The sequence below is a fragment of the Verrucomicrobiia bacterium genome, assembly GCA_035577545.1.
Taxonomy (GTDB): Bacteria; Verrucomicrobiota; Verrucomicrobiia; order Palsa-1439; family Palsa-1439; genus Palsa-1439.
Genome location: DATLVI010000004.1, coordinates 1 through 115,343, shown reverse-complemented (window position 1 = coordinate 115,343; position 115,343 = coordinate 1). Strand labels below are relative to the sequence as shown.

94 protein-coding genes, 2 tRNA genes and 1 pseudogene (1 of these 97 running past the window's edge) are annotated in these 115,343 nt (G+C 58.8%); 44 read left to right on the top strand and 53 right to left on the bottom strand.

The genetic code is table 11. The annotated features are described in order from the left end of the window. The 7 genes from VNL17_00630 to VNL17_00600 form a co-directional block, all read left to right on the top strand. Positions 1-498, top strand: partial view of a polyphenol oxidase family protein gene (locus VNL17_00630; GenBank protein ID HXI82574.1) — the 3' portion only. The gene continues 123 nt to the left of window position 1, outside the view; only the last 498 of its 621 coding nucleotides appear in the window; its start codon lies off the left edge, out of view; it ends in the stop codon at positions 496-498. Next, positions 495-1,214, top strand: a complete 720-nt coding sequence (locus VNL17_00625; protein HXI82573.1) for a methyltransferase domain-containing protein — start codon at positions 495-497, stop codon at positions 1,212-1,214. Before VNL17_00630 ends, VNL17_00625 begins: the two co-directional genes overlap by 4 nt. Continuing rightward, positions 1,211-1,660: an SRPBCC family protein gene (locus VNL17_00620; protein ID HXI82572.1), complete on the top strand. Its 450-nt coding sequence runs from the start codon at positions 1,211-1,213 to the stop codon at positions 1,658-1,660. The genes VNL17_00625 and VNL17_00620 overlap by 4 nt, the downstream gene beginning before the upstream one ends. A gap of 21 nt (positions 1,661-1,681) precedes the next feature. After that, entirely contained in the window at positions 1,682-2,938 is a 1,257-nt protein-coding gene (locus VNL17_00615; GenBank protein HXI82571.1) for a beta-ketoacyl-[acyl-carrier-protein] synthase family protein, read from the top strand. After that, positions 2,931-4,037, top strand: coding sequence for an FAD-dependent monooxygenase (locus tag VNL17_00610; GenBank protein ID HXI82570.1), 1,107 nt, complete (start codon positions 2,931-2,933; stop codon positions 4,035-4,037). Before VNL17_00615 ends, VNL17_00610 begins: the two co-directional genes overlap by 8 nt. Before the next feature lie 12 nt (positions 4,038-4,049). Then, entirely contained in the window at positions 4,050-4,604 is a 555-nt protein-coding gene (gmhB, locus tag VNL17_00605) for a D-glycero-beta-D-manno-heptose 1,7-bisphosphate 7-phosphatase (protein ID HXI82569.1), read from the top strand. A gap of 92 nt (positions 4,605-4,696) precedes the next feature. Next, positions 4,697-5,551 carry a transglutaminase-like domain-containing protein gene (locus VNL17_00600; GenBank protein ID HXI82568.1) on the top strand — a complete coding sequence of 285 codons (855 nt, stop codon included), beginning with the start codon at positions 4,697-4,699 and terminating at the stop codon, positions 5,549-5,551. Between the two features lie 74 nt (positions 5,552-5,625). Here VNL17_00600 and VNL17_00595 read toward each other — a convergent pair whose 3' ends face one another. The 9 genes from VNL17_00595 to VNL17_00555 all read right to left on the bottom strand — a co-directional run bounded on the left by VNL17_00595 (position 5,626) and on the right by VNL17_00555 (position 18,523). Continuing rightward, positions 5,626-7,644: a hypothetical protein gene (locus VNL17_00595; protein HXI82567.1), complete on the bottom strand. Its 2,019-nt coding sequence runs from the start codon at positions 7,642-7,644 to the stop codon at positions 5,626-5,628. 33 nt (positions 7,645-7,677) lie between these two features. Next, a complete protein-coding gene (locus tag VNL17_00590) occupies positions 7,678-9,759 on the bottom strand; it encodes a hypothetical protein (protein ID HXI82566.1) in 2,082 nt (693 codons plus the stop codon). 105 nt (positions 9,760-9,864) lie between these two features. Then, the gene (locus VNL17_00585; protein ID HXI82565.1) at positions 9,865-14,805 is read right to left on the bottom strand and encodes a choice-of-anchor D domain-containing protein; all 4,941 of its coding nucleotides are present in this window, start codon (positions 14,803-14,805) and stop codon (positions 9,865-9,867) included. A gap of 162 nt (positions 14,806-14,967) precedes the next feature. Beyond that, positions 14,968-15,669: a DUF2071 domain-containing protein gene (locus VNL17_00580; GenBank protein HXI82564.1), complete on the bottom strand. Its 702-nt coding sequence runs from the start codon at positions 15,667-15,669 to the stop codon at positions 14,968-14,970. After that, on the bottom strand, positions 15,669-16,088 hold the full coding sequence (locus VNL17_00575) for a hypothetical protein (protein HXI82563.1): 420 nt from the start codon (positions 16,086-16,088) through the stop codon (positions 15,669-15,671). Before VNL17_00575 ends, VNL17_00580 begins: the two co-directional genes overlap by 1 nt. Then, complete coding sequence (locus VNL17_00570; protein HXI82562.1) at positions 16,085-16,843, bottom strand: class I SAM-dependent methyltransferase; 759 nt, start codon at positions 16,841-16,843, stop codon at positions 16,085-16,087. The genes VNL17_00575 and VNL17_00570 overlap by 4 nt, the downstream gene beginning before the upstream one ends. After that, the gene (locus VNL17_00565) at positions 16,840-17,604 is read right to left on the bottom strand and encodes a DUF2071 domain-containing protein (protein HXI82561.1); all 765 of its coding nucleotides are present in this window, start codon (positions 17,602-17,604) and stop codon (positions 16,840-16,842) included. The genes VNL17_00570 and VNL17_00565 overlap by 4 nt, the downstream gene beginning before the upstream one ends. Beyond that, positions 17,604-17,987 (bottom strand): DCC1-like thiol-disulfide oxidoreductase family protein, encoded by a 384-nt coding sequence (locus VNL17_00560; GenBank protein ID HXI82560.1) that lies wholly within the window; start codon positions 17,985-17,987, stop codon positions 17,604-17,606. The genes VNL17_00565 and VNL17_00560 overlap by 1 nt, the downstream gene beginning before the upstream one ends. Positions 17,988-18,001: 14 nt before the next feature. Further along, positions 18,002-18,523, bottom strand: a complete 522-nt coding sequence (locus VNL17_00555; protein ID HXI82559.1) for a MarR family transcriptional regulator — start codon at positions 18,521-18,523, stop codon at positions 18,002-18,004. A 154-nt stretch (positions 18,524-18,677) separates the two neighbouring features. Between VNL17_00555 and VNL17_00550 the strand changes: the two genes are divergently transcribed. Further along, a complete protein-coding gene (locus VNL17_00550) occupies positions 18,678-19,088 on the top strand; it encodes a VOC family protein (protein HXI82558.1) in 411 nt (136 codons plus the stop codon). Between the two features lie 10 nt (positions 19,089-19,098). Continuing rightward, positions 19,099-19,419, top strand: a complete 321-nt coding sequence (locus tag VNL17_00545; GenBank protein ID HXI82557.1) for a hypothetical protein — start codon at positions 19,099-19,101, stop codon at positions 19,417-19,419. A 4-nt stretch (positions 19,420-19,423) separates the two neighbouring features. Here VNL17_00545 and VNL17_00540 read toward each other — a convergent pair whose 3' ends face one another. The 5 genes from VNL17_00540 to VNL17_00520 form a co-directional block, all read right to left on the bottom strand. Next, entirely contained in the window at positions 19,424-20,179 is a 756-nt protein-coding gene (locus VNL17_00540) for a hypothetical protein (protein HXI82556.1), read from the bottom strand. Positions 20,180-20,215: 36 nt separating this feature from the next. Continuing rightward, positions 20,216-20,893: a prepilin-type N-terminal cleavage/methylation domain-containing protein gene (locus tag VNL17_00535; protein HXI82555.1), complete on the bottom strand. Its 678-nt coding sequence runs from the start codon at positions 20,891-20,893 to the stop codon at positions 20,216-20,218. After that, positions 20,890-22,839 carry a hypothetical protein gene (locus VNL17_00530; protein ID HXI82554.1) on the bottom strand — a complete coding sequence of 650 codons (1,950 nt, stop codon included), beginning with the start codon at positions 22,837-22,839 and terminating at the stop codon, positions 20,890-20,892. Before VNL17_00530 ends, VNL17_00535 begins: the two co-directional genes overlap by 4 nt. Before the next feature lie 67 nt (positions 22,840-22,906). Continuing rightward, a complete protein-coding gene (locus VNL17_00525; protein HXI82553.1) occupies positions 22,907-23,902 on the bottom strand; it encodes an AEC family transporter in 996 nt (331 codons plus the stop codon). Between the two features lie 111 nt (positions 23,903-24,013). Then, on the bottom strand, positions 24,014-24,757 hold the full coding sequence (locus VNL17_00520) for a response regulator (protein HXI82552.1): 744 nt from the start codon (positions 24,755-24,757) through the stop codon (positions 24,014-24,016). Positions 24,758-25,089: 332 nt separating this feature from the next. Between VNL17_00520 and VNL17_00515 the strand changes: the two genes are divergently transcribed. Then, positions 25,090-25,971 carry a sugar phosphate nucleotidyltransferase gene (locus tag VNL17_00515; protein HXI82551.1) on the top strand — a complete coding sequence of 294 codons (882 nt, stop codon included), beginning with the start codon at positions 25,090-25,092 and terminating at the stop codon, positions 25,969-25,971. A 3-nt stretch (positions 25,972-25,974) separates the two neighbouring features. Here the strand turns inward: VNL17_00515 and VNL17_00510 are convergent, their stop codons facing one another. The 4 genes from VNL17_00510 to VNL17_00495 all read right to left on the bottom strand — a co-directional run bounded on the left by VNL17_00510 (position 25,975) and on the right by VNL17_00495 (position 32,749). After that, on the bottom strand, positions 25,975-27,921 hold the full coding sequence (locus VNL17_00510) for an ABC-F family ATP-binding cassette domain-containing protein (GenBank protein HXI82550.1): 1,947 nt from the start codon (positions 27,919-27,921) through the stop codon (positions 25,975-25,977). Positions 27,922-28,047: 126 nt separating this feature from the next. After that, positions 28,048-30,249, bottom strand: a complete 2,202-nt coding sequence (locus tag VNL17_00505) for a TIM-barrel domain-containing protein (protein ID HXI82549.1) — start codon at positions 30,247-30,249, stop codon at positions 28,048-28,050. A 119-nt stretch (positions 30,250-30,368) separates the two neighbouring features. Further along, complete coding sequence (locus VNL17_00500) at positions 30,369-30,644, bottom strand: hypothetical protein (protein HXI82548.1); 276 nt, start codon at positions 30,642-30,644, stop codon at positions 30,369-30,371. Between the two features lie 443 nt (positions 30,645-31,087). Continuing rightward, the gene (locus tag VNL17_00495) at positions 31,088-32,749 is read right to left on the bottom strand and encodes a mucoidy inhibitor MuiA family protein (protein ID HXI82547.1); all 1,662 of its coding nucleotides are present in this window, start codon (positions 32,747-32,749) and stop codon (positions 31,088-31,090) included. A 602-nt stretch (positions 32,750-33,351) separates the two neighbouring features. On the opposite strand from VNL17_00495, the gene VNL17_00490 reads away from it, so the two are divergent. Then, positions 33,352-34,608 (top strand): SGNH/GDSL hydrolase family protein, encoded by a 1,257-nt coding sequence (locus tag VNL17_00490; protein ID HXI82546.1) that lies wholly within the window; start codon positions 33,352-33,354, stop codon positions 34,606-34,608. Positions 34,609-34,832: 224 nt separating this feature from the next. Then, a complete protein-coding gene (locus VNL17_00485) occupies positions 34,833-35,738 on the top strand; it encodes an ACT domain-containing protein (GenBank protein ID HXI82545.1) in 906 nt (301 codons plus the stop codon). A 23-nt stretch (positions 35,739-35,761) separates the two neighbouring features. Here VNL17_00485 and VNL17_00480 read toward each other — a convergent pair whose 3' ends face one another. The 7 genes from VNL17_00480 to VNL17_00450 form a co-directional block, all read right to left on the bottom strand. Beyond that, positions 35,762-37,342 carry a 1,4-alpha-glucan branching protein domain-containing protein gene (locus tag VNL17_00480; GenBank protein HXI82544.1) on the bottom strand — a complete coding sequence of 527 codons (1,581 nt, stop codon included), beginning with the start codon at positions 37,340-37,342 and terminating at the stop codon, positions 35,762-35,764. Positions 37,343-37,418: 76 nt separating this feature from the next. Beyond that, complete coding sequence (locus tag VNL17_00475; protein HXI82543.1) at positions 37,419-38,828, bottom strand: DUF4912 domain-containing protein; 1,410 nt, start codon at positions 38,826-38,828, stop codon at positions 37,419-37,421. 141 nt (positions 38,829-38,969) lie between these two features. Then, positions 38,970-40,079 carry an outer membrane beta-barrel protein gene (locus VNL17_00470; GenBank protein ID HXI82542.1) on the bottom strand — a complete coding sequence of 370 codons (1,110 nt, stop codon included), beginning with the start codon at positions 40,077-40,079 and terminating at the stop codon, positions 38,970-38,972. A 229-nt stretch (positions 40,080-40,308) separates the two neighbouring features. Beyond that, positions 40,309-41,319: an exosortase/archaeosortase family protein gene (locus tag VNL17_00465; GenBank protein HXI82541.1), complete on the bottom strand. Its 1,011-nt coding sequence runs from the start codon at positions 41,317-41,319 to the stop codon at positions 40,309-40,311. 64 nt (positions 41,320-41,383) lie between these two features. Next, positions 41,384-43,114 (bottom strand): glycosyltransferase family 39 protein, encoded by a 1,731-nt coding sequence (locus tag VNL17_00460; GenBank protein ID HXI82540.1) that lies wholly within the window; start codon positions 43,112-43,114, stop codon positions 41,384-41,386. 762 nt (positions 43,115-43,876) lie between these two features. Continuing rightward, a complete protein-coding gene (locus tag VNL17_00455; protein HXI82539.1) occupies positions 43,877-44,692 on the bottom strand; it encodes a class I SAM-dependent methyltransferase in 816 nt (271 codons plus the stop codon). A gap of 597 nt (positions 44,693-45,289) precedes the next feature. Further along, positions 45,290-46,447: a VIT1/CCC1 transporter family protein gene (locus VNL17_00450; protein HXI82538.1), complete on the bottom strand. Its 1,158-nt coding sequence runs from the start codon at positions 46,445-46,447 to the stop codon at positions 45,290-45,292. A gap of 95 nt (positions 46,448-46,542) precedes the next feature. On the opposite strand from VNL17_00450, the gene pelA reads away from it, so the two are divergent. Then, entirely contained in the window at positions 46,543-47,865 is a 1,323-nt protein-coding gene (gene pelA, locus VNL17_00445; protein HXI82537.1) for a pectate lyase, read from the top strand. Between the two features lies 1 nt (position 47,866). Here the strand turns inward: pelA and VNL17_00440 are convergent, their stop codons facing one another. Both VNL17_00440 and VNL17_00435 read right to left on the bottom strand, forming a co-directional pair. Then, positions 47,867-48,382 (bottom strand): peroxiredoxin, encoded by a 516-nt coding sequence (locus tag VNL17_00440; protein ID HXI82536.1) that lies wholly within the window; start codon positions 48,380-48,382, stop codon positions 47,867-47,869. Positions 48,383-48,387: 5 nt separating this feature from the next. Continuing rightward, positions 48,388-49,848: an ATP cone domain-containing protein gene (locus VNL17_00435; GenBank protein HXI82535.1), complete on the bottom strand. Its 1,461-nt coding sequence runs from the start codon at positions 49,846-49,848 to the stop codon at positions 48,388-48,390. A 135-nt stretch (positions 49,849-49,983) separates the two neighbouring features. Between VNL17_00435 and VNL17_00430 the strand changes: the two genes are divergently transcribed. Next, positions 49,984-50,628, top strand: coding sequence for an aquaporin (locus VNL17_00430; protein ID HXI82534.1), 645 nt, complete (start codon positions 49,984-49,986; stop codon positions 50,626-50,628). On the opposite strand, the gene VNL17_00425 is transcribed toward VNL17_00430, so the two are convergent. Then, positions 50,598-50,930, bottom strand: coding sequence for a DUF2917 domain-containing protein (locus tag VNL17_00425; protein ID HXI82533.1), 333 nt, complete (start codon positions 50,928-50,930; stop codon positions 50,598-50,600). The two genes, VNL17_00430 and VNL17_00425, sit on opposite strands and share 31 nt — an antisense overlap. A 128-nt stretch (positions 50,931-51,058) precedes the next feature. Between VNL17_00425 and VNL17_00420 the strand changes: the two genes are divergently transcribed. Beyond that, positions 51,059-52,522, top strand: a complete 1,464-nt coding sequence (locus VNL17_00420; GenBank protein ID HXI82532.1) for a PLP-dependent aminotransferase family protein — start codon at positions 51,059-51,061, stop codon at positions 52,520-52,522. Between the two features lie 6 nt (positions 52,523-52,528). Here VNL17_00420 and VNL17_00415 read toward each other — a convergent pair whose 3' ends face one another. The 7 genes from VNL17_00415 to VNL17_00385 form a co-directional block, all read right to left on the bottom strand. Then, positions 52,529-53,107 carry a hypothetical protein gene (locus tag VNL17_00415; protein HXI82531.1) on the bottom strand — a complete coding sequence of 193 codons (579 nt, stop codon included), beginning with the start codon at positions 53,105-53,107 and terminating at the stop codon, positions 52,529-52,531. Next, positions 53,104-55,653, bottom strand: a complete 2,550-nt coding sequence (gene mutS / locus VNL17_00410) for a DNA mismatch repair protein MutS (GenBank protein ID HXI82530.1) — start codon at positions 55,651-55,653, stop codon at positions 53,104-53,106. Before mutS ends, VNL17_00415 begins: the two co-directional genes overlap by 4 nt. A gap of 388 nt (positions 55,654-56,041) precedes the next feature. Further along, a complete protein-coding gene (locus tag VNL17_00405; GenBank protein ID HXI82529.1) occupies positions 56,042-56,440 on the bottom strand; it encodes a response regulator in 399 nt (132 codons plus the stop codon). Positions 56,441-56,504: 64 nt separating this feature from the next. Next, positions 56,505-56,819 carry a hypothetical protein gene (locus VNL17_00400; protein ID HXI82528.1) on the bottom strand — a complete coding sequence of 105 codons (315 nt, stop codon included), beginning with the start codon at positions 56,817-56,819 and terminating at the stop codon, positions 56,505-56,507. Positions 56,820-56,870: 51 nt separating this feature from the next. Beyond that, positions 56,871-56,946: transfer RNA gene (locus VNL17_00395), tRNA-Thr, on the bottom strand. 77 nt (positions 56,947-57,023) lie between these two features. After that, complete coding sequence (locus tag VNL17_00390; protein HXI82527.1) at positions 57,024-57,764, bottom strand: hypothetical protein; 741 nt, start codon at positions 57,762-57,764, stop codon at positions 57,024-57,026. Beyond that, positions 57,764-58,759: a zinc-dependent alcohol dehydrogenase family protein gene (locus tag VNL17_00385; protein ID HXI82526.1), complete on the bottom strand. Its 996-nt coding sequence runs from the start codon at positions 58,757-58,759 to the stop codon at positions 57,764-57,766. Before VNL17_00385 ends, VNL17_00390 begins: the two co-directional genes overlap by 1 nt. Positions 58,760-58,853: 94 nt before the next feature. On the opposite strand from VNL17_00385, the gene VNL17_00380 reads away from it, so the two are divergent. Both VNL17_00380 and VNL17_00375 read left to right on the top strand, forming a co-directional pair. Continuing rightward, positions 58,854-62,984, top strand: coding sequence for a TIM-barrel domain-containing protein (locus tag VNL17_00380; GenBank protein HXI82525.1), 4,131 nt, complete (start codon positions 58,854-58,856; stop codon positions 62,982-62,984). Between the two features lie 398 nt (positions 62,985-63,382). Continuing rightward, on the top strand, positions 63,383-64,741 hold the full coding sequence (locus tag VNL17_00375) for a TAXI family TRAP transporter solute-binding subunit (GenBank protein HXI82524.1): 1,359 nt from the start codon (positions 63,383-63,385) through the stop codon (positions 64,739-64,741). 18 nt (positions 64,742-64,759) lie between these two features. Here VNL17_00375 and VNL17_00370 read toward each other — a convergent pair whose 3' ends face one another. Further along, positions 64,760-66,277 carry an NAD(P)H-hydrate dehydratase gene (locus tag VNL17_00370; protein HXI82523.1) on the bottom strand — a complete coding sequence of 506 codons (1,518 nt, stop codon included), beginning with the start codon at positions 66,275-66,277 and terminating at the stop codon, positions 64,760-64,762. A 68-nt stretch (positions 66,278-66,345) separates the two neighbouring features. Here VNL17_00370 and VNL17_00365 point away from each other — a divergent pair, with 68 nt between their 5' ends. Further along, positions 66,346-67,236, top strand: coding sequence for an NAD(P)-dependent oxidoreductase (locus tag VNL17_00365; GenBank protein ID HXI82522.1), 891 nt, complete (start codon positions 66,346-66,348; stop codon positions 67,234-67,236). Here the strand turns inward: VNL17_00365 and VNL17_00360 are convergent. Beyond that, the gene (locus VNL17_00360) at positions 67,219-68,700 is read right to left on the bottom strand and encodes a gluconokinase (protein ID HXI82521.1); all 1,482 of its coding nucleotides are present in this window, start codon (positions 68,698-68,700) and stop codon (positions 67,219-67,221) included. The genes VNL17_00365 and VNL17_00360 overlap by 18 nt on opposite strands. 109 nt (positions 68,701-68,809) lie before the next feature. Between VNL17_00360 and VNL17_00355 the strand changes: the two genes are divergently transcribed. Together VNL17_00355 and VNL17_00350 are read left to right on the top strand one after the other, a co-directional pair. Next, positions 68,810-68,886: transfer RNA gene (locus VNL17_00355), tRNA-Arg, on the top strand. 144 nt (positions 68,887-69,030) lie between these two features. Continuing rightward, positions 69,031-69,309, top strand: a complete 279-nt coding sequence (locus VNL17_00350) for a PLD nuclease N-terminal domain-containing protein (GenBank protein HXI82520.1) — start codon at positions 69,031-69,033, stop codon at positions 69,307-69,309. Positions 69,310-70,010: 701 nt separating this feature from the next. Here the strand turns inward: VNL17_00350 and VNL17_00345 are convergent. Beyond that, on the bottom strand, positions 70,011-70,319 hold the full coding sequence (locus VNL17_00345; GenBank protein ID HXI82519.1) for a hypothetical protein: 309 nt from the start codon (positions 70,317-70,319) through the stop codon (positions 70,011-70,013). A 363-nt stretch (positions 70,320-70,682) separates the two neighbouring features. On the opposite strand from VNL17_00345, the gene VNL17_00340 reads away from it, so the two are divergent. Then, a complete protein-coding gene (locus tag VNL17_00340; GenBank protein HXI82518.1) occupies positions 70,683-72,092 on the top strand; it encodes a choice-of-anchor tandem repeat GloVer-containing protein in 1,410 nt (469 codons plus the stop codon). Between the two features lie 108 nt (positions 72,093-72,200). On the opposite strand, the gene VNL17_00335 is transcribed toward VNL17_00340, so the two are convergent. Then, positions 72,201-72,935, bottom strand: a complete 735-nt coding sequence (locus tag VNL17_00335; GenBank protein HXI82517.1) for a hypothetical protein — start codon at positions 72,933-72,935, stop codon at positions 72,201-72,203. A gap of 391 nt (positions 72,936-73,326) precedes the next feature. Here VNL17_00335 and VNL17_00330 point away from each other — a divergent pair, with 391 nt between their 5' ends. The 3 genes from VNL17_00330 (at position 73,327) to VNL17_00320 (ending at position 77,263) form a co-directional block, all read left to right on the top strand. Continuing rightward, positions 73,327-74,139 (top strand): PEP-CTERM sorting domain-containing protein, encoded by an 813-nt coding sequence (locus tag VNL17_00330; protein ID HXI82516.1) that lies wholly within the window; start codon positions 73,327-73,329, stop codon positions 74,137-74,139. Between the two features lie 320 nt (positions 74,140-74,459). Further along, complete coding sequence (locus tag VNL17_00325) at positions 74,460-76,181, top strand: S8 family serine peptidase (protein ID HXI82515.1); 1,722 nt, start codon at positions 74,460-74,462, stop codon at positions 76,179-76,181. Positions 76,182-76,795: 614 nt separating this feature from the next. Beyond that, positions 76,796-77,263 carry a DUF4339 domain-containing protein gene (locus VNL17_00320; GenBank protein ID HXI82514.1) on the top strand — a complete coding sequence of 156 codons (468 nt, stop codon included), beginning with the start codon at positions 76,796-76,798 and terminating at the stop codon, positions 77,261-77,263. Between the two features lie 909 nt (positions 77,264-78,172). Here the strand turns inward: VNL17_00320 and VNL17_00315 are convergent. Beyond that, positions 78,173-79,462 carry an MFS transporter gene (locus tag VNL17_00315; GenBank protein ID HXI82513.1) on the bottom strand — a complete coding sequence of 430 codons (1,290 nt, stop codon included), beginning with the start codon at positions 79,460-79,462 and terminating at the stop codon, positions 78,173-78,175. Positions 79,463-79,596: 134 nt separating this feature from the next. Here VNL17_00315 and VNL17_00310 point away from each other — a divergent pair, with 134 nt between their 5' ends. After that, a complete protein-coding gene (locus VNL17_00310; protein ID HXI82512.1) occupies positions 79,597-81,054 on the top strand; it encodes a PAS domain-containing protein in 1,458 nt (485 codons plus the stop codon). Next, positions 81,047-81,712 (top strand): response regulator transcription factor, encoded by a 666-nt coding sequence (locus VNL17_00305; GenBank protein ID HXI82511.1) that lies wholly within the window; start codon positions 81,047-81,049, stop codon positions 81,710-81,712. Before VNL17_00310 ends, VNL17_00305 begins: the two co-directional genes overlap by 8 nt. A 10-nt stretch (positions 81,713-81,722) precedes the next feature. On the opposite strand, the gene VNL17_00300 is transcribed toward VNL17_00305, so the two are convergent. The 6 genes from VNL17_00300 to VNL17_00275 all read right to left on the bottom strand — a co-directional run bounded on the left by VNL17_00300 (position 81,723) and on the right by VNL17_00275 (position 90,724). Further along, complete coding sequence (locus tag VNL17_00300) at positions 81,723-82,946, bottom strand: ammonium transporter (protein ID HXI82510.1); 1,224 nt, start codon at positions 82,944-82,946, stop codon at positions 81,723-81,725. Positions 82,947-82,960: 14 nt separating this feature from the next. Then, positions 82,961-84,751, bottom strand: a complete 1,791-nt coding sequence (locus tag VNL17_00295) for a protein kinase (GenBank protein HXI82509.1) — start codon at positions 84,749-84,751, stop codon at positions 82,961-82,963. Positions 84,752-84,867: 116 nt separating this feature from the next. Next, positions 84,868-86,805, bottom strand: coding sequence for an APC family permease (locus tag VNL17_00290; protein HXI82508.1), 1,938 nt, complete (start codon positions 86,803-86,805; stop codon positions 84,868-84,870). A 304-nt stretch (positions 86,806-87,109) separates the two neighbouring features. Then, a complete protein-coding gene (locus VNL17_00285; protein ID HXI82507.1) occupies positions 87,110-88,555 on the bottom strand; it encodes a sodium:proton antiporter in 1,446 nt (481 codons plus the stop codon). A gap of 173 nt (positions 88,556-88,728) precedes the next feature. Further along, the gene (locus VNL17_00280; GenBank protein ID HXI82506.1) at positions 88,729-89,067 is read right to left on the bottom strand and encodes a P-II family nitrogen regulator; all 339 of its coding nucleotides are present in this window, start codon (positions 89,065-89,067) and stop codon (positions 88,729-88,731) included. Positions 89,068-89,092: 25 nt separating this feature from the next. Continuing rightward, the gene (locus tag VNL17_00275) at positions 89,093-90,724 is read right to left on the bottom strand and encodes an ammonium transporter (protein HXI82505.1); all 1,632 of its coding nucleotides are present in this window, start codon (positions 90,722-90,724) and stop codon (positions 89,093-89,095) included. Positions 90,725-91,117: 393 nt separating this feature from the next. On the opposite strand from VNL17_00275, the gene VNL17_00270 reads away from it, so the two are divergent. The 3 genes from VNL17_00270 to VNL17_00260 are packed head-to-tail and all read left to right on the top strand — an operon-like array spanning position 91,118 to position 93,870. Then, positions 91,118-91,765 carry a response regulator transcription factor gene (locus VNL17_00270; protein ID HXI82504.1) on the top strand — a complete coding sequence of 216 codons (648 nt, stop codon included), beginning with the start codon at positions 91,118-91,120 and terminating at the stop codon, positions 91,763-91,765. A 39-nt stretch (positions 91,766-91,804) separates the two neighbouring features. After that, positions 91,805-93,214, top strand: coding sequence for a PAS domain-containing protein (locus tag VNL17_00265; GenBank protein ID HXI82503.1), 1,410 nt, complete (start codon positions 91,805-91,807; stop codon positions 93,212-93,214). Beyond that, entirely contained in the window at positions 93,211-93,870 is a 660-nt protein-coding gene (locus tag VNL17_00260) for a response regulator transcription factor (GenBank protein HXI82502.1), read from the top strand. Before VNL17_00265 ends, VNL17_00260 begins: the two co-directional genes overlap by 4 nt. A gap of 12 nt (positions 93,871-93,882) precedes the next feature. Here the strand turns inward: VNL17_00260 and VNL17_00255 are convergent, their stop codons facing one another. The 3 genes from VNL17_00255 to VNL17_00245 all read right to left on the bottom strand — a co-directional run bounded on the left by VNL17_00255 (position 93,883) and on the right by VNL17_00245 (position 98,088). Continuing rightward, the gene (locus tag VNL17_00255) at positions 93,883-95,868 is read right to left on the bottom strand and encodes an APC family permease (GenBank protein HXI82501.1); all 1,986 of its coding nucleotides are present in this window, start codon (positions 95,866-95,868) and stop codon (positions 93,883-93,885) included. A gap of 257 nt (positions 95,869-96,125) precedes the next feature. Beyond that, positions 96,126-96,464 (bottom strand): P-II family nitrogen regulator, encoded by a 339-nt coding sequence (locus VNL17_00250; GenBank protein ID HXI82500.1) that lies wholly within the window; start codon positions 96,462-96,464, stop codon positions 96,126-96,128. A gap of 67 nt (positions 96,465-96,531) precedes the next feature. After that, positions 96,532-98,088 (bottom strand): ammonium transporter, encoded by a 1,557-nt coding sequence (locus VNL17_00245; GenBank protein HXI82499.1) that lies wholly within the window; start codon positions 98,086-98,088, stop codon positions 96,532-96,534. Between the two features lie 482 nt (positions 98,089-98,570). On the opposite strand from VNL17_00245, the pseudogene rpiB reads away from it, so the two are divergent. From rpiB to VNL17_00195, 10 genes and pseudogenes are all read left to right on the top strand, one after another. Further along, positions 98,571-99,005, top strand: a pseudogene (gene rpiB / locus VNL17_00240) (ribose 5-phosphate isomerase B). Between the two features lie 192 nt (positions 99,006-99,197). Beyond that, a complete protein-coding gene (deoC, locus tag VNL17_00235) occupies positions 99,198-99,881 on the top strand; it encodes a deoxyribose-phosphate aldolase (protein ID HXI82498.1) in 684 nt (227 codons plus the stop codon). A 20-nt stretch (positions 99,882-99,901) separates the two neighbouring features. After that, positions 99,902-100,537 (top strand): hypothetical protein, encoded by a 636-nt coding sequence (locus tag VNL17_00230; GenBank protein HXI82497.1) that lies wholly within the window; start codon positions 99,902-99,904, stop codon positions 100,535-100,537. 51 nt (positions 100,538-100,588) lie between these two features. Then, on the top strand, positions 100,589-100,885 hold the full coding sequence (locus VNL17_00225) for a BMC domain-containing protein (GenBank protein ID HXI82496.1): 297 nt from the start codon (positions 100,589-100,591) through the stop codon (positions 100,883-100,885). Positions 100,886-100,957: 72 nt separating this feature from the next. Next, positions 100,958-101,248: a EutN/CcmL family microcompartment protein gene (locus tag VNL17_00220; GenBank protein ID HXI82495.1), complete on the top strand. Its 291-nt coding sequence runs from the start codon at positions 100,958-100,960 to the stop codon at positions 101,246-101,248. A 6-nt stretch (positions 101,249-101,254) separates the two neighbouring features. Beyond that, positions 101,255-102,709, top strand: a complete 1,455-nt coding sequence (locus tag VNL17_00215; protein HXI82494.1) for an aldehyde dehydrogenase family protein — start codon at positions 101,255-101,257, stop codon at positions 102,707-102,709. Next, entirely contained in the window at positions 102,706-103,320 is a 615-nt protein-coding gene (locus VNL17_00210) for a BMC domain-containing protein (GenBank protein ID HXI82493.1), read from the top strand. The genes VNL17_00215 and VNL17_00210 overlap by 4 nt, the downstream gene beginning before the upstream one ends. Next, positions 103,320-103,589: a EutN/CcmL family microcompartment protein gene (locus VNL17_00205; protein HXI82492.1), complete on the top strand. Its 270-nt coding sequence runs from the start codon at positions 103,320-103,322 to the stop codon at positions 103,587-103,589. Before VNL17_00210 ends, VNL17_00205 begins: the two co-directional genes overlap by 1 nt. Positions 103,590-103,667: 78 nt before the next feature. Further along, positions 103,668-103,940, top strand: coding sequence for a EutN/CcmL family microcompartment protein (locus tag VNL17_00200; GenBank protein ID HXI82491.1), 273 nt, complete (start codon positions 103,668-103,670; stop codon positions 103,938-103,940). A 12-nt stretch (positions 103,941-103,952) separates the two neighbouring features. Beyond that, positions 103,953-104,153, top strand: a complete 201-nt coding sequence (locus VNL17_00195) for a hypothetical protein (protein ID HXI82490.1) — start codon at positions 103,953-103,955, stop codon at positions 104,151-104,153. Here the strand turns inward: VNL17_00195 and VNL17_00190 are convergent. Further along, positions 104,142-105,818 carry a hypothetical protein gene (locus VNL17_00190; GenBank protein HXI82489.1) on the bottom strand — a complete coding sequence of 559 codons (1,677 nt, stop codon included), beginning with the start codon at positions 105,816-105,818 and terminating at the stop codon, positions 104,142-104,144. The two genes, VNL17_00195 and VNL17_00190, sit on opposite strands and share 12 nt — an antisense overlap. Before the next feature lie 58 nt (positions 105,819-105,876). Here VNL17_00190 and VNL17_00185 point away from each other — a divergent pair, with 58 nt between their 5' ends. The 4 genes from VNL17_00185 to VNL17_00170 all read left to right on the top strand — a co-directional run bounded on the left by VNL17_00185 (position 105,877) and on the right by VNL17_00170 (position 110,633). Then, complete coding sequence (locus VNL17_00185; protein ID HXI82488.1) at positions 105,877-107,397, top strand: tetratricopeptide repeat protein; 1,521 nt, start codon at positions 105,877-105,879, stop codon at positions 107,395-107,397. Next, positions 107,378-108,016, top strand: a complete 639-nt coding sequence (locus VNL17_00180) for a M23 family metallopeptidase (protein HXI82487.1) — start codon at positions 107,378-107,380, stop codon at positions 108,014-108,016. Before VNL17_00185 ends, VNL17_00180 begins: the two co-directional genes overlap by 20 nt. 85 nt (positions 108,017-108,101) lie before the next feature. Continuing rightward, positions 108,102-109,712, top strand: a complete 1,611-nt coding sequence (locus tag VNL17_00175; protein HXI82486.1) for a sigma-70 family RNA polymerase sigma factor — start codon at positions 108,102-108,104, stop codon at positions 109,710-109,712. Between the two features lie 18 nt (positions 109,713-109,730). After that, entirely contained in the window at positions 109,731-110,633 is a 903-nt protein-coding gene (locus tag VNL17_00170; protein ID HXI82485.1) for an alpha/beta hydrolase, read from the top strand. Here VNL17_00170 and bioD read toward each other — a convergent pair. The 3 genes from bioD to priA are packed head-to-tail and all read right to left on the bottom strand — an operon-like array spanning position 110,620 to position 114,711. Next, complete coding sequence (gene bioD, locus VNL17_00165) at positions 110,620-111,288, bottom strand: dethiobiotin synthase (protein ID HXI82484.1); 669 nt, start codon at positions 111,286-111,288, stop codon at positions 110,620-110,622. The two genes, VNL17_00170 and bioD, sit on opposite strands and share 14 nt — an antisense overlap. Next, positions 111,257-112,501 (bottom strand): glycosyltransferase family 39 protein, encoded by a 1,245-nt coding sequence (locus tag VNL17_00160; protein ID HXI82483.1) that lies wholly within the window; start codon positions 112,499-112,501, stop codon positions 111,257-111,259. Before VNL17_00160 ends, bioD begins: the two co-directional genes overlap by 32 nt. Beyond that, positions 112,498-114,711, bottom strand: a complete 2,214-nt coding sequence (gene priA, locus VNL17_00155; GenBank protein HXI82482.1) for a primosomal protein N' — start codon at positions 114,709-114,711, stop codon at positions 112,498-112,500. Before priA ends, VNL17_00160 begins: the two co-directional genes overlap by 4 nt. 156 nt (positions 114,712-114,867) lie before the next feature. On the opposite strand from priA, the gene VNL17_00150 reads away from it, so the two are divergent. Beyond that, the gene (locus VNL17_00150; protein ID HXI82481.1) at positions 114,868-115,239 is read left to right on the top strand and encodes a VOC family protein; all 372 of its coding nucleotides are present in this window, start codon (positions 114,868-114,870) and stop codon (positions 115,237-115,239) included. Positions 115,240-115,343: the final 104 nt, after the last annotated feature.

The following is a 115,343-nucleotide window of genomic DNA, read 5'->3' as shown; positions in this document are numbered from 1 at the left end:
TTCTCCCCGACTCGCTTTGCCTCCGCCGAGCAAACCCACGGCAATGGCGTCGCGGTCATCTTTGAAACTACCGGCGAGCGCGTGCCGATGGTCGATGCGCTGGCAACATCCGTAAGAGGTTTGCCGCTGGTAATTCGCTGTGCCGACTGCGCCGCAGTCTTCATTGTCGACCGGCGGACACCAGCCATCGCCCTGGTGCATTCTGGCAGGAAGGGAACCATCGCCAACATCGTGGGAAGTACCGTGGTGACCATGCAACAGAAGTTTGGAACGGATCCCGCCGATTGCACCTCATTGATCAGTCCTTCCATCGGGCCGTGTCATTACGAAATGGATATCTGGAGTAGTGTTGAACAGCAATTGCGCCAGGCAGGTGTGAGCGATGTTCACAATCCCCGCGTGTGCACAGCCTGCCATCTCGACCACTATTTCTCTTACCGGGCTGAAAAAGGCCAAACGGGACGGATGCTCGCCGTCCTCGCCCTGAAATCACCATGAGCCTGCTGGTTCCGTCGCGGCGTTTCGATCCCATGGTCCCCGAGATCATGGATCGCCGAGGCAACGAACCCACGCTCCTGCGTGCCGACCTCCGCGTTCTCGAAGACGTCAACCGCTACCTCGGCGGCTACCGCATTCCATTGCTTTACTTGCAGAAGCTCTCGGACTCTCGAGATCGATCGAGAGCGTTAACAATTCTCGATCTTGCCACAGGCGCGGCTGATGTACCCCGCGCCATTGCCACTTGGGCCCGATCACAGCAGGTGGACGTTGCCATTACCGCTGTCGATGGCAATCCAGAGATTTTACGGATCGCGCGCGAAAATACAGCTGGCTGGCCTGAAATCCGCGTTGAGCAACAGGACCTCCTCGCGCTCCCCTATCCCGCCGCCAGCTTCGACGTGGTCCTCTGCTCGCTCGCGCTGCACCACTTTTCCGAGTTGGACGCAGTTGCAATCCTGCGACGCATCCGCGATATTGCGCGCGCCGGCTGGATCATCAACGACCTGCGGAGGAACCGGGTCGCAATCGGTTTGAGCAAGCTCATGGCGCACACGATCATCACCAACCCCATCGCGCGTTTTGACGCACCCGCCTCGTGCGAACGCGCCTTCACCATTGCCGAATGGCGTGCGATGGCCGCGCGCGCGGGCCTGGACCACTTTACCATCCGCCGCCACCGGTTCTTTCGCATGGTACTGGCAGGACGCAAATGAGCATTCGTACCGAGAATTCCATTCTCATCAAAGCCCCGCTCGAAAAGATCTTCGAGACCACGGCCAACCTGTTGCTCTGGCCCAAGGTACTCCCGCACTATCGGTGGATTCGCGTCCTCAACACCGGCGACGACGGCCTGATCGTCAAAATGGCAGCGCGCCGTGGCTGGGTGCCGATCCAGTGGACGTCTCGATTCCGCGTTGATCCGAATGCGCGCGAACTGCATTTCGAGCACCTCAAGGCGTTCACGCGCGGGATGCAGGTACTGTGGACGTATACACCCACGCCCGAGGGTGTGCGGATCACGATTTCCCATGAACTGGATCGCAACTCAGCTTTCGGTCGCTGGTTCGCGCACAACGTGTTGGGCGAAATGTTCATCCGGCCCGTGGCAACGCGCACCTTGTCGCAGTTCAAACAATACCTGGAACAGAACGGTGCCTGAATGCTCGTAACTTCAAGAGTCATGCCACACCATCGCGTCGTCGTCACCGGAATTGGGGCCCTTACCGCCATCGGCTGCGGCCGGGACGGGCTGTGGCGGGGAATCCAGCGTGGCAAGTCCGGGATTCGCCGCCTCACGCGCTTTGATGCCTCACGATTTGAGTCGCAGATTGCGGGCGAAGTGGACGAGTTCGATCCGCTGGCGTACTTCCCTGCGCGACGCGTGAAACGATTGGATCGTTTTGCGCAGTTCGCTTTGGTTGCGGCGAAGATGGCCCTCGAAGATTCGCAACAAGGCGGCCAACCTCTTTGCCCTGGAGACCCGCCCTTCCCGCAGATGGGCGTTTGCGCCGGCACGGCGCTCGGTGGTGTTGCCCTGGCCGAGCATCAACATGAGTTATTCATGCGTCAGGGAATCCGTGCCGTGAATCCGGCGCTCGCGTTCCTCGTATTCGGCGGCTCCGGCGGCTCTCACGTCGCCATCGAACTCGGCTTCACCGGCCCGGGTAGCACCAACTCGAATAGTTGTGGCTCGGGCGCAATTGCACTGGGTGAAGCGTTCCGCCACATCCAGGAGGGTCGCGCGGTGGCAATGGTCGCCGGCGCGGCCGAAGCGCCGCTGGCCCCGCTCACGTTTGGCGCTTTCGACGTGCTCCACGCGATGAGCAAAGGGAACGGCAACCCCGCCCGCGCCTGTCGCCCCTTCGATGCCACCCGCGACGGGTTTGTCATGGGTGAAGGCGCGGCGATGTTCATTCTGGAAGAGCGAGGTCACGCGCTGGCGCGCGGCGCGCACGTCTTCGCCGAAATCCTCGGGTACGCCTGCAACAACGATGCCCACCATATGCTCGCGCCCCGTCCCGACGGCTCCTGCGCGGCGCGTTGCATCCACGACACGCTGGTGGATGCGCGTGTGTCTCCTCAACACATCGATTACATCAACGCCCACGCGACCGGTACGCCACTTGGGGATGCCGCGGAGACGCTGGCCATCCAGCAGGTTTTCGGGGTCCGCGCCCGACAGATTCCGGTTAGCTCCACCAAACCGTTCCATGCCCACCCGCTCGGCGCATCAGGGGCGATCGAGATCGCCATTTGCTGCCTGGCGCTGGAACACAATTATCTCCCGCCGACGCTCAACCTGACGCACGGGGATCCCGAGTGCGACCTCGACTGCATTCCCAATGCGGGCCGCAATGCGCGTGTGAGTTGCATCCTTTCCAACAGTTTCGGTTTCGGCGGAATCAACGCCAGCATCATCCTCGCCCGCCATGAGTGATTTCGACGTGATCGTGATCGGCGGCGGGCCGGGCGGGGCGGCCACCGCCGCGTTGTGTACCCGGCGCGGTTTGCGCGTCGCGCTTTTTGAGCGCGCCCGATTCCCACGCCACAAAGTTTGTGGGGACGTCATCAACCCGAACTGCTGGCCCGTGCTCGAAAACCTTGGCATCGCAGAAAGAATTCGCGCGCTGCCGCATCATGAAATTGAGGCCGCGGTATTCACGGCGCCCGCAGGCAGGGTGGTCAACGTTCCCATGCCGCGCGGAGCGGCTGCCATTCGTCGCAGTTTATTCGACCAGGTATTGTTGGAGCACGCCAGGGTCTGCGGTGTCCAGGTTTTCGAGGATGAAACCGTCCGTGAAATAACATCGGAGAGACGGGTTGTGACCAGCACGGGATGTTATCGCGCGAGGAAGGGCATCATCGGCGCCGATGGGCGGCATTCAATGACGGCGCGGAGCGCGGGTCTCGTTCGCAAGCCTCCTGAAAGGAATGGTCACATCGCATTCCAGGCCCACTTTCGCGCACCAGCGGCTTTGGACCAGCGCGTCCAACTTCATCTCTTTCGGGGGGGTTACTGTGGGTTGGTACGCGTGGATGGCGAGCGGGCGAATCTCTGTATCGTGACCGACCGGCGCGGTGCACGGTTCCACAACGACTGCGAGGCGCTTTTCGGGCATACCGTCTCCCGGAACTCGCATTTCCAGAATCTGGGCATCAATCCCGAACCGATCGAGCCACTGCAAAGCGCGCATCCGTTGCGCGGGCCAATGAACATCGCGGCCCGGAACGGTGTTTTTCTCGTCGGTGACGCGTTGCGCGTGATGGAACCCTTCACGGGCCAGGGGATTCTCTTTGCCCTGCGGACGGCGGAGATCGCAGCGCAGTCCATCTGCGGCCTCTCGCAACCCGAAAGGAATTATGTCGCGGGCGTTGCCACGCTCTACCAGCGGCGCGGACGGACGAACGAATGGCTCCATCGCGTGATGTATCGCGAGCGCGCGGCCCGCGCCATCATCCCGCTGGTTCGCCGCCTGCCCGGGCTGGCTGGCTGGCTGGCTGACAACGTTCTTGGCGAAGAGCGGCGCTTTCGGTAGGCTGCGTTCACAATGAATCAAAGCACCAGCAACCGCGCCGTCTTTCTCGACCGCGACGGCACGATCATGGAGGACTCGAATTACGTCGGCGACGTCGAGCGCGTCCTGGTGATTCCCAGCGCCGCTGCAGCGCTCCGTCGATTGCAAGAGGCCGGTTACAAGCTTTTCATCATCACCAACCAATCCGGCGTGGGACGCGGGTACTTCACTCGCGAAGCTGTCGAATCGATCCACGCGCACCTCGACGAGTATTTTGGCAAGCATCACGTGCATTTTGATCGTTACTACGTTTGTCCGCATCACCCCGAGGATAATTGTGACTGCCGCAAACCGAAGCCCAAGTTTCTGCGCGACGCAGCACGTGAATACGGGCTCGATTTGTCGCGCTGCTTTATGGTTGGCGACCGCGCCAGCGACATCCAGGCTGGCATTAATGCGGGCGTATCGACCGTTCTCGTGCTCACCGGCGTCGGTCACGAGACGCTGGCAAAGCGGGAGGTCAAACCCGACCACGTAGCCGAGGATATCGGCGCGGCGGCATCCTGGATCCTGAAGGGCAAACCGTGAACCACCGCGCATCCCACCCAGTTTCTGGTCTGAGGTCCCGCTTTTTACATGGTTGCAGTCCGTCGCGTTTTGGGGGATGGTATGTGCCATAGATGCAGCCGATGAAAGCCCTGCGCGAACCCGATCGCATCGCCCTCGCCAAGCTGTTGGCGGACCAGGATCCACGCCAGTTACAACTGGTGCAGGAGAAGTTGGCGGAACGGGGCACGGAAGGCATCACCTTCCTGGAATCCGTGGTGCTCGATGGCGAACCCGCAGCCCAACGCAATGCGCAGTTGATGTTGCGCTCGCTTCGTGAAACGGTGGCCTGGGAGGGACTGGCGAAGTTTTGCGCGACGTGCGGGAGCCATTTTGACCTGGAAGTCGCGTGCTGGCTGGTGGCCAAGACCCGCTACCCGGAGATGGACGAAGTCGCCTATCGCACCCGGCTCGACCAGATGGCGCAAGAGTTACGCGAGCGGTTGACCGGGCGCGAGACACCGCGGTCCACCATCGAGGTCTGCAACCACTATCTTTTCCGTACGCTCGGCTTCCGCGGCAATCGGCAGGATTACTACGACCCGGATAATTCCTATCTCAATCGCGTCCTGGACCGTCGCATCGGGATTCCCATCAGCCTGTCGGTTCTCTACCTGCTGCTGGCGCGGCGGCTGCGTATTCCACTGATCGGCATCAACATGCCCGCGCATTTCCTCCTCAAATGGCAGTCAGCCACCGTAAGCTTTTTCTTCGATCCCTTCCATGAGGGCGAGTTACTGGATGAGGACGATTGCCGCGAACTGTGCAAACGACTGGGTGTGGTATTTAACCCTGTTTTCCTGACACCGACCACGCCGCAAATCATCCTGCTGCGGATGTGCAACAATCTCCACGCGATCTACACCGAGCGCGAGCCTGCCCGTGCGGAACAGTTTGGAAGGTTCGCTGCATTGTTGTCCCACCCGTAAGTTCTGGCGACAATTACCGCGACCGGTGATGCTCTCGTCGAGAAGAAGAACTGAAGCTTCGAACAAGGCGCTTGCTAAGGGCTGGTGATGGTGAGCTTCAACTTCCCTATGTTGCCAGCAGACCCTTCAACAACGATGAAAAATGTGTTCACGCCATCCGTCCGGAAGTTGAGTGTCTCGCCGGTGATACCGAGGTTGTTGGTACACGAGACTGCAACCAGATTACTGCAGTTGCCTTCCCAGACAGAAATCATGGAGTCAAAGTTGGCTTTGGACGCGGTGACCGTAAATGAACGGTTCGCCACACCGACATCCGGCAATATTTTCCAGCAGGCATCCGGCCCACCCGTTCCACAAGTTGGACTTGGGAATGCGTTCGTGAAGCTGCTCAGATTGACCGACTTGGTGAATACCGCGCTGGAGAAGGATCCGGCGGAACTGGGAAACGCCACCGTCGCCGCCGCCGCGCAACTGTTATTCACACCAGGGCACGTGGCTTGCGTCGTTGGGTCATGCGCCAGGCTCTTTAACACTTTGGTGCTCGTTGCCGAACATTCCACGAGGCCTGCTGGAAAATTGTTCGTTTCGCCGCCGCTATTGAATTTTTTGAGCAACGCCGTCATGCTGGTGATCGCCACCGGATCCTCACCGGCCGCCACCTGACGGGCCTGGTCAATCAAGTTCGCTGCGAAGGTCACATTTGTGTGTGCGTTCACATAAGACACCTGCCCCGGTTGCGTGCCGAACAGCTGGACGTTGGCAATTGCCGCAATTAATTCCACCGCCAACTGTTTCCTCTTCACGCATACGCCCGACGCTTTGGACCGGCTACTCTGCGTCCCGCCGATTTCGCCCGTAAAGCCGGTGGATTTCCAATAGAGACCAAGCGCTTCCAGCGTTGCATCTTCGCTATCCTCGACATTGTCGCCATTCGAAAAGCCATTCGGCAAGGTGATAAAACCAAGATTCATGACACCGCAGTTGGCGTCGATACCCCGGCGCAAGGTAACGCAATTCGTATCACTGCTCTCCTGGTGCGTGAACCAGAAACGCGACGGGCGGGTAATATAGCCGACATTATTGGTGCTCGTGGTGATGGGGGTCAGGAACAAAGACGCTGATACCGTGGCGGAAGCACCAGCGTCGATCACCAGGGCGGTTCCGCTGTTGTGACCGAAAAAGTAACTTACAGCACAATCTCCTCCACCGGGAGTGCAAGCGGAGTTGACCGTGGCAATGTCCAGAGTCGGATTTATCGTGTAATCAAACGCCGTTCCAAACGCATTCGGCCAACAAACGTACTGCAATAAATCCGGCGGCGTCGGCAATGGAACGACGGTGTTCGGCCCGACGACAGTCCCGAAGATATTGAACGTGGGGGGGTGAGGATTACGGTCGTTATCCACCATGAGGTACGCCTCGAACGTTGGATCATTGAACTGGGTCTCCGTGGTAAGGACATTGCAATTGGCGGAGACCAGTGCGATCGAATTTACCGGCGTAAACGTAGGTCCATCGTCAATGCCAATCTGGTAGTCCCAAAAGTAGCGAACACCAGCGCTCAAGGAATTAGACCCGTTGTTGATGATCGTGGTCGCAACTTCAATTGTCGAATCCTCAAAGGTCGTCCCGTTGACCTGGACATCCTGAACAATCGTCATGGCATCCGAACTATTTGACCCACCCGGCAATGTGTAGGTGGTTCGAAATCCGGTGGAGCCCAGCGGGGTTACAACGCCGAACGGATCCAGGAAAACCGTTGTGTTTGCACCTGATTTCCCGGGTGATTGAGTATAGTCCGTATTGCTGGAATAGGAACGAATCGTGTTGAACGAAGTGTCCGGCACGCCATTGCCAAAGAGCACGTTCAAACCAGGGCCCGCAGGATGCGAAGGTCCGGTCGTCGCCGTGTAGAGCCCGACACCCGAGCCCGTCGTGTCCTGCACAAATACCTGGTAAAACGCATTTCCCGCGGACACGATGGCCTGCGCCGAAGGAGCCGTCAGGGCAAAACACGCGAATACGAGCAGGCCTCTCCACGCCAATCGTCCCAGCAAACTCCAACTACTATTCTCTCTGTATTCCGTTCGCATAACTCACTTCTTCCAGCTCTTCGTCACCAAAAATCAGAAGCTCCTCACGGACATCTTCACATTACCGAAGGCGCCGCCCGAACCCTCAATGACAATGAAAAACGTGTTCACGCCGTCGGTCGTAAATGTTAGCTGTTCGCCGCTCCCCAGGACATTGTCTGCACACGCCACCGGGGTCAGATTGCTGCAAGTGCCCGACCAAATCGAGAGAACCGTATCAAAATTGCTGCCCTGGGTGGAAACACTAAATTGTCGCCCGTTGGCGGCCACTGGCGGACTTACTTGCCAAACGGCATCACGTCCGCCAACGTTACAAGCAGGGCTTGGGATGTCATCGTGAAAACCGGCAAGGCTAACGGAGTCGTTGAAGACCGGGTTTTCATCCGAAAACACGATCGTCTTGGCTGCGAGGCACGTGTCGTTTATGCCGGGACAGGTATCCTGCAGCATGGGATCGCGCGAAATCGGTTTTAGTATCTTGGACGGCTGGGCCGAACACTCCTCCAGGCCATTGGGTAGATTGTTTGTTTGACCACTGCTATTGAATTTCTTGAGCAGCGCCGTCATGCTGCGAACAGCCGCAACATCGAAGCCGGCGGCCGCCGTGCGGGCCTGCGAGATCAAGTCACCCGGAAAATTCGTGACGGTGTGCCCGTTAACATAGGTCGCATTCGGGGGAAAAGTGCCCAGCAATGTGGTGTTGGCGATGGCGGCGATCAGTTCAACGGCCAACTGCTTGCGAGCGACGCACAGACCCGATGACTTCAAACCCAGGCTCTGCGTTCCGCTGGGTTCACCGGTCTTACCGGCCCCTCTCCAGTAAAACCCAAGCGCTTCGATGAAGGCGTCGGTACCGTCAATGACGTTGTCCGAATTGCGGTTGGCCGTGGCCAGCGTGACAAATCCCAGGTCGAGCACGCCCCCATTAAAGTTGATCGCACCCAACAAGGTGGCACAATTCGCATCGGACGAGAATCCATGCGTAAACCAGAAGCGGGACGTACGGGTAACAACCTGGGAACTCGCGACGCTGCTCAGGCTGACGTTCAGCGCACTCAACACCGTCCCGATGGGATTACCGAACGCGTTCCCGGAACTATCACCGGCAAAGAGGAGCCCCACAGCGTTGTTGTTCGCATCGACAATCGGCGAGCCGGAATCTCCGGGCGCGCCAAACGCGGACGAGGGTGCAGATGGCGCGACCATGATCTGGTTGTTGAAAGTAGCGATCCCACAACTGGTGGCGCAGGGAGCCGATTCGGAGTAGTCAATGTTGACGGTCAGGTTGACCGCCGTAACCGTCCCCTGGGTGCAATTGCTGGTACGGCCGTTCTTTTGGACGACTTGTCCCACGAAGGCCGGGACCACGTTGTTCACCTGCGAGCCCAGATTGAGAATGTTGGCCGATATGGCCGAATCGGAACTCTGCACAAACCCGCAATCTACCAGATTGGCCGCGCCTCCGAAAGTTATGGGCACGGTGCGGTTCAGGACTCCGATGTTCTGGGCCGCGCCGCAGTTGTTATCCACAGCACCGGGTTGATACTGGACGGTGCCGATCGGCGCCGTACTGGGACAACCGTCCGTGCCGTGGCCCACGACGTGGTTATTACTTATCCAGCCAACCCTTCCCGAGGAATTGTCGCGGACTTTGAACCCGATCGTGCCGCTGGCACAACAGGCGCCGCTATCGAACAGCAGTATGTTCCCCGCCGAGACTCCAAGCGGAATGGGAAGTGGGTACGCAGACTGGGGGTTAAGGCCGGTGCATGGAAGAGCATGGACAGTCCCTACCGCCTGGACCGTCACCGGAAACTCATCCAAAGTCGTCGGCAATTGCGCCGCGCGATTCGTGCTATCGACCAACACGGTAATTGCCAGGGTCCCATTCGTCTCGCCAACGCCGACCCCGAACACACCCTGGCCCGCGAGAATCGCCGATTGGTTCGCTTGCTGGACGGCCACCGCCCGCGCAAGCTCTGTCTTGCTGTAAAACGGCACCTGAGATTGCGCGAAGGAGCCAGATCCCGCAGACCCAACCACCGCGCCGATTAAAGAAACGCGCAGCCAAAAGCTCGCAATACGATTCAGACTTATGCCAGCCAATCTTCTCATAGCTCGAACGCTTTTTTCATTATGGAACAGTCCACCCTCAGGTTGCACTGAGTCTGACTTCCCTGCCATCACCTCTACCGGGGCAATTGTTGTCCAGCCCGTAGCCTACTTCGCGATTACAGTGGCCTTCACGACGTCTACTTTTGTCGGGTCGCTGACGGAAGCGAAAGTGAGTGTGAAGGTATCCGTCGCACCCTTGCCCACCAAAGTCTTGTCCGCGAACACCTCGATACGAATCATGGTGGCGGGGCTGATGGTCGCCCCGGGCGCCAACGTGCTGGTCGAAAAGACACCGGATTCGACGGCTGAAGTCACCTCGACGCTATCGTTGGGGACGGCTCCCAGGAAGTAATGCACTGTAAAGCCTGTGGAACCGCTGTCGCCCTGCACGGTAAACCGATCGGACGTCGTGCCGATATTTTGCAAGCTCACGAAGAACTTCAAACCACTGCGCGCGCCCCGGCGAATCGGTTTTGTGATTTCCTGCCCAGCGCCGTTGCTATTTTCGATCCCAGCGCCAACCATTCTCTTTACTTTGACTGTCTTCCCAATCGCGGCGTCCGGCTGACTGAGTGCGCCATTGCCGATCAACGGCAGCAGTTGCGGGCTACCGGAAGCATTGTCCACGAACCCCAGGTTTGCCGACCGTGAGCCACCAGCGGTTGGCGCAAACTGCAAGCTGATCACGCACGTACCGCCCGTGGCAACAGAACCACAGGGGGCGGAGTTGGTTATGAAATCCCCAGGATTCGCACCGGTAAGCGTCAGACTGCTGTTCGTCAGCACGGCCGTCCCGCAGTTGGTGATGGTCACGCTCACCACCGAACCGGTGGAGCCAACAGCGACACCCCCAAAATCAATCGAGCTACTGCTGAAGCAGATTGAGGGCAAAAGCGCCGCTCCGACGCCGGACAGGGGTATGATTGTCGGGCTTCCTGTCGCGTCGTGCGCGATCAAAAGGTTTGCCTTCCGCGATCCGACTGCCTGTGGATTGAACTGGATAGCAATCGTGCAGGTGCTCCCCGGCGTGATCGTAGAAGGGGCAGCGCAAGTTGTGCCGGCTCCGAAGGAGAAGTCGTTCGATCCAGATCCGCTAATGGTTATGCTGGCAATGTTCAAATCCGCCGAACCGCAATTGGTGAGCGTGATGGTTTGCACCGCGCTGGTCGTGGTGAGCAATTGATTTCCGAAGTCAAGCGTGCCGCTCGAACTCAAACAGACGATTGGCGCTGCTGCCGTTGCAGTTCCATTGAGTGGCACAACGCGCGGGCTGCCGGTGGCGTCATCGGTGAAGACCAGATTCGCCTGCCGCGATCCCACCGGGCCAACCTGCGGGGTGAAGACCACGGTGACAAAACAATTCTGGCTCGGCGTAAGAACACTCCCCTCACAGGTCTCGGAAGTCACCGAGAAATCGGCGGCATCCGGGCCGGTAATCGACAAATTCGAAATCTGGACGGGTACGGTGGAGCCGTTGCGATAAGTAGCTGTTTGCGGGCTGCTGGTCGTCAATATGACCTGCTGGCCGAAGGTGAGGCTGCTCGGCGTGATTGTTATCGGGGAGGCCGACGCGCTCACGTTCAGCACGAAATTGCCACCCGATCCATTGTTCAGGGGTTCCGCCACAACATAATAGTCGTTCGAGCCATCCGCGGTAAACGACACCTGCGAATTGAATCCTCCATTGGTCGAGACGAGCTCTGTCAGCGCGCCGCAATTTCCCCGAACAAACACGGTCTGTGGGAGGACTTGGACGTTCCACACGGACAAGATTGTGTTGAAAGCGCTTCCCTGGGTATTGACGGTGAACGTTGTTCCCGGCGTGGGTTGGACGATTCTAAAGAATTCTTCCACACCACCTCGTCCCGCGCTAGGACTTGGCATGGTATTGCCGGTATATACCGCTTTCGAGAGCGTGTTTGAGAAGCTTGTCGGGAACTGGGTGAGGAGGAGCGCCGTCTGACAGGAATTGTTCGTCTTTAGATTCGGAATGTCGGATAAGGTATTCGTCGCCGCGTTGTAAACGATGAGCGCGAAGTCCTGATCATTGCTGCCGCCCACGTTCGGAACGCCGTCGCCGGCGATATTCTTCGCGCGTACGATTATGCTCCACGCGCCGGTCTGGCCTGCAGGCAGAAAGACGCTCTCCATGTTGTTGACGTCGTCAAACGCGCCGCCGGGCACTGAGTGATCCTCGGAAAATACATTCCCTTTGTAGGTCACTCCGCCAACGGTTACCTGCAAATCCAGATCATTCACCAGCTCCGAGCTGGCATTTTGCGCCCCTGGAGCATCGACCCAGGCCAACGTCACGCGGAATGGCAGACTGGGATCGAGGACTTGACCGCTGGCTTCGTAGCTTTGGCCCGATTGGCTGAAGTACGTCTGCTGGGGAGAGGGATTGGTCGTGATCAATGCCACGTCGATTGCCCGGGGCGTCGATTCGTCACGGATCATCCGCCCAGCGCCGTCGAACATACGCGCCAAATCCAGTTCGCCCATGCCCTGAGCGATGGAGGGCAGCGTGTCAGTAGCGCCGGTCTGAGGATTGGTGAGCGGCATATAGCGCGCCGAGTTGCACACGTACGCTTTCGCCATAGCCGGGCTCGGCTGCAATAGCGCCTGTCCCACTTCGTTGGTCAGACGATGTTGGAAATACCACCAAAGTAGTTGGATGGCTCCGGAAACCGCAGGTGCGGCGTAACTACTGCCGGAATTGCAGTCGTATAGTTGACCGCCTACGGCAGAGCCACTAGTCTGCACAAACCCCTGACTGAGATTTGGGAAGAAATTGGTAAAAGGCTGGGGTGGCACACAGTAAAGATTCGTGACCTGACTGGAAAAGATAAAGTTACCCCCAGGATTCCCATTCGGGTCTAGGTTTACCACGGGTACAATTCCGAGTACTGGATCGATTGCGCCCGCCAAGAGCGACCTCGCGGCATAGATTGAGGAGCCCGGCGCTACAATTTCGGGTTTGATCCGCCCATCAAGGGTTGGCCCGAACGCTGAATCTTGCCACATGTCGAATGAATTATCTTCATTGACTATTACGTCACAGCCGCTGCCATCCAACCGCACGCTCTCGGAAGCAGTGACCGTGATGACATTCTTGGCCGTTGCCGGAGGAGTAATACGAAGGTCCCCAAACCCGCCGTTAATTCCGGCCACGCCGGCGTCGCTAAGAATGGAAGCGCCGGCAAAAACTATGATAAACTCCTGATTCAACGGCGATGGGCCGGGAGTCCCGTTGGTGTTTCCTCCATTTCCCAAATTCCCCGCCAACAGTGCATCACGAACACCTATGTCATATGCTTGCGACTCAGCGCTGTACGCCCCGCCGTTTGAACCGTTTGTATTTATGTCGTCGCCCCAACTGTTGTTCTGAATGCGCCCTCCCGCCGAATAAGCTGCGAAGAAGACCAGCGGAAAAGAACCATTCATGCAGGGAGTAATCTGTTGCGGATTGGGCAAGAAACGCACATGAGGTGGATTGCCGGTAGTGTCCGCAGACTGCCTCCAGATGCGTGAGCTGCCGATCAGTCCAAACGGCGAAACGCCCAGCCCAAGACGGAACCCACTCGGGTCTTGATGAACGGAATCAAATATCTGTGTGACGATCACCTCTGTTGGAAGCGGAATGTTCACCGGAAACGACCCTGCGCTCGTGCAGTTGAAAATAATATCTGTCGTAAGGTTGCACGGCTGTGTGTCCAGGACAAAGGTGTTTGTCACGGCACCAGCGCCCGCGCAAACGTTCGTGACGCTAAACACTTGCGTTACGATTGTCGAAAAGATGGAAAACTGATTAAAATCGTTCGTCGCAACGTCAAATCCGGCAATAACCGATGCGACCCGTGTTCCGTGGTCGTAGAAGTCCTCCGTACCAAAAAAGTTGTTGTTCAATGCCGCGCATCCCGAATCTCCCGAGGAACCAACGAAATATCCCCCGAGGCCGGGCTCCGCGTAGGCTACGTGACCTATAAGCGAAGGCTGGACAATATTGCCGGTAAGAGGGTTGATTACATCAATACCCGTGTCCGCGACGTCGACAATCGCATAGGTGAACGGGTCGAAGAACGAACTCAGCCCGCCCCCGACCGAGTTAACCAGGAAATCCAGGTAGTTGGTAATGCCCATGGTGGTCGATGGCCCGTTACCAAGACCGTTGGTCTGCCCGGCGAGAATGAGATCCTGAACTTCGTCGAACCGCACTTTCCGCTCGACTTGCTCAATCCAGATTACGTCCGATAGTTCCGCAATCTGGGAAATAGCGGACGGCAATACTTCCATTTCATAAGTCTTTTGTCCGGTGTGCGTCATGGTCGACGCGACATCTCCCATGGCAATGACCTTACTGGCCGCATGCGTCTCCGCGAAGCGATCGACCGCAGTCACCCGTACCTTGATCGGATCCGTCCCGGAAGCGGCCAGAAGACTGCGTGGCATTTTATAATACGGATGATAGGCCCCAACCCACTGAATCGAGCCGCTTGGCCCGCGCATCACTTCCAGTTTTCTCTCGACCGTGGCATCCATCAAAACCAGGTAGGCGTTGTTGGGTACATAAGAGATGATCTGCGCACCGCTCGATCTGAGTAGTTGCAGCCACTCGGGGGTCACGGAACCGCGAAATTGCACCAGGCGCAGGTGCTTGCCGGGGCCCTCTTCCTCGCGAAGATTGGCCGGAACGGTCGGCTCGCCAGAAAGCGTATCAATGGATGTGCCGTTCAACTGGATGCGGTTAAAACGGCTATCCTTGACGGCCCGATCCCCGTAAAGCTGTGTCAACTGTTCGACCTGAGCGTCAGTCGCTTCTACCAACCAGTAGGAACCGTAGTTCTTGACCTTCTGGATGCCCTTCTCTTTGAGCTGGTCGATTTTTTCGTCCCCAGTCGGGTAGATGATGACTTTGTTGTCTGCGCTCTGGTAAATGGAGATCTTGTTGTCCGTCGTGGCAACAGTCACAGCCCGACCGTGACGCGCCATAAGGAAAAGACCCGCCATGCCTGCAAGGGCAAACAACCACATTCTGGAAAATTTCATCACTCGACTCTCCTCCATCCTACCTATCGTTCGGAAAGATTGGCTGGTAAACCACAAGCTATCAAAAGGGGTTTTGCGATTGCAACCAGAATGTTTGGTAAAATGTCCGGGTTGTTAGACGACCTTGAAAAACCGTGGCAAAACGTCGAGTCTCCAACCCGTCTATCGGAGAACCAGTTGCGGACGGCCAATGATCACGCGGCTCGCGCCCGGAGAGAAATTCGCGCTCACCCGTCGTGTTTCACGCCACCACGCAAATCTCTCGCGTAATAAACTCTCATCGTCAACCGCCGCCTCGACCCGCGCTTGCGGCCACGGGTCATGCTTCACCCGAAACATTCGCCGCAGCGCGTGCCATTGCGTGAAAGCCACGTACCGTTCCAGCAGGAATTCGTCGAGACTGCCACGTTCACAAGGGGCGAAACATTTCGCGGCGTCCCGTTCAGTTTGGTATGAGAACGCCGTCTCGCGGCCCGTCACGCGACCGCGCATCATCCGCTGACCATGCTCGTACTCAATATTCCCGAATCGATACGGCAACCCGAAGAGCGGCGGCCCCAACCAGGTCGCGATCCGTTTCGGTACCCACTCCGCGAGAAAAAAGATCCCCGGTTCACCCCCGTGCTGCACATACGTGCGCACATTTAAGAACTCATGGTTCGCGAACCAGCGCCCCACCCAGTTTGTCAGGTTCCCGCCGAAGGCAAACCGCAATCGCTCCTGCGAAAATGCCACCACGCTCACGTGCGCCTTCCCGTCGCGCAGATCCAACGGAAACGGCACCTCCGCCTGCAACCGCGCCGGCTCCACTTCATAATGTATGAACAACACACTCATCCACGAACCTTGGAAGAGCCCAAGCATCACGCACCCCACGCCGCCATTCCATACGCCACCGCCATCCCGCCGTACATGATCACCAAGAAAAGGTGCACCATCGTCCGAAACATGTCGTGTCGCCAATGACTGACGCTGTAGTACGCCAATTGGATGAACACGCGCAGACCCCAAAAGACGGCGATGATCGCAGCCAGCCAGGTGGCTGCCGGATCTGTTCTCGCCGCCATGGGGACGGCAAATCTTAATGTCATTATCCCAAAGCTCGCCAAGGTGAACGAAATGAACCACACGTGTACTTGAAAAACCTCGCGCATCAGGAGCGGGAGTCGCCCCAACTGCTCCCTCCATTGGAGAAGTCGCACCAATCCCAGATTCAGCGCCGCCACCCCCAGTTGTGCAATCGCCGCTACCTCAAGCCAACGTTGCAGATGAATCGTCATCATTGGGCCTCCTTTCTCAGTAGCCACGCCCGTACGAAAGGCGTCTTGGGAAATTCCCTCTCCACCGTGAATCCCGCCTCGCGGATTTGCGCCTCCCATTCTCGCCGCGGCAGGAAGTGCCAGAACCCGGGACCGAACGCCAGAAAGTTCCAGCCGTCGCGCAAGTGCTCAACCAATAGCAGACATCCGCCCCGCGCCAGCACGCGGTGCAACTCCCGAAACAAGTCGGTTCGCGCCAGGGGATGTCTTAGTTCGTGCGCCGCAAACAACATGAATACCGCGTCCATCTGCTCGTCCCGCGCGGGCAGTGAATCGCATCGCGCGCGCACCGCCTCAGGCGCCCCCGTTTCATAACGCCGTGCGCGCAGGAGCGACGCTTCGGTCATCTCTCCGTCGTCGAAGATATCCAGGGCAAGCCGCTCCGAGCGTGGAAAGATGCGGTCCAGCGGCGCCGTTGTCTCATCAAAGCCGCAATGGATATTCGCCCATCGCGTTGGCGGCGTCGGAAACAGCGGCTTTACCCATTCCCAGGTGGTTAGTCCCGACCGATCGTATATATAATGAGACGCCGCAAGCGAGGCCACCAACCAGTATCCGGCGAGACCGGTTCCCCATGCGAGGAACGCGCGGGGAATCACGGGCAATGGCAGGCACAACAAAACCCAACTGGCTGCGAGACAGACCAGTGTTCCCGCCACATATTGATGCCAATTGAACCAGGCAATCTCGATTACGCCCCGGTATCGATGTTGTTTCATGCGGAGCTCCTTTCCAGTGGATAACGTACGCCGCGACGCCACAAATAGGGCACGTTGGTCATATAAAACGCGCTCGCCAGAATCGGTTTTACCCCCCGCCAATGTGGCTGCATAAAGAACGTGTTCTCCAAAACCTCCACCGTAGCGAGTTGGGGTTTCCACTCTTCCCGTACCCCCTCGATGACAATTATCGAATGCGTCTGGGCCTCGTAATCAAATGTGAACGGCATCGGCCCGGCAAACCGTCGAGCCTCCGCAGGGCTCTTGAATGGGGAATCCACTGGCAAGGGTGCGGGATGAATGGACAAATCAGCGTCTACCCGTAAATCGGCCACACCGTTTGGGGTTCGCACATCGATCTCCAGTCGCTCCGGCTCTTCGCGCACCGTCACAATCGCCTCTTGGTAATTGTAGTGAGTGAGCAGATTCCCCATCACCCGCATCAGTTGACTGTTGGTGTCGCTACGCAGGATCCGCAATCCCCGGAGCGTGTGGCCGTTTGACATCCGATACTTCGCGAAAACGCGATACCCACTGAGGAAGAAATCTCGCCCTAACAACGGCGGCAAACAGGCGGGGCGCAGCGCCCTCGTTTGCACCATCGCGATCGCCACCAAACCGAACCCGCGGTGCGTGTCCGGTATCAGCCCTGGCGGAAGCAGCCCGAGCAATGACTCTTGCGGGACGGCGTAGGTCAGTACCAGCGTATGACGGAAGAACGCCCGTACCGGAAATGGATGCCGTTGCCATGTATGCCGCATTAGCACAACCACCTCCGCGTCAGACTCCGCAGCTTGCGCCGCTTGTGGGTGGTCGGCGAACAATACCTTCCTGCCGCAACCCGGCTGTAACCGCATTCCAACAGCCCCAGGACACCCGGGATGCGACTCACAGCCCACAAGGGCCTGGCCCACCAGATTTGTCGCGCGAGGTAAACCACCGCGCGGGCGCCGCCGATTACCTCGCCAGAATTGGTCACCAGTTTCATCTCGTCCGCCGGTTCCGACAGCGGGGCGAACCGGAATCCGCGCTTTCCGAGCCACCGCTCGCCGCGGCGAGCCCAGGTCGTGCAGAACCGGCACTGGGCATCGTAGAACACACATCCGCCACTTGTGTCAGTTATTTCTGTAATTACAGAATTCATGATCCAAAAAAAGTTTAGCCCAATAGGGCCGCGACCTTTCCGCCCATCTTCATTAACTTCCGCAACGTCGCTGGCGGGAGTTTTCCAACGTCCGCGTAACAGGCCGAGGCGGCCTCGAAGAATTCGAGCATCTTTGCCAGTTGTTCCCGCGCGTGTTCATCCTCTTTGCCCCCCGCCCTTCCCTGCTCGACGGCTTCCCGCAACAAGCCCATTGTCGGCTCCACTTCGCGCCGCATGCGCTCGTGGATCACAATCTGGAAAAGCGCCCAGACGTCCTTGTGGGTCTCGAAATGATCGCGCCGATCTCCCAGGACGTGTTGCACTTTCACCAAGCCCCAATTCTGCAACTCTTTCAGACTGGTGCTGACGTTGGAGCGGGCCACGGACAACGTCAGGGAAATCTCTTCCGCGTTAAGCGGCTTCGGTGAGACAAACAGCAAGGCGTGCACCTGGGCCACCGTGCGGTTGATTCCCCAGCGGGTCCCCATCTCCCCCCAGTGCAGGATGAACTTTCTCGTTAGCGGTGTCAGCTTCATTTCTGTTATGACAGAAATTACAGAATTAAACGCAGAATGTCAAGCGGATTGTTCGGGACGACACCGCGCCCTTCCCTTTTCTGCTTCCTTGCGCGAGCCCCCGGAGGTTTAATGAATCTGGAAGGGCTAAAAAACATCAATAAAGGAGCGCATCGTGCAATTGAATCCCTATCTGAGTTTCAACGGTCAGTGTGAGGCGGCGTTTAAGTTCTATGAGCGGTGCCTCGGCGGCAAGATTGTATTCACCATGACCTACGGGGAGTCGCCGATGGCGGATAAAGTCCCGGCCGATTGGGGCAAGAAGATCCTTCACGTCCGCCTGATGGTGGGCGACCAGGCGTTGATGGGTGCTGACGCACCGCCGAAACACTATGAGAAGCCGCAAGGCTTCTCCGTGACAATCGCCGTTGACGACCCGGCCGATGCCGAACGCATCTTCCACGCCTTGTCGGAAAAAGGGACGGTGTCCATGCCCATACAAAAGACCTTCTGGGCCCAACGTTTCGGCATGTTGGTGGATCAATTCGGCATCCCGTGGATGATTAACTGCGAGGAAGCTCACTAATTCCGCGCATATGAATGTTTTCACGACAGACCACCCTCTCATTTCACAGGCGCAACACGCTGATAGCAGGAAAGCTGCATTGCTCTTGCATTTCGGGATCATGCTTCTCGTTGCATTAATCCTTTGGCCGTTCTTCTTCTGTTTTCTTTGGTTTGCAGTGGTGATCGACAATAATGACACGACAGGTGCTCCAGATCCTTCTTTTTGGATGCTTTTCTTGGGAGCAGTCATTGGAAGCATTCTCTTGGCATTCATCAGCGTGGCTCTGCATCGGCTGTTTGCGTGGCTTTTGGGAAGATTTTGGAAGAGGCGTCTGATACCGTCGTCGTAAGGCACTACTTCGGCAGGGTGAAGACGACGCTCATTGGGGCGTTCGCGTTGGTTGCGGTGCCAATCCACGATACCAATGGGGCCACGTCCCCCGATACCGTCGCCGTGGTGTCTGGAACGCTGCGGACAATCACGCCACCGGGCGGCAATGCGATCGCGCGCGCGTAAACCGCGTTCGGGGTTCGCGGAAAACGGCCGAGACCGGCTTGCGCTTTTCCATCCTTGCCGATGTTGACCGGTGCGCGCCGTCGCTCGACGCGCACCACTAACTGCGTTTCACCGGGCGCAATCGGACTCTTGAGATGCAGGGTCACGGGTGGGTTTCGCCCTCGTCCCGGCACGCGCACGATTGTGAACGGAATCGGTCCGCCATCGGTCGCGTAAAAACCAACAAATCGCCTTTCATCACCGCCGATGGAGGCCTGGATGTTATTGAGCGGATTGAAGCCCTGGTTCACCACCGGCTCCGTGGCGATGGACACGGCGTTGGTTGCGTCGGTTTCGAGCGCCAATAAGGAGACGCCGCCGACGGGTAATTGTTGCTGCGCGGATTCGCGTCGCACCGTCCCGAGCAGGTCGCTGAATTCTTTCCACGCGCCATTCAGCCGGCCGTCTCGACCAATCGCAGGACCGACACGGTCTTCTGTTTTGACCCACGACGGCGGACGCTCGTGAAACGCGTTGTAAGCCCGCCGCGCACAGAAGGCCATGACGATCGTACAGGCGATTACCGCGAGCCAAAGTTTCCAGTTGTCTTTCATAAATCCAGTTGTCGCTACGCGAGAATCATCGAGTCGCTACTGCCAGTTGGCCATTTTGTCGTACCAATATGTCATCTGCGTCACGTCGAAATGATCAAACGGCGCCACATGCCCATCCGCGAACAAAAAATTTGCGTAACCGAGATGCGGCGGCGGATAAGTCCCGGACGTGGTGCTGAATCCCGTGCGGTCGGCCCTCTCGTTGGTCGGATCGATCTCCTGCTGGGGGCTGATGAAAAGGTCCTCGCTCATCAGAATGAACGCGGAGGGGTTGCTGATTTGCCGGAAATCGATCGCGTAAATTCCCGTGCCGGGCGAGCCCGCCTCCACGTACGCCGGAAGCAGGTTCAGGTAATACGCCACGGGCAACTCGGGCATCCAGGGTGGCCGGTCAGGATCGAGATAGGCTTTGGTGGTCTTCACGTACGGAAACAAAAGCTGGGTCCAGGCCTGCGGGCTATTGGTAGCCCCCCACGTCGGAAAAATGCCGCTCAACCCTGCCAGTTGTCCACCCGAGTCATCGGTGTACATCTGCACCGCCAGGCCGAGCTGGCGCAGGTTGTTGATGCAGCCGGCCGCCCGGGCTTTCTTGCGCGCAGTTCCCAGGGACGGCATCAAGAGCGCTGCCAGCAACCCGATGATGGCGATGACGACGAGCAACTCCACCAGCGTGAAGCCACGTATTGTGCGCCACTGCCGCAGGTTGCCATTCATTTTTTCACCTCACCGGGATTCGCTGCGGAAGTCGGCGGCGGCGCATTGGTCGCTGCCACAGTGGCCTTGGACACGGCTGGCGACGACTTCTTGGCGCTTAACTTCTTCAACTTTTCCCGCAGATCACGCAAATCGCGCTCTGTATCCTGCACTTTCGTCCACGCCGGCTGCGCGCCCGGATACCGCGCGTCGAAATCCGCGCGTTCGTCCCGCAGTTTGGCGTCCAAATTATCAATCTGCTGTTCCAAATCAGCTACGCTCGATGACTTTGTTGTGTGCGGCTTGATCTGGTACAACGCCCACGTAGTATAGTTCTGGTCATTGTCCCTTGGGCCGGGACGAATCTCCGTCCATTCCGTTAGCGAATCAAATTCAAATTTGTCGCCGAGTCGTCCCCGCGCGCGCCGGTAAGAGTCTTTGGGCAGGACCATCACAACCTCGGCTCCCTCCGCCAATCGCTGGTTGATGAGATCGCGTTGCTCCTGGGTCAGTTGTGAATCGGACTTGTCGCCCTGTGTCTCGGCCAGTTTTTGCGCTTTGCGGCGCTGGAACGGGCGCGGACCGTCGTCCTTGAGTGCCTTGATCCTGTTCTGAATCGCCCCACGATCGAACGTCTCCAGCGCGTAGAGGTGCCAGTCGCCCGCGAACTCGACAAAATTCAGCAAGCGATCGCTCGCCACGATCACCACGCCGTCTGGCAATTTCTCTCGGACACGATCCGTGCTTTCTTTCGCAAACAGCAACCGGTACATCTGACGATCAAGCTGGCGCGTCGCTTCGCGCAAATTCGCCGTCGCCACCACCGCCACAAACGCACCCAGTCCCATCTCCCACCACCATGGTCGCGCCCGCACCGCGAAACACAATAGCGTGAGCGCGCTCAGGATCAGCGGCGGAAACACGCTGACAAAAAAGCGCACGTACCCTGGTCCCTCCCCTTGGGGCGCCCAGTAATAGGCGCTATAGAGTAACAGACCTGGCACCGCCCACAATCCGAGAAACAGACCGCGCTTCGCATCGTGCGTGGCCAGGTACGCCAAACCCACGAGGCCCAAGGGGAACAAGAGGATCAACCCCCCCGTATCCATGCGGGTCAACATCAACCACCAGTTTTCCTTGAAAAACTTCCAGCCGAAACCCGTCGATTCGCCACACAACGAATACCCGGTCACCCACGGCGCGCCGAATGCCCGCCAATGATGGATCAGCAACGGCGTCACGACGATGACCGCAGCTACTGCCATCACGACAACGTCCCACACGACTTTCCGCCGGGCGACCGGCCGTTGCTCGGCGGGAACTTCTTCTGCGAAATATCGCCACAACACCATGCCCGCAATTGGCAACAGCAACAGGCCATCCGTATAACGCACCGTGCTCGCATACGCCGACAACGCGCCCGTGAGCAACGCGTTCCACCTGCCACCCGACTGCGTCCACCACCACAAAAAAAACATCCCCCAAACCGCAAAGCAGATCGACCCGGAATGACTCAGCGCGGAGAGCCCGAAATAGGCGTGCAGCGGATTCGTCGCGAGAAGGATCGCCGCCAGCGCGCCGGCAAACGCGCTGATCATGGCGCGACCCAGAAAGAAGGTCCCCAGTACCGCAAGCGCGGCGAGGATCGGGTTCACCAGGAAGACCGCCGACGGCCCGCCGAACTTGTAGGCCAGAGCGCACAAGTAGGGATAGCCGAGCGGGTACTTCCCGTAATAATTCCCGTTGTCCGCCAACACGTAGTTGCCGCTGACAAATTCGTTGGGGTTCGCCAACACTTTTCCCGAATCGCCTCTCGTCGCGAGCCCCTTCGCCGTCACCAGATACCCGTTTTCGTCCACGCCGTCAAAGGACGCAACGTGATAGCCGGATAGCAGTGCGCAAAAAAGCGCCACGATGGCGAGCGCCACCGGTACATTCAAAAAACTGGCACGATTCCACACAGCCACGAGTTTAATCCCATGGATTAAACAACCACAACCCTTGAAAGTTGCCGTCGACTCCCGCGGGCGACCGCTAAAGCCCCAGCCGCTGGATGACGAAGAAAAATACCGGCACAGTAAGCAAGCTGAAGAGTGTGCTGTAGAAAATCCCCTGGGCACCTAACGACACGTCACCGCCAAAACGTTCCGTGAACATGCTGCAGGAAATCGCCACGGGCATTGTCGCGATCAGGTAGCCGATCCTGCGCGGGACTTCCGGCACGGTCACACCCGCCCGTAACACGATCCAGCCGACCGCCATCGTGAGCAGCGGCCCGACAATCAACCGGGCGAGCAGCACTCCCCAGAGCGCTCGCGAGGGTCGATGTACATGCAGTTCGAGATCGCCGAGTTGCGCGCCGATTGCCAGCAGCGATACCGGGATGGTCATGGTTCCCACCATGGCCAGCGCCTGCACCACAGCGCCAGCGGCCAGTTGCGGCGGCGATTGTGAGAGACTCCCGATCTCCCAGTTGTGCGAGGAAGGAATGAGTAACGCGACCAGAATTCCCAGAGCCGTCGCGATTAGACCCGGATTTGTCACAATGTGGCGCGCCGCCTCCCGCGGAGTCACGCCCCCATGCAGGATCCACACCCCAAACGACCAGAGCATGAGTTGCGCACCGACGTTACCGAGCAGGAGGGTCCGCACGCCGGCATCGCCGTACATGGCCTCGACGATCGGCAGTGGCAGAAAGATCCAATTCGGTATCGTCGCGAGAAAGACAAATGTGTTCTTCTGTTCGGCTCGGCAGAAGAATGGTGCAACCAGCAAGCCCGCTCCATAAGCTATGACGATCAGCAAGCCCATGAGTAACGGCGCGAACCAACCCTCGCGCAACGCCCCCAGCGTGACCGTCCGCAGCATTTGTGTAAACACCAGGGCGGGGAACGCGATGTCCACGACAAACCGGCTCAGGATCCGGGTGGTTTCCGCGGGTAGATAGCCGCGCCGTCGTACGGCCCAGCCGACAAGGATCACCAGGAACATCGCGGTGATTTTCACCAGGACGATTTGCCAGTCAGCCATGCGCGCTCCTCAAGCGCCGCACTCTAGGGAATTCAGTAGCGGAAGTCAAAACGCGCGATGCCGAACGGTTGCGCCGGTCGGCGGTTCTAAATGGCGAATCTCCGACAGTGCCTAGAAGATCTTCGACTTGATGATGAGGGTGAGGGCTTTCAGGCCGAGTTCGGTTGCCAGGAATGGCTTGGCGATGACATCGGTGCCTCCGCTGCGGCAGATTTCGGCGCGATTCTCGAAAGCGCTGGCGCTGGTGACGAAGAGGATCGGGATCTTCTTGTAGTTGGGCAGGGCGCGCAACTTCGCGCACAGTTCCACGCCGGTCATGCGCGGCATCGAGTGATCGAGCACAATGAGATCAAATTGCCATTCCTCCGCCACGCTGAATCCCGCGCTGGGATCCGACAACGCCTGCGGTTTCAGGTTGGCCTTCTCCAGGGCGTTCATCACGGAGCGCAAGGCAATCTGCTGGTCATCGACCGCCAACGTGCGAGCCATGGCCAGGTCCACCTCTTGCCCGTCACCCTCGAACAGTGCGCCGAGTAGATCGATGGATTGCGCCATGGTGCGACGGACGGACTGCGTGACGCTGTCGGGCTTGTCTACCAGTTGCTTGAGCAACGCGTCGAAGGTGCCCACGACCCGCGCGATGGTCAGAAGCCGGGTCACGCTCGCATTCCCCGCCAGCGAACGGATCTGGCTGTGGAGTTCCTGCAACCTCGCGACATCCGTCGGGTTCTTGGCGATGGCTTGCATGGCCTGACGGATCGACACCACTGCCCCGGCACATTCCCTCAAACACTCCTCGCGCAGTTCGGCGCGCAATTCATCATTTCGGGTCAGGGATCCATCTGTGATGCTCATAAGTCCGCTCCTGTGGTTGTGATCTGTCCACGTACGGCTTCCGGGTGCTCATTATTGATGCTGGCCATGGTGCTTTGGTCGTCATGTTATGCATCCCGCGTGCCGGTTTCTCACAAACGGGCGATAACGTGCTGGCTGTGCCGTTCTTGCGAATGGAGATTCGCGTCCCCAACGTTTTTGGCTGGCGGATGGAGTGTCGAGGCGCCAAAATATGGACAATTCTGTCAAAGTGCGGCTGCCGTGCCCGCGCGTGAAGGTCGTTCTTGACGAAACCGGTGTAACACCGCTAAGGAATGCTATTTCCGATTGGCAGAAATCCGCAGAATTGAAAAATGCAACCAACTCTTCTGGTCATGGCCGCGGGGATGGGCAGCCGTTATGGCGGGCTCAAGCAAATCGATGCCGTCGGCCCCAACGGCGAAGCGATCATCGACTACTCGATCTATGATGCGCTGCGGGCGGGTTTCGGGCGGCTGGTGTTTGTTATCCGCCGCGACATTGAAGCGCCGTTTCGCGAGGTGATTGGCAACAAGTTCGAGAAACGGATTGCCGTCGATTACGTCTATCAGGAACTCGACAAACTTCCGTCCGGGTTCACCATCCCGCCCGGGCGCACGAAACCGTGGGGCACGACGCACGCGATCCTCATGGCCGAGGAAACTTTGCGCGAACCGTTCGCCGCAATCAATGCCGACGACTTTTACGGACGCGAGTCGTTTCAGGTCATGGCCGATTTTTTGCGGGCGGGCGGCCGTGACTATGCGATGGTCGGCTACACGCTACGAAACACCCTGTCCGAACACGGCAGCGTCTCGCGCGGTGTTTGCGAATGCGACGCGGCCGGTTTTTTGCGGGCCGTCGTGGAGTTGACCAAAGTGGAGAAACAGGGCCGCGGCGCGCATACGGGAGACCGGGCGCTCAGCGGCGACGAATTGGTGTCGATGAATTTCTGGGGCTTCACACCCGGGTTGTTCCCGCAACTCCGGGAGCAGTTCACCGAATTCTTGCGCCGCAGCGGGCAGGAATTGAAGAGCGAGTGCTACATCCCGACGACGGTGAACGAACTGGTGGCATCGGGCGCAGCCCGTGTAAAAGTCTTGCGTACCCCCGCTTCATGGTTCGGTATCACCTACAAGGAAGACAAGCCGCAGGTTGTTGACAGCATCCGCAAACTCGTGGACGCGGGCGCATACCCGCCGAAGCTCTGGGCCTGAAGCCTACGAAGGCGTGAGGTCGGGTTTCAGGGCGGGCTTCAGCTCGTTCACGCGGGCGGCAGCCTGCTCCCAGTCGGTGGTGGCGCGGGCGAGGTCTTCGGTGACGGTGCTCAACTCGCGATTGACGGCCACGGCGCGTCCGGGTTTGTCGTAGGTCTCGGGGTTTTCGAGTTCGGTAGTCAATTCCTTCTGCCGCTGCTCCAACCGCGCGATTTCTTTTTCCAGAGTGCTTACAATCCGTTCCTGCTCGCGACGTTCGCGTGAACGCACGTTGCGCGCCTCGGCTTCCGACCGTTTTTGTTCCTTGCCCTTGATGCGTGTGGAAACCGTCGGCGGCGCGGCGGGAGTCGCTGACGCCGCAATGGCCGCGGAGATGGCGGCAGATTTTTCGAGGTAGTATTGGTAATCGCCGTGGTAGTGCATGAGTTCGCCGTTGTTCACGTGCAGGACGTATTTGGCGAGCTTGCGGATGAAATAAACGTCATGACTGATGAAAATCAGCGTGCCTTCGTAGGATTCCAGCGCGCCGATGAGCGCGTCGATGCTGGCCATGTCGAGGTGCGTGGTGGGCTCATCCATTAATAGGAGGTTCGGCGGATCGAGCAATAGTTTCACCAACGCCAACCGGCTCTTCTCGCCACCGCTGAGCACGCCGACCGATTTGAAGACGTCGTCGCCACGAAACAGAAACGAGCCGAGGACGGTGCGGACGGTTTGTTCGGAAATGCGTTGGGGAGTGTCGAGCGCCTCCTCGACGACCGTGCGGTCGGGGTTGAGCATCTCGACGCGGTATTGCGCGTAGTAACCGACTTTCACGTTCAAGCCCAACTCGCGCGTGCCGCCCTGGACGGGGAGCACGCCGGCGAGAAGCTTGAGCAGCGTGGACTTGCCCGCGCCGTTCGGGCCGACCAGCACGATGCGCTGGCCGCGTTCGGCTTCGAAGTTCATCCCGCGATAAACTTCCGTGGCGCCGTAGGCGTGGTGGATGTTCTTGAGGGTGATCACCTTCAGGCCGCTGCGCTGCGGTTGCGGAAAACGGAATTTGATCTTGCGCGATTCGTTTACGGGTGCCTCGATCTTGTCCATGCGCTCGATCTGCTTGAGTTTTGCCTGCGCCTGCGAGGCTTTGCTGGCCTTCGCGCGGAATCGGTCGGCGAACTCCTGCAAACGCTGGATGTCGCGCTGCTGGTTCTTGTAGGCCGCCAGCAACTGTTCCGATTGCGCCTCGCGCTGCACGAGATACTCGTCGTAGTTGCCTCGATAGCGGAGCAACTGGCTCTGCCGAATCTCCACGATGCTGCCCACGAGCTGATTCAGGAATTCGCGGTCGTGCGAGATCAGCAACACGCCGCCCGGATAAGTTTTCAGATATTCCTGGAACCACTGCAACGCTTCGAGGTCGAGATGGTTCGTCGGTTCGTCGAGCAGCAGCAGGTCGGGCTGTTGCACGAGCAACCGCGCGAGATGCGCGCGCATCACCCAACCGCCGCTCATCGCCTTCAATTGCCGATCAAAATCGCGTTCGCGAAACGCCAGCCCGCGCAGGATCGTCTTGGCCTGCGGTTCGAGTTGGTAGCCGCCAAGTTCGTCGAACCGCGCCTGCACTTCATGAAAATCGTGCGACTCGGTGTCGTGACCGGCTTCGAATAGCTTCAGCCGCCGCTGCAATTCCGCGATCTCGGGGTTGATGGCCGTCGCCAATTCCAACACCGTCTCCTCCCCCACCGGCGCGGTTTCCTGGGGCAAATGGCCCATCGTCCCGTTGCGTTCGATGGACACCTCGCCCTCGTCCGCCGTGTCATGCCCCAGGATGAGCGAGAACAAGGTGGATTTGCCCGCACCGTTCGGCCCAACCAGCCCGATGCGGTCGCCGCGATTGACCTGCAAGGACGCGTCCTCAAAGAGTACGTGCGCCCCAAAGGCCTTGGTCATTCCCGAAATCGTCATCATATCGAACTGCCAAGCCTACTACCGATTGGAGGGGCGGACAAGGTTGAAATCAGCACGAATTGCGCGAAGGAGACACGAAGAATACGAAGGCGGCGGATACCCAGCTTTCAACTCCGGATTCGCTTATCAGTAACTCGCGGAGACGGTCACGGCCTTGTGTATTGATTGAGACGGCACCCTGACGCGGAGTGTGCGGGACTTTTCTTCATAGTCTGCGTCGGCTCGTTTACCGTTGATGGTGACGATGCGCGGCTTCCCTGTTGCCGCCAACTCGACGACATAGGCGCGCCGCTCCACTTGCCCCTGATAAGTTCCTTCCACCGGTGAAACGGTGACGGTGACCCGGTCATGGTCGCGTCGGTAGGCCAAAACGGTCCGCGAGGATCCGCCTTTCCGGTAGGCCGTGGTGACGCCGTCGTCTTCATAAAGTGTCGTCTTGGTACTCGCGCCGACGGCACCGGGATAGCACCGGATGACCAGGTTGGTTAACGGGGCCGTGGTCATCCGCGACGAATAAGGTTGCAGGGGAATCGGCGCTCCGCCTCTCGCGTACAGCGGGAAATGATTGATATCCGCTGAAACGACCTCATTGCTTTCCCCGGTGAATCTCTCGCCGGTGAACCAATCGTACCACTCGCCAGGTGGCCACCACACTGTCTGTTGCGCCACCTTGTTGGTACCTTCCCCTGGCGAGGTGATCGGCGCGACCAGCAGATTGTCACCGAAGAAGTACTGCTGCGGATTGCGGTAGGCATCCTCCCTGGTTGGATACTCGATGTACATCGGGCGATTCAGGGGGACGGATTCCGTGCAACTCTCCCAGGCGCTGGAGTAGATGTAGGGGAACAATTCCGAGCGCAGGTGAAAAGCGATCCGCATCGAGTCCTCCGCTTGCTGGCTGTACTTCCAAGGCCGTCGATCCATCTCGGAGCTGCGGGTGGAATGCGAGCGCAGGGCGGCCGTCAGCGCGCCGAACTGCACCCAGCGGGTGTAACTTTCCTCATTGCGACCGCCCATGTGCCCGCCGATGTCGTGGGACCAGAAGAAGCAACCGACATTGCCGGCCGTCGAAGTGAACGGAACCTCGAAGGTCAGCATCTTCCAACCCGTGTCGGCATCACCGGAGAAATGGATCGGGTGTCGATGGTCGCCCCAGCCGGCCCAACGGCTGAAGGATTGACCGCGCAAACCGTTTCGACCCGTGTACTGATAGTAATAATGATTCAGCCAGGCGAGGTTCGTCAGGTGCGGCACGCTGCGCGTAAACGGATACTGCTGCCAGTCGAGCCACCAAAAATCCACGCCCTCGCGCTCCAAAGGTTCGTGTGTGTCCTTGAAAAGTGTGTTGAGGTATTTCTTGTTACCCGCGTCGTACAACAGGACTTGCTTCATCGACGGGTCTTCGCCCATGTCGCGCATGAACTTATCGTACATGTCCTCTTGGGGACCGACGCCATCCGCGGGATGGACATTGAGAGTGACGCGCAGACCTTGCTTGTGAAACCATTTAAGCAAATCCTCGGCGTCGGGCAGCAACTTGCGGTTCCACGACCAGCCCGTCCATCCATCCTTGTGCCAGTCCATGTCCATCACGATGACATCGAGCGGGAAATCGTGCTCGCAATACTCGTCAATGATCTCGTGGTACTCCTTGGAGCTGTAGGGCCAATACCGCGAGTACCAGGCGCCCAACACATACTTTCGCGGGAGTGGCACCGGCCCGCCGATTCGCGTCATCGCCTTCAGCGCCGCTTTGTAGTCGCTTCCGTAACCAAACAGATACCAATCAATGTTTCCGTTATCCGGCCGCTCCTCGACCCAGCCGTGCGTTAGTAGATGAGTGTGCGAATCGTCCAGCAGATACCAACCATCCCGTGACAACAAGCCGTCCCCGAGATCCACAGGGCCCTTCACCTGATCCAAGGTGCGGATCGTTCCGCCGAGATTCTGAAGGTTCTTTTGCCCGGGACGCCACTCCACCCATTCCTTGCCTCGGAGAATCTGCGCCTGCAGGTTGTCAGGGTCAAACGGCTTGCCATCGGCTCGATAGCGCAGCCTGATCCTGCCCGTGTCAATCGTCACGGCATCGCGGTCGCGGCTCAACTTGAAATCGTAGCAGGCGGCATCGCGGCCGACGGCGAACATGGACTTGGCATCCACGAACACTCCGTCCGTCGCGTACTCAAGGCGAATGCACTCAGGAGCGATGACGGTGAAACGCGCCTTGCCGACCACGACCACATGCTTTGTTTGTTCAGCATGCGAAAGGGCGGGCGTTAGCAGGAAAGCAAGAACCAGCACTCGTTTCAAGGCACGCGACACTTTCATCAATTCTCCTTCTCCAGGAATTTTAGTGATGGCTCCGGGCCACACTTTGGGGCATCGGTACAGCCCGGATGGATTTCAACATCCGAGGGTCTTCTTCGAATTTAACCGCAACTGGAACCTTAGCTCTTCTTGTCGCCGATCCTGACCAAGGCGTAGAGGATCGCTGTCGGAAAACCTGCCAGCAACGCCAGGACGATGAAAATCCCATGTCCCTGCCCAGATTTCCGAATATCCGTGAAGATCCATGTAGCCAGCAAAACGTTACAGACCAGCCACGCCAGAACGATCACCCGGACGATTCCCACGACGCACCGGAGTTCGGTCCCTCTTTTTTCAGGTTGCCACGGCCCGCGCATCGGCTTCCCCGCTTCGGGATGCTGGGAGGGCGGCGTCATACCTTCTTCGTGTTGGGTTGCCTGATGTTCAGATCCGTCCTGAGCGAATGCGGTGCGTGAATTTCCGAGTACCATCCACCCAACGACCGCCAGAGCCAAACAAAACACAGTGCTTTTCATGGATTTTCCTCTTGTTAGTCGAAGAGTAGACCCAGTGACAAACGCTGGTCGAGCACAATCAGCAAAGTCCCAAGTCCGGTGGCCAAAGGGGAAGGCGCACTACATGCTCATGGCTGATTTCCAGAAAGTGGCTGAACGTTTCGCCTCGCCGAATGAACAGGCCGTGGTCTTTCCCGAAATCTTCATCATATCAAACTGCCAAGCCTGCTACTGATTGGAAGGGGGAACAAGGTGGAATTCTGGGCAGTTTGAAGGACGGTCGTGTGTGCCAACGGATTCTTGTTGCTGGGAAGCTTTCCGGCAAAAAGGTGTGAGGCTTCAGGTCAGAGCCCGTTGACCTGCCGATCCTGGGGCCAGTCGACAGTGAACTCGAATGTGATCTCGCGTTTTTCGCGAGGGTTGAGGTCCAATTCCCATGTTAGTTTCCCTGTAGCGTCGTCAACTTTAGTCGGTTTTAAAGACGTGTCGCCCAGTGACACCTTGACCTGATCCGTCCCCGACACCGGAATCTGGTCAAAGACCACCACGTGCTGCGGCTTGTCTTTGTAGTTTTCGACCGTAATTTTATAGCCGGACACTTGACTGCGACGGCTGCGGAAGAAGCCGGATTTGCTGCGACGATCCTTGAGTTCCTCCCGTTTCACGCGGATGCCTTCATCGATACCGAGGAATAAATCCGCAGCCTCGCCCTGGGCTGTGGTCTTGATGCGGCCGGTCCCAATGAAATCGGGGCCCACGAAAACGTTGACCGCGCCGGCCATGAGCGGGGTTTCGGTGGTGTTGGTGGCTGCCGCTTTGAGATAGGCGAACGAAGATAACTTCGGGGCGGTTTCATACCGGAAGGCAGCGGGGAGCGACGCGATCGTAATCGTTTGGCGATGCGGTTCGCCATCGCCGGGCACATCCGCTGGACGGGGAACCCGAAATGTTGCGGCGGTCATCCCCAGCTCGACCTGGGCTTGTTGAGGGACAATTTGGCGGACCGGCTCCCGCTCGTAGCGCTCTTCTCCACCGAGCGCGGGGGCTGCAGGTGGTGGAGTAGTAGCAAATTTCGCCGTTTCAGCCAGACCGTCCATAGGGCCGTTCAGTACCGCTTCCAAGATACCGACCGACCATTTGTTCAGGTCAGGCATCTGTGCGCCGACGGCCGGCTTGGCGGTGGACAGGGCGAGGTTGACACCGAGCCAGTCCTCCCCGGTCTGTTGACGAACCACTGCGTTGTAGGTCAACTCCACGCCGCTGGCGTCGGCGGCGGCGCGGGCGTCGTACGCGGGGACCCAACTTGCATTGCCGAGCACGTAGGAAATCTGCAAGTGCAGTTTCGTGGCGTCTTTGGCATCGATGATAACGAGCACCGATTTCTCGGCGCGATTAGCGGCGGATTGATATTTGCCAAACTCCGCTTCCGCGGCGGCGATTTTGCGGTCCAATTCACGGCGTTCGGCGGCAACCTTGCGCGTGTCATCTTCGAGGCGGGCGAATTCCGAGCCGACAAATGCGGGCAGGTCTTTCAGCTGTGTGACATCGAATTTGTTGAGTTGGATATCGCGAGAGACATCGCCTGCGGCCTTGACCTGAATCTGCTGAAGCAAGAGGCGCTGCTGGTCGATGACGCGCTGACGGGACTCCAACGCCTCACGTTCGTCGTGCAGATCCTGGACGCGCTTTCCCATCTCTGCAGCCTTCGTGTCGGACGGTTGTTCCCGGACGACGGTGCGGACGGCGACATCCTGAATGATGACGTGGATTGGAGCCTTGCCCGCGGCTTTGACCGAATCTTCCGCAAGAGTCACTGGGAGATGGTCGACGAGCAGGCGGTTTTCGCCGGGGTTGACGTTAATGTCTGCCGAGCGGGTGACCTGCGCGCGATCGGGGTAGACGGTGACGTCGGTGATGTGACTTTCGACCGTAACAGGTTCAATAGCCCAGGACCGCGCGGACAGCAACGTTGCGGACAACACAGCAAACAGGCGAATCCGATTCATTCCATGTCCTCCATAAAGAATAAGGTGTTCCCTTGGTCGGACACCGTTAGACCGCGGAAGTTCCCGGCGGTGGTTACGGCCAGGACTAGCGCTGACAACTCCGTCTACGGCGCTCATAGTATCCCCTTTGACAAAGCTGACAAGCCGATTCGAGGTCTTTGCTTTCGCTCCAAGTGGCCTCCTTCTATATCGTAAATCGATTATTTTACTGGACACGGCCTGCTGAGGCGGGTAGAATGGGAAAGATGAAACCATCTTGGATTGGCGGCGGGCTGTCCAGCTTTCATGGGCGGGAATCTCAATGGTGAGTTGGATCCGTCCACCGCTATTCGGCGCTTCACAGAAGCGCCGCTACAACAGGCGAGGCAGGGGCGCATCAAACATGCCATTCTACCAAACGAACCCACCGTTTTTTCGAGATTTTTTCGATGCAAGCGGCTCTGAATAGACTCGTTGCGACAGGAATCTCCATGAGAAATCGGTGGGTTCGTTTTGGAAAACGAACCCACCGGGAGGCGGTTTCGAGGGGGTAATTTATGGGTTTGAGTGCATGTTTTGACCTTCTTTTGGGATGTGAGACACGGGATGGATCGTTGGCGAGGATGACTCGACAGGTTCTGATGGCAGTCCTGTTGGTGGCGTTCGGCGCGTTCACGTCGGCCCATGGGCAAATTGGGGCGCTGGGGGTGATGGGCGACAGTCTTAGCGATGAGTATTTCGAAGAGAGCTACGGAACGTATGCGACGAACTGGGTGCAGCAGTTGGTCAACTATCGAAGCGTGAATGTAGGCCCTACGGCGGTGGCGGCGGGTCAGCCGGGCGGCACGTGGGGCAGTCCGCGCCGGACGGGTTACGAATTCAACTGGGCGCTTTCCGGCGACACTTCATCGAACCTCCTGGCCGACGGTCAGGCCACGGGATTGGCCGCGCAAGTTTTGCCCGACGGCATCACCCATGCGGTGCTGGCGATCGGGGCGAACGACTTCAACCCGGATTTTACCACCTACCCCACCGCGGCGTATTTGAACATCTATAATGGGTCGTGGTCGGCTTCCCAGATTAGCAACTACGTGGCGAAGGTCCTGACCAACATTGAAACGGCGGTGGCGACGGTCGAGACAACCGGGGTGAATTTGGTGGTGTTCAACATCCTCGACTACGGGAAGACGCCGGCCGTTTACAATAATTTCTTCTACACCAACGGCGGCAACCGCGAGCGGGTGGCCGCAGCCATCCAGCAAGCCAACGCGGGCCTGCTCTACCTCACGCAGAAGTATCAGGTCCCGTTGGTCGACGCTTTCGCCCTGCAACGGGTCATCTTCGGGTCGAACACCAACCTGCAGACGACCCTGTCCATCGGCAATGTCGCCATCCACTTGCAGCAATCGGATTCCAATCCCACGAACAGTCCGAATCGGACGGCGGCGTTCGTGGCGGACGGGGCGCATCCGCACACGACGATCCAGGGGCTGTTCGCGAACATGGCGCTGGAGGGGATTTCGCTGGGCTACGGGACGACGGTGCCGCTGTTCACGGAGCAGGAGATACTCAATCACGCCGGCGTGGCGTACGGCGGGCACGATACCCTGATGAACCAGATTGGCTCGTACACCAATTATGTCGTCCTGCCCATTCGCCCGCGAGTGACCTCGCTGGGATTCGCGGGCGGGAATTTGCAGCTCGGGTTTATGACCGTGTCCAACCAGTTCTATCGCGTGGAGATGACGAGCAACCTGGTCGAGGGCAGCTGGAGCTTGTTGACCAACAATGTACGCGGAACCGGCGGTGCGGTCAGCGTGAACGATCTGACGGCCAGCGGTCAGAGCCAGCGCTTCTATCGTGTCCGACAACTGCCCTAACGAGATGCAATCACTTACTGCAAACTGACCAGCATGGATAAATGGCTACAGGGAGCGCGGGTCGCGAGTTGGCTCTGGAAATTTTCTGGCATTCCCAGACGCGTGGGCACGACAAGGAAATTTTCCCGCATTTACAATGGTTTCAGCGGTTTGCGTCGTCGGGCGTCCGCATGCGGACAAAGTGTTTCGTTGATTTCAGCACGGACGGTGCTATGGACGTGTGTATGAAAACGTCCGAGTCAGTTACGGGCGGTGAGAATGTGTCGCCAGCGGTCGCGCCGGCGGTGGTGGGGTCGCATCTGAATCGAAGCTCAAAGACCGTGCAGCAGATTTTCGAGACGCATCGGAGCCGGTTGTACGAGTTGACGGTGAACGCCGACCTGGGGATCCGGTCGGAGGAACTCGAATTGCATTTTGCCAGCATGCCGTTGCGGTACTGGCCGCGGGTGGACAGCGCGGCGTTGCGATGGCACCTGGAAATCATCCATCAATTTGTCGACGGTCTCACGCGCGGCGATGTTTTACTCGCACCACCCGTGATGCATTGGCGGCACTTCCCTGACAGGGGTTTCTCCGAAGTGGTCGTTTGCGCGTGGGACCGTCCGGGATTACTGGCCCGGGTCGCCGGGGCGTTCGCGGCGACGGGGTTGAACATCGTGCGGGCGGACATCTATACGCGGGCGGACAACGTGGTGCTCGACGTGTTCCAGGTCTGCGATGAAGAATTGCGGCACGTCGAGGACATTTCGCGGCTCAAGCAGATGGAGCAACTGTTGGCCGTCGCGTTCAGCCCGAATAGCGACGGCGAGTCGGTGCTGCGGACCTGGATGCAATGCGCGGGCGCGCCCGAAACCGTCGCGGGCCGGAAGGCGGCAGTGTTGACGTTCGATAACGACCGCTTTGACGATTACACCGTCTTGCAGGTGGAAGCCCCGGATCGTGTGGGGTTGCTGCACGACATTTTGGAGGCCATTTCCACATGCGACGTGGACATCGTCCACGCTGTCATCGTGACGGAAGAAGACCAGGCCGCGGATGTGTTCTTCATGACCGGCACCGACGGCCGGAAGATTCGCGATGCGGCCCGGTTGGAACAGATTCGCGACAGAGTGCGGGCGGCGCTGGGTTGATTTACGGATGGGAGAGAAAGAGTCTACGCGTAGTAGTGGTAATTAACGTCGGGGAAAATATTGTCGCGCCACTCGATGGAAGCGAGCCAGGGCTCGTCGATGCGATGTTCTTTGATTTGGTCGTAGAGGCGCGTGAAGCGCAGGATGTGGTCCTTCGTCCGTTTCACCGCGTAGGGCACCATCGTTCCCGTCTTCATGATGAACGCCCAGTCGCTGGATTGCGCGAGGAGCAGTTCACGGGCAGCCTGTTTGAGGCCGCGCTGCGTGAGATGGTCGCCGTTCTTGAAGTTGCGGGCGAGCTCCGTCATGCGTTGCGCGGCCATGTGCAGGTGCGGGTAGATCCACGCGTTGGAACCTTCGAGCCAGACCTCCCAGTAACCCTTGTTACCCCAGCTGGAGGCGCTCGGTTGCGTGATCTGCTGGGTCGGGAAACCACGCAAATATTCGGTCGGCGTGGTGAGCTTGAAGACGTTCTGGTCGAAGGCGACCTTGCGCGTGAAATAGTTGATGAAGTCAGGACCTTCAAACCACCAGTGACCGTACAACTCCGCGTCGTAGGGCGAGATGATCAGCGGCGGGCGTTTCATGATGCCGACGAGATGTTCGACCTGCTTTTCGCGATTGAACATGAAGTTGCCGGCGTGCGACGCGGCCTTCTCCATTGCGTTGTGCCGGTTGTACGGTTGTTTGTCCGACGTTTTGCCGGTGATGCGGAAATATTTCATACCGGTGAAACAGCGGATGCCGTCGGGGTGGATGTACGGTTTGATGTAATCGTATTCGAGGTCGAAACCGACGTCGCGGTAGAAATCGCGGTAATCGCCGTCGCCGGGATAGCCTTCCTCGGAACTCCAGACCTGTTTCGAGGATTCGACGTCGCGCCCGAACGCGGCCACGCCCGTCGGCGTGAACACCGGCGCGTAAATTCCGTAGCGCGGACGCGGATGGCCGAACATGATGCCATGCGTGTCCATGATGAACCAGCGGATGTTGGCTTCCTGGAGAAACTTTTCAATGCCGGGCACATAGGCGCATTCCGGCAACCAGATCCCGCGCGGGTCGCAACCGAAACATTGGCGATAGTGGTCGCGCGCGATCATGATCTGGGCGCGGATCGATTCGGGATGTTCGGCCATCAAGGGCAGGAAACCGTGCGTTGCGCCGCAGGTGATGATCTCGAGTTTGCCCAGCTCCTGAAACTTGCGGAAGGCACCGACGAGGTTGCGCCCGTAGCTGTCGCAGAACGTCGCGCGCGCCTCTTGAAAACGGTGGTGGTAGAACCAGGCAAGGTCGTTGAAAGCGCGGTCCCATTTCGTGCGTTCGATTTCCTTTTCGCTGAGTTCGATGAGCCGCGTGATGTGGCGGATGTAACGCTCCTGAAGCAGCGGGTCGAGGAGCATCGAGCAGAGCGGCGGCGTGAGCGACATCGTCAGGCGAAAATCCACATTGTCGCGGACGAGGCCTTCCATCATCTTGATGAGAGGGATGTACGTCTCGGTGATGGCCTCGTAAAGCCAGTCTTCCTCGAGAAAATCCTCGTACTCGGGATGGCGCACGAACGGCAGATGCGCGTGCAGAATGAGCGCTACATAACCTTGTGGCACTGGCAAAACTCCTTTCGGCGTTTCGTTTCGGATCGGGCTGCCGCGACTTGTCTCAAATGACGCGCTGCGGGAAGCATCACGCGGCGGCGGGCGACTTGAGGTGCGCCGGCTGTTTGACCTTGCCCACCTCGCCTTTCGTGCGGCTCTGGCGTTCGAAGGTCAGTTGCACCGCACGCTGGTCGTCACCTGCGGCCGAGATGGCCACAACCGGCAATTTGTACTGGCCGTCCGGGAACGCGTACTGGAATGAGAAGGTCCCGTCGCTGCGCAACTTCACTGGCTTGCCGTCGATCGTAACCTTCGCCGTCGGTTCCGTCGCGCCGTAAATGATCAACTCGGCATTCACCGCGAACCAGAACCCCTTCTGCGGCGCGCCGGACCAGCTCGAACCTGACGGGCTAAATCCGCTGGACAATCCCGAGCTGAGTTCCTCCTGTAAACGGCGGCGCAGCCATTCCGTAATCTCGAACGATCCCATCTGGATGCGGCGGAACAGATCGCCACCGAGGATGCGTTCCAACTCGGCGGCTTGGTCCGCGGTCCAAGGGCCAAGCTCCAACCCGAGTTTGAACGGGAAACGGAACCCCGCGAGTTGCAGGCGATGCAGCGCCTCGGCCAGGGCCTCGCCCTCGCGCATGTGTCCGCGAATGATCTCAAAGAGTTCGTGGAACGAAATATCGATCGGAATGGTGGCGAACCGTGCCGTCGTATCGGGCGAAATCGCATCGGGCGGCGTGGTGGTCTCGCGCGAATGACTGACCGCGTGAAACTGGCCGTCATGCCGCCAGAAACCGAGTTCGGCGCGGTACGTGGTTGCAGCCTTGTTGACGGGGATGTACCAATTGCGCGACTCGTGACCGAGCGTCAGCACCTGAAACGGATCCGCGTGGTTCTTCTCGAAGATCCGCAGGAGCAAACGGCCGTCGGCGGCCTGGCCGCGGAAGTCAGCCATCTGCTGCCAGTTGAGATCCCAGTAGACATAGAGCCAGTGTGGATCGCGCGCCGTGAGAAAGAGATGGCCAGTGCCGTACGCATCGGGCAATTCACCCAGGTGCTCCTCCTGAAAGACCTGCCGCGGTGGCGGTGACACCGGCGCGACATCGAATTTGTGGGCGGAAAGCTCGGCAGATGGGTGGCTTGCCTCCCCCGCCTCGATTTCCACAGGCCTGGACTTTGAGACGACTTTGGCGCGCCGTACCGGTCGTATTGCCTGCGTCCGGGCTGCAGCAGGGGCCTTTGTGGGAGCGGCTGCTTCCGTGGCATGTTTGCGAACCGCGCGGCGTTTGACGGCGTCAGCAACCGTGCGGGCGACAGTGCTGGCACCCAGCGGCTGCTTGGTCGTTGGCCCTTTGAAGCGCCGCTGGGCCTGATGAATTTTGTCGGCTAGCTCTTCCTTCTTGAGCGTGGACACGCCCCGCAAGCCATGCCGTTGAGCAATTTTCAGTAAATCAGTTTTTGTTTTCGCCAGTAAGTCTGCCATCTTCATGGTACGCCTTCCTCCTGCCTCGCGGACGCGAGGTGTGCCCCGAAGGTGCCCGGGGCCATCTTTCTCCAAGCGCATACTAGCTTAGAACAGAAATTGCGGGAATGTAAAACGATTATTTTGCGAAAAACAGGCGTGGCGTACCTAGAATGTGTAGTTAAGGTTGACCGTCACCTCATTCACATCGTAACTCTGGCCGCTGAGGTTCGAATTTCGCGTCTGGTACCGGTAAGCAAAAGACCCGGTCAATTTCTTCGTGAACTGCCGTTGCAAACTGAAACCGACCACGATCAGGTCCGCAATCTCCTGGCTTCCGCTGAGGGATTCAAGATGGGTCCAGCCGACCGAGGGCGCAAGCGTCATGTACCGGTTCAGCCGATGGGCGATTGTGTAGTTGACGCCAGTGGCTTCCGTGATGCTCGAATTCTTCAATCCAAGCGTGATACCCGGATCGTGGAAAAATGTCAGCGTGTGCGTCGTATTCGGACGCAACGGGTGCATATAGTTCACCGCGATCTGGGAGCTTACGCCGTCGATGTGGTCGACTCCATTTGTCTTGGTCGCGTCCAGTTCCAGATGCGACCAACCCAGGCTGACAGTGCCGTTCAAGCTTTTCGTGATCTGCCCATTCAACCCAAGTTGGCTCGAATAACCGTGGGAGTCGCGCAAGGTGGGATCGACAAGGTAGCTGATCCCGTACGTGTTTCTGACGAAGACCGAATAGCCTTCTCGAAAAAAATAGGCCGGCGTAAACGAAAACTGGTAATCGGTTTCCTCCTGCGAAGTATCGCTGGGGAAAATATCATCCGTGCGTTGCGCCGCGAAGGTCGTGGAGAATTTCCCCAGTTGGCGCGTGGCGCTGGCCGAGGCGATATTCGAATACTCCGTCACGCGGGTTCGGTTCACCGCGAATGTACTGTCAAGGGGGTCATTTTCGAAGCTGAAGCTGTCCGACAAAACCACGTTCCATTCCGCCACGTAGATGGGCAGGACCAACGACGCATTCAATGGCGCGCCAAAGCTGTCCGATTGAGCTCCCGTCAGCGAATGGCTGTACGTCGCCGCCATGGTTAGCGTGAATTCTTCGCCGCCGGCAAAAGGCAGGAAGACGCCGCCCGACAGGGTCGGCCCGACGCTGAGCAGCACATCGGCCTTCGGGTGGTTCTCACTGAGGTTCGCGTTGTCCCGGAAATCCGCGCCAGCGGTAAAACCCATGTTCAGACGGAAAGGGCCCACCAATAAGTTTTGGGCCATGGCCGGATAAGCTACCGCCAACACCCACAAAACCCAGAGCCAGAAGGCAACGCTGCGCCGGAGTCTGTGGTGCTGTCTCATTCCCTGTTAGGTGGCGTGCGCAATACTGTGGCGTTTCAAATCGCCCTCACGGCGACAAAAAGACTGGCGCGCATGTTATCTGCCTACCCACTCACTGTAAATAAAAAAGGCGGCTCGCGCGTCACCGATAGAAGGTAGTGGTTACTGGTTACCGCTTGCGGACAGAACGTGGTGGACGGACATCTTCCTCAGTCCAGCGGTGAATCAGCTCGCGGTAATCGATATTGAGCATCGCCCCCAACCCGATCATGCACAGTATTGCCAGGCTGAACACGATATAACCGGAGTAATCGTGGTAGATTTTCATCGCCCAATCCTGGCCGAAACCCTGGGCGACGAGGGCCACCGTGGTGATTCGCGCCAGATTGCCCACCACGGCCAGCGGGATGCTGGAGAGGAATAGCACCCATTTCTTCCAAGTCTGATCCATCGCAATGTACCCGTACAGCGATGTCAGCGCCATCAACGCCATGAGCGAGCGAATCCCGCTGCACGGATCCGCCACCTCCAACGGCAGGAACCGATTGACCGTGGAATATATGCCTGTTCCTTCACGATAAACATTCTGGCCCAGCGCGTTCAACAACGCGGTGGAGACCTGCGCCACGAAGACCCGCAGCGGAAAGGAGACGTATTGCTCCAAAAAATTCAACGGGATCATGAACAACAGGAACGCGCACGGAAACCAAAGTTCCCTGGCCCAGTCCCAACCCGCAAGATACAAAATCAGCCCGAAGATCAAGACCACCAATGAGCCGGCCACGAGACGCGGATTGGCTGCTTTGACGCCAATCCAGTAGATCGTCACCCCTGCCAGGATCACCGCCAAGCCGCTGTTCGCCGTGCTCAACGGCACACTGTGCAGCCTTCTCCGCCACTTCCACCCAAACAGACCGGCCGCGACCACCGGCACCACGTAACCATGCGCGTAGTCCGCGCCGCGTCCCCAATACACCCACAACCACCCAAAGAGCGAGAGCGGCGTCACGCCGGACGTACAAGTCTTGCTGATGAAGTACGCGTAAAAAACAATGGCCCCCATCACGCCGATCAGGATCCAGCGCCGCCGCTCCTCGGGGTCGGTGGGAAACGCAATGGATCCAACGCCATCGGTCGCGCCGGGCAGGCCCAACAATCGTTTCAAGTCGGACAAACTCATGCAAACTCGCCCGATACATTGAGCCCGTAGAAGATGAAAGTCAAACCTCCCACGGGCACACTACTCAGCGGCGCCGATTGCTGATTAAGACCTGTTGTCCGTCCGGCGTGAGCGGCCGGGTAAACTGCAGGGGAAAGTCCCTTGGCGGGAACCGTTGCAGGTCAAACATCTGGATCCAATAGCGCTGATAGCCGGACACCATGTCCAATACTTTTTGCTGCAGCAACGTCTCCTGGGTCAGGTAGATTCCCGACACCAGTTTTACATTGTCATTGATCAGCAGGAAATCTTTCTCCTCAAACGGTTCCCAGATCGCCGACCGGTCCGCGTACCACGCCACCGCCCACGGAATGTCGCTCACCAACACTTCTTCCTCCCCGAAGGCCCTTCCCAGCGCCGTCACCACGCCGCCATCGTAGGGCGGATACGGGACCGTCGTCGATGGCGGCAACAACATAAAGAGGAATGGCAACGAATTGAAGACCGCAAAAAAACCGATCACGCCCGTTCGCGTCAGCCGCGTCCGAAATTGCAGCCGCTCGAACATCACGTAAAAAAACGCCACGCCGTACACGATGAGCAACGGCATAAACACCGTCAAAAAGTTCCGCTTCGGCGGCCCCACCACGCTCAACCAGACGATCGCCATCAGCAGCGTCCAAAAAACGAACCGGCGCAGCCGGAACACTTCTTCCTGCCGAAACCGGTGCATCAGGCCCACGAAAAAGAAAACAATCAGGTAATTCGACCCGACGTCCTTGAGCACCACTTCATACATCTGCCGCGCGTTGATCAACGTACGCCGCAACTGCTGGCGAAACTTGAACTTCGGCAGTTCTCCCGTGTACGTCCGCTGCACCTGCCCCGCCTTGATCTCGCTCGCCGTTCCCAACCCCACTCCCTCCAGCATCTCGAATCGGCTCAATCCAAACAGCGTCTGCGAGACCGCCCAGTTCCGTGCCACCCAGGGCGCCAGCACCAACACAAACACCAGCAGACACAGTCCGCATTTCGCCCGCCACTGCTTCGGAAAGGAAACGCCCACATAGATAAGCAGCGGTACCAGCACCGAGGCGAACGCATACCGCGTCAGCGTCCCCAACCCCACCGCGAGCGCACTCACCGCCAGCGCCCCGTAAACCCACCGCGCCGACCGACCTCCCGCCTGCCACTTCTCCGCCTTGAACACCGCATACGCCGTCAGCAGAAAAAGTACCGACATCAACCCCCACGATACCCCCGAGATGGCCGCCTCCAGCAGGGGGTTGCAGAACAGGTACATAAACACGCTCATCGTCGCCACGCGATGATCGAACATCTCGCGCGCCAGCAGGTACAGCAACACCATCCCCACCAGGTACAGCACCCAGCCCACCATCATCACCACGCGGTCCGCCGCCAGCGTCCGCACGTTCCCGGAAATATCGAAATTCGGCGTCAGCACATGGAACACCGCCGACAACACCAGCGGATACATCGGCGGCGTCCACAATTCGGGTTGCGTGTTCGTCTTGGGATCCAGCGGCGCACGGCCAACCGAGTTGAGGTACTGGAATTCAAACGGCCGCAAAGTTTGTGTCACATATCCGCGCCCACGCCACAAATTGCGCGCCAACTGCCCCGCGTCCATCGCTTCCGCGTCATGCAGCCCGTAAAACTGCGTCCCCGTGTAAAGCAGGATCACCAATAGCGCCAACAAACAGAACATCCCCACCCGAAACGGCCCCAACTCCGGCGCGATATCGATCTTGAAAATCCAATCCTGCACCCGCTCAAAGAACGGCCGGTACGGCACGGGCTCCTCAGATTTCTTTCCCGCGATAAAAGGCATGATTACGCGCGCAGCCTATCTGACCCACCACCCCGTTTCAAGGTTTAGTCCCAGCCCGTAGAGGCGGTCTATGATCGCCGAAAAAATTGTAGGACAAGCGCTCCGCTTGCCATTGTTTTTCATTCGTTCACCGTTCTCCAAAGGTTGTCACCCTGAGCGGAGCGAAGGGTCTCCCACGACACCAACAGCCATTCTAGCAACCAGCATCCCCAAGATTTCATTCGCTCACGGCTCTTAGCGTCAGCGCCCGCAGCCTCTTCACACGTTAAATGGAGGTCAAAATGCGTGCTCAAAAGCCTTAGTTACCCCCTCTAAAAGGCCTCTCCGGTGGGTTCGTTTTCCAAAACGAACCCACCGAGAAAATGTTCGGATTTCCATCGCAACAAACGTCCGCATAGGTGCTTGCACAGAAAACTCTGCACAAAAACGGTGGGTTCGTTTGGTAGAATGGCACATTTCTTTCGCCTCTTCCTTCCGGAATGACGCTGGGCGGGTTGCCACTCGTAACGGTCTCACCAGGCAGACTTGAAAGTTGGGTGTTGAGCGTTGGACGTTGCGAGTTCATTTGTTCTGTTCCCCGACTCTACCCCTCCCGCCACGCCCTGTCCAGTAAATTTATCGGTTTACGATAGACGGAAAGCCGCCCCGCTCCGGTGGAGATGAAAGTATTAACTGGAGGAAATCGGGTTGCTCGAACCTCGAAGCCGACCCGCACGAGATATGAACTCACAACTCTACAGTCACTCGCAAAAAGGTAGCCGGTATCGAAGTGCCGCCGTTCGCGCTCTGGTTCTCTGATTGCGCCAGTTCCAAAAGCTGCTGGTGGAGTTCCTCCGCCTTTCCGTTCTTTTGGGCCGCTTCGTAGGCGTTCATTGTCGGGCCATAGAATCGTCGAAAAGATTCGACTACCTGTGCCGGGCTCTTGTCGGGGGAAATGAAGCGGAACGTGTCCTTGGCCATCGAGATTTTCTCTTTGGGCACTCCGGCCTGGCCAAAACGCTCGACGATGTGCGATTCCACGCCCCAGGTCATCGGACTGATGAAACCTTCGGGCGGTGGCGGCGTGAACGCCGAGCTAACCTTGAGCAACTGCGAGACGAAGGAAGTCGGGTCGTTGGGTATCCAGTTGCCCATCACAATGCGACCCCGCGGCCGTGTGACCCGCACCATCTCCCTGGCGACGTCGAAGGGCTTGGGCGCAAACATGGCGCCGAACACCGTAAGCGTCAGATCAAACGAATGGTCGCCGACCCCTTGCAGGTTGCACGCGTCTCCCTCTTGAAATGTCAGCCGGGTGAGACCCAACTCCGCCGCGCGCTTGTTCCCGGCGTCAACGAGATTCGTGGCAATGTCGATGCCGACAACTTCAGCACCCAGGCGTGCCAAGGGAACCGCTGTCGTGCCATCGCCGCAGCCGAGGTCCAGGACCCGCAGCGACGGCGTTATTCCGAGAGACTTTACGACTGCTTCACCCGATTGACGCATCAAGGCGGCAATCTCGGTAAAGTCGCCTTTCTCCCACAACGCTTTATTTGGGTTCATGAGGATTTCTTTCCATTCTGGTAACACGTAAAAAGCGCCTAACGCCGAAACTCAGCCGCGGGCCAGCCCGTTGGCTGAAGTGATTTGTTAGTCATGTTTCCTCGAATCTCTCGCTGCGCGGACATGCTCGATGAGCAGCGAAGAGAAGTAAATGATGAATCCAATGTTGATCGGCACAAGCCAAATCGGAAACATGTACATGTCCCGGACATGAAGGAGCAGAAACAGCGCACCGAAGACTGCCCAAGCCAGCGTCCACAAAATCTGAAGGCCGACGCCTCTGAGCATCTTCCGAACGAGTGCACCGTGAGAGCGCGTGCAAATCAAATACGCTGCTGGAATCAGCAACGCACTGCAATAGCACACCACAGTCCAGAATATTTCACTCCATAGGCTCATGGGCCCAACATATATTAGGTAGCAAAAGTATCACTTATCCTGGTTGGGATCTCTGCAATGCGATTCGCTTGCTGTATGATTCTCTCCAAACCGGTCAAGTATGCAATCCCATTAGACCACCGCTGGAAACAAGAGGAAAGCGGAAAAAAGAAATGCGAGTCAGCGGGCACCAACCATCACGGTCAACCGGGAAACCGATTACCTCAACACCGGCGCGATCAACAACCCGATCCCGTACGTCAACAGCGCTTCGCCGACGCCGACCACGGTCATCTCGGCGCCGCTCTTCAGCCACGAACGGCCGGTGACGATCACCTTCGACGCGCCGACCGCAAAGTGCGCCACGGTGCTGATGGCGAACGACCAGACCAGCGCTTGCGTCCCCGACAAAAATAAAAACGGAATCACCGGCACGACCGCCCCCGCCGCGGTGCTCAACATCGCGCTCGTCGCCGCGCTCCACGGATTGGGAAACCCTTTCTCCGACAAACCCAGTTCCTCATGCGCAAGCGTCTTTAACAACTGCTCCGGCTGCTCCGCCAGCCGCGTCGCCATCAGCTTCGCTTCCTCAGGAGAGAATCCCTTCAACTGGTAAAACAACTCCATCTCCTCGCGCTCTTGCTCGGGGTCCGTCTCAATCTCCATCCGCTCGCGCTTCATCTCCGCCTCGTACACCTCGCGTTCCGACTTCGTCGCGAGATACGCGCCGCTGCCCATGGACAACGCCGACGCGATGGCTGTCGCCAGTCCGCTCAACAATACGAACTTGCCGTTCACATTCGTCGCGCCCGCCACGCCGCTCACGACGCCGAACGCCGCGCCGAGCCCGTCATTCACCCCGTAAATCGCTTGCCCGATCCAACCCGCCCCGGTCACATGCCACTTTTCCGACCCCAGAATTTTCGAGAGCCGCCGCTGCGCCGGCGGAACTTGTCCGTCCGTGAACTCACTCAACACACGACTGTGCGCCCGCTCCTCCCGCTGCGCCTCCACCAATTGCGCGCGCACTTCCTCGCTCGGCGCGATCTTCGCCAGTTCATCGTACATCGCGTCCGCGCCATTCTCCGCCGCCTCCAGTTTCACCACTGCCCGGTCCGTCCCGCTCTGCAGCAACGCCCAACGCCGCGCGTGTTCGACGACCGACTCGCGGTACTCGCCCGGTTCCGTGCCGAGTTCGCGCAACCGCGCCGCCCAATTCGCCGCGTGTTTTTCCTCGGCCTCCGCCAGCCGCAGCAGAATCTCGCGTCGATCGGGATTGCCTTCCTGTTCCGCCAGCGCCCGATAATTGCGCGCGCTCCCCATCTCATCGCGCCAGGCCAGCTTCAACCCATTTACGAGTTTGTCGCGCTCACTCATCGCCGCAGGAAAACTAGCAAGAAAGCAAACCTGAGTAAACACGCTATCGCAGCCCCATTGACCGCCAATCGTCGTGCTGCTAGCGTGTTCCCCCGTTGAACTTCCGACAACAAACGTCACTGATCCACCGCGCCCTGGCGATCATGGCTTTCGGTTTCGCTCCGCTGGCGTCCACCGCGATTATCGGCACCAATCCACCCGCGCTGCCGCTCACCGCCGAGCGCGTTGCCGCACTGCCTGTCGCCCAACGAAAAGTTTGGTGGGAATACCTCGCACGATCCAATCAACACTTGCAGTTCGACCAGAAAATCCTCCAAGTGGAACTGCAGGTGCACAATCTCAAGGAACCGGTAATCCCGCCGTCGGGCCGTTCCGTGAGGTCCATGCCGCTCGATAAACCATCCGACTGGTATGGCGGGACCGACGCGGTGCGCATCGCCGATATCGTCCTCTCATTCCAGACGCCAGCGGGAGGATGGAGCAAGAACCTCGACCTGTCCGCGCACCCGCGCGCGCCCGGCGAGGCCTTCGCGCCCGACAACCGTTCGCGTGCTCTCGGCGCGGCCGACTTCGATACACCGCCTGACACGAACTGGAACTATGTCGGCACGTTCGACAACGACGCCACCATGACCGAGCTGCGCTATCTCGCGAAGGTCATCATCGCTGTCGGGCCCGACCGCAGCGCCGCATATCGCAAGTCGTTCCTGCGCGGGATCGTCTACATCGCGGCCGCACAATATCCCAACGGCGGCTGGCCCCAGGTCTGGCCGCTCGAAGGCGGCTATCACGACATGATCACCTACAACGACGATGCGATGGTCAACCTTCTCGGATTGTTGCGCGACGTTGCTCGGGGAACCAACGATTTTGCTTTCGTGCCCTTCTCGGCGCGCGCGATGGCCGGCGCGAGCGTTACCCGCGGTGTCGACTGCCTCCTGGCGACGCAAATCGTCGTGGACGGCCGCCACACCGTCTGGTGCCAGCAACATGACCCGCTCACGTTGCAACCCGCGTCCGGTCGCAATTACGAAATGCCGTCACAGGTTTCCAGTGAGAGCGCGGAGATCATGCTGTTCCTGATGAGCCTCCCCAACCCCAGTCCGCAGGTCGTCGCCACCGTGCACGCAGCCGCTGCGTGGTTCGAGAAAACGAAGATCTCCGACATGGCCTTTCAGAGGTCAGGCGATGGTGGACGCCGTCTCGCGCCCAATCCCGGCAGCGGACCGCTCTGGGCCCGTTATTACGAAATCGGAACCGACCGTCCAATCTTCGGTGACCGCGACAAGACGATTCACGACAACCTGGAAGAAATTTCGCAAGAACGACGGCGGGGTTACGCGTGGTATAGGGACTCACCCAAACACGCACTCGAAGAGTACGCCCTCTGGAGTAAGGCGCACCCCCTGGCAGACTAGCCTATTTCAATTTCGCCAGTTCAGTGCGGAGTTCCGCGGCGTGCGTGGCAGGATTCACTTTCGGGTCCACAAACGCGATCTTGCCGGCCTTGTCGATGACAAATGTGACACGGCTGGCTACCTTGCTGTTGTCATCCGCTACACCGTACGACTTGGCGACTTTCTTGTCCGTGTCCGCCAACAACACAAACGGCAGGTTGTACTTCGCGATAAATGCCTTGTGCGACTCCACCGAATCGAAGCTCACGCCCAGGACCGTCGCGTTCAGTCCCTTGAACTCATCCATCGTGTCGCGAATGCCGCAGGCCTCCGCCGTGCACCCCTTCGTGTCATCCTTCGGGTAAAAGTAAAGCACGATGTTCCCCTTACCGACGTAATCCTTCAAGTGCGCCGTCGTCCCATCGCTCGCCGCCACCGAAAAATCCGGCGCCTTGTCCCCCACCTTCGGCATCTCCCCGCCAAACACCGTTGACTGCACCAACAGCCCTGCGCCCAAAAACAGAATCATTGCCTTCATCGTGCTCACTCGTTATGCGGGATTTTGACGGTGCTCTTGCCGATAAATTCGCGGATCACGGAGTCGCTCGGAATGACGTCGTAGGAATCCACTTGCTCGCGGCTGAGTCCCTCGACCGATTCAAGCAGGCGCTTGACACGGTCGTAACGGATGCGTGCATCGAGAAATCCACCGTATGGCTCGAAGGTTTCCGACAGCGGCAGATGTCCGTTGGCCCCAACAAAAAACGGCTTGAGCGCGGCCAAATCAAATGGCAGGCCGCCGTTGACGACGTGGTCCGCCAATCCCATCAGCGGGACGATGCTGAACAATTCCCCCGCGCGCACATAGTGCCAGTGCAACATCGTGGAAAGCGGGCTGTGGTTCCGATGTTGCACGTCCCGCAACATGCGCCGAATCAGCCGCACGTCGGTAAACTTGGTCAGGCGATTGGTGCTGCCGTCGCCTTCGTACATGACGTTCATCGTCTCGATGTACACCCGGAACTGCGACGTGGGATCGATCCCCTCCGTGATCGGCGGGTAGAAACCGTGCAGGCAATCCAACAACAGGATCTGTCCCTTCTCCAACTTGACCGGCTTGGACGAAATCCGCCGCCCTTCCTTGAAACTGTACACCGGTTTCTCAATCGTCTTGCCGTCGAGCAAGTCCCGCAGATGCCGGTTCAGCAACTGGATGTCCAGCGCTTCGGGTGTTTCAAAATTGCGGTCGTTGATCCAGTCGGACGGATGCTCGATCAGCGCCCAGAAATAGTCGTCGAGGTTCAGCATCAGGAACTTCAACCCGTGCTTCTGCAATCGCTCGGTCAGTTTCACCGTCGTCGTGGTCTTGCCCGACGAACTCGGCCCGCTGACCCACATCATGCGGATGTCGTCGCTCGCGTTCAGCCGCGCGATCACCTTGCGCGCCGCCTCATCCAGCGACGCCTCATAAGCGGCCAGTGACTCTTCGACCAACGTCTTGAACTTGCCGCCACGCACGACTTCATTCAACCCTGCCACCGTGTCGCAACCGTGCGCGCGGTTCCACTCGAGGGTCTTCTCCATCCGCTTTCTCGGGAAACCGTTACCGACGAATTGCGCTTCGTTGATCGCGCCTTCGCGAAACCAATGCCGGCCCCACCGATAGCATTCGTACGCGTCCGCCGTGTTCTGGAATCCATAACTGCGTAGCGCGTGCAACACGCCGTCCTGGATCGCTTCAATCGTCGGGGGAAAATTGGCGATAAGGTGATGGGGATTGGAGTTGAGGCAGAGCACGACGATGTCCGCAACAAACCCCGCGATCTTCTCGTCCGTGTCGTAGGTCTCGAAAATCTTGTCGTTGACGCCCGGCAGATGGTCCTGCTGAAAACCGCCAATCGAATCCGCCGCCCGCAAGACCGCCTTGCAAATCCGCTCCTCGTCGAACGACACGAGCGCACGATTGCGTTTCTGCACTTTAATGATGCGATTTTGGACCGTCATGTCATGCGATTCCGTGGGGTCGAAGTATAACACAGCGCCCCCGCGCTCGACAATAACCTTGACGCATCCCCACCTGTTCTGTTACTTGCGCGTCAAATCGGACGCTCAATCGGGACAGTTACAGGAGGCTGACAAATGACCAAGCTATCAAAGTGCATCGCCGAAGCCATCGGCACATTCGCCCTCATCTTCATCGGCATCGGCGCCATCAACGCCAACCCCGGCTTGCTCGGTGTCGCCCTCGCGCATGGCCTGACCATCGCGGTCATGGTGTCCGCCACGGGACACATCTCGGGTGGCCATCTCAACCCCGCCGTCACCCTCGGCGCGCTCGTGGGCGGCAAAATCGACCTCAAAGGTGCCGTCAGCTATTGGGCTTCCCAACTCGTTGGCGCCACCGTAGCGGCCTTCGTGTGTCTCTCACTATTTGGTCGCGCGGTCGTCGTCTCCGGCACACCCTCACTCGGCCCCACGACCAGCGCGATGGCGGGCATTGTCATCGAAGCCATTACCACCTTCTTCCTCGTCTTCGTCGTGTACGGCACGGCCATCGACCCGCGCGCCCCGAAGATCGGCGGCCTCGCCATCGGCCTGACCATCGTGCTCGATATTCTTTTCGCCGGCCCGCTCACCGGCGGCGCGATGAATCCCGCCCGCGTCTTCGGCCCTGCACTCGCCGCAAGCTTCTGGGATGCGCACTACGTGTACTGGATCGGCCCCATGCTCGGCGGCGCACTGGCCGGGATCACCTACAAGACGTTCTTGTTGCCCAAGGGCTGATCCGGCGGACGCCCGCGCTGGATACTGACGCGCGACTCGGTCAACGATTGCACAATCACCAGCGCCCGCCGCTTGGCGACGAACTCCTCACCGGGCGTCAGCACGACATCGTTCGGATCGCCCGTTTGTGTGACCCAGAGGATTCCCTCCACACATCCAATCCGCAGTTCCCGACCATTGTTCCGTGTCTTCCACAGATCGCCCGTGTGCAGTTCGAATTCCGCCCCCTCGCTTTGCCGCCCTTCCGGTTGTGGCCGGTAGGTTCCCGCCATCATGTTGGCCAACGTCTCGATTGCCTTCATACCCGCAACCTTACCCGCCGGCACCCGACCAGCACAGATTCAGTGCGTTAGAAATCCGACCAGAACAGTCTTGGCACCCGACTAACTGTGCTGGTAAGCTGCATTGTGGACTGTATCTGTTCTGGTCGATGAAAACGCCCTACACTGTCGCCATGATCAAGCCAGCCATCGTGAGCGCACCGCGTCTGTATGAACAAACAGCCGATAAAGTCGGCGTGTTGATCGAGCGCGGCACCTTACGGCCCGGCGAGCGCGTCCCGTCGGTGCGCCGCCTGAGCCGCCAGCACGGCATCAGTGTCTCCACCGTCCTGCAAGCCTACATGCTGCTGGAAAACCGCGGCCTGATCGAGGCGCGGCCGCAATCGGGCTATTACGTCCGCCCCCGCTTGCAGGCGCTGCCGCCCGAGCCGGCCATGACCGAACCGCCGTCCGGCGCGTCGCGGGTGTCGGTGGACGATCTTGTCGCTCGCGTCATGAAGGCGATGCGTGATCCCGACATCGTGCCGCTCGGCGCCGGGGGGCCCGACCCCGCGCTGTTTCCCAACGAGAAATTGCACCGCGTGCTGGCCATGGTTGCGCGGCGCGCCGGAGCGTCCGCCAATACTTACGATGTACCGCCTGGCTCCATCGAGTTACGGCGCCAGATTGCACGCCGCTCGCTGGATTGGGGTTGCTCGCTTTCGAGTGAGGAATTCGTGACCACCAACGGTTGCATGGAAGCGCTGAACGTCTGCCTGCGCGCCGTCGCCAAACCCGGCGACACCATCGCTGTGGAGTCGCCCGCGTTCTTTGGCATGCTACAGGCCGTCGAGTCGCTTGGTATGAAGACGCTTGAGATTTCATCGTACCCGCGCGATGGCATGTGTCTTGACGCGCTCGACCACGCCACGCGCCGCCACAAGATCGCCGCGGTCGTGGTCAATTTGAATTTCCAGAACCCGCTCGGGAGCTGCATGCCCGACGAAAAGAAAAAGGCTCTGGTCGAATTGCTCGCGCGCAAGGAGATTCCACTCATCGAGGACGATCTCTTCGGCGACCTGTACTTTGGCCAACAACGCCCCAAGACCGCGCGGGCGTTTGACAAGAAAGGGCTCGTGCTGTTGTGCGGTTCGGTTTCGAAAACGCTGGCCCCGGGATTCCGTGTCGGCTGGACCGCGCCCGGACGGTTCCAAACACAGGTCGAACGCCTCAAGCACGCCACCTCTTGCGCCTCTCCGGTGTTGACACAACTGGCCATTGCCGAGTTCCTGAAAAACGGGGGCTACGAACATTACGTGCGCCGCATCCGCCGCGCCTATGCGCAACAAGTGCAGACTATCGGCGAGGCCATCGGCCGGTATTTTCCCGCCGGCACCAAGGTCACACGTCCCCAAGGCGGCTTCCTGCTCTGGGTCGAGTTCCCCAAGTGGGTCAACGCCCTCGAACTGCACCGCCAGGCCCTCGCCCAAAACATCAGCATCTGCCCCGGCCCGATGTTTTCGCCGAAGCAGAGCTACAAGAATTTCATCCGCATTAACTGCGGCCACCCGTGGTCCGAGCGCATCGAGAAAGCGTTGGTAACGATTGGCCGCTTGGCGGAGAAGCAACGATAGGATGAGTCAAGTCTCGGGAAACACGTCGTCAAGAGCGCCACGACTTTTGAAGTCGTCTCTATTGAGAGCAAAGAGATGAAACACTGGAACTTTCGCCTCTTGCATTCGAGAGACAATTTCAGCGAAGTCCTGCCAGCGGGTGACGCCCCAGGAATTGAAAGTCGCCGTGGCGCATTTCCCAAATCGTTCCGACGCCAGTCTTTGTAAGGCCACCACTAACGATTTACTGGGCATCCTCATGTCCGCAACATCTCCGGTTGGCGTCTCTTTATCCGCGGGGGGATCGAGCAAAAAGCTTTCAAACGCAGCACGGTGCTGCGAATACCATTCCATGAATGCTTTTTCCATCGCTTCGGCAACAAATTCGTAAATCTCGGCGCTGAACCGGGAATCTCCGGCAACAATACTCTCGATGACCTCTTGTTGGGAGGGAGTCGGCGTCACATTTCCGAGACTCTCAAACAACTCTTGGATTTTTTCCTTGGTTCTACGCAGAACTTCTGCGCAGCGATCGCAGACCATCAAATGGTCGACACCCTGAGTGGCCGGCGTCGTACCGCATCTCTGACAGAATTGCGTTGTCACTCCTTCTCCTTCGGCTTTCCGCCGAACAGATACATCTGCGGCACTTCTTTAACTTCGCGCTTCACCTTTCCACTTTCACTCTTCTTCTTCCGCCGCGCCAGTTTCGGCTGGCCTTCTGCGGAAAGCTCGGCTTCTTCCAGGTTGCTGAGGACTTCCTTGGCGCGGGCGAGGACTTCTTTCGGCAGGCCGGCCAAGCGGGCCACCTGAATGCCGTAGCTCTTGTCGGTGCCGCCGGGGAGAATCTTGTGCAGGAAAATCACCTGGTCCTGCCACTCGCGGACAGCTACATTATAATTCTTCACGCGTGGCATCGTGGCGGCGAGTTCAGTAAGTTCGTGGTAGTGCGTGGCGAACAGGGTTTTGGCGCCGACGCCGTTGTGCAAATACTCGGCGACCGCCCAAGCGATGCTCAAACCGTCGAACGTGCTCGTGCCGCGCCCGATTTCGTCGAGCACGATGAGGCTGCGCGGCGTGGCGTTGTTGAGGATGTTCGCGGTCTCGTTCATCTCGACCATGAACGTGCTTTGACCCCGCGCGAGATCGTCGTTCGCGCCGACCCGCGTGAAAATGCGGTCCACCAGGCCGACCGTCGCCCGCACCGCGGGAATGTATGAGCCGACCTGCGCCATCAGCACCAGCAGCGCCACCTGCCGGATGTACGTGCTCTTGCCCGCCATATTCGGCCCGGTAATGATCAAAATCTGCTGCTCCCGATTGTCGAGCATCGTGTCGTTGGGGACGAACCGCTCCTCAATTAACGTCTGCTCGAGCACCGGGTGCCGTCCATCGACGAATTCGATCCGGTCTTCATCATTAATGACCGGCCGACAATAACCCTGATGCCGCGCCAACTCGGCCAGACCCGCCAGCACATCGAGCGCGGCGATGGCGGAAGCCGATTCCTGAATCGATGCCGATTTCTCAACCGCCGCGGTGCGAATCTGCTGAAAGATCTCGTATTCGAGCGCGTTGGCCCGCTCTTCCGCGCCGAGAATCTTGTGCTCCATCTCCTTTAACTCGGGGGTAACGAACCGTTCACCGTTGGCGATGGTTTGTTTGCGAATGTAATCGTCGGGCGCTTTGTCGAGATTCGCCTTCGTGATTTCAATGTAGTAACCGAACACCGAATTGAAGCGCACCTTCAACGAAGCGATGCCGGTCCGTTCAATTTCCTTTTGCTGCAGTGCGGCGATCCATGCTTTGCCTTCCGTTCCCGCGCGCCGAAAGTCGTCCAATTCCGCGTGATAGCCCGGCTTGATGAGTCCGCCCTCCTTCAGCGCCAGCGGCGGCGCATCTACAATCGCGCGCGTAATGAGGTCAACCAGTTCCGGAAGCTCGGTGATCTGCGCGGTCAGTTTGGCGAGAAAGTCCGTCGCGCCCAGCACCGACGCCAGTGTCTTTTTCAACTTCGGCACGGCGGCCAGCGATTCCTTTAGCACGATCAGATCGCGCGCGTTGCCGTTGCCGACACTGAGCCGCGCGAGGGTCCGCTCCATATCGCGCACCGCGTGAAGTTGCTCGCGAAAATCCGCCAGCAGATGCGGCGCATCGCAAAACGTCGCAATCACACCCTGCCGCGCGTGGATCTGTTCCACGTTCTTCAAGGGACGCGTCAGCCACTCGCGAAGCAGCCGCGCGCCCATGGGCGTGAGCGTGCGATCGAGGCAACCAATCAACGTATGCTTGCGGTCGGAGCGCGGTGATTCGAGTAATTCAAGGTTCCGCTGCGTCACCGCGTCCAGGACCATGAATTCATTGATGCTATAAACTGTGAGTCGATGAATGTGCGCGGTGCTGCGCCGCAATGTTTGTTCGAGGTAATGGAGCGCCGCGCCGGCCGCCCCGATGCCAACGCTCAACTCGCTCGCGCCAAAGCCGTCGAGCGATTGGGTTTTGAAATGATCGCGCAACGTGAAGAACGCCGTCTCGCGTTCAAACGTCCAACCGTCGTGTGGCGTCACCGGCAACGCGAGATGCGCCAGCGCCTGCTTCGCTTCGGCGAGCCATTCGGTCGGCACGATGATCTCCGCGGGACGAATCCGCGTGAGTTCGTTCTGCAATTGTTCCACGGACGAAAGCTCGGTCACCTTGAAGTCGCCCGTGGTCAGATCCACCAGCGCGAGCCCGAACTTGCCGTCGCTGCAAATCGCCGCGAGGAAATTGTTTCGTTCTGCCTGCAACAGATGCGCGTCGAAGTGTGTACCCGGACTGAGGATTTGCGTGACATCGCGTTTCACCAACTTGCCCGGCTGGGCCTCCTCGAGTTGGTCGCAGATGGCCACCTTGCGACCATGCTTGAGCAACTTGCCGATATAACCCTCGGCAGCGTGGTGCGGGATCCCGCACATCGGGGTGCCGTTGCGGCTCGTGAGCGCGAGGTTGAGCAGTTGCGAGGCGGCCTTTGCGTCGTCGAAAAACATCTCGTAGAAATCGCCCAACCGGAACAGAAGCAGCGCATCGGGCGGAATCTGGTGCTTCACGCGCCGATATTGCTGCATCATGGGCGTGAGACCATCGCCCGACTGCTGGGATTTCGCACTCGCCATCGCGTAGGGGATTATAGCGGCGGGCCTCGGGCGGTCACGTCCTAAAACACGGGGGCCGAATTTCCACAGAATGGAAACTCGGCCCCGCGTTTATTGCTTGAACCGCTCTTCTGTCTGACGCGCGTCGATCGTTCAACGCTTGTTGCTCAGCGCGGCCCATTCTTCCGTGCGTCGGAAGCAGATCGTTCCGCAACCACGTCACGGAGGGGTTGTCCTCCTGTCGCCGGGCATCCCCCATCCCGACGCTGGTATGTTTAGCACCAGCCCTGCCAACTTCCCAAGTCGCGTGAAATCAAGAGGCTCACCACGGAGACCAGGCGGGAACGTGCGTTCTACCGGCCAAAAAGGGGCCCGTGATTGGACAAAAGTGTCAAGCCATCCCAACGTCTCAGCGCAGAAAGATCTCGCGAATAGCGGTGCGGAGTTGCTGGATGTCGAACGGCTTCTCGATGAGTTCATTGCCGGTGCGCCAAACAAAGTCGCTGAAGCCGGCCTTGCGCGACGCCTGGCCCGTGACGAAGAGAAAGCGATTGGCGAGAAACGGGTAGTCCCGCACCACATCGTTGTAGAGGACCTCGCCATCGATGCGAGGCATCATCAAGTCGCAAAGGACCGCGTCGTAGTCCGCCGTGCGCAAGCGATCCATCGCTTCCATGCCGTTGGCCGCGATGTCGACCTCGCAGTTCTCGTAGGTCAGCACCTCGCCCAACAACACCGCCAAATCGTGGTCGTCGTCAACCACCAGGACGCGGTGCATCACCTTTTTCTCCCGCTTCTCTTCCACCATGGCCGCTAAACGTAGCCTCTCTCCAGCGCCCATTCAACCACGACTTTCCTGCGCCGGGTAAGGATCATTTTGCCACCGCGTCAGCAACTTCCTCGGTCACATCGTCCGTTTGGCAATCCGTCTCCGTGTCGGTTTCCAGGGGACGGAACCGCTCCGCCCTGAAACCCCGCTCGGGATAGGGGGGCGCGTCACTACACGGATTGATAAGTTCCACGAGATAGGTGCACATCTCGCCTCCTTCACCACCGAGATCAACGCCCGGCACCAGGTCGCGAATGGTGTAGGTCACGCCCTTGACCGGAAGTTTCCAGTAGAATTTCTTGATCGCCTCCGGAAAGACATCATCGACGCACACTACTTTTTGCCCGGGTAGAAACATGCAAGGATTAGAACGAAATGAGTCGTCATCTCCGGCCACGTTAGCCAGAAGTGGAGCCGGCGATCAGACTTGAACTGATAACCTGCTGATTACAAATCAGCTGCTCTGCCAATTGAGCTACGCCGGCAACCGTGGCGGCTTGGAATATGCCACTTCGGTCGCGTTTAGTCCAGCGCCGCAAGCAACCCCTGGCGCTATCCAGCACTATCCAGACCCGTCTGCGGGTAGAAGCCACGCCGACACCACCAGAAACACTATCACGGCTACCGATCCGATCCATTCCCAGAACCCCAAATGCCAAATCGGGGATTGTTTAAGGCTCCGGGTCAACGGCTCCAGAACCTGAAAACGCGCCGCGATGACAAGCCGGAGGATAAACAGGACAATCGCCGGCCCGGTGATCAGGCTCCACCAAAAAATCAGGCCGCGACTCACCCAAGCACTTCCGTCCCGGCGGCGGTATTTCAATACATGGAATTCGAACAACAGTATTCCCCCGCCGAGGCCCACCCCGGCAAGACGGCCTAGTACTTCGTGCAATTTGGGGACGGCCGCGCGTCCATGCAGCGGATGCGAGGTGATCAGGCTGGCCAGGATCAAGCAGATCGCCCCTCCGGCAAAAGAGACAGCCCCGGCCCGAACTGCCGGCGAATCAAAACCGAGTCGGCGTCTGACGTAGCCGGCAAAAGGCACCAGCAACACACCGGTCAGGGCCAACCCCATCGCGGGAATGAAATGAAATTCCGGGTTCACCCGCGGATAGAGCAGTTGAGAAATGCTCATCATCCGCCAATCGTAAGCCTGCGGCAGGAGCGCCACGGCCAGCGCCAGGCTCCCAAAAAAACAGACGACAATCAGCGGAGTCACCACGAACAACATCGTCCGCCGGCGAAGATCGCCAGCAAAGAAACGAACGATGCCCAAACCGATACGAGACGACCGCATTAGGATGCGTCCATTGATAGCACAGCCGCACCCTCAATTTTCCCGTCACGCAAATCCTGCAAAGCATCATTGGCCCGGTCCAGTGGATACATCTGCGCCTGGGTTTTGACCGGCACTTCCGGAGCAAGCTTCAGGAATTCCTCACCATCCCGACGCGTCAGATTGGCGACCGACCGCACAGCTCGTTCTTCCCAAAGCAGTTGATACGGAAAGGAAGGAATATCGCTCATGTGAATTCCACCGCAAACAACTACACCCCCCTTGCCGACCGCGCGAAGGGCAGCCGGAACCAGCGCGCCGACGGGCGCAAAGATGATGGCCGCATCCAATTGTTCCGGCGGCCGTTCGTCGGAACCACCGGCCCACACCGCCCCGAGGCGTCGGGCAAACTCCTGGCCCTTGCTGTCTCCCGGTCTTGTAAAAGCGTAAACTCGTCTTTTCTGGTAGATCGCCACTTGAGTGAGGATGTGAGCTGCCGCGCCAAATCCATAAAGCCCCAGGTTCTGTGCGTCCTTCCCGGCGATTCGATACGAGCGATAGCCGATCAGGCCGGCGCACAACCACGGCGCAGTCTCCGCGTCCCCGGGGTCTGCCGTAAGGCGAAAACTGAATCGCGCATCAGCCACCGTGTATTCTGCAAAGCCACCGTTGACCGTGTAACCAGTGAAGAGCGCATTCTCACAAAGGTTCTCCTGGTCCTTCTTGCAGTAACGACACTCGCCGCAGGCAAATGCCAGCCAGGGCACACCCACCCGGTCGCCGATGCGAAAGTTTCGGACTTTCTCGCCGATCTCAGCGACGCTTCCCACGATTTCATGGCCGGGTATCAGCGGAAGCTTTGGTTCGGTAAGTTCCCCGTCAACGATATGCAAATCCGTGCGACATACCCCGCAAGCATGGACGCGAACCAGAATTTGGTTCGGCTTGGGACGGGGAACGGGCACTTCCTTCAGACGCAGTGGCTGCTTCGGCGTCTCCAGCAGCATCGCGCGCATTGTCTCCGGTACTCGCATTGCTATAACCTGTGTACCACTCTAACATTGATTATTCAATGGTCGCCGGGTAAAATGCACCCCTGTGAAACGAGCCATGACGCTCTCTTTGGCCCTCCTGCTCGGTCTGCCTGCCATCAGCTTCGCGGATCCCGGTAATGTCGTTTCGTGGTCCAGCAATTCGCTGAACGAACTCACGTTCACTTGCGCGACGGCCAATGTGAAGTTGGAATTCGTTGACGCGAACGTCGTTCGGGTGCGCATGGAACCGAGTGGCGCGCCGTTTAATACGAATACTTCACTGACGGTTATCAAGGCCTGGGCGCGTCCGGCAATCAGTGTGGTGGATGGAAGCACGTTGACGGTTACGACGCCGGGGCTGCAGGTAAACGTGCAGAAGACGCCCTTGCGCCTGACGTTTCGCAAGCTCGACGGAACGGTGTGGCTCACGGACACGAACACGACCGGCCTGTCGTTCACGGCGGGCAGTCCCACCAACACCAGCCACATGTTCACGATGCCGGCTGGCGAGCAGTTTTACGGGCTCGGGCTCGTGCTCGGCAAACCGCTGAGCTATCGCGGACAGACGCGCACACTGTACAACGCGCGCAGCGGATTCTCGTCGGGAGCGATGACGGACATGGCGGTGCCGCTGATGGTGTCGTCGAAGGGTTACGGCGTGTTCATGGACAACACGTACTCGCAGACATGGGATTTCACCCAGTCGGGCACGACACAGTGGCGGGCCTTGGTTTCGAATGGCGAACTAAACTACTACTTCATCGGTGGAAACACCCCGGCGGACGCGTTGAATCGATATGGGCAAATCGTCGGCACCGCGCCTGTCGCGCCGCGTTGGGCAATGGGATACATGCAGTCGAAGTATGGGTATCGCAACTGGTCGCAGATGTACACAGCGGTGAGCACATTTCGGACAAACGACCTGCCGGTGGACACACTGATTCTGGATCTGTACTGGTTCGGATCGCCGAGCGTGATGGGCGGGCTGACGTGGGACAACACCAACTTTCCCAATCCGTCGAGCAACCTGACGGCGTTGGCAAATCTGGGCGTCAAGACCATCAATATCCACGAGGAATACATCAACAACGCCAACCAACCCGCGCTCAGCAACTTCAACGCAGCGGCAGCGGCGCATTATCTCCTGACCACCGATGCCGCGATGACAACGCCGAGCATCCAGGTGAATAACGGGTTTTACAACTCGGCCGGCTATGTCGATTTTTCCAACCCGTCGGCGCGCGGTTGGTGGTTTTCGAAGATCAAGCCGTTGTATGACGCGGGCATCGCGGGATTCTGGACGGACCTCGGCGAACCGGAACAGGACAACGCGAATGATTACCTGTTGGGCGGGCATCGCGAGTCGGAGATGCACAACGTCTACAACTTTCTGTGGCATCAGGGACTGGCGGAGGGATTTGCCGCAAACTATCCCAATGCGCGGCTGTACATCCTGAGCCGCTCGGGGTTTGCGGGCGACCACCGGTTTGGCGTGGGGCATTGGACGAATGATACCGGCGCGGATTGGACAACGTTCGCGGCGCATCTGAATGCGATCTGCAATTATGGTTTGTCAGGCTTGAACTATTTCGGGAGCGACATCGGCGGGTTCACGGGAACACCGACGGATGAGCTGTATGTGCGGTGGTTTCAGTTCGGGGCATTTTGTCCGGTGTTTCGCGCCCACGGCGTGGACAGCAAGCCGGTGGCCCCGTACGAGTTCGATCTGTTTGTGCAGGATCATTGCCGCAACATGATGAAGTTGCATTATCGCCTGTTGCCGTACGAGTACACGACGGCACGCGAGACATTTGACACGGGAATCCCGATGGATCGCGCGCTGCCGCTGGCGTTCCCAGGCGACACCAACGGGTTCGTCAATGGCACACAATTCATGTTCGGATCGAATATCATGGTCGCCCCGGTGATCACACAGGGAGCAGGCTCGCGGTCCGTTTACCTGCCGGGCGGAAAGTGGGTCGACCTTTGGGGCGGACAGGTGCTCAATGGACCAGTGACGACAAACTGGCCGGCCCCCATGGGACAGATCCCCGCGTTCTACCGCGACAACTCGATCACGCCTCTCGGGCCGTACGTCCAGTCGAGTCAGTTCGACGACGGCAGCCTGCGCGGCGTGCGCGTCTACTGCAGTACGAACGCCGGCTATACACTCTACGATGACGATGGCGTGTCGACCGGATTTCGCTCCAATCAGTTCGCCACCACTTCGATCAGTGCGGCGGTGTTAAGCAATAGCGTGGCCCTAAACATCGGCGGTGCAGCGGGCTCGTACGTCGGTCAGCCAACTCAGCGCACCTGGCAGGTGGAAGTGTATTGCACGAATGCTGTTTCCGCCGTGGTCGCGGACGGCGCGTCATTGGCCAGCTTCACCAGCGCGGAATCGTTGACCTCGGCTCCGTCAGGTTACTACGTGGACGGCGCGGAACATCTGGTACGGATGGTGATACCGTCGGCGCCGATCACCCAATCGCATCTGGTAACAACGTACCTCAACCAGACACCGCCGCCCCCTTACGAGGCGCGGATTAACGGCGGCGGTCGTCCCTATCTCGATCACGGCGGGGCGATGTGGGTGGAAGATCGCCCCTGGCACGCGGGCTCGTTTGGTATCAATGGTGGCGGCAGCAACATGATCGCCAACGCGATTGCCGGCACGGATGACGACGTCCTCTACCAATCGGAACATCTCGGCGTGACCTTCACGGCGCTGTTCGATTGTCCAAACGGGACGTACGAAACAACCTTGTACAACGCGGAGACTCGCTGGAATGCCCCCGGTCAGCGGCTTTTCAACGTCTCCATCCTGGGCCAGCAGGTCTTGAGCAATTTCGACATCTTCGCCGCTGCGGGTGGGTCCAACAAGGCGATCGCGGTCACATTCACCAACATTGTCTCCAGCGGACAACTCGAAATTGACTTCAACGACGTCGCCACCGCGTTCGAGACCAATGCCCGTGTCTCCGCCATCCGCGTAAAAAAAATCGCCGATCCCGTCTTTGAATCAGTCCCCCCGTCCGTCGCCATTAACTCGCCCACGAATGGCTCCACAGTCGCGGGCACCGTCTCGGTCACGGGCTTGGCCAGCGACAACGTCGCCGTGGCGAAGGTCGAGGTCAGTGTCGATAATGGGGGCTGGAGCATCGCCACGGGCACGACGAACTGGTCGTTCTCGCTCACCACGCCGGCCATCGTGAACGGCCTGCACACCATCTCCGCGCGCGCCACCGACGGATCGGGCAACGTGTCGAGCATCCCGTCCGTCACGGTGCGCGTGATCAACGTGCCGGGCGCCTACCTCGCGCGCATCAGCGCCGGTAATCCGAGCAACGTCACCGATTGCGCCTCGAACGTGTGGGTGGCGGACCAGGCTTACTCACCCGGTTCGTTTGGGTATTCGGGAAATGGCGCCGGCGGTTACGTCAACAACGCGATTTCCGGCGTCTGCGCGAGCGTATGGCCGCTCTATCAGCGCGAGCGTTACAGCACCGCATCCGGGGGGTACAGTTACCTCTTCGATTGTCCCCCGGGCATCTACGAAACGATGCTGCTCGAGGCAGAGACCTACTGGAGTGGCAGCAATCAGCGGGTCTTTAACGTATTCCTTCAGGGCCAGGAGGTGCTGACTAATTTCGACATTTTCGCGACCGCCGGCGGCAAGAACATCCCGGTGACGCGCGTTTTCACATGTACCGTGGCCGCCGCGCAACTTGAAATGGACTTCATTCCGATCACCGACAACGCCCGCGCTTCGGGAATTCAAATCCGCAAGATCGCCGACCTTGATAGCGACGCCGATGGTATTCCCGATTGGTGGATGCTTGCGTACTTCAACCACCCGACGGGCCAGTTTGCCGACAACTCGCTGGCCAACCTGGACGCCGACGGCACCGGTCAGAACAACCTGTTCAAGTACAGCGCCGGATTGAATCCCATCGATCCGACTGCGGTGTTTGTTCTCAACGTTGCCGGTGTGCCGAACCAGCCATCACAGAATAATCTGTTCTTTGCTCCCGTGGCCTCCGGCAGAACCTATACCCCGCAGTTCAGTGTCGATCTGGCCAGCGGCATCTGGACGCAGCTTACCGGTTTTGCCGGTCCCATGACCAACGGTGGCCAGGTGACGATCACCGATTTGAACGCGACCCAGTCCAACAAGTTTTACCGCATCCATATCACCTATCCCTGAGCGCCACTACTGCCACCACGCGTTCGGAAATTCCTTGCTGTAAGCGCCACGCGGGACTACCATTCAGCCGGCGGTAGAAAGGAGAGCGCGGTTCATGGATATTTCCTTCGGCTGCCCTGGGTGCCAACAGCACATGGTGATCGACGAGGCCGGAGCCGGCCTTCTCGTTCCGTGTCCCAAGTGCGGACAGGAGATTCGCGTTCCCAGTCTCGTCGCGACAAAACCAGGCCCCCCCACCAGTCCAGCAAGTGCTTCCGGGCCGGATAAGGAGCGGACGGTCGCCTTAAAGTGGACCCCTCCCTCCTCGAGTACGAGCCAGAAGCCAAAGTAATGACCGCCGCCGATCCTGGCGACACCTTGAGCATGTGTGCCGAGCAGTGCTAGGATGTCCCATATATATGATGGAATCACCCACGACAGAAAAAACCCGTCTCGCCCGGTTTCTGGCAGTGTTCACGGAAACTTTTGGGCTTGGCCGTGCCGCGGCGATCAGCGCCCTTCTCCTAATTGGTTCTGCCACCATCATTGCCGTCTTCTGGTTCATTCACTCGGCCCCGCCCCACGCCATTACCATCAGCAGCGGTCCCGAGGGCAGTGCATTCCAAAAGACCGCCGAGAGATATCGCGCCATTCTGGCGCGTAGCGGTGTAAAGTTGAATGTCCTTCCGTCCGCAGGCTCGCTGGAAAACCTCAAACGGCTTTGCGACCCCGCTTTTCATGTCGACATTGGGTTCGTTCAAGGTGGCGTGACCAATGAGGTCGAGACCGACCAACTGGTTTCGCTCGGGAGTGTCGCCTACGAACCGCTGCTGGTTTTCTATCACAGCGCCACACCGATCAACCTGCTTTCCGAACTCAACGGCAAACGGCTGGCAATTGGCCCCGAGGGCAGTGGCACGCGGACCCTCGCTTCCGCCCTGCTTCAGGCCAACGGCATCGAAGCCGGTGGCGCGACCACGCTCCTGGATCTGGACGCCGAAGAGGCCGCCAGGGCATTGCTCGCGGGTACTGTGGATGCTGTCTTCTTGATGGGCGACTCCGCCTCGACACAGACCATGCGCAAGCTTCTGCGGACACCGGACATCCAGCTTTTCGATTTCGCCCAAGCCGACGGTTATGCGCGCCGCATCCATTACCTGAACAAGCTCCAGCTTCCGCGGGGAGTCGTTGATTTTGGGAAGGACATTCCGCCGCGCGATGTCAACCTGGTCGCCCCGACGGTCGAACTGGTTGCGCGGGCCAACCTGCATCCTGCGTTGATCGATTTGTTGCTGGAGGCCGCGCGTGAAGTGCATGGGCGCGCTGCCCTGTTCCAGCACCGTGACGAATTCCCGGCTCCGCTGGAAGTTGACCTGCGCCTCAGTGACGAAGCACGCCGTTACTACACATCGGGCAAGAGTTTCCTCTACCGTTCCCTGCCCTTCTGGCTGGCCAGCCGCGTAAATCGCATCCTGGTGGCCTTTGTCCCGATGTTGTTCGTGTTGGTCCCGGGACTGCGACTCATCCCGACGGTCTATCGCTGGCAAATCCGCCTGCGGATCTACCGTTCCTACCGCGCGCTGTTATCGGTCGAACAGGGCGCCTTCGCCAACCCGACACCCCAGAATCGGGAGGAATTGCTCACCCGCCTCGCGCACATCGAGAAAACCACGAATAAAATGAAAGTCCCGGCTTCCTTCGCCGACCAATTCTACGTCCTCCGCCAGAACATCATCTTTGTTCACAATAAGCTGACAGCCACAACCGCGCCGCACTGAATCAGGCAGTCGTGTCGCTCACGTCTGGTCCAGCGTCGCGAAGGCGGGGCCGAGATGTTCAATCAAATCCGTGGTCAGCATCGCGCGCGCGCCAAGTTTCTCGTTCGCAAGATCACCGGCGAGTCCGTGGAGGAACACACCCGCGCGCACGGCGTCGAGCGTCCCCATGCCCTGCGCGAGGAATGCGCCGATGATTCCGGTGAGCGCATCGCCCATGCCGCCCTTGGCCATGCCGGGATTGCCGGTCGAATTGACCCAGAGTCCGCCCGACTTGTCAGTGACCACCGTCCCCGCGCCTTTCAGAACCATGACGACCCCATACTCTTGGGCAAAACCCCGGGCCATACCCCAGCGGTCCGCTTGCACTTCCTTTGCCGTTTTGCTGATGAGTCGTGCCATTTCGCCGGGATGCGGCGTGAGCACGAGCGGCTTTTGCAGTTTCTTCAACGCCGCCACGCCCTGGGCCATGGCGTTCAAGGCGTCGGCGTCCACCACCATCGGCAGAGGACAACTGCTCACCACTTTCCAGACCAGCTTCTGCGTTTCGGCCTGCTGACCGAGTCCGGGACCAATGGCGACGGCATCAAATCGGGCGAAATAACCCGGATTGAGTTGCTCGAAGTCTACGGGCTGCGGCATCACTTCCGGCGGGCATTGTGCCGCAACAATGGGATAGATGTTGTGCGGCACAGCCAATGTGACCAGTCCCGCGCCCGCGCGGGCGGCGGCGTGTGCCACCATCACGGGCGCGCCCGTGTAGCCTTCGGAACCGGCGATGACCAACAGATGACCGAAGTCGCCTTTATGCGCGGAACGACGGCGCGGCGGCAACAGCGGCTTGACGTCCTGGGCCGTGAGTAGTTCCACGTCGGTGGAAATCTGCTCGACAAACTCCCGCGGAATTCCGATGTCGGCGACTTCGATGCGACCCACGAAATCCGCCGCGGCTGGTTTCAGCAAACCGATCTTCGGCAGAGCCATGGTGACCGTCAAATCCGCCCGAACGCCGAACCCATGCACTTCGCCTGTATCGCTACCAAGGCCCGAGGGGATGTCGATGGCTACGACAGGCAAATGCAGGCCGTTGATCACCTTGATCGCTGTCGCGTACGGCTCGCGCACCTCGCCCTTCAGTCCCGTGCCGAGCAAGCCGTCGACAACAACCGCCGGTTCCGTTTCGGCCACGATCCCGGAAAGTTCGTCGAGGGTTGGCAATTCGTAAACGCGAATCGCGCTGACGAGCTTCTGGAAATGCAGTAACGGATCGCCCTGCAGCTCGTTGCGGCGACAGAGCAACACCAGTGTAGGCTGGCACCCGGCCCCCGCCAAATGCCGCGCCGCCACGATTGCGTCTCCGCCGTTGTTCCCCTTTCCCGCGAACAGCAACACCGAGCGTGCGTCCTGCCGTTTGAGAAACTGAATCGTGGCCCGCGCAACGGCATAGCCCGCGCGTTCCATGAGTTCCTCCCCGGGCGTGCCGGCGGCGATGGTGCGTTGGTCGAGTTCCCGTATTTGCCCGGTCGTAACCGCTTTCATCAAGGCAAGTGTAGTCGAAACCAAATGCGTTTGACAACCTCGCGCACGGTCACCTAGCTTCACAAGCGATGAAAGCCACCACACGTCTGGGCTGGATCGGCTCGGGGGTCATGGGCCTGTCGATGTGCGGAAATCTCCTCGGCAAGGGCTACGCGGTCACGGTCTACAGCCGCACGAAGTCCAAGGCCCAGCCGTTGCTGGAGAAGGGCGCGCAGTGGGGCGATTCGCCTCGGTTCGTCGCGAATCAATCGGATGTCCTGTTCAGCATGGTTGGTTATCCACGCGATGTGCGGGAGGTTTATTTCGGCGAAAACGGGGTGTTCGCCGGCGTGAAACCCGGCAGCCTTGTGATCGACATGACCACCACCGAACCGAGCTTGTCGAAAGAGATTTACGCGGCGGCCAAAGCAAACGGCGTCGACGCCATCGACGCGCCGGTTTCCGGCGGCGACGTCGGCGCGCGCAACGCCACGCTCTCGATCATGGTTGGTGGCGACGCGGATGCAGTTGAGAGGACGCGTCCATTGTTGGAAATTCTCGGCAAGACCATCATTCATCAGGGCGGGCCGGGCGCCGGGCAGCACGCCAAGATGTGCAATCAGATTGTCATCGCGGGCACGATGATCGGCGTCTGCGAAAGCCTGCTCTACGGGCACAAAGCCGGTCTCGATCTCGACACCATGCTGCAATCGATTCGCGGGGGCGCTGCAGGCTGCTGGAGTCTCGACAATCTCGCCCCGCGCATCCTGCAACACAATTTCGCTCCCGGTTTTCTCGTGGACCACTTCGTCAAGGACATGGAGATCGCCCTCGCGGAAGCGGAGCGCATGAACCTCACGCTGCCGGGACTAAAACTGGTGCACGACCTCTACCGAGCCGTCCAGGCACAGGGACACGGCCGTAGCGGTACGCACGCGCTGTACCTCGCGCTGGAGGCGATGTCACAGAAGCCGGCTTGATCCCAACAATTTCTCCAGCCGCTGTTGTCGCCGTCGTGCCATCATATATTGACGCGTGAATTGCAGACGCGGATGGATCACGCGACCCGCTGAGGGCGAAGGCACTGTGACGCCCAGTTTCTCGAACGCAAACACCGCCGCACCGCGCAGCGACGCTTCGGGTTCGCTGCAAACGATCAGACTGCGGCCGAGCACATCCGCGAGCCGTTGCATGTCCGCCGGTGATTTCTGGATTCCTCCGGAGACCACAAACTTCCGGATGGGCAACAATTCGGCAATCTGTGCCAACCGCTGGAAGACCGCTTCCCGCGTTGCCTGCAGAATGTCCAGCGCCGAACTGGAATTCTTCAAGCCGACAATTGCGCCGTGCAATTCCTCCGGCCACGTGGGGGCGCGTTCGCTCACCCAAAACGGCAACACGGTGAGTCCGTGCAACGGCGTCAGCCGCGCCGCCAATGCGCGCTCCAGCTCTTTTGGATCGTGCGGCAGATTCAGTTGCCGCACGCACCATGTGCGCAGGTTGCCCGCGTTGCTCACCGCGCCGCCGATCAGCAGACGTTTCGCATCAACGCGATAACAGAACAGTCCAAACGGCGCGCGCGCCCTTTGGACGCGGCTCACCAGTCGAATCGCCGCGCTGGTCCCGACATTCAGCGCGGCCAGGCCCGGCTTCGTCGCGCCCGAGCCCAAATTGCTCGCTGCGCCATCGCCGATGGCGGGGAACCACAGGGCCTCGCGCAACTCCGGAAATCTGCGGCCCAGTCGGGCCGACGATTGGAGAGGCTCTTCGCTCAGCGCGTTGAGTTTTCGCGGTGAAATGCGGCAACGCTTGAGAAGTCCCGCGTCCCACCGTAGCGTGGCGGGATTGAACAGGCCCGTCGCGCTTGCCATGGCGTAACTGCAGCACGCGTCCCCGCAAAACTCACGCTGCAGCCATTCGGCGGGCGACATCCAGTGCGTCACGCTTGCGAAAAGTTTCGGCTGCGTGCGTCGCAACCAAAGCAGTTTCGCGGGCCAGAATGACGAACGTAACATGCACCCCGTCCGCGCGTGTACCGCGCGCTCGGAAAATTCTCCACGCAATCGCGCCGCATCTTCGCGGCTGCGCGAATCCGCCCACGTGTAAATCGGTGTCAACGCCCGTCCACTTTCATCCACGCCGAGCAAGCTGTGCCAAAAACAGGACGTGCCGACGGCGATGATCGGACGCAGGCGAAGTGTCCGGTCGGTGCGATACACGCGCAGCGTTTTGGCCAGGCACCGTAGGAAAGTTTGCCGCAGCGTTTGCGGTGAGAGTTCCGCGCCGCCATCTGCCGTGACTCGCAATGAATATGCCTCCTGCGCCGTGGTACGAACGAGCCGCCGGCTGCGCGCATCGAACAGTGCGGTGCGCAGCGACGAGGTGCCAATGTCGATGGATAGGATGAGGACTGATGATTGGTCACGCGAAAGCCTGCGCTTCATGCTGAACGGATAGCCAATTCCCGCCGAAAAGTCGATTTCTTCGAGACGCAGATTTTTCGTTGCCGGGCGCCCGCGACGCGAATATAGTCTCCTACGCACTTCTAGGCGTGCGCCCATAGCTCAATTGGATAGAGCGTTGGTCTACGGAACCAAAGGTTGCAGGTTCAACTCCTGCTGGGCGCGCCATTTCTCAAAATCCTCAAACACCCACCTCCTTGAGACCGTGGGTCCGCGACGACCCACACCCTCGGCAGAGGTTTCCAATATTACTCCCACACTTTTCATTCAACCCTTGATTTCCCCCCTCTGACAGCGATACAAACCACCTAAATGCACCCCGACCCTCTAGCGCCGGTATGGGCCATGACTTTGTTTTTCATCATTTTCTACGGCGGCATGTGCATGTTTGGGGCATTCCTTTTTGCGTTTTGGATTTGGATGATCATCGACTGTGCCCAGAACGAACCCCCAAGCAATGACAAGATCGTCTGGATGTTAATTGTCATCTTTCTCAACTGGATAGGTGCCATCGTATACTTTTACGCCCGCCGACGAAACCGCACCAAAGGACAGTTTTTTAAGCCCCCATCATCACCTCCAGTGCAGTGACTCACCATTAACCCCTCTTCTATTGAAGTTACTGAGTGCAGGGTTCCGCCGCCATGACGGGCCGCATCCGCCCGACGCGCCAACCGATCTTGCGAGACCTGGTCCTAGCTGAAGTTCGTTGCAACGCTCTGTGTCTTGTAATAGACAGGTGGCAGCTTTGGCCTACACGCGCACATCTACGGCTAGTCAGATGAAAGAGCCAATCCCTATAGCTCCCAAAGTTCTCGGCGTTTTCCTCTTTGGCAGGGGCGTGCTATTTGCCTGCTTTTGGATTTTGGCTGCCGGATTCGCATTCGCCTTGCCCGGGGGCTCCCACGCCGCGTCCTTGCTCGACAGAATCAGATCAGTACTTCTCATCTCGACGTTCCTTGGCATAGTTACCCTGTCGTGCGTGGGTGGGATTTTGTGTTTTCGAATTCGCAAGAATGGTTGGTATCTTTCCGTTTGGGCGATCATCCTGAGTCTTGGCTGGTCATTTTGGGGACTGATCAGCGCATACCACATTTCTCAAGAAATTGTTGAGGCTAGGAAGAGTGACGTAAACCACTGGGTGCCCTTTTTATGCTTTTATCTTCCCATGTTTCTCTTTATGGCGGCTCCGCCTGTTTTGGGATTGGTCTATCTTCTGCGCCCAGCAGGAAGGAAGACGTTTGGAATAGGAGCGTTGTAGAGATTCGGCTAAGGCAACCTTGCGTCACCCGCTATCGCGAGGACACGGAGTTCAAGAGGACGAGGTGCCAAGAAACCAGTAGTAGATTAAGGCCCAACAGCGGAATAACGCCCCACTTCATCCAAGTGCGGGTAGACTGGACGACCACCAGAAGGCAAGTAACAATAACAACAGCAGGTATGGTTGCCATCACCAACACGCCATTTGCATATTCCTTCACATTTCCGCCCATGCCACCTATGAGCGTGCCGAGGACATCGAACAAATCAACGGACCCCGCGATCAGGTACAACCAGACCAGGGCGATCCCACAAAGGAGATTTCGATCTTCGTCTCTCACGCCATTATCCAATCACTAAACCATCCATCCCGTCCAGAGTAACCGTAATGGATGCGAACGCGCCATTAGGACCACCTCTCGGAACCCTGAGCGGGAGAATTCAAGAACAGCCCGCTAACTGATGACCATGAGCAATAGCCATCTCGCGCTGGTGCAGGCGCCAATCGCCGAGACCAAGCACAACGAACCCACGTGCCATGACGTGATGTGATCGTGATGCGACCAAGCCACCTTAGCGGGATCACGATGTGTCCCCGCTGTGACCAACGGAATAGGCTCGACATTGCTGTCGGGCGCGTGATTCACTTCGCTCCCAAGGAGGAAGTGAAGAGATTGGCAGCCTGTGCCTGTTGATCCCTTGAAATGAAGACTCTCCGCATTCTCGCGGTGATTGTGTTGGTTGTTTTGTTCGGCGGTTCCAGCCGCGCCGGCACGAACGCTGCGCTGACGACACTTCACACCTTTAGTGGCGCGGACGGCAGCAACCCGCAGGCGGCCCTGGTGCAGGGCAGCGATGGGTACTTCTATGGCACAACACAGGCGGGTGGGTCGAACAACCTCGGAACCGTGTTCCAGATCAGCTCCACCGGCACATTTACGCCGCTCTACCAATTTAGCGGCCCGGATGGCAGCGACCCGGAGGCGCCTCTCGTGCAGGGCAGTGACGGCAATTTCTATGGGACGACCGTCACCGGAGGAACTGCCACCAATTGCCATTGTGGCACTGTTTTTCAAATCACTTCCGCCGGCATACTGACAACCTTGTTCAGCTTTAGCGGCGATACGAATGGGGCCAACCCGCGAGCCGCGCTCGCACAGGGCCGAGACGGCAACTTCTATGGCACGACGCTTCTTCTCCCTGGCGGTCACGCCTCTTCCGGCACCGTGTTCAAGGTCACTTCGTCGGGAACGATGACAACGCTGTACACGTACAACGGATCGGCCTTTGGTTTTCCGGCCGCGCATGCCGGGTTGGTGCAAGACAGCAACGGCGATTTCTACGGGACGACTGAATACGGAGGGACGGACGGCAATGGCTCGGTGTTCAAGATCGGCCTGGATGGCACATTCACAAACCTGTTCTCGATCACTGACACCAACTTATCCTACACTGGCGAATTTCCGTGCGGAACGCTTGCGCAAGGCAGCGACAGTAACTTCTACGGGACGACCATCGTGGGAGGAAAGACCGGGTCCGGCACTGTGTTCCAGATCACTCCTGCGGGGACGCTCACGACATTGCATTTCTTCAATCCCAATGGAACGGATGGCGCGAATCCCTACGCGGGGCCTGTGCTGGGGAGTGACGGTAATTTCTACGGGACGACCGGGTTTGGAGGGTCTAACTCCGTTGGCGACGTGTTTCGGATCAGTCCGTCGGGCACGTTCACCCAGCCATATCAATTCAGCGGCCCCGATGGCCGCAATCCGCAGGCGGCGTTGGTGCAGGGTTGCGATGGCAACTTTTACGGGACCACTTACCAAGGCGGCACGAACGGCGCTGGCACGGTGTTCAAACTCTCCGTTCCCCTCAGCCCCCCGGCCAATCAGATTAGCGCGATCCAGTTCGTGAACACCAACGTCGTCATCACCATCCCGTCCGTCTGGCCTGAGACCTATCAATTACAGTATCGTGACTCACTGACCGATGGGAGTTGGTCCAACATCGTCGGCGCATCTATTACCAACAGCATTGGCGGTTTGCAGACGTTGACCGACTGCGGCGGTGCTTTTCAACCGCAACGGTTTTATCGATTTCACATCACGCCGTGAGCGCTGCCATCTGCTCGCTGCATCACGTCCATCTGCGCCTCGCACATATTCCCCACGCCCACCCCTTCTCCGCCCGTGAGGCAACCAACCGTCCTTTCACTGTGCCGGCTATTTTCTTTTCAGGAAACGAAGCGAGAACAGACTGGCGAGAGCTGCGCCCACAAGACCGAGTGGGCCTGGTTCGGGCACGGCCACAATCGTTGCGGCCAGGCCGGTGGTATCTTCATGATCGTTTCCGTTGCTTCCAAAACCGACGGCAAAATCGATGTGGTCTCCTGTCGTGAGGTTCGGCGTTCCCGAATAGGACGTCGGGCTGGGACTACCGTTCACCGCCGAATCGAATATGGAGACGCCGTTGAGGAGAATATGCACATCCGATGAATCGCCGACCGTACTGAGGCCGGAAAATGTGGCCGCAATACTAAACGGCCCGGATGAAGGCGCGGTCCAACGGAGATCAGCATACTGGCTGCCATTCATGTTCAATGCCAGTTGCCCTGCTTGATAGATCGTCGAGCCGGCCACAACCATCGGACTGGCAGTGGTATTGCGCAGGATATACGGAATACCCTCGGGAGTCTGATTGCCCAACCAGCCGTTGAGACCGCTGAGACCGTATTGGGCGTTGGTGCTGGCGGTGTCGAGGTTAAAGGTCGATCCGAGACTAACCGACCAGCCGTAGCTCCAGACGCCATTAGGGTTACTGCCGATGGAAAAGTCCGCAGCAGCATCATAGGCCAACGCAGGATGCGGCAGGGCGACCACAACGAGACAGAGCAACGTTGTGAAGGTTGAAATGAACGTGATTCCGCGTGCAGAGTTGGGAACGTTGAACTTCTTCATGGCTTCTCCTCGCTTTGCCTGCTTCCGCAGGCGGTTGGTTTGTCTATCTGCTTCGTGGCAGGCGTTGGGCTCGCAGGATCAACGTCGCCATTTCAAAATGGCCGCACAAACGGGAATGCGCACAAATCCTCGCAACGGACTCTAGAGTCAGTAGAACACTCGCTCATAGGCGCGTCAAGCGTATTGATTCCGTAGTCTGGCGAGGGTGAGACTTGCATGCAGAATCGCACTGCCCGCCACAGCCTTACCTTATTGACCGCGTTGTCTTCGCATAGATGGTCAAATCGAGTGCCTATGTTCTCGACAAGGAAGGGCTGGAACGCTGATAATAACCTCGCTTGGAGAACTGTCAGCAAAGCGAGTCGCTGGCAACTGGAAGGGAAGGTTTGCAATGAGATGGGTAATCCTGGGTGCGATGGGACTGGTGACGCTCTTTGGCAATTTCAATCCCGCCGACGCAGACATATTTGATTTGAAGAGCGATTGGAGCGATACCACAAACCCGAATGGTGTGTGGTCATACAACGCGGGGGTAAACCCGTTGCCTCACCAGGATAAGTTGGGTTTGCCCTATCTCGTTTCCAACCAGCAACCGGGCTGGGGACCATCGGATGGGAGCACCCTCCCCCCTCCTCCTTTTCTTCCCATTTGGTTCAAAGCCGTCCAGTCAAACCCAACCGACCAGTATGGGAACCCTTTGGACTGGCACGCTGGCGACATTGTAACGCATAGCCAGGATGATTATAACGGTTTGGGCGAAGGGAAAAGCAATGTCACATTCACTTATCCGGGTCCAAATTCTACCGTCGCAAACATTGGCGGTTCCGTGTGGATGGCTCGTGACGTCGGACGAGTGGTTGGCTGGGCTTTGTACCTTGATAACACATTACTGACAGAGGGCAGTGTCTACAGTGGCGACCCCTATAACCGGAATAGTCCATTCAGCCTGGCCGCAGGCAGTGGCGGAGCGAGCGCGGTTACCAACCTTCTTCTCCAAGCTAACGATGTAATCAAGTTGGAGTTCACATCCGAAGTTGACGCTGCCGCCGAGATTGTTGGCGAATATGTGGGCGCCAATTTCAGTGTTACCACGGTCCCCGAGCCTTCCTCCTTAATCCTCGTCGGCACCGGAACCATCAGCCTGCTGGCCTGCGCCTGGCGGCGACCGGGGCCGTTGAGGATGCAGAGGCCGGCGGTGAGATAGGCGGCGGAGATCAAGAGCGCGTTGCGCACGCCCGGCAGGCCGATACGTTTGTGATGCCGAGCGTGGCGAACGTTGCAGAAGCCAAGAAAAAGCTTGCATTAGGGTCATATTCTCGCCATTAATATTGCCCCATGGCGAGGGGAGACGCGCGTTAGGTTGGTGAGTTTTCTTTCTGGCAGGCAACCAACCAACTCTTGAGTTGTAGACAGTTGCGAGTGCGTGCAGGTCTCTTGTTTGGACTTTCTTTTCCCGCCTGTGAGTTGTGCGCTGCATTCTTCGCGAGGGAAAGCGGCGCACGTAATGCGAGGAAAGGAAATTTCATGAAAGCAATTCGCTGGTCCATCCAACTATCAAGCCTCATCGCCTTGTCGTTTGCCCTCACAGTGGTGGAAGCCCGCGCCGATGCCAATTCTGTCGTCCTCGAGAATGCCACCGGCGGGCCGTTTGCCGCGTTCAACGGAAGCGGCCAGGTGATTGGCATGATCGAGAGCGATATACCGGACACTTCCCATGTGTACTTTGTGAAGGGAAACTTCCAGTTGATCAATATAGGCGACAACCCCCCCGCCAACACCTGGCCGCAACTGGTTGACACCCACGCCACGGAAGTGGCTGGCGTGATGATCAGCACGGATGTGACGACCATCGGCGTCGCCCCCGGTGCGGGAGTCTATGCGGCGGGAGGCCTTGGCGGCTATTATCCGACCGCGGGGCCAACCAATACCGCCCTCGATTTCCAGACGAACGTCATCAATGCGATCAATTTTCTGGCGGCGCAGCCGAATCTGCACGTCATTAACATGAGCATCGGCCTCGATTCGGTAATCGACGTCAACCCTAATGGCACGGATGTTGTCGTCCGTACCTACAACACCTCTGGTACAAGCGTCTGGGAACGGGCCATGGATAACATTGCCTCCACAAAGGCGGTTTCGATCGTTGTTGCTGCCGGCAACGAAGGTAAATTCCGCAGTGCAGGAGCCAATAGCGACGGCGGCACGAATTCCGTCGGTGAACAAGCCGGCGCCTACAATCTAATCGCGGTTGGTTCCGTGACGAATGCCCCCGCTGGCACGGCCACCAATATGTCATTTTTTAGTTCCCGGGGATATCTGGCCAACGGCCGGTCCGCTGTGGCCATCGTCGCCCCTGGCGAGGGGATCAACATGCCGACGACCAACGTACCTGCCGGCTTGGGCAGCACTGCGACCACGACCGCCAATGGTACCAGTTTTGCCGCCCCAGCGGTGGCGGCAACGATTGCCCGGTTGGCACAATTTGCTTCCAATCGCTTTACCGCCGTCCCGTCCGTCGCAACGGACGCGCAAGATCCTCGCACAATGAAGGCCCTTTTATTGAATTCAGCGACGAAACTGGCGGGCTGGGGCCAGGGTTCCGTCTTTGGCGGCACCGCGGGACTTACAGGTTCGTTGACCGGCGGGGTTACGACAGTGAGACAGCCACTGGACCCGAACCAGGGAGCCGGCTTGCTCAACGCCAACGGCGCCTATCTCACAATGGATGCCGGCAAAAAATCGCCCACCTTGCAGCCGAACGGGCTTATCACTATCGTCAACTCCGCTGTCACCCCGACGGGTTGGGACTTCAATACAGTAAAGCTAAGTTTGACGAACACCTATCAGGTGAGCGGTCAGGTGGGGGGTAGTATGGCCATCACGCTGGACTGGTACCGCGATGTCGCTGCAGCAGTGGCGGGAACCAATAGTATCCTCGGCATGGCCAATCTGGACTTGTACCTGTACGCCAGCTTGGACAGCGCGTTCACCAACGTCTCGCTGACCGCCCAGTCCATTAGCAGCATCGACAACGTTGAGCACCTCTGGTTCACCAATCTGCCCAGCGCCTATTACGAATTCATGATCGGCTACACGGGCTATGACTCTCAGGGCGGCCCGACGGTTATGAATGAGCAATACGGGCTGGCGTGGACCTTCACCGTGCCCGAGCCCAGCTCGTTGCTGTTGGCCGGGCTGGGTATATCCACCCTGTGGTGGCAGACGAAGCGCAGGCGGCGCGCGTAACACCTGTTTGTTGGCGGAAGACTTGAGTAACGGCCGGAGTTTCGCCGCCGTGTGATGTGGCTAACACGCCGCGACGGGTTTGTCTTCCATACCATCAAGACTTAATCAAAGCCGCCGAGAATCGTCATTATGCCAGGCGTGGTCATGACTGTGGCAGGATTCTACCGGATAGAATACCTGCGAGATCACGGTGAATGGTGTCATACCTGTGTAACGTGCAATGCAGGTGTGCAGCGAATGAGTCGGAAGCCCGCGCGCCGGAGTCCCATGCCAACAGTAGTGTGCTCCATGACATCCCAGTCGCAACTGAAATCGGGCTCGCGGCCCTGACGAGCCGCATGCGCCCGATGCGCTCCGAACGATTCACTTTTAGGGTGGTGCTGGCTGGCACGGAGTGTCAGTATTGCGGGCAAGTAGTCGGTACGCCCAGGTGAAGTGGCATGGACATTACTTTCGCATGTTCCAATTGCGGTCAACAGCTTTCGGTTGATGAATCCGGTGTTGGCCTCAGTCTGCCATGTCCAAAGTGTGGGGAAAACCTTCCGATTCCCGCTACCCCCACTGTTAAAAAAACAGGCTCGCCACAGACATTCCAGCACCGCCCGGGCAAAGACGTGTTTCATATCTCCTCTGCCGGCAAAATCAAGGGCCCCTACACGCTCCAGGAGCTTGCCGAGTTGTATTACCGGGGGCTCGTCCAGTCCGAAACCGTTTACAGCAAGAACAAGTCGGAGCACTGGCATCCGATTTCCGATATCCCGATGCTGCGATACGCACAACCTACGCCTTCACACGCTGCTGCCTTAACTCCCGCGGGAACGGCTTCCCGAGAATCCGCCGCCACGTCACCCGGTACAAAGGCAGTTTACGGGAACCGTCGCGGTTTCCTCAAGAATCTCGTCCTGAATCTGCGGGGACCGGGGTTCGTGATCGTGTTGGTTTCGTGGCTGCTGGCCGTAGTTGCTGTTTCGATCTGGGCCAACGAGAGTGGTCGCAAAGTCACCTACGGTTTACTGTCGGCCTTTATCGCAGGGTACTTTCTGGTGCTGGCTTCCGTCGGTCACAGATCTGATCATCGCTGAGTTCGGTACCGGCGCACTTCAACCACTACGGTTTTACCGGTCTCACATCACCCAGTAAGCGCTGCGGCAGCGTGTGTGACATGTTTGCGGAAGAGCGGCGTGCCAAGCCACAGAACCGAGTGCCGATTTCCCAGCCGAACCTGATGCGCTCCCTGAAGCCTCGGTCGGCAACTGAAATCGGGTCGGCGGCCCTGAGGGGCCGCTGCGGCCCCATACGCTCCCGATCGTTTAGGTTATTGCCTTTGCCATTTGGCTTGCTTTATCCCCAACCGCGCTTAGGGTTCTTGTGACTAATATTGAAGCTTGGTGTCTAATCGAGCGGATGCATCGATCATGAGATACCGATACAGAGCATTGCTAGGAGTGGCTTTCTGCTGGGGGTTTTCTGCAATTTTCATTCCTCCGATGTACCCTCCACGAGAGCCAGGACCATCACACGATCTCTACGCTGGCTTAGTCGCCCTTAGCTATATGGCCGTCACGCGCCGAAGCATTCCCTACAGGTATTCCATTTATTACGCTGTGACCGCCGGGCTCCCGTTGCTCCTTGCGATTTATGACATGTACTCACGCAATTTTTTTCTTCTGTCGACGGTTGGCCGAAACCCATCAGTCTCAACGGTCTTCTTTCCACTAGCCCGTTGTTTGATTCTTTTGATCTGTCTAACACTATTTGCAAATTTCGCAAAGGTAGTCACAACTCGTTCACCCAGCCCCCCAGTTGGGGAGGTCTAGCCAATCTCCTGACAACCGCCTTGTTCCCCGCAACACAGTTCGCAAGACGAGCACTGCGCGGAAGGCGGTTGTAGAAACTCCGCGTTAAATAGCGTGTGAAATACTTCAAGAGGCACTGGAGGCTGTGAGGTCTTCGCCCGCCTATGAATCTTTCGCGAGGATTCCAGCCCCCCATCAGCCTTCCGGACTTACACTGACCACCTCATCGGCAGCATTCGTGACCGCAACCGCCGGGGGTTCGCGGAGGTGGCGGCCGGGCCCGTTCAGGATGTAGAGGCCGGCGGTGAGATAGGCAGCGGCGGAGATCAAGAGGGCGTTGCGCATGCCGAGGAGGTCGGAGACGTTGGTGATGCCGAGGGCGGCGAACGGCATGAGGCCGAAGAAGCTCATGGCGACAATCGACGAGACGCGGCCGCGCATCGGGCCGGGCGCGCGCTCCTGGATGATCGTATTTGTCAGCCCGGCGAGCGTGGAAACGCCAAGCGACAACGCGATCAGCGAACCCGCGGCGACGATGAACCGATGGGCAGTTGCCAGGCCGGTCAGCGCCAGCGCAATGCAGCAGACGGCCGCTAACAACAACTTGCCGCGGTATTCGCGTCGCACGCCGAACAAGCCGACCGCCCCGGTGAATGCGCCGATTCCGGATGCTCCCATGAGCAGACCCATTTTGTCCGGGCCGAGCAGCAGGATGTCCTTGGCGTACAGCGGCACCATGACCATCATGACGGGGAACACAAAAATAACCGTCGTCACCAGCAGCATGATCATGGCCGTGGTCGGTTTGTCGGAACGAACGTACGTGAAGCCGTCCTTAATAGAGCCGCGGCGCTGCTCCTCTTCGTGCGCAGTTCCTTTGGGACGCGGGTGAATCGTCACCAACGCGATCATCAGCGCCACAAAGGACAGCGCGTTGGCGTAGAACGCCGCCGCGGGTCCGGCAATGCCGATGACGTATCCCGCGAGGGCGGGACCAACCAGACGCGTGCCGTGAAACACCGAACGGTCGACCGCAATCGCCACCGCGATATGGTCTTTCCCGACCAATTCCGGGACGAGCGCCGCCGCGGAAGGCATCTCAAAGGCGGTCGAGATTCCGAGGAAAAACGCGACGAGGATGATGTGCCAGATGCGGATTTGTCCGGTCGCCACGAGCCAGCCGACCAGCACGGCGAAAGCGATCTGCACCACTTGCGTCACGAGCAGGATGGCGCGCTTGTCGTGACGATCGGCGAAGGTCCCGCCAATCAACGAAAGCGCCACGATGGGAATACTGCCCACGAACGTGACCATGCCGAGCATCACGGCCTTGTCGGTTAGCGTGGTCATGATCCAGCCTTGTGCCATCATCTGCATCCAGGTGCCGGTCATGGAAATCGTTTCCCCGGTGATGTACCGCATGAACTGCCCGTTGCGGAACAAAGTCCGGATGCCCTGGCTCTTGGATGTCGTTTCCTGGTTCACGAATATTCCGATGATCGAGTCGATGACTGTAGCGTGGAAAGCGTCCCGTGTCCAAGGGGGAAGGAAAATCGGACTTTGCCGTTGAAAAAGCCTCTCGCAACACCATAATGAAACCGGCGTAGATGTTTGGAAACATGATTGCCTGGCTCGAGCAAAGGTCGAAGGTTTCGCTCACGACGGCGGGACTGGTGCTGGTCGTCCTGATCGGGGTGGTGGACCGAGCCACGCCGGCCGAAATGATCTTCGCGGTCTTCTATCTGATCCCCGTCCTGTTCGTCACCTGGTTTGCCGGCAGAAATGGGGGCGTCCTGGTGGCGTTTGCCAGCGGGATCACATGGCTGGCCGTCAACTTAATGCAGGAGACACCCGGCTGGAGGCCGTTCATTCCCTACTGGAATGCGCTGAGCGGGCTGGTGGTATTTCTGGGCGTGGTGTTCCTGCTTTCGACCGTGAAGGCGCTCAACGAAGGGCTGGAAGGCAAGGTCGAGCAACGCACCGGAGAACTGAAAGCCTCGGTGGCGGAACATCAGCAGACGGAAGATCGGCTCCGCACCAGCGAGGAGCGCTTTCGGCAGTTGGCGGAGGGGATCAACGAGGTGTTCTGGATGACGAACATTGAGAACGGACAGGTAATCTACGTCAGCCCGGCCTACGAGGTGGTTTGGGGACGGACGAGCGCCAGTTGGTACGAATCGCCGGGCTCACGAATCGAGGCGATCCATCCCGAAGATCGCGAGCGTGTCGCGCAGGCCATCGCCGATAAACAATCAAAAGCGGGATACGACGAGGAATACCGGATCGTCCGCCCGGACGGGGCCATTCGCTGGGTCCACGATCGCGCGTTTCCCATTTTCGACAAGACCGGCCAGGTCTACCGTCTCGCGGGCATCGCGGAAGATGTCACCCAGCGCAAACGACTGGAAAGAAAAGTTCTCGAAGTCAGCGACCAGGAACAACGGCGCATCGGGCGGGACCTGCACGACGGGTTGTGCCAGCATCTCACCGCGACCATGTTCGCCAGCAAGATCCTGGAGGAAGAACTGGCGAAACAATCCTCGCCGCAAGCGATGCAAGCCGGGCAAATTGCGGAGTTCATCGACCGCGCCATCAGCCAGGCCCGCAATGTGGCGCGCGGACTCGACCCGGTGAAAGTCGCCACGAACGGGCTGATGTCCGCGCTGGAGGAATTGGCCGCGTCCGTGCGGACCATGCAGCGGCTGGACTGCGTTTTTCGGTCGGACGCGCCAGTCCTGATCGATGACGATGCCACGGCGATCCATCTGTACCGAATTGCGCAGGAGGCGATGAACAACGCGGTCCGGCACGCCCAGCCCAAGCACATCGAAATCGGCCTGGACGGTTCCGACGAGAAGATCACCCTGACCATCCGGGATGACGGAGTGGGCATTCCAACGGCGCCGCGCAAGCGTAACGGCATGGGACTGCAGTCCATGAATTACCGCGCTCGCGCGATTGGCGCCACCCTGGACGTGCGACGGGGTCCGACCGGTGGAACGATTGTCACCTGTGCGTTGCCGAAAAATCTTGTCACTCGTCCGCCCAAAGACGAAGTTGAAGTTGCGAATGAGTAAGACACCGTCCAAAACGCAGGTGCTGGTTGTCGACGACCATCCGATGGTGCGCGACTGGCTCGCTCAAATGATCAAACGGGAACCGGACCTCGCGGTATGCGGAGAAGCCGGCGACGCGGCGGGCGCCTTGGAAGCCATCGCGACGCTGAAGCCGGACATGGCGATCGTTGACCTGACGATGAAGGACAGCCAGGGGACCGAATTGATCCGGGAGATCGGGCAGCGTTTCAAGGAATTGCCCGTGCTGGTTCTCTCCATGCACGATGAATCGCTCTATGCCGAGCGCGCGATTCGCGCGGGGGCCCGTGGCTATATCACGAAACAGGAGGCGGGCCAGAAAATCCGGGACGCCATCCGTTGCGTGCTCAACGGGCAAATTTACCTGAGTGAGGCGCTCGCCAGCAAAATGATCCGTGCGATCGCCGCCGGCCCGTCCAATACCACCGCCCTGCCGGTGGATAGCCTGAGCGAACGGCAACTGGAGATCCTGCGCCTGATCGGAAACGGCACCTCGACCAAGCAGATCGCGGAGAAACTGCACCTGAGCGTCAAGACAGTGGAAGGCTACATCGCGCGCATCAAGGAGAAGCTGGACCTCGCCACGGCGAACGAACTTCTCCAATACGCGATCAAGTTCAACAAAGCTGTTGGGGATTAACCCCGGTCCGTTACCTACCCGAGCGTTCGCTACGGGGATAACCGAGCAGGCCCGTCTCCGGCGAGTCCAATCCCTCCATTTCCACCTCGGGCTCAACCCGCAACGGGACGATCCGATCGAGGAGCTTGAAGAACACCCACGATCCTCCAAACGCCCATATTAAAAGTGCGCCGCAGCCGACGATTTGGGCCAGCGCCTGTCCCGCGTCACCCCGAAACAGCCCGCGGACATTTGCGTTCGCGCCAAAAACGCCGTGAGCGAACAAGCCGACTGCCAGCACGCCCCATAAACCCCCGAGACCATGCACCGCAATCGCGCCGACAGGATCGTCCATGCGAAATCTGTCCAGCCGGCTGACGGCGAGGCAAACCAACAGGCCGCCGACGGCGCCGATGAGGAACGCCGCGTTCGGCCCGACCAATCCGACCGACGCGCTGCTGGCGACCAGGCCCGCCATCAGGCCGTTGGCTACGAGCGTCGGGTCGGGCCTGCGGGTGGTGATTGTCATGTACGCCGCCGCAGCAATGGCGCCGCCGGCGCCGGCCAGGGCGGTCGTCGTCGCGACGAGATCAATGTTGGACGCGCCGCCGGCGTCGAGGGAACGGATCGTGTTGAACCCAAACCAACCTATCGACAAAAGAAAATTACCCAGCAATGCGAGCGGCACGTTGTGAGCCGGGATGGGATTGATCGCGCCGCCCTTGGAATAGCGTCCATGGCGCGGGCCGATCACGAGTACGCCTGCCAGCGCGCACAATCCGGCCAACGCGTGCACAATGCCCGAGCCGCCGACGTCGACGAAGCTGCGACCGAACGTCGCCAGCCAGCCGCCGCCCCACGTCCAGCGGACGAACAACGGAAACAGCACCATCGACATGAACAGCGCGTACACGTAGAAGCTTTTCAAGCGCCACCGCTCGGCGAGCGCGCCGATGGGAATGCACGTGGCGACGATTACCGCCGGCAAAAATGAAACGAACGCCAGATACAAGTCCGGATCGTACGCTCGATTGCGCAGGAACAAGTGCGAGATGCCAAAGGTGCTGTTCGTGAGCGCCAGGCCGCAAATCCAAAACCCCGCCACCGCGATGACCGAACCGAAGAACGTCATGAACATTGTGTGGGCGGCATTCTTGTCGCGGCACAACCCGGTGGCCAACAGCGCAAAGCCCGCCGGCATCAGCAGCGCGAGGAACACTTTGACGATTGTGATTTCAGATCCGATGTTCATCATAAGACCTCACGGGTTTATTTGTGACGGTGCGTCAGCATCGCGAGCAACAAGACCGCAATCACGAAGATGATCGGCAGCAGGATGGACAGCACGATCGTGCGATATTGACGCCACGCGCTTTTCCAGGCCACCTGCGATTGCAGCCGCTCGGCGCGGCCGGTGACCACGACTTTTTCGGGCGCGTCCAACTCGGCTTTCATCTCGGCGGCGGAGGCGTACCGTTTTGCGGGATCGCGCTCCATCGCGTGCAGGATAATCTCTTCAATTTGCGGGGAAAGTTCCGGGTTCACCTTCCGCGGCGCGACCGGGTCGCTAATAAGTCGGGCGTTCATGATGACGAGCGGGTTTTCGCCTTCAAAAGGTTGGTGGCCGGTGAGCATTTCGTAAAGGATGGCCCCGAGGCTGTAGATATCCGTGCGGGCATCGCCACGCTTGCCTTTGACCTGTTCGGGCGCCATGTAATCGGGCGTGCCCATCGCGGGCGTGAAACCCGTGTAGGTGATGCGCCGGCCTTCACCGCCACGCGCGATACCAAAGTCCATGAGCCGAATCGTGCCGTCGTAACACATCATGATGTTCTGCGGTTTGAGGTCGCGGTGGGTGACGCCCTGTTCGTGCAGGTAAGCGAGTGTGTCGCAGACGCGGCTGGCGAGTTTCAGCGCGTCGGCAACCGGCATGGGACGGATGCTGGTGAGAAGATGGGCGAGCGTGTAGCCGCGCAGATATTCGGTGACGATGTAGGGACGCGACTTTTTCTCCACAGGAATAAACTTGAGGACACTGGGATGGTTGAGTTTGAGGCCGATTTCCTCCTCGCGTTGAAAACGGGCGAAGAAACCGGGGTCACTTTCAAACTGCATGAATGGCACTTTCACGGCGACCATCTGTTTCGTCTGCCGGTCCGTGGCGCGATAGATTGTCGCCATGCCGCTGCGGCTGATCATCTCGTGGATAAAAAAGCGGTCGTCGAGAAGCTGGCCGGCTTCGATTTCGCCGGTGACGGGTTTTTCCGCAGGCGCGAGGTACATCGGCACGCCGCGGTAATACCCGACGGCCTCGATTTCATCAATTTGAACCACCTGCGCGGAGACGTTGTCCTCCGTGCCGCGTTGTTCGGCCAGGGCGATGAGTTGACGGCAGGCCGGCGCGGGCGCGTAGCGGCTGACGATGTCGCAGATCTCACCGTCGGCGACGCAAGAGTGCAGGCCATCCGAGCACAGGATGATCCGGTCGCCCTTTTGCACGGCCACATCCTCAATGTCCACGCGGATCATAGGTTCCTGTCCGACGCTCCGGGTGAGGATCGAGCGGTTTTCACTGAGTTTCGCATCTGCCTCGCTGATCAGGCCGAATTTGCGTTGCATCGCGACGTAGGAATGGTCCGTCGAGATTTGTTTGATCTCACCGCGACGCACAAGATAGACGCGCGAATCACCGACGTTGCCGACGGTGACGTGGTCGTTACGGAGGATGGCGACGGCGAGCGTGGTGGCCATGCGGGAAGCGCCGTGATTCTCCATGCCTTTGTCATAGACGGCGAGATTGGCGGCATTGAAAGCCAGCGTCAGCAACTGCTGTGGGCTGGCGTCGCCCTTGGCCTCGCGAAAAGTCTTCAGCGCCTCCTCGACGGCCACCCGGCTGGCGATTTCGCCATGGCCCTGCCCGCCCACGCCGTCCGCCAGCGCGACCATGGCCCCGCGGTTGCGCTTTTCCTCGAGCGTTTCCGGTTGCCAGAAACCGACGTAGTCCTCGTTGTGCGGACGGACAGTGCCGGCGGAAGAAAGTTCTGCGTAGGTCAGTTCCATGCCGTCGCGCCGCTCACGCTACCTTTGGGCCACCCCCGATGCAAGCCAGATGAAGACAGAGACGGTCGTCCCGATTGTGTCGGGACGACCGTCCTGAACCGAATCGCCGTAATCAACTACAGCGCCAGCGCTGTTACCGCCGGCTTGCTTGTAAGTATCGTCTCCCGGCCTTTGGCTTTGCTGGATTTGGCGAAGTAGAACGCCCCATAGATGCCCCAGAGAGCGCACACGCCGAGCGCGATATATGGTTCCTTCACACTCATGCCGCTGACCGTGAATGGACCGATCAAGTAGAACAACATGCAGGCGAGGTTTGCCACTAATCCGAAGATCGGCACAAACATGTGCTTAAAGCCGTTGAAGGTGTGGTGTTCCTTGAACGCCACCATCGCGATAATGCAGGTGATCATATAGAGCAGGAACGTGCCGAAGTTACTGATCAGCGTGATAATGACCAGCGTATTCGGCAGTTTGGCGTACGTCTCCGGTTTGAAGATCCCGAAGCTGTACCAGATGTTGTGATACTTCGGATCCAACGCCGATGGGGTCGTGCCGCCGAGGTACACTGCCACGGTGACGATTCCCAGGACCGCTGATATGCCCGCCAACGCCCAGATCGCGCGATACGGCGACAGGGTCTTGCCGTGCAGCAAGCCGAAGTGCGAGGGCACTTCGTCGTCACGGCCCATCGCGTAGGTCACCCGCGCGCCGGTGCTGAGGCAGGACAACGTCGTTCCGATCAACGCGAGGAACACCGTGAACGCTTGCACGAGCATGAATGCCCGGCCCGCCGCGTAGCTGCCAAACATCCAGGTGCCGACAATAACCATCATGTCGCCGATGGGCGCGCCGGATGCGCCAGCGTTCGGCAGGGTGTAGCCGTTATGCAGGAAGTAGTTGGCTGCGAAGTATTCGAAGAGGTAGCAGAAGAGTCCCTGAATCAACAAGGAGAGCAACACCGCGCGCGGAATGTCGCGCTTGGCGTTTTTGGCCTCTTCACCCATTGCGGTGACCGATTCGAATCCGACCAGGATGAGAATCGCGATGCAGGCCTGGATGAACATCAGGTTAAATCCATGCGGGGCGATAACTGATTTGGCGTCCGAATGGTAGTTGAAGGTGGAAATCTTGGTCGCCGGATCCGTTGTGGTGCCTCCCTCGGGGCTGTAGTCGACAGAAAACGGCTGCGCAAGCCTCAAATCGGTCACGGGCTTGCCATCTTTGTCGGCAGCAACCGGATTACCATCCTTGTCTTGCGAATCCTGCATCTGATAGACCGGCTGGCCTTTGTCGTCGACGGTCGGTTTGCCGTTGGCATCCAGCACCGGCGTCGGAGCACCTTTGTCATCTTTCACGACCTCTTGGGCGACCTGATAGTTTACCGCAACGCCGTTGGACAAGTGGTAGCCCTGCGAACCTTGCGCGTGTTGAAGGCGATAGCTAATGGCGATCACACTAAACACAAGCAACGCGGTGATCTGGATGACGTTGATGATCGCGTTCACACCCGTCGTGCCGCCAACGCCGCGAAACGCGATGTAGGCCACGCCGAACGCAAACACGACGCAGAAGAGGATCATGAACAGTGGACTATTGTACGAGCCGCTAAACGTATCCGGGAAAAACTGGTTAAGCAGGTACCCGCTTAAGATCGCGGTTACCCCGACCATGCATCCCGGGTAGACCCAGTAGTACAGATGACTGGCCCACCCTGTTAGAAACTTGGCCAGACGAGCGAACTTGTACGCGTGCGTCTTGGACAGGAACGCCTGCTCCGCGTAGAGATACGATGAGCCGGCGCCGGGGTACAGTTTTGACAATTCGGCATAGCTGATCGCCGTCGCGAAGCACAATAGCAACGCTGCCACGATGCCGAACCACATCGCGGCGCCTGCCATCGGCGCTCCATACAGGGCCTGAATCTGATAGGTCAACCATAAGAACGCGCCCGGCGCGATCAGCGCCATCGCATTCGACGTCAGGCCCGTCAGCCCGAGCGTTCCTGTCGTCTGGGGTTTCTTTTCTCCCCCGCCTGGTGTTGGTACCGTTGCCATTATTGGTCTCCTTCGCTCTACAGGTTTTTATTTTTCCTTAATTCGCCGACCGTTACGCGTCGCCGCCATCTGTTACTTCGACTTTCGTAATCATTGTCGGAGCGAATCCACACTCTCGCCTGCGCCCTGCCTTTAGCGTCAGGCGTGCCAGCAATAGAACGCCCATTAAAAAACCATTAACAGTCAACGGGTTTCGCAAACAGCGCCTGAGGAGATATTACCCGTCCGCAGAAGGTTGTTATCCACTGTGGTCAAAACGGGACATTACCCCCCATCTAGGACGGGGTGCTCCCTGTCATTTCCATCAGGCCAGAAGCAGCCACGATACAAGCGCGAAGAGTGGGATGAGAATGGGCAACGCGTACTTGACGACGTAACCAAAAAAGCCGGGACATTTCACCCCAGCCGATTCTGCGATGCTCTTGACCATGAAATTCGGCCCATTGCCGATGTAGGTCACGGCGCCGAAAAAAACCGACCCCAGCGACACAGCGACGACATACTTCGAGGCGTTCAGGTCGAGCAAGAAAGCCTGGACGTGCGCCGGGTTTTCCAAGGACAGATGCCGCAGGCCAAACGCGGCGGCCAGGAAACTGAGATACGCCGGCGCATTATCCAGCATGGAAGAAAGCAGCCCGCTTCCCCAAAAAAATTGCCGCACGGTGGCAAGGCCGAGGCCGGCGGCGTGCTTCTCCAACAAATCCAGGGCTGGCACCATGGTGGCAAAGATGCCCACGAACAGGAGCCCGACTTCGCGCAACGGTTCGAAGTCGAACTGGTTCTTCTTTAAAGCATCGTGGTTGGCGAATTTGTGCGACAACCCCGCTGTCCCAATCATCAACAGGGCCATGAACAACGTCGTGAAACTTTCCGCCGTCCTGACCGCGCTCCAGCCCAAGCCGTCCCCGAGCGAAGCCAGGACGGACCAATGCTCCAGATCTTTCACCCATTCCCCCTTTTGCGCAAGGACCAGCACGATGATGACGAACAGCCAGAGGAAGTTGTGTGAGCCTTCCAGTTCGACGCGGTCCCGGGCCTGTTTGGCAACGGCGGGCTTGTGCTTGCGGAAATTGGCCGAGTCGATGACAAAAAAAAGCGCCAGCAACACGCCTACACAGAGTAACCATGCCAAGAGGACCTGCGACCTTTGCATCAGCCAGAAAAACGGCACCCCTTTCAAATAGCCCAGGAACAATGGCGGATCGCCGATGGGTGTCAGCGCCCCGCCGATATTGCTGACGAGGAAGATGAAGAACACAACGTGATAGGGCGCGATGCGTGGCTTGTTGATTCGCAGAAAGGGCCGAATCAACAACATCGATGCGCCCGTGGTGCCGAGGAGATTCGCGAGGATCACGCCGAGCGCCAGCAGGCCCGTGTTGACCGTGGGCGTCGAGCGGCCGGTCATATCGATATGAATGCCGCCGGCGATGACATACAATGATCCGATCAGCGCTATGAAGCCGACATAGTCGATCAGGCCCAGGAGCATCCGTGGCGTGTTGTGCAGGACCACGACATAATAGACCGTGGTTATCAGCCCCAGACCAATGGCGACCTTTGGATAGTGGTTTTCCCAATGGTGCTTGAGGACGAAGGGCAACAGTGCGATCGCCAGCAAAAGAATCACAAACGGGGCGACCATCAGCACATGCGGTTCGCGCGGGGCAGTAATCTCAGCCCCAGTGGCGACACTGGCAATGTCGAGCGTTCCAAAAAAGACGGCCAAGGTGACGGCTTTTCCGCGCATCACCGTTGAAGATACTTCAGCCGCAGCCGCAAAAGAAACGGAATCGCGTAAGGGATAAATTTGATAATGTATTCATACTGTTTCCCTCCCCTATTGGGGAGGGATGCGCGAGGCGCCAACTTCCCCACGCATCCTCCACCGGAGAGCGACCAGGTGTGAGATCCTGGCGGCTCCTAGACAGCGGCTTCGTCAACTTCAGCCGTACGAATCCGCACGGCCCGCTTAATCGGCCACACGAAGATTTTGCCATCGCCGATCTTGCCGGTCTTGGCGGTTTCCTGGATCGTTTTGACAACACGATCCACCATGTCATCCGCGACCACAATTTCCAGTTTCATTTTTGGGACAAAGTCCACCGTGTACTCGCTACCGCGGAAGACTTCGGTTTGGCCCTTTTGACGACCGAACCCTTTGACTTCGCTCACGGTCATGCCCTGGATACCGATTTCGGACAGGGCCTCTTTAACTTCATCGAGCTTGAACGGCTTGATAATCGCTTCAATTTTATTCATATGTTCTCCTTACAGGCCCTCGGTCTTAACTCGATGCCTTACCTTCGCTCCAGTGTGCGCCGGCAGACTTGGGATAAGCTTCGCTCCCGTGCTGGTCGAGGTCAAACCCAGCGAGTTCGCCCTCTTTGGAGACGCGGAGCAAGCTCACGGCATCGAGCGCTTTAAACATCACCATGGCAGTGACGAACGTCGCGGTGCAGACAACCAGGCTGCCGATGCACTGCGCCATGAGGACTTTCATGCCGCCGCCGTAGAACAGGCCAGTGAGAGCATCGGCCGACCCGGGAACGATCGAAGGCACCCCGGTAGGGCTTGAACCGGCCGCGGAGTACTCGCCGCTGGCGAACAAGCCCAAGCACAGAGTGCCCCAAATACCGCACACGCCGTGAACGGGCCAGGCGCCCACCGGATCGTCGATCCGGAGATGCTCGAGCAAATCCGTCGCCAGTACGACCAACACGCCCGCCACCAAACCAATGACGATGGAGCCAGCGTTGCTGACCCAATAGCAGGGGCAGGTAATCGCCACGAGGCCGGCGAGGGAGCCGTTGACGATAGAAATCACATCCCATTTCCTGGTCCTGAAGTAGACCCAAAGAACTGCGGCGATACCACCGCCGCAGGCGGCGAGCGTGGTATTGGCCGCCACGCGGGCGACGCCGACGTTGTCCATGATCGAGAGTGTCGAACAGGGGTTGAAGCCGTACCAGCCGAACCAGAGGATCAGGGCGCCGATGACGGCGATGACGATATTATGCGGAAGCATCGGCTCGCCGCCGTCACGTTTGAACCTTCGACCCAACCTCGGCCCCAGCACGAGGGCACCGGCGATCGCAACCCATCCGCCAATCGAGTGCACAACGGTTGAACCGGCGAAATCATGAAAGTTCATTCCGAGACCCGCCAAAAAACCGCCTGTCGAGCCCATCGTGGCAAGAAAACCATCGGGACCCCAGCACCAGTGGCCAAAGACCGGATAGATAAGGCCCGATACGCCGATGGAATAAAGGATATCGCCCCAGAACCGGGTCCGTCCGACCATCGCGCCCGAGCAGATCGTCGAAGCGCAGTCCGCGAAGGCGAACTGGAAGAGAAAGTGCGCAAGGATGGGGATACCCGTGGAACCGTACGTCGCCAATAGACTGACGTCTTTCATAAAAATCAGACTCTTGGTCGGATCTCCCGGCAGATGCCAGCCAAACAAGGCGTTGCCGCCGCCGAACATGATCGCAAAGCCAAATGCCCAGTGCAGAATTCCGCAGACGCAGGTGTCGAACATACATTCCACCAGCACGTTGACGGTTTCACGCTCCCGACAGAAGCCAGCTTCCAACATGGTGAAGCCCGCCTGCATGCCGAACACGAGGAACCCGCCGAGCAGAACCCAGGCGGTGTTGATTGGATTCACGTAGGGCGGCAAAGCGTCTGCCACGGCTGGGGCGGGAGTTGCTGGCGCCGCCGGGGCGGCGGGCGAAGCTTCCGTCTTTACCGCCGTGTCGTCCGCGTGAGCCCTGGTAGCCGAACCCTCAAAGTAGGCGAACGCCGCCCACATCAATAGAAGACACAATCCCGCTCCCATCAATTTTCCCCCGAATAGCGTGTAGAAGAACTTACGCTCCTTTGGATCCCGCATTTTGGTAGTGAACTTTTTAATCATAATCTTCTTGCTCTCCTATTTCTCCGAAGTTTCGGTTCCCGATAGCGGGCACTTCCGTACGTCTGCTGGCCAGTCGCATTCGACTCAGCGAAATTTTCCGGCTCGCGTGGCGATCTCGTTTGCAGGAGCGATGCCATGCCGCGCACCTGCTGGCGCAACACGCTTGTGATTAGATTCTTCCGCAATTCCACGGAGCAAGAATGAGGCGGTAGCGCGAAGGAAATTGTCCATCGTGTCTGCCGGTGCGCATTTGAAAATAAAAACGCGCCAGCAAGAATGCTTAGTGCGCCATGGCGGAAAATGCCCTCGAGTTTCGAGAGGGAATTCCCTTTTCGATCTTTTTATAAAAAATGGATTGCGTGTTCGCGATGGATACGACTTATTTGGCGAGTCATGAGTTCGGTTTCGGTCACAACGAAAACGCGGATTTTCATCGCGGACGACCATCCGCTGGTGCGCGATTGGCTCGCGCAATTGATCAATCGCGAGCCGGACCTGACGGTGTGTGGGGAAGCGGCCGATGCCGGACAAACCTTGACGGCGATTGCGGAATTGAAGCCGGACATGGCCATCGTCGACCTGACGATGAAAGACACGCACGGACTCGACCTGGTGCAGAGTATCCGGACGCAATTCAAGGAGTTGTTGGTGCTGGTGTTTTCCGTTCGCAATGAAGAGCTCTACGCTGAACGCGCGATCCGCGCCGGCGCCAGGGGCTACATCATGAAGCAGGAGGTGGGCGCCCGGATCAAGCACGCGATCCGGGTGGTGCTGGCCGGACAGATTTACATCAGCCAAAAACTGCGCCGTCGTTCACCCAAAACGCTTCCCCGTCCCATCGATATCCTGAGCGAACGGCAATTGGAGCTTCTGCGGCTCATTGGCGCAGGCCTTTCCATCCATCGAATCGCCGAGCAATTGGGATTGAGCGCCAAGACCGTGGAGGGCTACATCGCTCGGACGAAGAAAAAGCTGGAAATCCCCACTGCTAACGAGCTTTTACAATACGCCATCCAGTTCAATAAAATTGTCGGGGATTGACCCGCGATCCAGTAAAGTTGGACCTGGGAAGCAGCGAATATGGTGCAAAGAATCGTTGATTGGCTGGGACAGAGGTCGAAAACCTCGCTGACGGTCGCCGGGGTCATTTTGGTTTCGGTGATTGCCGTACTCGATCACTCCACACCGACGGAGATGACCTTCACGATCTCGTATCTCTTCCCGGTCCTGCTCTTCACGTGGTTTGTCGGACGCCGACAGGGTATTTTTATCTCGTTCGTCTGCGCCTTCGCCTGGCTCATCGTCAATCTCACGCAGCTACGACAAGGATGGAACCCGCTGGCCCCCTATTGGAATGCATTCAATGGATTGGTGGCATTTCTCGCGGTGGTCTTTCTAGCGTCGGCGGTAAAGACATTGAATGCCGAACTGGAAGAGCGCGTCGAACGGCGGACAGCCGAGTTGCAGGCCAGCGAACAGCAATTCCGCCAACTGGCGGAGGGCATCCATGAGGTCTTCTGGATGACCGACGTGGAACGGTCACGGGTCATCTACGTCAGCCCGGGCTACGCGAGCATTTGGGGGCGAACCTGTGAAAGCCTCTACACCGCGCCTGATTCCCGTCTGGAAGCCGTCCACCCGGAAGATCGGGAGCGGGTCATGCAAGCCGCCATGACCAGTCAACTCCATGGCGGAAGGTATGACGAGGAATACCGAATCATCCGACCCGACCAAACCGTTCGCTGGATCCATGACCAGGCTTTTCCCATTTACGACAAAGCGGGAGTGCTTTATCGGATCGGCGGTATCGCGGAAGACATCACGGACCGTAAACTTTTGGAACGGCAAATCCTCGAAGTGGGCGACCAGGAACAGCGGCGGATCGGACGGGATCTGCACGATGGATTGTGCCAGCATCTTAGCGCCACGATGTTTGCCTGCAAGATTGTGGAGGAGGAGCTGGACAAGAAATCCCTGCCGGAAGCCGCGCAGGTAAGGCAGATCGCCGAGTTTATCGACCGCGCCATCAGCCAGGCCCGTGATGTGGCGGAAGGCCTCGACCCGGTGAAAGTCGACGCGAATGGATTTATGTCGGCGCTGGAGGAATTGACGACCTCCATTCAATCCATGCATCGCATTCAATGTTCTTTTCGGTCCGATTCGTTGGTCCTCATTGATGACACGGCCACGGCCATCCACCTTTATCGCATCGCCCAGGAAGCTGTAAATAACGCCATTCGTCACGGCCGAGCGACATCCATTGAAATCGGTTTGACGAACCTGCCGGAGCGGGTCATCCTGACCGTACAGGACAACGGCATTGGGATTTCCAAACCCCCGACCCGACGTGGCGGGATGGGAATGCATACCATGCGGTACCGCGCTCGAATGCTGGGAGCTTCGTTTGATGTGAGTGCGGGCGCCAAGGGCGGGACGATCGTTACCTGCGCCCTGCCCAAAAGCCCCGTCGCAAAAACCGTCGAACCATGAGCACCGCCAAGACTCGAATTCTCATTGCGGACGATCATCCCATGGTTCGGGATTGGCTTTCGCAAATGATCAACCGCGAACCTGACCTCATGGTCTGCGGTGAGACCAGCGATGCGGCCCAGACTCTTGCCAAGATCCCCGTTTTGAAGCCGGACATGGCCATTGTCGATCTCACCATGGACGATAGTCGGGGCACTGAATTGATCTGTGAACTCGGCGAGCGTTTCAAGGACCTGCCGATCCTGGTGCTATCCATGCATCGCGAATCTTTGTACGCCGAACGCGCATTGCGCGCGGGCGCCAAGGGTTACATCACGAAACAGGAGGCCAGCCACAAGATCAAGGAGGCGATTCGCGCCGTGATCGCCGGGCAGATTTACATTAGCGAAGCGCACGCAAGCAAAATGATTCGCGAGATGGCTTCCCGTCCGCCCAACGCGCCGCGACTGCTGCTGGACAGCCTGACCGAGCGGCAACTGAAAGTCCTGCGGCTGATCGGTGATGGTTTTTCCAACCCGCAGATTGCGGAGAAACTAAGTTTGAGCGTTAACACTGTGGAAAGCTACAGCACACGCCTCAAGGAAAAGCTGGGCCTCGCAACGGCGAATGAACTTCTCCAGTACGCGATCAAGTTTAACAAGGCAGTCGGCGATTAAATCGCCACGCGATCAGATCCGAATCGGCAGCAAGAGAAACGGGATGCCTCGCCGGTAAAAACGACGCTGCACGGCCAGGACGGTGTAATTGTGCAGCCAGCGCGTGGCCAGCGTGTCTTTCGGGAACACCAGTTGGCCTCCGAAAAAGACCGCATTCGGGAATTTCTCCGTAATGAACGGGGCCATCTGATCCAATTCCGCCACGATGTCCGTCCCGATGGAGTAGTAACATTCGGCGTAATTGCCGTGATCCGTCATGTACTCGACATAATGATCTAGCTGCTCCAGGCAATTATTACGCAAGCTCTCGACTTCAGCCGAGCCTTTGAAGTTACCCGCATCCAAAACGCCGACCTGCACGAAAACAAAGTTCTTGAAATGGCCGCGAAACACGCGCGACACGCCGAGCAGGGTGTGCAGACCGAGACTGTTGAAGCCGCTGACCAGAATCACGGCGGTCTGGGCGTTCGGGTCACACGGGGGGACTGTCACCGTTTCGTCGCCCGCACCCATGTCTACCGCTTCCAGCAGGCTGTCCAGCCGTTTGAGAAACGTGCGGGTGTAGTCGTAATGGCGGCGAATGACAAGGGCCGACGCGACCAAACCCCCCGTCAGCACGAGCGTGATCCAGCCGCCATCCCGGAATTTCAGGATGGTCATCAATACGAGGATGGCCGACGTGAGCGCGAGGGCGACACCATTGACGAGGAGCTTCCACTTCCATGGCCGGGTCAACGCGCGCTCCTGCCAGGCATGCCGCACCATGCCGAGTTGGGAAAGGGAGAAGGTGATAAAGACATTAATGCTGTAGAGCACCACGAGGATCCTGACCGAGCCGGCCGTCAGGAGCATCATCGCCAAGGCCGCGCCACCCATGAGCAGGACGCCATTCTGCGTGACAAGCCGGTCGCTGAGCGTCGCGAACTTCGTGGGCATCCAACGATCCAGCGCCATGTTCGCCAAGGCGCGCGGGCCTCCGAGAAAACCCGCCTGCGCCGCCACCAGTAGCAGCACGGCTTCCGACACCAGGGCGACCAAAACGAAGACCACGCCGGCCCTGCCCCATCCTCGGGTGAGTGTTTCGAAAAGGACTGCATTCAGCGTCTTGCCGGGTTGATGTTCCACGTGGAGGAGCAGGTAGGCGATCATCAATCCCGTCGCCGTGAACGCGAGCGAGATCGCCATGTAATTCATCGTGCGCTTGCCCGTTTGCACTCTTGGCTCGCGCAGAATGGGCAGGCCGTTGCTAACCGCCTCGATGCCGGTGTACGTGCCGGCGCCAAGGCTGTAGGCGCGGAGCATCAATAAGAGAGTGCCCAACAGGCCGAGTTCGCCGCGGGAGGCACGGACACTGTCGGCGGTCGTATGCATCAATGCGGGAAAATCCGCGGCATGCAACGCCAACGCGTAGAGGATTACGAACGCGTGCGTGATCACGAAGATCAAGAACATCGGCACTAGCACCATGACCGACTCCTTGACGCCGCGCAGGTTCAACAAGGTCAACACCAATACGCCGACAACCGCAAAACCCAGTTTGAAGGGCTGCCACGCTGTGGGCAGAAAGCTGAATAGCGCGTCCGCGCCACTCGCAATCGAGATCGTGATAGTCAGCACGTAATCAATCAGCAACGCGCAGCCGGACACCATGCCGACAGCCGGGGAAAGCAACTTGCTGGCGACGAGATAACCGCCGCCGCCGCTTGGGAACAGTTCGATGATTTGCGTGTAGCTGGCGCTGATAACAAACACGGTGACCGCTGACGCCAGCGCGACGAAGATACTCAGGTAGGGGTGTGAGCCGAGGGCGAGAAAAGCCTCCTCGGGACCGTAACAGCAGGATGACAGGCCGTCCGCGCCCAAACCAACCCAGGCAAAGAAAGCAATCAGCGAGAGTTTATGAAAAATGGCTTGATCGTGAGGGCTTAAGGCCGGCCCGAGAACCAGGGATCGCACGCGTTTACCCAACGGCTCAGAAACCGATGGTCGATCAGTCATCTGGCCCCTGGCAATACGGGAATCGGCGGCGGAGAATGGAGTGCGTTCGGCGCTGGGGTTGAATCGTAACCGCGTTAAACATTTCCGTCGGGCCTTTTTGCCAACCGCGGCCTCTCACTTCGCTGACGGCCGCGACTCTACCCCAGAGGAAACGAGATGGCAATCAGCGTTCCTTTTTTGGGAAGGATGCGCGGGCTGGCAACAGCTCCCGCGCATCCTCCACATGTCCGCAACCCGGAGTGTGGTCCGGGCTGCCCCTAGACAGCGGCTTCGCCAGTTTCGGCCGTGCGGATCCGCATGGCCTTGCTGATCGGCCAAACAAAGATCTTGCCGTCCCCGATCTTCCCGGTCTTGGCGGTTTCCTGAATCGCTTTGACAACGCGGTCCACAGCCTCGTCGCCCACGACAATTTCCAATTTGATCTTCGGGACGAAGTCCACGGTGTACTCGCTACCACGAAAGACTTCGGTTTGGCCCTTCTGGCGACCGAACCCTTTGACCTCGCTCACAGTCATTCCCTGAATCCCGATTTCTGCGAGCGCCTCTTTGACCTCATCCAGCTTGAACGGTTTGATAATCGCTTCAATTTTATTCATGAAATCTCCTTAGGGAGTTGGAGGAGGGAGAGACACTCGCGCATCTCTCCCTCCCCGAATCATTTGGTTACGACTGGTGAGCAATGTGCTCCGGATAAGCGTGTCCGCCATGTTCGTGAAGATCGAGACCTTCGATCTCGCCTTCCTTGGAAACGCGCAGTGTGCCGGTGGCTTTCACCGCGTACATGAGGACGAACGCCGCCACGAAGACGCCGAGACCGATCGACGCATTGCCGATGATCTGCGCTACGAGCTGCGAAGTGCCGCCGCCGTAGAACAAACCGGTCACGACCATACCCGCTGAGTTGTCGGCGCCCATGGGCGTCGGCGCGCCGAATTCGCCGGTGGCAAACAGCCCCAGGCTCAACGTGCCCCAAATTCCGCAGAGGCCATGCACCGGCCACGCGCCGCACGGATCGTCAATGCGCAAGTATTCGAGCAGGTCGGTACCCAACACGACCAACACGCCGGCAACCGCGCCGAGGCAAATCGCGCCGAACGGCGAGACCCAGTAACAAGGACAAGTGATCGCCACCAAGCCGGCCAACAGTCCGTTCATCGTCATACCGCAGTCCCATTTCTTCGATCGCGGATACACGTAGAACATGGCCGCCAACGCGCCGGCGCAGGCCGCAAGGGTCGTATTGAGGGCTACCCGAGCGGTACCCGTTGTGTCCATGATGGACAGGGTGCTGCCGGGGTTGAAGCCGTACCAACCAAACCACAGGATGATGGTTCCGACCGCCGCGATGGTCATATCGTGATAGGGCAAAGGCCCACCGCCGTCCCGCTTGAACTTCCGGCCGAGGCGCGGCCCGAGTGCAATCGCGCCCGCCAACGCAATCATTCCACCGATCGTATGCACGATGGTTGAACCGGCAAAATCATGAAATGCCGCCGGCTTGATGGTGTTCAACCAGCCGTCCGGCCCCCACGCCCAGTGCCCGAAGATTGGGTAGAGGAATCCGCTGACGCCAAAACTGTATAACAAATCGCCCCAGAAGCCGGTCCGACCGAGCATCGCACCCGAGGTGATTGTCGAAGCACAGTCAGCGAAAGCGAATTGGAACAGCACGTAAGCGTAAATGGCGATACCCGTGCCCTCGTAGGTCACCGGCACGTTGTGTAGGAAATACCACGTGTGCCCACTGCCGTCGCCCCAGCCGATGAATCCGTTGCCGTGCCCGAACATCCAGGCGAACCCCCAGGCCCAGAACAAAATGCCACACAAGCACGTATCCACCACGCCTTCGAGCAACACGTTCACGGCCTCGCGCGTCCGCGCAAACCCGGCTTCGAGAAACATAAAGCCCGCTTGCATGAAGAACACAAGGAACGCCGTGACGAGTACCCACATAGTATTCATGGGGTTGACGTACGGGGGGTTGTCTGGTGTCGGGGCCGGGGCAGCTACTGCGGCCGCCGTAGCCGCAGCTGGCGCGGTTGCGGTCGTGGCTGTCCCGGTGTCCGCATGAGCCTTGAGCGCCGCGCTGCCAAAGTAGGCAGAAACACCCAACATCACCAGGAAACACAATCCGAGTCCGAGCATCTTTCCGCCGAATATCGCGTAGAACAACCGGCGCTCCTTCGGGTCTCGCATTTTTGTCGTGAACTTTTTAATCATAATCTCTCTCGCTCTCCTATTTCTCCGAGGTTTCGGTTCTCACAGCGGGCTTTTTGTATAGAGTTGGCGACCCGCAATCCACCCTAGCGAAGGAACCAGGCTCGCATGGCAATCCAGCATTTGCAGCCCACGTGCCACGTGGTATATCTACAGGTGCAAATATCTATTGTGCAGACTATTACGATTTTCAATCCATGGGTAGATGAGGCCCGCTGTGGTCGAGAATTCACCATCGAGTTCATATAGTAACAGTTGTCAAGAAATAGTTGAGAGGTTTTACACTCTCTTTCAATGACGGGGATAGGCCCGTCATTTCTTCCAAAGAACTCTTCGACCGTTTTGTGCTTTTCCACACAACTCCCCCTACATGTCAGCGGCACTTCACGGGCATCGAATCGAAGAGGTGCGGCGGGACTATTCACGCCTTGGAACACTCACCGCTTGATTTTGTCCCGGGATTATGAAAAAAGGTTGACACTTCGATGGGGAAAAACCTTAAGATTGCCCTTGGTTCGGATCACGGCGGCCTCGAACTCAAGAATCAGCTTCTCGGTTATTTGCAGAGCCGCGGCTTTTTCGTGCAGGACTGCGGCACGCACAGCAAAGAGGCAGTGGACTACCCGCGCATCGCGTACACCGTCGCCCGGCTGGTGGCGAGCGGGATGTGCGACCGCGGGATCGTGGTGGACGGAGCGGGCATCGGGTCGGCGATGGCGGCCAACAAAGTCCGTGGCGTGCGGGCGGCAGCGTGTTACAGTGTCGCCCTCGCGAAGAATTCGCGGGAGCACAACGACGCCAACGTGCTGACGCTTGGCTCGGGCCAGACCAATTTTGAGACGGCCAAGCAGATCGTCGAGACTTTTCTGGCGGGTGAATGTGTTGAAGAACGGCATCGGAAACGGGTACAACTGATCAATGCAATCGAAAACGGACCCATTGAGACCGGAGCGCACCAGTCAACCTTGCTGGCCACGGTGGGAGAACCGCGCATGAGCGCCTCGCAGTCCGACCTCGAACGCATCGCCAAACGCGTCCAGGAGCTTCTCGCGTCCCAGGGGAATCCGCCGATAGCGGCGACGGTGTCCCGACCGGGATTCTCGCCCGCGCAAATTGCCCAACTCATCGACCACACGGTTTTGCGGCCGGACGCCACCAAGGCGGATGTTGAACAGCTTTGCCGCGAGGCGCGCCAGGCCAACTTCTATTCGGTTTGCGTCAATCCGACGTGGGTCTCGCTTGCGCGGCAGTTGCTCGAAGGTTCGAGCGTCAAAGTCTGTTGCGTGGTCGGCTTTCCGCTCGGCGCGCAACCGCCCGAAACCAAGGCGATGGAAGCGCGTGCGGCCATCCGCCAGGGCGCGAAGGAAATCGACATGGTGATCAACGTCGGCGCGCTCAAGAGCGGCGACGATGAGATGGTGTTGCGGGACATTCGCGGGGTCGTTGAGGCCTGCCGGGACGGCAGCGCGAAATGCAAAGTGATTTTTGAGACGTCGCTGCTAACCAATGAAGAGAAGGCCCGCGCTTGCGAGCTTTCCGTGAAGGCGAACGCGGACTTTGTGAAGACCTCGACCGGGTTCAGCTCGGGTGGCGCGACGGTGGAAGACGTGTCGCTGATGAGCCGGATTGTTAAGGACAAGGGCCTCGGCGTGAAGGCGTCGGGGGGAGTGCGGTCGCTGGCCGATTTGCTGAAGATGGTTGCAGCGGGCGCGACGCGCATCGGCACGTCAAGTGGGCTGAAGATTTTGAAGGAAGCCCGGGGAGAAGCCGTTTCGTCGGAAGGCGCGAAGTATTAGAGGATACGAAAGGATAAAACATGGCCGATCTACGCTCTTACATTTTTCTCGATAGCCTGCAGCCGCAGGTGGCGTCGTTTTTCGCCACGGTCTCGCAGGGCTTCCTGCCGATCGCGGGGCAGGCGTCGCTCTTCGTCGAGATTTCGCCCGGCATGGAGATCAACCGTGTCACCGACGTTGCGCTCAAGTCCACCAAGGTCACGCCCGGCATGCAGATCATCGAGCGCTTGTACGGGATGCTCGAAATTCATTCTGAGTCCCAGGCCGATGTGCGCCAGGCGGGCGCGGCCATCCTTCAAGCGCTCGATCTCAAAGAGGAAGGGCGTTACAAGCCCCAGATTTTCAGCAGCAGCATCATCCGTCGCATTGACGATTATCATACAATGCTCATCAACCGCACGCGTCATGGCAACATGATCCTGCCCGGTCATACGCTCTTCACGATGGAGTGCGCGCCGGCGGCGTACGCTGCGTTTGCGGCGAACGAGGCGGAGAAGGCCGCGGAGATAAACATCCTGGAAATCCGCGCGTTCGGCAGCTTCGGCCGCATCTATCTCGGGGGCGACGAAAAGGACATCGATGTCGCCGCCAAAGCCGCCGAGCAGGCAATCAACAGCGTCACGGGCCGCGAGATGAAGGGCAGTGGCGGCGGTTAGACCGCAACCAACAATTTGAACCGATCACAAAAAACGTAAGGAGATCCGCACATGGCAGATGCATTAGGTTTGCTCGAAGCACGTTCCTTCGCCGCGATGGTGGAAGGGGCCGACGCGATGGTGAAAGCCGCCAAGGTTGAACTCGTGAGTTACGAGAAGACGGGCGGCGGTTACGTTACGGCGGTCATTCGTGGCGATGTCGCCGCGGTGAAGGCCGCGACTGATGCCGGGCGCACGGCGGCCAGCCGCGTGGGCGAAGTGGTGGCAGTCCACGTCATCGCGCGTCCGCACGAGAACGTCGACACCGTCGTCCCGCTGGGACGTGGCAACAAAGCTGCCAAGAAATAACAATTCACTCCGTGGACTGCCGGTCGTTTGCGCCAACGCGGCGGCCAGCAGTCTCACTGGGAGTTTTTGCTTATGAATCTTGGCAAAGTTGTCGGCACCGTCGTCGCCACGCGCAAGGAGTCCAGCATGGACGGGTTGAAGTTCATGCTGGTCAAGCACGTCGATCCCGAAGGCAAAGAAACCGGCGGGCAGGTGGTGGCCGTCGATGCGGTCGGCGCCGGTCCTGGCGAGTTGGTGTTGATTGCCACGGGCAGTTCGGCGCGCCAGACCCTCGCCACGAAAGACCGGCCGTGCGATGCGGTCATCATGGCCATCGTGGACAGCTGGGAAATCGGCGGCACCGAGAAGTATCGAAAGGATTAGTGCGCCATGGCAGGACTTAGCGAGCAGGAAATCGATCTTATCGCGCAACGCATCGTCGCCGACCTCACGGGACGCGGCGGCGCGTCCGCACCGGCAGCCTCATCCTCGTCGGCTTCTGCTTCCGCGCCGTTGCGGGACATCGGCATCTTCGACACCATCGACGAAGCGGTCAAGGCGGCCAGCATCGCCTTTTGCCAGTTCGACCAGCAGGGCTTGAAGAAGCGCAATGAGATCATCGCTGCGATTCGGCAGTCGATGCGGGAACATGGCAGCGCGCTGGCGCGGATGGCGCACGAAGAAACGGGGCTCGGGCGTTACGAGGACAAGATCCTCAAGAACCAACTGGTCACCGAGAAAACGCCCGGCACGGAAGATCTACTCTCTCACACTGTTACCGGTGACGATGGCTTGACGCTCACCGAGCCGGCGCCGTTTGGCGTTATCGGAGCCATCACGCCGACGACCAATCCGACTTCGACGATCATTAATAATACGATTGCGATGCTTTCGGCGGGGAATGCGGTGGTGTTTAATGTCCACCCGAACGCCAAGCGGTGCTCCTGCCATAATGTTGCGCTCATCAATAAGGCTGTCGTTGCTGCTGGTGGGCCGCGCAACCTGATTACCTGCGTGGCGAACCCGACGGTCGAAAGCGCGCAGGGATTGATGAAGCACTCGGGCGTGCGCCTCGTTGTCGTTACGGGCGGCGGTGGCGTTGTGCAGGCCGCGATGGCGAGCGGCAAACGCGCCATCTGCGCCGGGCCCGGCAATCCGCCCGTGGTCGTGGATGAGACGGCGGACATTGACAAGGCCGCGCGCGACATCGTTTTTGGCGCGTCCTTCGACAACAACATTATCTGTGCTGATGAGAAGGAATGCCTCGTCGTTTCCAGCGTGGCGGACCAGCTTATCAAGGCGATGAGTTACAACGGCGCGTACTTGATCACGAAGGAACAACTGGCCGCGGTCGAGAAGGTGGTGTTCAAGCAAACCCATGGCCCGCGGCAGGAAGCGGACATTGACCGCTCGCTCATCGGCAAGAGCGCGAGCGTCATCCTGCAGAAGGCGGGCATCCGTTGCGACGACAGCATTCGTCTCGGTATTTGCGAGGTGGACCACGATCATCCCCTGCTCTGGACCGAACAGATGATGCCGATTTTCCCGGTCACGCGCGTGCGGGACGCCGACGAGGGCATCGATTTTGCGATGCAACTTGAGCATCCGCGACGGCACACGTTCGTCATGCATTCGGACAATCTTTCGAACCTTAGCCGCATGGCGCGCGAGTGCAACGCCAGCATCTTCGTCAAGAACGGCCCGTCGCAGGCGGGGCTTGGATTCAAGGGCGAAGGTCCCACGTCGTTCACCATCGCCAGCCCCACGGGCGAAGGCATGACGACCCCGAAGAGTTTTTCACGCTGGCGGCGCTGCACGCTGGTCGGCGCGTTTAGAATTGTGTGAAGAAATACCCCGCCATCGCGGTTATCGAATTCAGCAGCATCGCCGACGGTCTCTATACGTCTGATGCGATCCTGAAGAAGGCGCCCATTGCCATGATCAAGGGTGGGACGGTCAGCGGCGGTCGCTATCTCACCATCTTCGGCGGCACGACAGGCAGCGTTGGCGAATCACTCAGCGAGGCGCTTGTCATCGGCGCCGGCAGCGTGCTGGACCACGCGTTCCTGCCGGATGTGCATGCGAAGATTCATGATGCGATGTTGGGCAAGCGGACCAATTCCGAGCAAGGTTCGGTGGCTATTTTGGAGACGGATACGATTGCCGCCAACGTCCGCGCCGCGGAAGTCGCTATCAAAGGGACGGACGTGAATTTGGTCGAGTTGCGGCTTGCGGAGTACGAGATGTCGGGCAAAGCCATCAGCCTGTATAGTGGTGAGTTGGAGGAAGTCCAGTCGGCCATGAATATCGCCAGCGATTTCCTGCGCGGACGGCAGGCTTTCACGCATTACCGCATCATCGCGCGTCCTCATGAAGCGCTCGCCAAACAACTTGATGACACGACGCGGTACCTCGATGCCAAGTTGCACGAACTCGAAGGCGAGGAGGCGTCGTAATGCTGTTGGGCAAGGTCATCGGTACGCTCACGCCGTGTGTCGTATACACGGGACTCGAAGGCGTCCCGATGCTCTGGATTCAGCCGCTCGATAAACAGGGCCAACCGAAGGGCGAACCTGTCGTCGCCTGCGATGGCACGCGCATGGCGGGGCCTGAAGAGTTGGTGTATTACGAAGGCGGACGCGAGGCGGCGATGCTGCTGGAGCCGTGGTTTGTGCCTGTCGATCACGCGATCGTCGGAATTGTGGATGAATTGCATGCGGAATAGGAATGAGGCAAAGACCCCTCACCTTAATCCTCTCCCCCAAGGGGAGAGGAAATCGATGTCGAACGGATTGGATCTAAGATGATCATCGGCACTGTCAGGGGCAATATCGTTTCGACGATCAATCATCCGTTTTACGACGGGAAGAAGTTGATGATCGTCGAGAAAGAGGATTTCGCTGGGAAGGCTGGCGGCTATCTCATCGCCATCGATGGCGGCGTGGGTGTCGGCGTCGGCGAGCGCGTGTTGGTCATCGATGAAGGCAATTCCGCGCGACAGATCGTAAAAGACAGCAAGGCGCCGCTACGTTCCATCATTGTGGCGATAGTTGACCATGTCGAAGCCATGACGTAAGTTTGGTGCGTTGTGAGGTTTGACGTAACAGTGGAAGCTGGCGGTGACGGCTTCGTGGCAGAGTGCGAAAGCATGGCTTGCAGCGCCCAGGGCCTCAGCCCCACCAACGCTCTCGACTCCCTCCGCGACGAGATTCGTTATCGCCTCGAACTCTGCCCCTGCACCACGGTCAATGACGATTACGTCGAATTGAATGTTGTCTCAGCGCTGTGATCTGCCTCTCGATTGCGTTTGCTGCGACCGTCTTAACTTCCACGCTTCCACTTCGTCCTGGGTCGCTGGCATAGGCCATACCGCATCGCGGCCGTCCCACATCCGAGAACCCGTCCTTGGCGGCAAGGGATTCGGGTCGCCTCCATTATCGACACCATCATCGTTCACGGAATACAACGTGAAAGTTCCGTCCGCGTTCAGACTGTAGTGTAGCGGCTTACCATCCATCCAATCATGCGGCAGCGCCGGCAGAAACTCAGGCACGAGAAGCGACAGATTGGCTGGGTAAGTGCCGGTACGCAGTTTGTAGCGGTTGAGGGCAACAGCAGCGACTGTCATCTCCCGTAACGTTTCATATTGGACGGCTTCATGGATCTGGGTGTACGCACCATAGCTCGTGCCGTAAAGCAGATAACGCCACTGATTATAGTGCGTCCATCGACGCTCGGGCTTTACCGACCAAGCTGTCAATGACTTTCGCATGACTACCTCTCGCGCTCCGTCCACGTTGTCTTGCCATTGACGCAAAGCGTGGAGCTCGTCCTGCTGTTCCCACGCAGTTCGCCACACAAACCAGTGGACTACCGACGTCAACCAGTCCTTCCAGTTTTCCAACTCGCCCTTTACTCCGCTTTGCAAATCTTCCGACCCATAACTGCTTAACCCCACGCAAGAGAGTGCGTACGCGAGAAAATCAGCCCAATCCAACCGTCGATTTCCGCCAGAGGAGCAATAACCAACCACGTCTTTGAGCGCGACACGATCATAAACTCGCAGGGATGTCACCCTCTCCACTTCCAAGCTTGGGACATAATCAGGTAGGCATCCCGCGCCTTGCCAGTCTTCCTGGAGCCTCGCCAACTGCTGGTCCGTCAAACCTTCAGATTGGAGGGCCTCCCACGTCACGTGTAGTCCAAGATTCGCCGTACGCAGGCGCAAAACCTGTACGCCAACCATCCGCTCGTCCTTCTGGAGCCGCACCAACGCCGCAAGTGTCGTGATATCGTCCAACGCGGTGTTCAGATTCCCGCGATGCAATGCTTCCATCGCAGACGCCGCAAGCCATTCCCGTAAGTGCCGTATCCTTTCCAGATGAGGCAACTGCTTGTCCAGGTCTCTTGTGTAATCCAGCTCGATGCCGAGCAACGGTTGACGCGCCGCGACTCTGGCGTTTTCCAACGCATTGCTGACAGCGGCAAGGTTCTTGGTCAGCTCATCCCAACTGCATGTCGGCGGTAGCGTTGGGACATAGGGCTGTTCCTCCACCTCTCCGGGCCTCGATCGATTCTCGCCAGAAGGGATTACAGGAGGTGACGGTCGCCGGTCTGTAAGTCGTTCTTGCAGGTGCAACACCTCCCTGCGTCCTGCAGAAGTAAATATCGGTATGGCGAGTCCATACCAGCCCAAGGGGTTGGCCTTGGAGTTAGTGATAACTTCATCGACTACTGCCAACAATGCGGGTACGCCGTTGCCTCCCGCAGGCGGCTTCGGCAAATCAATTTCTCCCAGCGCCAACTTCTCGCCTTTGGCGCGGAGTTCGGCTTTGTAACGGGCGAGTAGGATGCGGCCACGGATGTTTTCTTCGAGGATGAAGGCAACGAGGACCACCAAAAGGACGAGCACGGATTTCCAAACCCAGCGCAGGATTACTCGGAACTTTTTCACGGTTGCTTCTCTGCCGTGGCTTGCTGGCCGCTCATGGGCGTTGTTATACTCTGCGGTTGTGAAGCCAGCGCCAGACTACCAGCAGGCGGAGGTGCTGCCAAGTAATGAAGCAGCGAGTGGCAGTGGGCGCATTCCACGTCATGTCCTGATGGCGGCGCTCATTCTCGGGCTGGTCACGGTGGCGATCTTTGCGCGGACTTGGAACCACCAGATGCTTTACTGGGATGACGACGAGAATGTGTTGCAGAATCCGCTTGTGGTGATGCCGGTTGCGGCGGGGTTCAAATTGATTTTCACCGCGCCGTTCTCCACAGATTACTATCCGCTCACGTACATCAGTCTTGCGCTCGATCATTGGGTGTGGGGTGGGCACTTTTTTGGATATCACGTGACGCAAACGTTGCTGCACGGGTTGAACGCGTTTCTGGTCGTGTTGCTGGTGTGGCGGTGGACACGAGTGTCGGAGGTCGCGGTGCTGGCGGGCGCGTGGTTCGCGTGGCATCCGGTGCAGGTTGAAACCGTCGCGTGGATCGCCGAACGCAAGAACGTGCTCGGCGCCTGCCTGTTTCTGCTGGCTTGGCTGGCGTATTTGCGGATCGACGAGTCAGACGAGAAGTCGTCCTCTGCGACCCGCTGGAGAGTTGTGGCATTGGTGCTCTTCATGCTTGCGGTGCTGGCACACGCCCTGGTAATCGTCATGCCCGCGTTGCTGCTGCTTTATGAAATGTGTTTGCGTCGGCGAAAATTCTCCGCGGCGTTGCGACGGACGTGGCTGTTTTTTGTGCCGGCCGGTTTTGCGGCCCTGATGCGGGTACTCGGGCATGCAGGATCCGGTCAACTGTCGAGTCCGTTTCGAAACTTGTCGGAGGGGGTTTTGACGATGACCAAGGTGGTCGGCGAATATCTCGACGCGCTGTTCTGGCCCGCGCGGTTGAGCAATCATTACACCGTGACGGCGGTGGATAGCATCGGCAATCCGGGCGTTATGGTGACCTTATTGTGGTTGGTGGCGTGGGCAGTTCTGGCCTGGCGCGGGCGAACGTTGCGGCGTTGGACCATTTTTGCTCTCGCGTGGTTCCTGATCTGTCTTGCGCCCGTGTTGCAGATCGTGCCGCATCCGACGCTGCGCGCGGACCGGTACCTGTACCTTGCGGCGCTCGGGATTTTTGTGCTGGTCGCAGAATGGTTGGAAAAGAAGCGTGTCATCCTTATTCTCGCCGGGCCGCTGACGGGCGTTTGCCTGATTGGGTTGACGCTGGCGCGCATCCCGGACTGGCACGACCCGAAAGCGTTGTGGAGCGATTGTGTCCGGAAGAATCCGCGGTCGGCGGTGGGTTATTACAGCCTCGCAGGAGTGTCGATCATGGAGCAGGACTGGCCAACGGCGGAGGGTTACCTGGAAAAGACCGTCGCGTTGAAGCCCAACTTTGCTGAGGCGCATGCGCGCCTTGGCGAGGTCTATTTGATGGAGAACAAGGAAGCGGGGGCGCGGGAGGAACTGCAACGGGCCCTCGCCTTGAAACCCCAACTCACGGCAGCACGCCACGACCTGATGCTTCTTGAACAACGCCATCCATAACGAGTTCCTTCCGCTGCCGAGCGACGCGGCCCTGCGAATTGCGTGGCCGACGCCGAACCATTTTCTGTTTGATGCGCCGGAGAAGTTTTTCGCGCGCACGCGCGTGAATGCTGATTATGGGAAACCGGGATGGACGCGCGACTGCGGGAAGCGGCTTCATCGCGGGTGTGACATTGCGCCGGTCAAGGTTACGGCGACGGGAAAGAAGACGCTGGTCGTCTTTACGGATTGCGCCACGAACAGCGATTTTGAAAGCGAAGAGCCTACCTTCGTGCCGCATGATGACGTGTTTTGCGTGTTCGATGGACGCGTTGCGGAAGTTGTGGAGGACGAGAACCTGTCGGACTTCGGCAGGCACGTTGTCGTAGAGCATGTTTGGCCGAGGAGTGGGGAGAAGTTTTTCACGTTGTACGCGCATCTGGCGGAGATCAGTATTGCAGGTTCGGCAGTGATAAGCGGTCAACGGATTGGGAAGATGGGTCAGACTGCTCGTAGCGCTGATGCGCGCAGCTGGATGGCGATTGCGCCGCATTTGCATTTCGAAGTGCGGGATGTAAACAAGCAATCATTTGATCCGGTGGAGTTTCTCACGAAATTCCTTCCTGATCGGCAGGCGTAGACCGCCGCTGCAGGTTTCCTGTCACCTGTTTGGCTTTTCCCGCCTCTTATACGGCGTTATGATGTCAACCGACGCAAGATCCGCCATGGAACGCAATGATACGGAATTGGTATCGCAAAGCCTGCACGGCAGCCGTGAGGCTTTCGGGCGAATCGTGGAGCAGTATCAGTCATTGATTTGTTCCCTCGCCTACAGCGCCACGGGCAGCCTGACGCAAAGCGAGGACCTGGCGCAGGAGACGTTTGTCATTGCCTGGAAGCAACTGGGGCAGTTGCGTGAGCCGGAAAAATTGCGGTCCTGGCTGTGCAGCATCGCGCGGTCGGTCATTAGCGGCGCCCGACGGCAGCAAGTGCGTGAGCCGGCGCATGGGGCGGAAACGTTGGACGGTATCCAGGAAAGCATGGCCACCGAACCCCTGCCCTCCGAGCACGCGATCAGTCGCGAGGAGGAAGCGATTCTTTGGCGATCGTTGGAAAAGATCCCCGAACTCTACCGCGAACCGCTCGTGCTTTTTTATCGGGAACACCAGTCCATCGAGTCCGTGGCGACAGAATTGGAATTGTCCGAAGACGCGGTGAAGCAGCGATTGTCGCGGGGCCGCAAGTTGCTGACGGAAGAGGTGACGGCGTTTGTGGAAGGCACGTTGCAGCGGACGAATCCCGGCGAGGCGTTCACGCTGGGCGTACTGGCCACGCTGCCGGCCATGACAATTTCCGCTAAAGCGGCGACGGTTGGCGCGGCGGCCAAAGGCGCGGGCTTGATGGGTTTGCTTGGCGCTGTTCTAACTCCGCTGTTGGCTTTTCTAAATCTTTTCGGGATTTGGCGCCTGAGCCACAAGGCGGCGCGTTCGGACCGCGAACGTAACATTTACAAGATTTTTTTCCCCGTGCTCGCCGGCAGTATCGTCGTAGTCATTTTGCTGACGAGCCTGCTGATGTCTCACGGCGACTCCTTCATCAAAACAAATCCTTCCTTGTTCGCCGGTTTGATGACCGGGTTGATTTTGGGTTATCCGCTGCTGCTCATTCCGTTTTGCATCTGGTTTTATCGTGCCGTAAGAAAATTGGCCCCGGAACTGCCGCCGGCGGAAGTCGTGACCAGACCGGGGAATTCCGTCTGGGAATATCGCAGCCGCTTTCAACTGCTCGGCCTGCCGTTCATTCATCTCCGCACTGGCGGCTGGCAAAGCTGGCCCGTGAAAGAATTGAAACCGGTAAAGGCCTGGATTGTCGTCACCGATGGCGTCGCGTTTGGCGCATTATTTGCGTATGGCTCCGTGGCGGTGGCGCCCATCAGTATCGGCGCTTGCGCCGTTGGTCTGCTTTCCTATGGCGCCATGGCTGTCGGCGCTCTCGCGGTTGGTGGGTTCGGTTTTGGCATTTGGGCGTTCGCCGGTTTTGCATTTGGCTGGCAGGCATCCGCCGGCTGCGCCATCGCGTGGAACACAGCGTCGGGTGCCCAGTATGCCATCGCCCATCAGTACGCTCTCGGCCCAATTGCCCACGCGGCACAGGTGAACAACGAATTCGTCAGGCACCTAGTGAAATCGAGTCCGTTTTTTCGGGTTTGCTGGATGATTGTGCCCTATTTCTTCTGGCTGATGTGGATTTGGGCGATTCCGCTGATGATTTCCATGATTGTTCAGTGGCGGGTCATTGCGGGCAGACGTCTACTACAGCGGTCAACCACGCGTTAGATTCAGAGAAATATCCCTATGAAAATCACTTTCATGGCCCTTGTCCTCACTGTCAGCCTCTTAACAGCAATTCCTCTCCCGGCACGGGCCGGCGAGGCGTCTGCTAAACCTTCCTTTGCCGTCAAAGTTACCGGCAAAGGCGCACCGGTAATTCTTATTCCCGGTCTCTCCTGTTCCGGTGCGGTCTGGGATGGCACCGTCGAGCATCTCAAGGATCATTACCAGTGCCACGTGCTGACGCTTGCGGGCTTCGCCGGCCAGCCGCGTATTCCGGCTCCGTTTCTCGAGACTGTCCGCAATGACCTTGCCGTTTATATCCGCGACCAAAAACTCGACCATCCCGTCATCATCGGCCACAGCCTTGGGGGTTTCCTCGGCCTCTGGCTCGCTGAGCACAATCCCGATCTCACGGGACCGCTTATCATTGTCGATTCGCTGCCGTTTCTGCCGGCCAGTTTCACGCCCGGGGTCACGGTGGAAACCGTCAGGCCCTTGGCGGAAACAATGCGCGCTGGCATGGCGGGCGCTCCCTCGCAGTTTGTTTCGAATTCTACGCCGCAGGTCAGGATGATGGTGACCAAGCCGGCTGATTTCGACCGCATCATGTCCTGGGTCAAAATTACCGACCCGCTGGCTGCCGGCGACGCCGTGTTCGACTTGTTCAGCCATGATCTGCGTGATGATCTCGGCCAGATCAAGTCGCGCGCGCTTGTACTGGGAACGTGGATCGCCTATAAAGACTATGCCACTCGCAAGGAGACCGGGAGCAGAATCCGCCAGCAGTACACTCAACTCAAGGACTGCAAAATTGTCATGGCCGAGACGCGGCATTTCATCATGCTCGATGATCCGCCATGGTTTTACCAACAGGTGGACGCGTTCCTTGCCAAGCCGGGTCGAAATCAAGTCAGCTACCGCTGAAAAGCTGATCGCAAATTTTACGCGCGGCGGATGTCTGTCCCCTTTTGCCATGCAGCATCACTCCGAGTAGCGGGACCTTGCAGAGTTTTGGCAGGACGCGAATGTTCGTCTTTTCAGCCAAGCCTTGGCGACCACCCACGGTGTCGTTGAGCACGAGACCGGCGATCTTCAGGCCATGCGCGTTGGCCTGATGGGCGGTCAGGAGAGTGTGATTGATGGTTCCCAAGCCGAGGCGGGCGACGATTACGATTGGGAGTTTCAACGCTTTCGCGAGGTTGGCGACGAAGTAGTTTTCGCGGATCGGGACGAGAAGGCCCCCTGCCCCTTCGACGAGGACCACGGAATAGTCGCCAGCCAGTTGCTGGTATGTACGGAAGATCTTGCGGAGGTCGATCGACTTGCGCTCAAGTTTTGCGGCGACGCTGGGGGCGAGTGGATGACGGAGATAAATGGGGTTGATCACGTCGAGTGGTTGCTCGTGGTCCATGATTGCGGCGTAGATTTCGGCGTCGTGGCGTCCGCCTTTGCCACAGGCAATCGGTTTGAATGCCGCCGCACGCACGCCGCGCCGCCGCAACTCTGTCAGGAGCGCCGCGGTGACGTGTGTTTTGCCGACGCCGGTATCAGTTCCCGTGATGAAGAGGTTTCGTCGCATCGGTTCCGGGTTCGAGTGTTCTCGCGCAGGCGGCCACGGCCAGGACAGACAACAGTGGAATGATGGGATAGCGATACCGGCTGTTTCCCTCGGAACAGACACTGAGCGCGAGGAAGTACAATACCAGCACCGTCACGACGGCAAGCGCGCGTGTGTGTCGGATCGATCCGCAGATTGCCAGCACCACGAGCGCCAGCATGTACCCTGTGCCAGCCATCAGCCGCCATCGGGGTGTCGGTTGGAGATCGCGCAGGAAGGCATCCAGGGTCCGCTTTCCCGGCCCCAACAGCGTTTCAGCCGTGCCTTTCACAATTTCCGGCAACCGCCGCCAAGGTTTTGCGCCAAGCGTCTCGTAGATGACCTTCGCCTGCTCCCGCTGGGTCTTCTCGAAGGCCTCGCGTCCGTCAAAAAACTCAAGCGAGCCGGTGCGCTCAAGCAATCGCGCGCGTGCCACGTCCGTGGACACACCGGTTCGTTCCGCTTCGAGGCGGGCGGCCCACCCGGTCACGGTGGAGTTTTGCGCCGACAAACTGTAGAACCAGTGGCCGGTCAGCGAAGCATTTCTGGCCATCCATAATCCGATCAACGGCAAAAATCCGATGAGAAACAGGGCGACCGGCCGCCAGCGCATTCGCCACAAAAACGCTACGGCCAACACCACCAGCGGCAACCACAACCCGATGGCTCGGCACAACGTCGCCAGCGCCCAGACCACGCCGCAGAGGCACCAGGCAGAATTCTTCTCGCGACGCCAAACCAGCGCACAGACACCCACCAACAAGAACAAGGTGAACAGCGCTTCCGCCATGACCAGGCACGAGCGCATAACGGAATTGGGTTCCAGCGCTGTTATTAATCCGGCGAGCATCGCCGCTCCCGGCCTCAACCATCGCGAGGCCATGACCACCGTCAACGCGCAGCCGATCGCCGCGAGCACGCAGTTGGCAGCGAGCAGCACGCCGAGACGGTCACCGAAGATCAGCATCAGTCCGGCCAAGAACGCCGGATAGCCTGGCGGGCGATTGATGTCCGGTAACTCACGCCCATCGGGTGCCGCGGCGACGAAGCCTTTTCCCAGGGCCATGTTTCGTCCGAGTTCACGGTAGAGATCCGGGTTCTGGTCCGGTCGCAACTGAGGTAGCATGAATAGCACGACGCCCAGACGCACGAGGAGCGCGACGACAAATACGATGAGAGCCGGGCGCAGGTTCATAACAGCGAGAGCGGATCGACGTCCACCGTGGCGCTCACGTCATTCGGCATCTTGATCGCGGTGATGACCTTGCCAACGGCTTCGACCAGCGGCAGAATCTGCGCGCTGCGCATGACGATTTGGTAGCGGTACTGGTTTTGGACTTTTGCGAGGGGCGCGGGCGTCGCCCCGCCCATTAAGACCTTGAGGTCGGCGGTCTGTTTCTCAAATCCCCGGGCCAATGCCTCCGCGACGAATTTGGCCTTTTCCTCGCTGCGGCTGCGGACGGTAACGCAGACCATGCGGGTGGCGGGCGGGTATTGCAGTTCCTGGCGAGTTTCGATTTCTTCTTCGTAGAAGCCGAGGAAGTCGTGTTGCCGGGCGTATTGAATGGCGGAATGAAACGGCGTGAAACTTTGCACGACGACTTCGCCCTCGACATCGCCACGGCCGGCGCGGCCGGCGACCTGGACCAGCAGTTGGAAGGTACGTTCCGCGGCGCGGAAATCGGGCATGTGCAGGGCCATGTCGGCGTAGATGATGCCGACGAGTGTTACGTTTGGAAAGTGCAATCCCTTTGCGATCATTTGGGTGCCGACGAGGATGTCGATTTTGCCCACGCGGAAGTCGCCGAGGATTTCGCGGTAGAGCGACTTGCGTGTCATCATGTCGGAATCCATGCGCTGGACGCGGGCCTTCGGGAATGTTTTTTGGATCGAGGATTCCACTTTCTCGGTTCCCATGCCGCCGTATTTGATAGCGGGATCGCGGCACTCGGGACATTTGTCTGGCACGCGGCTGACAAATCCGCAGAGGTGACAGAGCAACTGCGCGGCCTTGCGGTGGTAGGTGAGCGACACGCTGCAGTTCGGGCATTTCGCCACGTAACCGCATTTCGGGCAGAACATGTGGGTGGCGTAGCCGCGACGGTTGAGGAAGAGGATGACCTGCTCTTTTTTGTCGAGGCGCGCCTGGATCGCGTCGCGGAGTTTGCGAGAGAGAACGAACAGACCTTTTTGGCGAATCATTTCCTGGCGCATGTCGATGATGCGCATGAGCGGCATTTTCTGATTGTCGACGCGCGAAGGCAGAGAGGTCAGGGTGTAGCGACCGCGCTGCGCGTTATAATACGATTCGAGCGCCGGGGTGGCGGAGCCGAGCACGACGGCGGCGTGTTCGATTTTGCCGCGCATGACAGCGACGTCGCGCGCGTTGTAACGCGGGGCTTCCTCCTGTTTGTAGCTCGTCTCGTGTTCTTCGTCGACGACGATCAGGCCGAGGGCCTGGACGGGCGCGAAGACGGCCGAGCGCGGGCCGATGACGATGTGGGATTGGCCATCACGAATCTTGTGCCACTGGTCGTGGCGCTCGCCGGCGCTCAGGTTGCTGTGGAGGACGGTGACTTCCTGATTCTGGAAGCGCGCGCGGAAACGTTCGACGGTTTGCGGGGTGAGCGCGATTTCGGGGACAAGGACGATGGAGTCCTTGCCCTGGTGGAGCGTGTGTTCGATGGCTTGGAGATAGATTTCCGTCTTGCCGCTGCCGGTCACGCCATGGATGAGGATGGGTTTCTCGGGGTTGTCGATGGCGGCGTTGCAGAGTTCCAATGCCTTCTGTTGGTCGGCTGTGAGGACCAAGGATTCGGAGGGGAGAAAGACCTCGCCGGCGAACGGGTCGCGGTCGTCGATTTGCTCGCTGAGGTGGACGTAGCCTTTCTCGGCGAGCTTCTTGACCGTGGCGGCGTCGGTGTCGGCGAGTTTCAACAGCTTGAAGAGGAACATGCCCGGAGATTTCTGCAAAATCTCCAGGGCACGGGCTTGTTTCGGGGCGCGCTTCTTGAGTTTGGCGAGGTCGTCTGGGGAAATCTTGCCGGGCTTGACGTACTGGCGTTCTTTCCAACTGATCTTGCCCTTGCGCACCACTTCGGGCAGGGCGCATTTCACGCAGAGTTCGACGGGACAGCAGTAGTACTTGCCCATCCAACGGGTGAGTTCGAGGACTTTGTCGCCGAGCAGCGGTTTCTTGCCGATGACGTCGCCGATTTCTTTCAGGTGCGGGTACTGTGAATTGTTCGCGAGGCCGACGACGTAGCCTTGCGCAGTCCTTTTGCCGAACGGGACGGCGACGCGCGAGCCGATCTGGACCGTGCCTGCCAGATGCGACGGGATGCGGTAGTCGAATTCGCGGTCGAGGGCGAGGTCGACGACGATACGTGCAATGGAACCGGTCACAATGGAATAATACAGAAGTTGTGGGGGATTTCCGATTTTTGATTTTGGATTCTGGATTGGAGGAGTAAAATGGGCGGGAAGTGAGGTGACGGCATCCGCCGTCGCTAAAGCTATGGCGCGACTCGGGAACAGTATATCGAGAAAGTGAGGTCCCTCGTGATAAAAGCAAAAATCATTGGTTTTGCGGCAACAAAACATCCGGTGAAGGCGCGGGCGTTCTACGAGAAGACGTTGGGGTTGAAGTTTGTGAGTGATGATCCGTTTGCGATTGTGTTTGATGTGAATGGGACAATGTTGCGGGTGCAGAAGGTGCCGGAACTGGAACCGGCGGGGTATACGGTGTTGGGGTGGGAGGTGGCGGATATTCGGGCTGAGGTGGAGGGGTTGGTGAAGAAGGGTGTGAAGTTTGAGCGGTACGAGTTTCTGGAGCAGGATGAGTTGGGGATTTGGGTGAGTCCGGCGGGTGGTAAGATTGCGTGGTTTAAGGATCCGGACGGGAACATACTTTCATTGACGGAGTTTAAGTGATGAGGGCGGGTGGACGGCAGCGAGATCCCTCGACAAGCTCGGGATGACGGAATCGGAAGTGCGCGGACGGCGGGCTGGGCCAGCCCGCCCTACCGACGACACGG

What these genes read in the sequence shown, in the direction of transcription:
- VNL17_00290 (HXI82508.1), bottom strand. Translation starts at nt 86,805, where the DNA reads ATGGCAACGGTACCAACACCAGGCGGGGGAGAAAAGAAACCCCAGACG.
- VNL17_00250 (HXI82500.1), bottom strand. Translation starts at nt 96,464, where the DNA reads ATGAATAAAATTGAAGCGATTATCAAACCGTTCAAGCTGGATGAGGTC.
- VNL17_00325 (HXI82515.1), top strand. Translation starts at nt 74,460, where the DNA reads ATGAAAGCAATTCGCTGGTCCATCCAACTATCAAGCCTCATCGCCTTG.
- VNL17_00220 (HXI82495.1), top strand. Translation starts at nt 100,958, where the DNA reads ATGAATCTTGGCAAAGTTGTCGGCACCGTCGTCGCCACGCGCAAGGAG.
- VNL17_00260 (HXI82502.1), top strand. Translation starts at nt 93,211, where the DNA reads ATGAGCACCGCCAAGACTCGAATTCTCATTGCGGACGATCATCCCATG.
- VNL17_00565 (HXI82561.1), bottom strand. Translation starts at nt 17,604, where the DNA reads ATGCGGCATACATGGCAACGGCATCCATTTCCGGTACGGGCGTTCTTC.
- gmhB (HXI82569.1), top strand. Translation starts at nt 4,050, where the DNA reads ATGAATCAAAGCACCAGCAACCGCGCCGTCTTTCTCGACCGCGACGGC.
- VNL17_00440 (HXI82536.1), bottom strand. Translation starts at nt 48,382, where the DNA reads ATGAAGGCAATGATTCTGTTTTTGGGCGCAGGGCTGTTGGTGCAGTCA.
- VNL17_00340 (HXI82518.1), top strand. Translation starts at nt 70,683, where the DNA reads ATGAAGACTCTCCGCATTCTCGCGGTGATTGTGTTGGTTGTTTTGTTC.
- VNL17_00495 (HXI82547.1), bottom strand. Translation starts at nt 32,749, where the DNA reads ATGAATCGGATTCGCCTGTTTGCTGTGTTGTCCGCAACGTTGCTGTCC.
- VNL17_00520 (HXI82552.1), bottom strand. Translation starts at nt 24,757, where the DNA reads ATGAGCATCACAGATGGATCCCTGACCCGAAATGATGAATTGCGCGCC.
- VNL17_00590 (HXI82566.1), bottom strand. Translation starts at nt 9,759, where the DNA reads ATGAGAAGATTGGCTGGCATAAGTCTGAATCGTATTGCGAGCTTTTGG.
- VNL17_00285 (HXI82507.1), bottom strand. Translation starts at nt 88,555, where the DNA reads ATGCGCGGAAAAGCCGTCACCTTGGCCGTCTTTTTTGGAACGCTCGAC.
- VNL17_00560 (HXI82560.1), bottom strand. Translation starts at nt 17,987, where the DNA reads ATGAATTCTGTAATTACAGAAATAACTGACACAAGTGGCGGATGTGTG.
- VNL17_00310 (HXI82512.1), top strand. Translation starts at nt 79,597, where the DNA reads ATGATTGCCTGGCTCGAGCAAAGGTCGAAGGTTTCGCTCACGACGGCG.
- VNL17_00500 (HXI82548.1), bottom strand. Translation starts at nt 30,644, where the DNA reads ATGACGCCGCCCTCCCAGCATCCCGAAGCGGGGAAGCCGATGCGCGGG.
- VNL17_00490 (HXI82546.1), top strand. Translation starts at nt 33,352, where the DNA reads ATGACTCGACAGGTTCTGATGGCAGTCCTGTTGGTGGCGTTCGGCGCG.
- VNL17_00385 (HXI82526.1), bottom strand. Translation starts at nt 58,759, where the DNA reads ATGCGCGCGATGCTGCTGGAGACGCCGAAGCAGCCACTGCGTCTGAAG.
- VNL17_00405 (HXI82529.1), bottom strand. Translation starts at nt 56,440, where the DNA reads ATGGTGGAAGAGAAGCGGGAGAAAAAGGTGATGCACCGCGTCCTGGTG.
- VNL17_00555 (HXI82559.1), bottom strand. Translation starts at nt 18,523, where the DNA reads ATGAAGCTGACACCGCTAACGAGAAAGTTCATCCTGCACTGGGGGGAG.
- VNL17_00610 (HXI82570.1), top strand. Translation starts at nt 2,931, where the DNA reads ATGAGTGATTTCGACGTGATCGTGATCGGCGGCGGGCCGGGCGGGGCG.
- VNL17_00545 (HXI82557.1), top strand. Translation starts at nt 19,099, where the DNA reads ATGAATGTTTTCACGACAGACCACCCTCTCATTTCACAGGCGCAACAC.
- VNL17_00245 (HXI82499.1), bottom strand. Translation starts at nt 98,088, where the DNA reads ATGATTAAAAAGTTCACGACAAAAATGCGAGACCCGAAGGAGCGCCGG.
- VNL17_00580 (HXI82564.1), bottom strand. Translation starts at nt 15,669, where the DNA reads ATGCTTGGGCTCTTCCAAGGTTCGTGGATGAGTGTGTTGTTCATACAT.
- VNL17_00365 (HXI82522.1), top strand. Translation starts at nt 66,346, where the DNA reads ATGAAAGCCACCACACGTCTGGGCTGGATCGGCTCGGGGGTCATGGGC.
- VNL17_00420 (HXI82532.1), top strand. Translation starts at nt 51,059, where the DNA reads ATGAAAACGCCCTACACTGTCGCCATGATCAAGCCAGCCATCGTGAGC.
- VNL17_00390 (HXI82527.1), bottom strand. Translation starts at nt 57,764, where the DNA reads ATGCGGTCGTCTCGTATCGGTTTGGGCATCGTTCGTTTCTTTGCTGGC.
- VNL17_00270 (HXI82504.1), top strand. Translation starts at nt 91,118, where the DNA reads ATGAGTTCGGTTTCGGTCACAACGAAAACGCGGATTTTCATCGCGGAC.
- VNL17_00510 (HXI82550.1), bottom strand. Translation starts at nt 27,921, where the DNA reads ATGATGACGATTTCGGGAATGACCAAGGCCTTTGGGGCGCACGTACTC.
- VNL17_00300 (HXI82510.1), bottom strand. Translation starts at nt 82,946, where the DNA reads ATGATGAACATCGGATCTGAAATCACAATCGTCAAAGTGTTCCTCGCG.
- VNL17_00295 (HXI82509.1), bottom strand. Translation starts at nt 84,751, where the DNA reads ATGGAACTGACCTACGCAGAACTTTCTTCCGCCGGCACTGTCCGTCCG.
- VNL17_00625 (HXI82573.1), top strand. Translation starts at nt 495, where the DNA reads ATGAGCCTGCTGGTTCCGTCGCGGCGTTTCGATCCCATGGTCCCCGAG.
- VNL17_00505 (HXI82549.1), bottom strand. Translation starts at nt 30,249, where the DNA reads ATGAAAGTGTCGCGTGCCTTGAAACGAGTGCTGGTTCTTGCTTTCCTG.
- VNL17_00400 (HXI82528.1), bottom strand. Translation starts at nt 56,819, where the DNA reads ATGTTTCTACCCGGGCAAAAAGTAGTGTGCGTCGATGATGTCTTTCCG.
- VNL17_00515 (HXI82551.1), top strand. Translation starts at nt 25,090, where the DNA reads ATGCAACCAACTCTTCTGGTCATGGCCGCGGGGATGGGCAGCCGTTAT.
- VNL17_00225 (HXI82496.1), top strand. Translation starts at nt 100,589, where the DNA reads ATGGCAGATGCATTAGGTTTGCTCGAAGCACGTTCCTTCGCCGCGATG.
- VNL17_00170 (HXI82485.1), top strand. Translation starts at nt 109,731, where the DNA reads ATGAAAATCACTTTCATGGCCCTTGTCCTCACTGTCAGCCTCTTAACA.
- VNL17_00455 (HXI82539.1), bottom strand. Translation starts at nt 44,692, where the DNA reads ATGAACCCAAATAAAGCGTTGTGGGAGAAAGGCGACTTTACCGAGATT.
- bioD (HXI82484.1), bottom strand. Translation starts at nt 111,288, where the DNA reads ATGCGACGAAACCTCTTCATCACGGGAACTGATACCGGCGTCGGCAAA.
- VNL17_00275 (HXI82505.1), bottom strand. Translation starts at nt 90,724, where the DNA reads ATGATTAAAAAGTTCACTACCAAAATGCGGGATCCAAAGGAGCGTAAG.
- VNL17_00215 (HXI82494.1), top strand. Translation starts at nt 101,255, where the DNA reads ATGGCAGGACTTAGCGAGCAGGAAATCGATCTTATCGCGCAACGCATC.
- VNL17_00450 (HXI82538.1), bottom strand. Translation starts at nt 46,447, where the DNA reads ATGAGTGAGCGCGACAAACTCGTAAATGGGTTGAAGCTGGCCTGGCGC.
- VNL17_00280 (HXI82506.1), bottom strand. Translation starts at nt 89,067, where the DNA reads ATGAATAAAATTGAAGCGATTATCAAGCCGTTCAAGCTCGATGAAGTT.
- VNL17_00350 (HXI82520.1), top strand. Translation starts at nt 69,031, where the DNA reads ATGCACCCCGACCCTCTAGCGCCGGTATGGGCCATGACTTTGTTTTTC.
- VNL17_00205 (HXI82492.1), top strand. Translation starts at nt 103,320, where the DNA reads ATGCTGTTGGGCAAGGTCATCGGTACGCTCACGCCGTGTGTCGTATAC.
- VNL17_00470 (HXI82542.1), bottom strand. Translation starts at nt 40,079, where the DNA reads ATGGCCCAAAACTTATTGGTGGGCCCTTTCCGTCTGAACATGGGTTTT.
- VNL17_00575 (HXI82563.1), bottom strand. Translation starts at nt 16,088, where the DNA reads ATGATGACGATTCATCTGCAACGTTGGCTTGAGGTAGCGGCGATTGCA.
- VNL17_00540 (HXI82556.1), bottom strand. Translation starts at nt 20,179, where the DNA reads ATGAAAGACAACTGGAAACTTTGGCTCGCGGTAATCGCCTGTACGATC.
- VNL17_00615 (HXI82571.1), top strand. Translation starts at nt 1,682, where the DNA reads ATGCCACACCATCGCGTCGTCGTCACCGGAATTGGGGCCCTTACCGCC.
- VNL17_00465 (HXI82541.1), bottom strand. Translation starts at nt 41,319, where the DNA reads ATGAGTTTGTCCGACTTGAAACGATTGTTGGGCCTGCCCGGCGCGACC.
- VNL17_00305 (HXI82511.1), top strand. Translation starts at nt 81,047, where the DNA reads ATGAGTAAGACACCGTCCAAAACGCAGGTGCTGGTTGTCGACGACCAT.
- VNL17_00485 (HXI82545.1), top strand. Translation starts at nt 34,833, where the DNA reads ATGAAAACGTCCGAGTCAGTTACGGGCGGTGAGAATGTGTCGCCAGCG.
- VNL17_00200 (HXI82491.1), top strand. Translation starts at nt 103,668, where the DNA reads ATGATCATCGGCACTGTCAGGGGCAATATCGTTTCGACGATCAATCAT.
- VNL17_00595 (HXI82567.1), bottom strand. Translation starts at nt 7,644, where the DNA reads ATGCGAACGGAATACAGAGAGAATAGTAGTTGGAGTTTGCTGGGACGA.
- VNL17_00335 (HXI82517.1), bottom strand. Translation starts at nt 72,935, where the DNA reads ATGAAGAAGTTCAACGTTCCCAACTCTGCACGCGGAATCACGTTCATT.
- VNL17_00600 (HXI82568.1), top strand. Translation starts at nt 4,697, where the DNA reads ATGCAGCCGATGAAAGCCCTGCGCGAACCCGATCGCATCGCCCTCGCC.
- VNL17_00620 (HXI82572.1), top strand. Translation starts at nt 1,211, where the DNA reads ATGAGCATTCGTACCGAGAATTCCATTCTCATCAAAGCCCCGCTCGAA.
- mutS (HXI82530.1), bottom strand. Translation starts at nt 55,653, where the DNA reads ATGGCGAGTGCGAAATCCCAGCAGTCGGGCGATGGTCTCACGCCCATG.
- VNL17_00255 (HXI82501.1), bottom strand. Translation starts at nt 95,868, where the DNA reads ATGACTGATCGACCATCGGTTTCTGAGCCGTTGGGTAAACGCGTGCGA.
- VNL17_00425 (HXI82533.1), bottom strand. Translation starts at nt 50,930, where the DNA reads ATGAAGGCAATCGAGACGTTGGCCAACATGATGGCGGGAACCTACCGG.
- VNL17_00265 (HXI82503.1), top strand. Translation starts at nt 91,805, where the DNA reads ATGGTGCAAAGAATCGTTGATTGGCTGGGACAGAGGTCGAAAACCTCG.
- VNL17_00375 (HXI82524.1), top strand. Translation starts at nt 63,383, where the DNA reads ATGATGGAATCACCCACGACAGAAAAAACCCGTCTCGCCCGGTTTCTG.
- VNL17_00475 (HXI82543.1), bottom strand. Translation starts at nt 38,828, where the DNA reads ATGAAGATGGCAGACTTACTGGCGAAAACAAAAACTGATTTACTGAAA.
- VNL17_00230 (HXI82497.1), top strand. Translation starts at nt 99,902, where the DNA reads ATGGCCGATCTACGCTCTTACATTTTTCTCGATAGCCTGCAGCCGCAG.
- VNL17_00430 (HXI82534.1), top strand. Translation starts at nt 49,984, where the DNA reads ATGACCAAGCTATCAAAGTGCATCGCCGAAGCCATCGGCACATTCGCC.
- VNL17_00370 (HXI82523.1), bottom strand. Translation starts at nt 66,277, where the DNA reads ATGAAAGCGGTTACGACCGGGCAAATACGGGAACTCGACCAACGCACC.
- VNL17_00330 (HXI82516.1), top strand. Translation starts at nt 73,327, where the DNA reads ATGAGATGGGTAATCCTGGGTGCGATGGGACTGGTGACGCTCTTTGGC.
- VNL17_00525 (HXI82553.1), bottom strand. Translation starts at nt 23,902, where the DNA reads ATGGCTGACTGGCAAATCGTCCTGGTGAAAATCACCGCGATGTTCCTG.
- VNL17_00585 (HXI82565.1), bottom strand. Translation starts at nt 14,805, where the DNA reads ATGAAATTTTCCAGAATGTGGTTGTTTGCCCTTGCAGGCATGGCGGGT.
- VNL17_00570 (HXI82562.1), bottom strand. Translation starts at nt 16,843, where the DNA reads ATGAAACAACATCGATACCGGGGCGTAATCGAGATTGCCTGGTTCAAT.
- VNL17_00435 (HXI82535.1), bottom strand. Translation starts at nt 49,848, where the DNA reads ATGACGGTCCAAAATCGCATCATTAAAGTGCAGAAACGCAATCGTGCG.
- VNL17_00160 (HXI82483.1), bottom strand. Translation starts at nt 112,501, where the DNA reads ATGAACCTGCGCCCGGCTCTCATCGTATTTGTCGTCGCGCTCCTCGTG.
- VNL17_00535 (HXI82555.1), bottom strand. Translation starts at nt 20,893, where the DNA reads ATGAATGGCAACCTGCGGCAGTGGCGCACAATACGTGGCTTCACGCTG.
- VNL17_00175 (HXI82486.1), top strand. Translation starts at nt 108,102, where the DNA reads ATGGAACGCAATGATACGGAATTGGTATCGCAAAGCCTGCACGGCAGC.
- VNL17_00380 (HXI82525.1), top strand. Translation starts at nt 58,854, where the DNA reads ATGACGCTCTCTTTGGCCCTCCTGCTCGGTCTGCCTGCCATCAGCTTC.
- VNL17_00360 (HXI82521.1), bottom strand. Translation starts at nt 68,700, where the DNA reads ATGAAGCGCAGGCTTTCGCGTGACCAATCATCAGTCCTCATCCTATCC.